Source organism: Methylohalobius crimeensis 10Ki, from assembly GCF_000421465.1.
GTDB lineage: Bacteria > Pseudomonadota > Gammaproteobacteria > Methylococcales > Methylothermaceae > Methylohalobius > Methylohalobius crimeensis.
This window is the reverse complement of the sequence record NZ_ATXB01000002.1, coordinates 221,705-336,058: the sequence shown is the minus strand read 5'-3', so window position 1 is coordinate 336,058 and position 114,354 is coordinate 221,705. Positions and strand designations below refer to the sequence as shown.

Here is a 114,354-nt window from a genome sequence, read left to right as displayed (position 1 = left end):
GTGTGCCGCGCAGATGACTTTTCAGCAAGGCGGCCAAATTCAAGGTGACGGTGTTATGCCGGTCGGTGCCGCCGACCATCGCCCAGATCTCGCCGGCCAGATATTCGTGCTTGATCTCGAAGCTTCTTTCCTCGAAGGCCAGGTACTCCTCCGGGGTGAGCAGGGATTGAGCCGCCAGTGCCGTCATTTCTCGCCTCCTATGGAAACCGTTCAAGCCATTTTAGCAACTTTGGCGGATGGGCGAGAGGAAGGTGGTCTGTAAAGCTTTGCAATCGGGCTGGGCTCTGGGAGTTTCAAAACGCGTGCGAGGGTCGGGGTAATCGCGAATGCCAAGTTGGCGGGGGTGTCGCAATAGCTCCCGCTGGCGGGAGAGGGTTGGGGTGAGGGGGGTATGAATCAAAAGATATCTTTCATTTCAATTAGATATATCTGTCATGCCGCGTGAACCTGGACGGTATATCGTGTTCTGAAACAGACTCCCGGGTTGCGTCTTTATTGGTCCGGAATTTGCGGAAAAAATTCTATTTAACGGTTCTTTGCAATGCAATTTTAGGGAATGAACATGCGCGATCATTTTTTCCGCTGCCTGCCGATTCTGACGGTTCTGGCCGCCGCGTTTCTCGCTTTCTGGACCTATCTGCCGGGATTGGTCGGTGGCTTTTTGTTCGACGACCAGCCCAACCTGGCTCTCAACGAAGCGCTGAAACACGCCAAGCCCACTTGGGATTCGTTGAGCGCGGTGGCGTTTTCCGGGGATGCCGGTCCCTTGAAGCGGCCGGTCAGCATGCTGAGCTTCGGGCTCAACGTGATCGCCGCCGGCATGGACCCCTACTGGTTCAAATTCACCAACGTCCTGATCCACCTCTTCAACGGCGCGCTGGTATACGGTCTGACGGTGCTGCTTCTCGGGGTGTTGCGGGAGATCCGGGGAATACCCGTCGGACCCCGGCGGGCGGGCTGGATCGCGGCGGCGGTGAGCGCGGTGTGGCTGCTGCATCCCCTGAATCTGACGTCGGTGACCTACACGGTGCAGCGGATGACCAGCCTGGCGGCCCTGTTCACCTTCACGGGCTTGATTCTGTATATGCTCGGGCGCCGGCTGTGGCTGCGGCAACCGCCCCGTCCCCGGCTGGGGCTGGCCTGGATTCTCGCCGGCATCGGCGGTTTGGGGGCGTTGGCGGCCCTGTCCAAGGAAAACGGGCTTTTGATCGGGGGGTTCGCTTTCCTGATCGAATGGTTGTTTTTCCGCTTCCAAGCGGCGACGCCGATGCTGCGCCGGACGGCGGTGGGGCTGAATCTGGCTTGGGCGGTGGTGCCGGCGCTGGGAGGCGCGGTGTACTACCTGGGCTTGCATCTCGACCAGCTGGCGAGCGGGTACGGTTCGCGGACCTTCACTCTGACCGAGCGGGTTTTGACCGAGCCTCGGATTTTGTGGTGGTACGTGCATTTTCTGTTGGTGCCCGACATTCGCGACATGGGCCTGTTCCACGACGACATTCCTCTATCCCACGGGTTGCTGGACCCGCCCATGACGCTGTTCGCCATCTTGGAATGGGGCTTGGTGGCTGCGGTGGCGGTCGCCCTGCATCGGCGGGCGCCGATGTTCGCCTTCGGGGTTTTGTTTTTTCTCGGCGGACATGCCATGGAATCGACCATTTTTCCGCTGGAAATCGTCCATGAACACCGCAACTATGTGCCCGGCTACGGAGTGCTTCTGGCGCTGTTTTATTACTTGCTCCATCCGCGCTTCGGAAGGGTATTGACGCGCTTGCGCGGCGCTCCGGTCGGCGGCGAGCCGCTGCTCGCGGCGCGGGTTCTCGCGGTTGTCGGATTCGCGGCGCTCGCGGCGGGGGGCACCTGGGCGCGCTCGGCCGCTTGGTCGGATCAGCGCCGCTTGGCGATGGCCGAGGTGACTCACCATCCGGAGTCGGTGCGGGCCAATTTCACCATGGGGCGGGTGCTGATCGAGACCGCCGAGCGCTACGGGCGCGACTCCAAGCAGGCGCGCGAATTACGGGAATTGGCCCGGACCTTCTACAAACAGGCCAATCGCCACGACGACTACTATCTGGTGGGGCGGTTCGGCCTGTTGACGCTCGACGCGCTCGACCGCAAGCCGGTGGACTCGGCCCTGGTGGACGAATTGTGCGCGCACATGCGGGAAGGGCCGGTGGCGGCCAATGTGATTTATACCCTCAGCCGCCTGTTCAAGGACGAGGAAAAAGGGCGCTGGAAGCTGCCTCCCGAGGTTTTGCTGCGTCCCACCGAGGCCCTTTTGAGCAATCCCAAGCTGGCGCGTAAATGGCGCGTCGAGCTCCTCGTTCTGGGGATTCAATACGCCTTCCGGCATCGGCAATACGCGGCCGCGCTCCGTTTGACCCGTCGCCAAGTAGCACTCGAGCCCGACGATCCGGCCTATCGTCTCAATTACGCCCAAGGGCTTTTTTTAACCGGAGACGCCGACGGCGCCGCCCGCGAGCTGGAGGAAGCCGCCCGCCTCGATCCCGACGATCGGATGGCGGGGGCGCGCCAATTCATCGAGCAGGCCATGCTGGAGCGTATTGCCCAAGGGGTGCAGGAGCGTCCATGATCGATACGGCCGGTGAATTCCATGGCCGATCGGTGCATAATGCAATACCGGTCAAAATTGGATGGAAAGAGCCGTCGAAAATGGAGGCTTGCGGAAATGGCCAAAACCACTGCTACATACTGGAATCCCTTGCGTTCGGAGAACCGGGATAAATGGCAGCCGATCGCGGGTCTCGAAGGCATGGCCGAGGAATTGACCCTGAGCATCGATGAGGAAACGGGAGAATATACCCGTTTGACGCGTTTCTTTCCGGGCGCGGATACCACCTCCTTCGGCGGCAAAAGCCACGCCTATCCCGAAGAAATTTTTATCGTGAGCGGCCGCCTTTACGATCAAGCCTTCGAGAGGTGGCTGGAAGCCGGGCATTACGCGAGCAGACCACCCGGCGAGGTGCATGGGCCGTTTCGAACCGACCAAGGCTGTCTCGTTCTGGAAGTTTCTTTTCCAAACCGGGCGAAGAAGACGGAGCTTTCTTCAAACGGCGTTTAGACCGCAAACGATACGCCTACCTTGTCCGCCCTTTATGCGGCTGTCCCGACAGGAAATTGAAACGGACCGGTTATTGGTCTATTCTGGCTCCGACCGGGAATATTCGCCGGAGGGACGATTGACGAAGGAGGGCCGCCGAATATGGGTACTAGTAATCGTGCCAATTTTTGGATGCCGACCGGCATCACTGAAGCGCTCCGAGAGGAGACGAAAAGGAAGTTTCGATGGAGCCTCGGCGGGCAGTGCGGATCGGTTCGCACCTGCTGGATGTGGATGACCTTTATTGCCGCCGCGGCGTTATTGAGCTTTGCGGAACCCGGCCGGGGTGAACCGACGCACATCGATGTTCGCGTCATCAGCAAGGGGGCCAAGTTCATCGGCACCGGTATGGGCGGGGCGCGGATCACGGTCACCGACCTGAATACCGGCGAGCTCTTGGCGCAGGGAGTCACCCAAGGGGGGACCGGCGATACCGATCGCATCATGCGGCGGGACCGCGTGCCGGGAAGTGCGCTGTCCACCCCCGACGCGGCCAAGTTTTCCGCCACCCTCGATCTGGATGAACCCCGCCTGATCGAGGTGGCCGCCTTCGGTCCCTTGGCGCATCCGCAAGGGGCGAACCGCGTTTCAGCCGTTCAGTGGGTCGTTCCCGGGAAACATTTGACGGGCGGCCACGGTTGGCTTCTGGAGATGCCGGGCCTGATCGTCGACCTGCTGGCTCCGTCCGTCCCCGGGGAGTTGGCGGGCGTGCCCCGGACCATCGAAATCAAAGCCAAGGTGACGATGATGTGCGGTTGTCCCATCATCCCCGGGGGGCTGTGGGATGCCGATGAATTCGAGATCGTCGCCTTGATCAGCCGAAACGGCGAGCCTTTCGGGCAGACCGCATTGAGCTATGCGGGCGAGGCGAGCCGGTTTGCCGGATCGTTTGAAGTGGACGCGCCGGGGACCTATGAGGTCCTCGTCTATGCCTACCAAGCAAGCAACGGCAATACCGGCTTGGATAAGGGCGCATTCATTGTCGTCGCGGAATGAAAGGGGACGTCGGCCAAGCGATTCAAGGAAGCCTCCGATTTTTATTTCGACCACCACGATAGAAGCGGGAGATGTGACCATGGGTGCAGCCAGTGCGGGATTTCATGAGGAGACGGATCGATTGAAACCGGAGACCATCGATCGGCACCGGGCGATCGTCTCCTTGATGGAGGAGTTGGAAGCGGTCGATTGGTACGATCAGCGGGTCGATGCCACCGACGACGAAGCGCTGCGCGCCATTCTCGCGCATAACCGGGACGAAGAGAAGGAGCATGCCTGCATGATCCTGGAGTGGCTGCGCCGCCGGGATCCGGATTTCGACCGCCAACTGCAATCCTATTTGTTCAAACAGGGGGCGATCACCGAGCTTGAGGCAAGCGGGATGGAGGAGGAGGGTTCCGGAACCTCGGAAGGCGATGGATCGCTCGGGATCGGAAGTCTCAAACAGGAGAGCGCACGATGAACGACCTGCGACGCGAATTTGCCCCGATCGTTTCCGAGGCGTGGGAAGCGATCGACCATGAAGCGACCGCCACGCTGAAACTGATCCTCGCGGGACGCAAGGTCGTGGACTTCGAGGGACCTTCCGGGTGGCACACTTCCGCCATCGGTCTGGGGCGGGTCGAAGTCTTGACCGGCAGACCGTATCACGGCGTCGAAGCGGGCTTGCGGCAGGTGCAGCCGCTGGTGGAGTTTCGCGCGCCTTTCCAGTTGGGGCGGAATGAATTGGACACCATCGCCCGGGGAGCGAAGGATGCCGATCTGGCGCCGGTGAAGGAAGCGGCTTGGGCGATGGCGATCGCGGAAGACCGGGCGGTGTTCCACGGTTATCCCGACGCCCGCATCGAAGGTATCTGCGAAGCGGCGGCGGACCAGGCGCTCACGATCAGCGAGGATTACGAGCATTATCCCGGTGTGGTCGCCGATGCGCTGGAAAAATTGCGTAACGCCGGAGTGGACGGCCCTTATGCGATCGCCCTGGGGCCGAAATGTTATACCGGCCTCACCCGGACCGCCACGGCGGGCGGGTTTCCGGTGATCCAACACGTCCAGAGACTGCTGGACGGTCCGGTGATCCGGGCGCCCGCCATCGACGGGGCGGTGGTGGTCAGTCTCCGGGGCGGCGATTTCGAACTGACGGTGGGTCGGGATCTGTCGATCGGATACCTCGGTCATTCGGCGACCGCGGTGGAGTTCTATCTCCAGGAAAGCTTCACCTTCCGAGTGTTGACACCGGAGGCGGCGGTGCCGCTGGAATATCCGTCCGCCCAGAGTGTGTAGACATTGAGTGAATACAAGCGTTCATAGTGAGAGCCGGAGCGCCCTCTCCGGCTCTACCTGCGAATATCGGCAAGCCCTGGCATAACCTTCTGGAAGTAGAGCAGCGATGCCGGACCCCTTGATTCTCGCCCGGATACAGTTCGCCTTCACGGTGAGTTTTCATATCGTCTTTCCGGCCTTCACGATCGGATTGGCGAGTTATCTTGCCGTGCTGGAGGGGTTGTGGCTGGCGACCAAGCGCGATGTGTTCCTGCAGGTCTACCGCTATTGGCTGATCGTATTTGCCCTCGCCTTCGCCATGGGGGTCGTCTCCGGTCTGGTGATGAGCTACCAGTTCGGGACCAATTGGGGGCCTTTTTCGGAAAAAACCGGCCCCATTCTAGGTCCTTTGCTCGCCTATGAAGTGCTGTCCGCTTTCTTTCTGGAAGCCGGTTTTCTCGGGGTCATGTTGTTCGGGCTCGATCGCGTCGGTCCCAAGCTGCATTTTGCGGCAACGCTTTTGGTTGCCTTCGGTACCCTGCTTTCCGCCTTTTGGATTTTATCCGCCAATAGCTGGATGCACACCCCGGCCGGGTTTCGCATCGATGAAGGGCGCTATGTCCCCGACAACTGGCTCGAGGTGATCTTCAATCCTTCCTTTCCCTATCGCTTCGGGCATATGGTGCTGGCGGCTTATCTCACCACCGCTTTTGCCGTCGGCGCCACCGGCGCCTGGCATCTTCTCGGAAACAAGGCCGGCATGCCGGCGCGGGTCATGTTCGCCATGGCGGTTTCGATGGCGGTGGTGGTCGCTCCCGTTCAATTGATCGTGGGCGATCTGCACGGCCTCAATACTCTGACCCATCAGCCGGCCAAGGTGGCGGCGATGGAGGGGCACTTCGAAACCCACGCGGGGGCACCTCTGATTCTGTTCGGGATCCCCGACATGGAGGAAGCCGAGACGAAGTATAAAATCGGCATTCCCAAGCTCGCCAGTCTGATTCTCAAGCATGATTTCGATGCGGAAGTGACGGGGCTGGATGCTTTTCCGAGAGAAGCCTGGCCCAATGTGCCGATCGTCTTCTGGGCGTTCCGAATCATGGTGGGATTGGGAATGCTGATGATTCTGTTCGGAATCGTGGGCGCCGTGCTGACTTGGCGCAGGCGTTTGTTCGATGCGGCATGGTTCCATCGCTGGGCGGTGGCGATGGGGCCCCTGGGTTTCGTGGCGCTTCTGGCCGGCTGGTTCGTCACCGAAGTGGGGCGTCAGCCCTTTGCGGTTTATGGCCTGATGCTTACGGCCGAGGGCGCATCGCCCATCGGTGCGCCGGGCGTCGGTGGATCTTTGCTGGGCTTCATCGGGGTTTATTCATCGTTTTCGGCACCGGCGCTTACTACCTGATTCGGCTCATGCAACGCACGCCGGACGCTGAAATCGAAAAGCCCGCCGAACAGGGGCCGCTGCGGACCACGGGCGTGGCGCCCGGTCCGGCACTGGAAAAAGGTCCAAATTAGAAAATAGGCGGAATCATGTTCGATTTGCCCACTGTCTGGTTCTTACTGATCTGCGTGGCGCTGCTCGCCTATGTCATTCTGGACGGCTTCGATCTCGGTATCGGGATTCTCTTCCCCTTGGGCCGCAACCGGGAAGAGCGCGACCGAATGATGAATGCCGTCGCTCCGATCTGGGATGCTAACGAGACTTGGCTGATTTTAGGCGGCGGCCTTTTCGCCGCCTTTCCCCTGGCTTACTCCGTGCTGCTTACCGCCTTTTACGCGCCCGTCATCGGGATGCTGCTGGCGCTGATTTTGCGCGGGGTCGCGTTCGAATTCCGGTTCCGGGCCCAGCGCGCCAAAAGGTATTGGGACGCGTCTTTCACGCTTGGTTCCTTTCTGGCGTCCTTTTTTCAAGGCGTGATGGTGGGGGCATTCGTTCAAGGCATAGCGGTCGAGCATCGCGCTTATGCGGGCGGTTGGTTCGATTGGCTCACGCCTTTCAGCGTACTTTGCGGGTTCGCTCTGGCCGTGGGTTATTCGCTGCTCGGCGCCTCCTGGCTCGTCATCAAGTTGGACGGGGATCTCCAGCACCGGATGCGGGATCTTCAGCCGCCGCTGGGAGCGGCGCTGATCGTTTTGATCGCCCTCGTCAGCTTGGGAACGCTTTTCGTAAACGAGGGGGCTCGCATGGTTCTTCTTGCTCTGGGTCGGCAGTGTCATCGCCGCCCTTTTGGGCAGCTATGCGCTGAGGCTAACTCTGGGTATGCTGAATTATTTTTGAATTCCGTAATACCGGATTTGGTACCACCAGCGCCCGCAGATCTCGTGCAGGGCCAGGCCGGTATGGTAAAGCGCCGCGGGATTGGGGATCAGGGCCAGGGGGCCGGATTCCAAGGGGCCGGGGCGGGAATAACGGGTGCCGGCGGGAATGGCGCGCAGCCCGGCCCGGGAGAAGGCTTCCACCGCCCTTGGCAAGTGCCAGACGTGGGTGACCACGAAGGCGGAGTCGATGTTGTGGTTCTTCAGTAGAACGGTGCTGTTTCGGGCGTTTTCGAAGGTATTGCGGCTTTCGGTTTCCAGCCAGCGGGCGGGTGTGCCCAGTTCGGTCAGCACCTCCTGCATCAGTTCCGCTTCCGGTATTTCCTCGTTCAAGGGCCGGCCGCCGCTGGCCAGAATGGGCAGCCCGGTGCGCCGCTGCAGCCACGCGGCATACCGCAGCCGTTCCAGCCCCAAGCCGGCGATGGTGTCGCCGCCGTACTCCGGCGCATCGCGGTAACGCGACGCGCCCAGGACCACGATCGCCTGGGCGGCGGGAAGGTGCTCGGGGTCCAGGGCCGGATAAACCTCCAGTTGCCGGTAAAGCCAATGAGAGGTGGCGGGAATCGCGGCCAGATACAGAAGCAAAAGGGCGATTGCCAGGATCATCGGGCGGCGCAACCAAAGTCCCAGCCCCGCCAGCAAAAGCAGGGATCCCGGCGGCAGGACCAGGGTTTCCAGGATTCTAAGGAAGGCATAGCCGCCGGGCAAGGTCAACCCGCTTCCAGAAGCGCCCGGGCCTGCTGGTCGGCGTGATAGGAGGAGCGGACCAGGGGGCCGGCGGCCACTTGCTTGAAGCCCAATTGCTTGGCTACTTCGGCCAGTTCATCGAATGCCTCCGGCGGCACATAGCGCTTGACCGGCAGATGGTCGCGGCTGGGTTGGAGATACTGGCCCAGGGTGAGCATGTCGCAATCGTGGCGGCGTAGATCTTCCAGAACCTCGACGATTTCCGCATCGGTCTCGCCCAGTCCCAGCATCAACCCGGATTTGGTGGCCACTCCCGGGAGACGCCGTTTCACCTCCGCCAACAACTTGAGAGAACCTTGATAGTCGGCGCCCGGACGAGCCCGAAGGTAAAGGCGGGGGATGGTCTCCAAATTGTGGTTGAAGACTTCCGGCGGGTTTTGCGTCAGGATGTCCAGAGCCGTTTGCTCCCGTTTCCGGAAATCGGGGGTCAGGATTTCGATGAAGGTATCGGGGGAATGGCGACGGATGGCCGCGATGCATTCGGCGAAGTGCCGCGCGCCGCCGTCGCGCAGGTCGTCGCGGTTGACCGAGGTGATCACCACGTAGCGCAGTCCCAATTCGGCCACCGCGGCCGCCAGTTTTTCCGGCTCTTCGGAGTCGGGCGGGGCGGGGCGGCCGTGGGCCACGTCGCAAAACGGACAACGGCGGGTGCAGCGATCCCCCAGAATCATGAAGGTGGCGGTGCCGTGACCGAAGCATTCGTTGAGGTTGGGGCAGGCCGCCTCCTCGCAGACGCTGGCCAGATGGTGGCGGCGGAGCAGTTTTTTGACTCGGGCCACGCTGGGGTCGGCGCCGAGTCGGATCCGGAGCCAATCGGGCTTGCGCAGGGGGCTCGGGTCGCTTTCCACTTTGACCGGAATGCGGGCCAGCTTGGCGGCGCCGCGCTGGTGGGTGTCGGGGCGGGTGCGCGACGGGGCGCGCAGTTCCTCGAGATGATCAGGCATAGGGGGTCTCTCCTTCGGAAGTGATCGGGTCGCCTTACAGTCTGTTTCAAAACTCGTCTCTTGTGAGGGTCAGGGTAATCGCGAATGCCATTATCCCCTCTCCCGCTGGCGGGAGAGGGCAGGGGTGAGGGTGGATTAATCAAAAAGTCTTTCATTTCAATTAGATCCACCCTCATCCTAACCTTCTCCCGCCAGCGGGAGAAGGGACGCTTCTTGAGTCATTCCCGGACGGAGAGGAAATTAAGGTGACGTCGTGCCTCATAGGCTTGTACGGTATATCGAGTTTTGAAACAGACTCTTAGGTAGCTCGTGAGTGGTTCGGTCAACTTGCTCGAAACCCAGCTGAGCCATCAAAGAAGCGAGCAGCGGTACCGCCGCTTCGTGCACTTTGACCTGGGCGCCCAGATCCGCCAATCGAGTCATCTCCAGGCCTCGAAAACCGCATGGGTCGATGGCTTGGAAAGGAGTGGGGTCCAAATCCACGTTGAGGCTCAAGCCGTGATAGCTGAGGTATTTCTTCACTCGAATCCCCAACGATGCGATCTTGGCGCCTTCCACGTAGACACCGGGGGCATCGGAGCGTGGATAAGCCTGGATTCCGTACTGTCCCAGCAGGTCCACGGCGGCGCTTTCCAGCGCGCTGACCAGATCGCGCACGCTTATGCGCTTGCGGGCTAGGTCGATGAGGGTGTAGGCGATCAATTGTCCGGGGCCATGATAGGTAATCAAACCGCCGCGATCGGTCCGAACCAGCGGGATATCGCCGATGGCGTCGGGCGCATTGGCGTGGCCGCGGACCCCTACGGTGTAGACGGGCGGATGCTCCAGCAGCCAGATTTCGTCGGCCGTGGCCGGGGTTCGGGCGGCGGTGAAAGCCTGCATGGCCGCCAGGGCTTCAGCATAGTCGCGGATGCCGAGCCAGCGGACGATCAATTCACTCACAGCAACATCACCACATCTTCGTGCGCGTTCAAGTCGGTGTAGATGGCTTCCAATTGAGTCCGGCTGTGGGCGCGGATGGTGACGGTGACCACCGTATATTTGCCGCCACGGCTGGGCCGCGTGGTGACCGCGTTTTCCTTGAGGTCGGTAGTATGGCGGCGGACGATGCCGACCACTTCCAACTCGAACGCCTCGGTGGCGGGACCGAAAGCCTTGACCGGCCAATCGCAAGGAAATTCCAGCAGATCTTGCTCGCTCATGACGCTTCTCGGAAGGCCTGTTTGTAGGCTTGGAACAGTTCGTACATTTGTCGCCAGATCGGTCCGGGGGTTCCCTTGCCGACCGGACGGTTGTCCAATTCAACGACCGGCACCAGTTCCCGGGTGGAGCTGGTGTACCAGATTTCCTCGGCGCGGCGGAATTCCGCTAGCGGGATCGCCCGTTCTGCGGCCGGAATGCCGTGGGTCTCGGCCAGCTCCAAAATCAAATCGCGGGTGACGCCCGGCAGCAGGTGGGGCCCCTTGGGAGGCGTGACCACCGTCCCCTCCATGACCGCGAACAGGTTGCTGGCGGCGCCCTCGGTGACCGTGCCGTCGCGCACCAGGATCGACTCCTGGCAGCCATGATCGACGGCATCCTGGCGCAGCAGCACGTTGGCGAGCAAGGTGATGGTTTTGAGATGGCATAATTGCCAGCGGATATCCTCGCAGGTGACCGCCTTGGCCGGTTGGGGCTTAGTGGTTTGGATGGGGGTCGCCATGGCGAAGACGGTCGGGCGGATGTGTTCGGGAAAGACATGATCCCGCTTGGGGGCGGTTCCGCGGGTGATTTGGAGGTATATCGACTGATCCCCGTCGTCGCGCACCAATTCTCCCAGGATGTGGCGCCAACGCAGGGCTTCCAGCGGCGAGTCCAAGCGAATGCCGCGCAGACTGTACTCCAGGCGCTGCAAGTGTTCCTCGAGGCGAAACAGTTTGCCTCCGTAGGCCGGGATGACTTCATAGACGCCGTCGCCGAACAGGAAGCCGCGATCCAACACCGATACCTTGGCTTGGCTCAAGGGCAAAAAATCGCCGTTCAGGTAGACAATTGGATCGTTCATTATCGCTTGGCCCACCATTGGTCGATCAGCAGCCAGGCCTCATCCATGAGACGTCCAGCAAACCCTGCGGGTTCGATATCCTGCATGGCGACCAGGGGGGATTCCAGCAAGGTCTTTTCGCCCAGTCGTACCATGACTTTGCCCAGGTGCTCTCCGGATTTCATCGGCGCGGTGACCCACGGATCGGGAGCGACAATCGTATTCAGTTCGTCCTCCTTACCTTTGGGGACAGTGACGTAAACGGGGCGAACCAAGCCGACGGGAAGCTGTTGCTGCGCGCCTTTATAGATGCGGATTTGTTTTAATGGCTTATCCGCCTCGTAGAGCTTTTTGGTGACGAAGAAGCGGAATCCGTAATTGAACAAGGCTTGCGAGGCATCGGCGCGGGCCTTTTCGCTGGCGGTATCCATGACCACCGAGATGAGCCGCATTTGATCGCGCTGGGCCGAGGACACCAGACAGTAACCGGCGTTCTCGGTATGACCGGTTTTGACGCCGTCCACGGTGGCGTCGCGCCACAAAAGCAGGTTGCGGTTGTGCTGCGTGATGTGGTTGAAAGTATATTCTTTGATTTTGAACCAGCCGTAGTACTGGGGGAATTGGCTGATCAACGCCCGGGTTAGGATGGCCAGGTCCTTGGCGGTGGTATAGTGCTCGGGATCGGGCAGTCCGGTGCTGTTGACGTAATGGGTGTTTTCCATACCCAGGCGGCGGGCGTACTGATTCATCAATTCCGCAAAGGTCGTCTCATCACCGGCGATGTGTTCGGCCAAGGCGATGCTGGCATCGTTGCCCGATTGGATGATCACGCCTTTCAACAGTTTTTCCACCGGGATCTTCTTGCCGACCTCGATGAACATGCGCGAACCGGGCGCACGCCAGGCCTTTTCGCTCACCGTGACCCAATCGTCGAGCTGCAAATTGCCTTGCGCGAGCTCGTGAAAGACCACGTAGACGGTCATGATTTTGGTCAGGCTGGCCGGCGGGAGGCGGCGATCGACATCGTGATCGATCAGGACTTTGCCGCTGTGGAGGTCGGTCAGGAGATAGCTTTGGGCGGCCACTTCCGGCGGCGGCGGAACCACCGCCCGGGCCGGCGAGGCTGCCAGTATCAGCCAGATCAGTCCGAGAAAGAATAAAGGAGCAGACTTCTTCATGGGCATCGGTTTAGTTGTTGACGACTAAGGATGGGGTAATACCCAAGGTTTCCAGTTGCCGGGATAAGGCGTCCACCTGCGCCTGGGAGGCCAAGGGGCCGATTCGAACCCGATAGAGGGTTCCGTTATTGCGCTTGACGGGGTGCAGACTGGGTTTGGGAAACCGGGGGATGGCCAGGCGCGCCAGGAGGCGCTGGGCGTTGCCGGGGTCGGTGAAGGCGCCCACTTGCAGGTAGACGCCGCTTCCGCCGGCGGAATCGGGGTCCGGCTCCACCGCGTGCACCTCCACCCGGGCGGTACCGGTTTTGTCCAGCCCTAATTTGACCGCGGCGGCATAGGACAGATCGATGATTCGGTCCGAATGGAAGGGACCGCGGTCGTTGACTTTGACCACCACGCTGCGGCCGTTTAGCAGGTGGGTCACCCGGACGTAGCTGGGAATCGGCAAGGTGCGGTGAGCGGCGGTCATGGCGAACATGTCGTAGGGCTCGCCGCTGGCGGTGGGGTGGTCATGAAATTTCTTGCCGTACCAGGAGGCGACGCCGCGCTCGAGATAACCGCGGCTGGTTTTCATCACCCGGTAAGTATGCCCCAATACTTCATAACTGTCGGGGTTGGCGACTCGGCTGCGGGGTTCGAAGCGGGGGACGGCATCGGGAATCCGGCTCACATCCACCGGTTCGAGGGGCGGGCCGTCCTTGGGTTCCAGGCTGCATCCACCGACGAGCAAGAAGGCGACGGCCAACCAGCCCTTACTCATTCCGCGCATGGGTTGTTTCCCGTTCGATTCGCGATTTGACCGCATTGCTCAATTGGTAGACCGCCATGGCATAGAGAGGGCTGTGGTTGTAGCGGGTGATGACATAGAAATTCGTAAAGCCGAGCCATGCCTCCGGACCGTTTTCGCCGTCCAGACGAAGTACGTTGGCTTTCAGTTCGTCAGGGTAGGGGGTGTCCAAGGTCAAGCCGCGGTTTTTGAGATTCGCCAGGGTATCCTGGGGCTTGAGTTCGGTATCGGCCAGGGAAGCGGCAGCGGAAGGCAATGGCGCGGCAACCGGTTGGCCGTTTTGCCAGCCGTGTTCGGCGAAATAATTGGCGATGCTGGCGATGACGTCGGCGGGATTGGACCATATATCGTGTTTGCCGTCCCCGTCGAAATCGGCCGCGTAACGGCGAAAGCTGGAAGGCATGAACTGGGGCCAGCCCATGGCGCCGGCATAGGAGCCTTGGGGCCTGCGGGGGTCCATTTGCTCCTCCCGGCTGAGGAGAAGAAACTGCTCCAGTTCCCGGGCGAAGAATTGAGACCGGCGAGGATAAGCGAAGGCGAGCGTGGCGAGGGCATCCAACACCCGGAAAGAGCCGGTATGCGTGCCGTAGAGGGTCTCCACGCCTAGAATGGCGACGATGATTTCCGGAGGCACGCCGTAGGTTCGTTCCGCCTGTTCCAGCAGATCCCGGTGGCGGCGCCAGAATTCGGCGCCTTCCCGGATCCGGCGGTCGGTCAGGAAAATTTGCCGGTATGCATGCCACGGTTTGGCTTCGGCGGGGCGATCCATGGCATCCAGAATGGTCTGCTTGATCGCCGCATCGGTGAGAAGCGATCGCAATTCGGTTCGATCGAAGTCGTGTTCGGTCGCCATGCGTTCGATGAATTGGGCGGCCTGAGGATGCTGATCCAGGGGCAGACTCCAGGCGATCGGTGCCCAGCACATCGTTAGGCACAGGCGGATAGCGGTTTTCTTTCTCAAGATGGCACCAGCTTGCGGTGGGTGTGTAGGGACATCATGATACCAAAGCCGGCCATGAGTGTGACCATGGAGGTGCCGCCGTAACTGACCAGGGGCAAAGGAACGCCGACCACCGGCAGGATTCCGATGACCATGCCGATATTGACGAACATATAAACGAAAAAAGTGAAGGCCAGGCTGGCGCACATCAGACGGCTGAACGTGTCTTGGGCGACCAGGGCCATGTGCAGGCCGCGGCCGATAATGGCCAGGTAGAGCAGAAAAAGACCGATGCAACCCAATAACCCGAAATCCTCCGCCAGGACCGCGAAGATGAAATCCGTGTGGGGTTCGGGGAGAAATTCCAATTGCGCCTGGGTTCCCTGCAGCCACCCTTTGCCGGTCCAACCGCCCGAGCCGATGGCGATCTTGGCTTGGATGGTGTGGTAGCCGCGCCCCAAAGGGTCTTGTTCCGGGTTCAGAAACATCAGGATTCGATCCCGCTGATATTGGTGGAGGAGCGACCAGATCACGGGCAGAGCCGCCGCCGCCCCGAGCGCCAACCCGCCCAGCAGGCGCCAGGAAATGCCGGCGAAGAAGAGGATCGCGAAGCCCGCGCTGGCGACCAGAAGCGCGGTTCCCAGATCCGGTTGCTTGGCGATCAGCAAGACCGGCACCCCGATCCACACGCCGCTCAAGGCGATGGTTCGAGGGCGCGGCGGCAAGGGATGATCGGCCAGGAATCGGGCCACCATCATGGGGGTGAAAATCTTGATGAATTCAGACGGCTGAAATCGGATGACACCCAAATCCAGCCAGCGCTGAGCGCCTTTGCCGATGTCCCCCAGGATTAACACCGTCAGCAGCAGGATGACTCCGCCGCCAAACAGAAACGGGCTCCATCGGTATAGGGCGCGCGGATGGATCTGGGCCAAACCGACCATTACCCCGAAAGCCAATCCCAGCCGCACGAGTTGTTTGTAGATCAGAGAAAGATTGCCGCCGGTGGCGCTGTAGAGGATGACCAAGCCCATGCCGGACAGGACCAACAAACCCAGCAGGAGAAAAGGGTCGATATGGACGCGTTGCCAGAGATCGCGGGCTTGAGCAGGTTGATGGGGTAAAGCGGTACTCATGGCGAAATTTGCGCGTGGAGGTTTTCTTTCGACAGATAGCGATCGATGAGGTCCCGAGCGATGGGGGCGGCCTCGGAGCCGCCGTGACCGGCATTTTCGGCGATGACCGAGACGGCGATACGAGGGGAATCGGCCGGGGCGAAAGCGATGAACAGGGCGTGATCGCGCAATTTTTCTTTCACTTCCTTGGCGTGATATTTCTCGTCTTGTTTGACGGTGAACACCTGGGCGGTGCCGGTTTTGCCGGCCATCAAATAATCCAGCCCCCGGCTGATGCGATGAGCGGTACCTCGTGCTCCGTGGATGACGGCGATCATGGCGTCGATAACGGTCTGCCAATGACGGCGATCCAAATCGAGCGCTTCGGAAGAAGCTTGGGGGTCCGAGGCAATCGGCGCTTCCTGCGGGTATTGTTGGTAGGCGGCCACGTGCGGGGTGACCAGCTTGCCGTGGTTGGCAAGAATGGCGGTCGCCTTGGCCAGTTGCAGGGGAGTGACTTGGAGGAACCCCTGGCCGATGCCGGTGATCACGGTTTCTCCCGGATACCAAGGCTGATGGAGGGCATGCTGCTTCCATTGGCGCGAGGGAAGCAGGCCGTTTTTTTCACCCGCCAGGTCGATGCCGGTGCGGGTGCCGAAGCCCAATTGGGACAGGAAGGCGTGGATGCGGTCGATGCCCAGATTGCGCGCCAGGTCGTAAAAGTAGACGTCGCAGGACTGGATGATCGCATCGTCCAAGGAAACCGAACCGTGCCCCCATTCCTTCCAATCCCGATAGCGGTGCTGGACGCCGGGAAGCTGAAAATAACCCGGGCAGTAAAGCTTTCGGTGGGCGTCGGTCACGCCGTAGTTCAAGCCGGCCAGGCCGATAAAGGGTTTGATGGTGGAACCGGGGGGATAGCTGCCGCGCAACGTGCGATCGAAGAGCGGGCGATCGGGAGAATGCTGCAATGCCCGATAATCTTTCAGGCTGATGCCGTAGACGAAGGCGTTGGGGTCGAACCCCGGTTTGCTGACCAGCGCCAGGATTTCCCCGCTTTTGGGGTTGAGGGCCACCACCGCGCCGTTGTGCTCGCCCAGGCCGGCATGGGCGATTTGTTGCAGTTCGATATCCAAGGTCAGGTGCAGGTCGGCACCGGGACGCGGGCGCACCTCCTGCAAAACCCGAAGCTCCCGGCCGCGGGCGTTGGTCTCGATTTCGGCATAGCCGGTGTGGCCGTGAAGCACGCTTTCGTAGGCTTGCTCCACCCCCACTTTGCCGATGTGGGTGGTTCCCCGATATTCGGCCGGGTCCAGGCGTTTCAGCTCGCGTTCGTTGATGCTGCCCACGTAGCCCACCACATGGGAGACCAGTTCTTTATAAGGGTAATGGCGCACTAGGCGGGCGCGAATGTCGACGCCATGAAAAAAAGGTCGTTTGACCGCAAATCGGGCGACTTCCACATCGCTGAGGCGCAATTTGAGGGGAATGCTCTCGAAGCCCTTGAGGCGTCGCATTTGACGTTTGAACCGGGCGACTTCGCCGGGGGTGATATCGAGAATAGCCTGTAACCTCGCGATGGTGGCGTCCAGGTCTTTTACTTGTTCGGGAACGATTTCCAGGCTGTAAACGGACACATTCTCGGCCAGTACCTGGCCGTTGCGGTCGTAGATCAACCCCCGGGTCGGCGGCAGCGGCGCGATTTTTACCCGGTTATCCCGGGCCAGGGTTTCATAACGCTCGTGATGGAGGATCTGGAGATAGGTCAGGCGGCTGGTCAACGCGACGGTCAGCAAGACGACGAATGCCGCCGCCGTCACGAGGCGGGTGAGAAACAGACGGTTTTCGTGGGCGGCGTCTTTGAGGCGAAATACTGCCATGGGGTCAGGGAGACGTCAGATAACGCTGCTTCAAAGTACGGCAGAGGGTCAACACGGCGGGCCAGGCCAGCGTGCCCGTCAGCGAGGGGAGCCAATATTCCCAGCTGAGGTGGGTTTTGCCGCGAAGGGCTTCGAGCCAGAACATCAGGAATTGGGTGACGAGCAAAAACAGGAGAATGAAGGATAATTGCTGATGTAATGGAAATACCCGAAGGCGTGTATGGAAGCGCACGCAAATAAAAGCGATCAGCCCGTAGATGAAGGCATGCTGGCCCAGCAATCGCCCGGTGGCCGCATCCACCAACAGGCCGGTCAGCCAGGCGGGGCCTACCCCGAAGCGTTGCGGAACCGCCAGGCACCAGTAGATGATAACCAGGAGGACCCAATCCGGATTGAATGGGGCGATGAGGTCGGGCCAGGCGAACAAGCGCAACCAAAACGCCCCGACCAAACTGAGAAACATGACCACGGAACCGGAGTCAGGGTGCATCGGCGGTGCCCTCCGAGGGAGTCGCGGCGGGGGTGACGGCGGGCAGAAACGGTTTCGGCGTGCTTTGCCCCCAAGTGATCAGAACCTCCCGGATTCGGTCCAACTTCGCCGTCGGTTTGGCGCTGATCCGGGCGAACGGTTTCCCGGGTTGCGGTGCCACATCGGTGACCTTCGCCACGGGATAACCCTGCGGGAAGACCCCGCCCAATCCCGAGGTGATCAATAAATCGCCGGGTTGAATGTCGGCGTTGTTGGGAAGGTTGGGAACCTCCAGGCGGTCGAGATGACCGCTGCCGACCGCGATGGCGCGCAATCCGTTGCGGTTGACCTGGACCGGAATGGCATGGCTGGGATCGGTGATCAAGAGCGCCTCGGCGTTCACCGGGGTGACTCGAATCACCTGACCCACCACGCCGTCCACACTCATGACCGGCTGGCTCACGTGAACGCCGAAGTGGCCGCCTTTATTGACCAGCACCACGTGTTCGTAAGGAGCCAGATTCACCGCCAGCAATTCCGCCACCAGCATCTGCTCCCCCAGTTTGAAGGAATTATCGAGAAAGGCGCGCAACCGATCGTTTTCTTTTTTCAAGGCTTCATATTTCAAGGTACGTCGCTTGAGTCGACTGATCTCCGCCTTGAGCTGTCGATTTTCCTTCAGCAATTGAGCCCGGCCGGTGAAATTGCTCCAGACTTGATTGCCCAGTTCCTGCGGCGCATGGGCGAGCCATTGAACGGGATAAACCGCGATCGCCAAGCCCGAACGCAACCACGTCACCCGGTGGTAATGGTCGGCCGTCATCAAAACGCTGGCGGCGAGCAAGCACAAGACCACACGAACATTGAGCGACGGGCCGCGGGTGAAAATCAGTTTGATAATCAAGCCCCCTGGAGATGATTATTCCAGCGAGAAGGCGGCCGGCCCTTTTTCGTCCAGCAACTCCAGAATCATGCCGCCGCCTCGGGCGACGCACGTCAACGGATCGTCGGCGATCTCCACCGGCAGGCCGGTTTCTTCGGCGATCAAACGTTCCAAGTCCTTGAGCAAAGCACCGCCTCCGGTCAGAACGATGCCCCGTTCGGCCACATCCGCGCCCAAATCGGGGGGGGTTCGCTCCAATGCCTCCCGCACCGCGCCGACGATGCCCGCGAGGGGATCCTGCAGGGCCTCCAGAATCTCGTTGCTGTTGAGGGTGAAACTGCGCGGCACGCCTTCGGCCAAGTTGCGCCCGCGGACCTCGATTTCCCGCACCTCGGAAGCGGGATAAGCGCTGCCGATGGCGTGTTTGATCCGTTCGGCGGTGGCCTCGCCGATCAGGGTACCGTAGTTGCGGCGCACGTAGTTGATGATGGCTTCGTCGAAGCGGTCGCCGCCGATGCGGACCGACGCCGAATAAACGATGCCGTTGAGGGAGATGACGGCTACTTCGGAAGTACCGCCGCCGATGTCCAGCACCATGGAACCGCAGGCCTCGCCTACCGGCAAACCCGCGCCCACCGCCGCCGCCATCGGCTCTTCCACCAGGTAAACCTCTCGGGCGCCGGCGCCCACCGCCGATTCCTTGATCGCCCGGCGTTCCACCTGGGTGGAACCGCAAGGGACGCAGACCAATACCCGGGGGCTCGGTTTGAGGAGTCTGCTCTCGTGTACCTTGTTGATGAAGTACTGGAGCATTTTTTCGGTGACGGTGAAGTCGGCGATCACCCCGTCCTTGAGCGGGCGGATGGCGACGATATTGCCGGGTGTTCGGCCCAGCATCTGCTTGGCCTCTTGCCCCACGGCGGCGATGCTTTTGGCGCCGCGCAAGCGGTCTTCGCGGATCGCCACCACCGAGGGTTCGTTCAGAACGATGCCCTGTCCGGGGATGTAGATCAGCGTGTTGGCGGTACCCAGGTCGATGGAGAGATCGTTGGAAAAAAGTCCGCGCAGGCGTTTGAACATGGATTTCTAAATCTCTAAATTAAGTTACTTTAGCAATCGAATGGGGAATCGGGCAAGCGATCGATTATGATATAAATCGGGTAAAAAATGGATATGTATTTAACCGTCATTGGAGAAAACGATGTCATTAACCGTCGAAGAAGTCAGGAATATCGCGTATCTGGCCCGTATCCGGGTCGAGGATGAAGACGCCGGACGATATGCCCGCGATTTATCCGGCATCCTGGATTTCGTCGCTCAGATGAATGCGGTGGACACCGACACGGTGGCGCCCATGGCCCATCCTTTGGATTTGCCCCAAAGGCTGCGTCCGGATGAAGTGACCGAGGACAATCAGCGCGACCGCTTCCAGTCCATCGCCCCCGCAGTGGAAGCCGGTTTGTATCTGGTACCCCAGGTAATCGAGCAGGCATAAGTATTGAGGACCCGAATCCATGCATAATAAGAGTTTAGTTGAACTGGCGGCCGGGCTCCGCGCGCGAGAATTCTCCAGCCGCGAACTGATCCGCCATTTTCTCGATCGAATCGCCCGACATAATGATACCCTTAATGCCTTCGTTACGGTGACCGAAGATTCCGCCGAGGAGGCGGCGGCCGCCGCCGATGCCGTGTTGGAGCGTGGCGAAGGCGGCCCCCTCACCGGTATCCCGGTGGCTCAGAAGGATATTTTCTGCACTCTCGGTATTCGCACTTCGTGCGGTTCCAAAATGCTGGACAATTTCACCGCCCCCTACGATGCCACCGTGGCGACCCGTTTCAATCGGGCGGGCGCACCGCTGTTGGGCAAGCTGAACATGGACGAATTCGCCATGGGGTCGTCCAACGAAACCAGCTATTACGGTCCGGTGCGGAACCCCTGGCATACGGACTGCGTACCCGGCGGCTCCTCCGGCGGTTCGGCGGCGGCGGTGGCGGCAGGTCTGACGCCGGCCGCTACCGGCACCGACACCGGCGGTTCCATCCGCCAACCGGCGGCGTTCTGCGGCATTACCGGCCTCAAACCCACCTACGGGCGGGTGTCCCGTTGGGGGATGATCGCCTTCGCTTCCAGCCTGGACCAGGGCGGTCCCCTGGCCCGCAGCGCCGAAGACTGCGCGCTGCTGCTGCAGGCGATGGCCGGCTTCGACGCCAAGGATTCCACCAGCGTGGATCGGCCGGTGCCCGATTACGCCGCCGCCCTGGATCAAGATCTGACCGGGCTCAAGGTCGGCTTGCCGAAGGAATTCTTCACCGACTTGAGCGCCGATATGGCTCAAGTGCTGGAAGTCGCGATGGCCGAATATCGCAAGCTGGGGGTGGAATTCAAAGAAGTCTCTCTGCCCAACCTCAATCTGTCGGTGCCGGCTTATTACGTGATCGCGCCTTCCGAGTGTTCGTCCAATCTGGCGCGCTTCGACGGGGCGCGTTACGGCTACCGCTGCGAAGATCCGAAAAATCTCGAGGATCTTTACACGCGCTCGCGCGGCGAGGGCTTCGGGGCCGAGGTCAAGCGGCGCATCCTCACCGGCACCTACGCGCTGTCGGCCGGCTATTACGATGCCTATTACCTGAAGGCCCAGAAGATCCGCCGGTTGATCGCCGACGACTTCAAGCGGGCCTTCGAATCCGTGGACGTGCTGTTGGGCCCCGCCACGCCGACCCCGGCGTTCGGCATCGGCGAGAAGACCGACGACCCTATTTCCATGTATTTGTCCGATATTTACACCATCGCCATCAACCTGGCGGGGTTGCCGGCCCTGTCGGCGCCGGCCGGCTTCATCGACGGCAAGCCGGCGGGAATGCAGTTGATCGGCAATTATTTCGACGAGGCGCGGCTGTTGAACGTCGCCCACCGTTATCAGCAGGTGACCGAGTGGCATCGGCGCCGGCCGGAGCGGTTTGCGTAAGGGCGAACAATCCGTTCGCTCCTGTGGAATTTCAATCCAATTTCTACTGCTGAGGTATCGATTCAAAATGGAATGGGAACCTGTCATCGGGCTGGAAATTCACGTCCAGCTCCAAACCAAATCCAAAATCTTCTCCGGCGCATCCACCGCGTACGGCGCCGCCCCCAATAGCCAAGCTTGCGCCATCGATCTGGGGATGCCCGGAGTGTTGCCGGTATTGAACGAGGCCGCGGTTCGGATGGCGGTCAAGTTCGGCCTGGCGGTGGAGGCGCATATCGCCCCCCGCTCGGTGTTCGCGCGCAAGAATTACTTCTATCCGGATCTGCCCAAGGGGTATCAGATCAGTCAGTACGAGCTGCCCGTGGTGGGCAAGGGGCATTTGATGATCCACTTGGACGGCTTGGAAAAGCGCATCGGCATCACTCGGGCCCATTTGGAGGAGGACGCCGGCAAATCCCTGCACGAGGATTTCCACGGCATGACCGGCATCGATCTCAATCGCGCCGGGACGCCGCTGCTGGAAATCGTCTCCGAGCCGGACATGCGCTCGCCCGAGGAGGCGGTCGCCTACATGAAAAAGCTCCACCAACTGGTGGTCTATCTGGGCATCTGCGACGGCAATCTGCAGGAAGGCTCGTTCCGCTGCGACGCCAACGTATCGGTGCGCCCCACGGGCGAGGAAAAATTCGGCACCCGGGCCGAGATCAAGAACGTCAATTCGTTCCGTTTCGTGGAGCGGGCGATCAGCTATGAGATCGAGCGTCAGATCGAATTGCTGGAGTCCGGCGGAACCGTGGTTCAGGAAACCCGTTTGTACGACGCGGTCAAGGACGAGACCCGCTCCATGCGCGCCAAGGAGGAGGCCAACGATTACCGCTATTTCCCCGACCCGGACTTGCTGCCCTTGGTGATCGACGACGGCTTCGTCGAGGCGGTCCGCCGGGAGTTGCCGGAACTGCCCGAAGCCAAGTACCATCGCTTTATCGATCAGTACGGCCTCAAGCCCTATGACGCCGAGGTACTGACCGCCAGCCGCCCGCTGTCCGATTATTTCGAAAAGACGATCGAGCTGTCCGGCGGCGACCCCAAACTGTGCGCCAACTGGGTGATGGTGGAAGTGGCCGGCGCCCTCAACAAGGCCGGCCTGGACATCACCCGAACCCCGGTAACCGCCGAGCGACTGGCCGGCTTGCTGAAGCGCATCGCCGACAACACCATTTCCGGCAAGATCGCCAAGCAGGTGTTCGAACTGATGTGGGAGAGCGACAAGGAAGCCGATGCGCTGATCGAGGAGAAAGGACTCAAGCAGATCACCGACACCGGTGCGATTGAAGGGATCATCGACGAGATCATCGCCAACAACCCCAATCAGGTAGCTCAATATCTCGCCGGCAAGGACAAACTGTTCGGCTTTTTCGTGGGCCAGGTGATGAAAGCGACCTCCGGCAAGGCCAATCCCCAGCAGGTGAACGAACTGCTCAAGGCCAAGCTGAAAGGACAGTAACCCCGATGGCGGAAAAACGGCAGGTATTGGCGGTATTGGCCGGCGATCGGCGCATCCTCCAAGCCCTGCCGGAGGACTCGCTCCTGCGCCGCCATTGGCCCTATGCGCAGGCGGCCATCGAGGCGTATTGCGGCGGCGAGATACAAGCCATGCGCCGGGCCCTTGCAGCGATTCCGTTTCGCTCTCCCTATCGGGACCTGCGTTTTTTGCTGGGAGCGCTGGCCGCCTATCCGGAGCGGATCGAGGAAGGGCGGGCATTGCTTGCCCGAATTTCTCGCGATTCGCCTTTTGCTTGCCCGGCGCAAGCGGTGGCGGTCCTGTTCGGCGAAGACGAAAAAGTGCTCAAGCCTGCCGCAAGGAGTTTTGTCGATACGCTACGGGGGCGGGCCAAGACGACGGTCGAACCCGAGCAGCTTTTCCCGGAGTTGCTCGAGGCGGCGAAAGGGCGGGAAGACCCCGGTATTCGAGAGGCGCTGAAGGCGTTGTTGATCGATTATCCGGCCGGACTGACCGCCTACAGCGAACAATTCGGACCGCTTTCCCCGGTCGAGGAAAATCGCCGCCAGGCGCTGGCCGCCGAGCAAGCGGAGGCGTGGGAGGCGGCGATAAAGATTTGGGCCGACGCCGCCGAATCTTACCGGCAAAACAGTCAATATTTGGAAGCGGCGGCGGTGAATCGTCACCTTGCCCGCTTGACCGAGCGACTGGCGGGACCGGAGGATTCCCAGGTCGCAGAGTACCTGCACAAGGCGCTGGCGCTCGATCTGGGCCATCGGGATACTTGGCTGCAGCTGGCGCATTGGTACCGTAAAGCCGAAAAGAGCCAGCATCTCGGCCGTCTGTTGGACGATGCGCTCGAGCATTTTCCCGATGACTCGGCGGTGCTGGAGGCGGCGGCGGAGGCGGCGATCGATCGAGGGGTCTATAAGAAAGCGGCGCGTTTGACTCGCCGACTCCTCAAGCTCGATCCCATCAACTCGTCGGCCCGTCGACGCTTGGTGGTTGCCCATCTGCGCCACGCCCGTAAACAAATCGCCGCCGGCAAACATGAATTGGCCGTGAAGGAAATCCAGGCGGCCGCGGACTTGGCCCGGACTCCCAAGGAAGCGGCCAAAGCGGCGGCGCTAAAAGCCGGGTTGCGTCTGCTGGAGGGCGAAATGGACCCCCTGGCCGGGATGCAGCCGCCGTTGCCTTCGCCGCAGTGGGAATGCTTGGTGGCCGCCGAAGTGCTTCGTCTCGAATTGCCCCCCCGGCTCAGCCGGCCGCAGCTGAAGCGCTTGCGACAGGTTTTGGACGTTTCCGCGATGCAGATCGACAAGGCTGCGGTGACCGGTTTATTGGATTTGCTGGTGGAGGCGGTCGCCGAAGGAGTCCCCGCGGCCGATCTCTTCAAGCCGATACGCCCGTATTTGCAAAAAGGCGCCTCCCTGGACTGGCTCGAGGAGGAATTGATCGCCGTCTGCGAGCGGTTTTTATGCTTGGAGCAGTATCAATTGATCTGCGATTACGTGCGCGCCAGCTTTCATTGGGGACATCGCCCCCCGGCGCTGGTCTATTTCGACGCCGTGGCTCGGGGGCGAGGGTCCGCCGCCGACCTCAATCCGCACGATATCGTCGTTTTGCAACAAGCACTGGAGACAGCCAAGCACAAGAGGCAGCACCGATGGGCGGCCCGGATTGAGGATTTCCTGGAAGAATATGAGCAGAGTCGAGTGATTTTCGACCCTTGGAAGGGGGGCTTTCCCCGGGAAGCGCCCGTGTCGCCTCAGATCTCGCCCAAGGAGGTGCTCGCCAAACTGCTGGAAAATTTTTTTCCCCAAAGAGGTAAAAAATGACGCTTTCTCCCTTCGAGATTCTGGACGTCTCTCCCGATGCCGACGATACCGCGATCCGTCGTGCCTACCTCGCCGGGGTGAAAACTTATCCGCCCGAACGGGCGCCGCAGCGGTTTCAGACGATTCGCCATGCCTATGAAAAAATCCGCGACCGGCGGGCCCGGATCGAATACGCTTTGTTTCATTGTCCTTCCCTGGCCGAGATTGAACGGATGGCTCATGGAGCGGACTCCCCCCGGCCCACAACGGATCAATTGAGAGATCTGTTTGCCGAGTGCCTCGATGAACACTAGAGAGGAGTTGCTGGCGGCATTCGAACAGTTTTTGGACGAGGTGCCGGAAGACGAAGACACGTCCGAGGTCGGGCTGGCCCAACTGTTTGCCGAATTGGCCGCCCTGCGGGTCGAAGTCCGGACCGAAGGGCGTCAATTCAGCCAGACCTTGGAAGAATACCGCCGCCTGCTCCAATGGGCGGAGCGGGAACAAGCCGATTTCCATACGCGTCTCAAAGAGGGTGAGCGCGATTGTCTGCGCCCGGTACTGCTGGATCTGGTCGACTTGCGCGACCGTCAGGAGGCGGGCATCCAGGCGGTGGTGGCCTTGCGTCCCAACTGGTTGGTGCGTTTGCTGTGCAAACGCCGCCGACGATTGTTTCGTTCGGTTGTGGAAGGTTTGCAGATGACCTTGGCGCGCCTGGATCAGTTGCTCGCTTCACTGGGCCTCGAGCCGCTGGAAGCGAAGGGACGGCATTTCGATCCGGCGACCATGCGGGCGGCCGAGGTGGTTTCCCTTCGCAACCGCGCCCCGGGCGAGGTGGTGGGGATTCTGCGGCGCGGCTGGCGCTGGCGCGGCGAGGTGCTGCGGCTGGCGGAAGTGAAAGTGAACAAACCCGATGAGGAAATATGAGCGAACCAGAGACGATCATCGGCATCGATTTGGGCACCACCAACTCCGAGGTGGCGATTCTGGATCACGGCCGACCGGTGATCATTCCGAACGAATCCGGCAACCGGATCCTGCCTTCGGTGGTGGGTGTCGACGATTACGGCGGTCTGTTGGTGGGTGAGGCGGCGCTCAACCAGTGCCTCCTTTATCCGGAGCGGACGGTGCGTTCCATAAAGCGCCGCATGGGAACCGCGGAGACGGTTTCCCTGGGCGACCGCGAATATAGCCCCCAGGAAATTTCCGCGATCGTCCTCCGGACGCTGAAGGCGCAGGCCGAAGACCACCTCCGCCGACCGATCCGCAAGGCGGTGATCACCGTGCCGGCCTATTTCAACGACGCTCAGCGCCAGGCCACCCGCGAGGCGGGCGAAATTGCCGGCCTCGAAGTGGTGCGCATTCTCAACGAGCCCACCGCGGCGGCCTTGGTGTACGAAACCGATCTCACCCGACCCATGAAAGTCCTGGTCTATGACCTGGGCGGGGGGACCTTCGACGTTTCGGTAGTGCAAATCGAAGCGGGGGTGGTGGAAGTGATCGCCAGCCACGGTGACAATTACCTGGGAGGCGACGATTTCGACCGTGAGATCGTGGAACTGCTGGTGGAAAGGCTTCAGGAGAAGCATGGGCTCGATGTCCGGAGCGACCGCAAGGTCATGGCGCGTCTCTGGCGGGCGGCGGTGGCGGCGAAACTGACCTTGTCCGATCGTCCCTATGCCGCGATCAAGGAAGAGTTTTTGACCAAGAAGGACGGCGTGCCGATCCACCTTTCCCTGGAGTTGTCCCGGGCTGAATACGAGGCGCTGATTTCCCCTTATATCGACCGCACCATCGAAGCACTCCATATCGCATTGAGCAGCGCCGGTCTGACCGTTTCCGAGATCGACGATGTTCTCTTGGTGGGCGGCACCACTCGTACGCCTTTGGTTCAGGAACGGCTCGAAGACGAACTGGGTCGCTCCCCTCAAGCGGCGATCGACCCGGATCTGTGCGTCGCCCTGGGGGCGGCGATGCAGGCTGGGATGATCGCCGGCGAGCCGGTCCAATCGGTACTGGTGGACATCACCCCTTACACGTTCGGCACCAGCTATCTGGGGGAGTTGGAAGACGGAACCTTCTACCCTTTCGTTTTCGCCCCCATCATCAAGAAAAACACCCCGCTGCCGGCTTCCAAGGCCCAAGTGTTTCACACCATGATCAACGAGCAGGAACGGGTGGATGTGCGGGTTTATCAAGGGGAGCATCAAGACGCCCAGCAAAACACCTTGGTCGGTGAGTTCATGGTGGAAGGGCTGCGCAAGGCACCGGCGGGCGACCCCCTGGTGGTGCGCTTCGATCTCGACTTGGACGGGATCTTAAACGTCACCGCCACTGAAAAGGCCACCGGATTGGAGAAGAGTATTCGAATCGAGCATGCGATCGATAGAATGGATCAGGGCCAAATCTCCGCCGCCCGTTCGCGGATCGGAGAATTGTTCGGCGCCGGAGCCGAAGCCTCTGAATTCGAAGAGGCACGGGTGTTGACGGCAAAAGCCGAAGGCATGCTCGCCGAGGTCGGCGAGGAGGATCGGGAAGAAATCGGTGAATTGCTGCAAGCGCTGCGGGAGGCGATGGAGCGAAAAGATTCCGATGCGGTCGCCGAACCCCTGGAGACCTTGCGCGATATTCTCTATTATCTGGAGCACTGATGGAGCGTTGTCCCGTATGCCGGGCGAGATTAAGGGATCGTACTCGATGCCGCCGCTGCGGTTGCGATTTGAATAGGGCGATCGCCTCCGAGAGGCGCGCCCGCAGCTATTTGGCCCGGGCACTGCGGGCCCTGCGAGCGGGGCGCTTAGAGGCGGCCCGGGAGGCGGCTGAGCTGGCATTGCGTTGGGATGGTTCGGTAGCGGTTAGAACAACAGCGGCTTTCGTCCAGCGGCGGGCAAAGGAGAGGGAACGAGCGTACAGGATCGCTTCAGCTTGAGGTGGTATAAACGGGGGGTGATTCCGAAATAGAATCTTGAGGTGATAGTCATGTACATCAAGCGTATGGTTGCCGGAGCGATCCTGGCAGGTTTTCTGGTGGGTTTGACGGCTTGCACCAACAGTCCCTACAGCTATCAGGGGGCGACCGCCGCCGGCGCCATCGGGGCGGCGGCCGGGGCCTTGATCGACCAGAACAACCGTTGGCGCGGCGCGTTGATCGGCGGGGCGTTGGGCGGCACCTTGGGGGCGATCACCACCGAAATCGCCGCCCGCGCCGCCCGAGAAGCCGCTTTCAGCGGTCGGTCGGTCGCCTACCAGAGCAACGACGGTTGGCAGCGGGTGGAGGCGCAACCGTTGGGTTACGACGCCAGAACCCGGTGCCACAAGGTCCACGAAAAAATCTGGCAAGGCGGTAACTTGGTCGAGGACCATATCCGCGAAGTTTGTGAAGGTGAAAAAACCGAACAGCGTTACTGAAAAGGACGGTAAATGAAGGTATTGATTATCGGCGGCGGCGGCCGCGAGCACGCTTTTGCCTGGAAGATGGCCCATTCGGCCGAGGTGGAAAAAGTGTACGTGGCGCCGGGAAATGCGGGCACGGCTTTGGAACCCAAAGTGGAAAACGTCGCCATTCCCGCGGAAGACCTTAGCGGTTTGGCGGATTTCGCTCGGGAGGAGAAAGTCGATCTCACCGTGGTGGGGCCGGAAGCGCCCTTGGTGGCGGGGGTGGTCGACCTTTTCCAAACCCGTGGGCTGCCTTGCTTCGGACCCAGTCAGGCGGCGGCTCGATTGGAGGGGTCCAAGGCGTTCTGCAAGGATTTCATGCAGCGCCACCGCATTCCCACCGCGGCCTACGCCACTTTCACCGAAGCGGAAGCGGCGGTGGACTACATTCGCAGCCAGGGAACCCCGATCGTCATCAAGGCCGACGGCTTGGCGGCGGGCAAGGGGGTAGTGATCGCCCGAAGCGAGTCGGAGGCGATTGAGGCCGTTCGACGGATGATGGCCGAAGGCGTCTTCGGGGAAGCCGGCCGGCGGGTGGTGATCGAGGAATTTCTGGAAGGGGAGGAGGCCAGCTTCATGGTGATGGCCGACGGCGAGAACGTCCTCGCCCTGGCCACCTCTCAGGATCACAAGCCGCTGCAGGACGGCGACCAGGGTCCCAATACCGGCGGCATGGGGGCCTATTCTCCGGCGTCGGTGATTACCCCGGAAATCGAGCAGCGCGTCTTGAATCAGGTGATTCAGCCCACCGTTCAAGGGATGACGGCCGACGGTACGCCTTATACGGGTTTTCTGTATGCCGGCTTGATGATTGCTCCCGACGGCCAACCCAAGGTGTTGGAGTTCAACTGCCGCATGGGAGATCCGGAAACCCAGCCCATCTTGCTGCGGCTGGAAAGCGATTTGGCTGAGCTGTGCCTGGCCGCCGTGGCAGGCGATTTGGGTGGCCGGCAAGCGGAATGGGACCGGCGCGCCGCGCTGGGAGTGGTGATGGCGGCGGGGGGGTATCCTTTCGATTACCGCAAGGGCGATGCGATCGAAGGCCTGCCCGACGAGGAATCGACCGACGTCAAGGTTTTCCACGCCGGCACCCGTCTGGAGAACGAGCGCGTGGTCACCGCCGGCGGTCGGGTGCTGTGCGTCTGCGCCCTGGGAGACGGGGTGGCCGAAGCCCAGCGCAAGGCCTACGCGCAGGTGGAAAAGATCCGTTGGCCCGACGCCTATTTCCGCCGCGACATCGGTTGGCGCGCAGTGGCGCGTGAGATTAGGGGGGGGTGACGTGAAAGCCGGGCAGAGCGCTCCGCCCGCCTCTCCCCTGGAACGTGAGCAGATCCTAGCCGTTGACCGGAATCCGGGGGCAGGCGAAAAACCGCGCCAGCACTTGGATCATCCAGGGGTGATCGCAGGCGCCGGCGCTTTCGCGCGCGCTGTGCATGGCCCAGAGGGGATTGCCCACGTCGATACTGCGCATCCCCAAGCGGGCGGAAGCGAGGGGGCCAATGGTGGAGCCGCAGGGAAGGTCGCTGCGGTGGACGTAGCGTTGCCAGGGAACGGCCGCCTCCTCGCACCAGCCGATGAATAAGGCCTGGGAAAAGGTTTCCGTGGTGTAGCGCAGATTGGCGTTGATTTTGATCGCCGGTCCCCGGTTGACGGTGATCTTGTGCTCCGATTCGTAGCCCCAGGCGAAGTTGGGTTGATAGGCGTGGGTCATGTCCGCACTGATCATAAAACTGGCGGCCAGGGCGCGCTGTTGCCGGTCGGCGGATTCCGAATCCAGCGCGGCGCCGATCCGGGTCAGGATATCGCCGAGGAAGCTGCCCGCCGCCCCCTTGAAACTCTCCGAGCCGATTTCCTCGTGGTCGAAAAAGGCGCAGACCCGGGTCGCGGAGGCTTCGTCCTCGGCCACCAGTGCCTCGAGCGCGGCGTGGCAGGAGGCGAGGTTATCCAGCTGACTGGAAGCGATGAACTCGCTTTCCGGCCCCCAGAAAGCCCCTTGCTGGGTGTCGTAAACGTTGAATTCCCAGCTCAAAATCGATTCGGGGGGGCAATCCAAGCGGTCGGCCAGAAGATTCGTGAACCGTTCGGCGGGGGGCAGTTCCTCTTCCAACACCGCCAGCAGCAGCGGCAATTCGGTTTGCTTGTCCAGCTTCAAGCCGTTTTCATTCACCTCCCGGTTCATGTGAATGGCCAGGTTGGGCAAGCGCACCAGCGCCTCCTCGAAATCCACCAGGCAGACGGTAGGCGTCTCGCCGCGCAAGGCCACCCGGCCGGCCAGGCTCAGGTCGCGGTCGGTCCACGTGGCGAGAATGGGGCTGCCGTAAACCTCCGCCCCTAGCCGCAGCATGGGTTCGGCGGCATGGGCCGGATTGGGCTTGAGGCGCAGACCGGGCGAATCGGTGTGGGCGCCGACGATGCGGAAACCCGCTTCGGTCAAAGGATCGGCGCCGACAATAAAAGCGATCAGGGAGGAATCGTCTCGGATCACGTAATAACGACCGGACGGCTCCAGCACCCACGACTCGCGTTCGTCCAGACATTGGAATCCCTCTTCTTCCAGCCATTCCGCCATGGTGGTGGCGGCGTGCCAGGGGCTCGGGGAGGCGTCGATGAAACGCAGCAGGACTTCGGTTTGACGGCGCTGGTTCGAATCAATCATCGCTTTCCCTCAGCTGGCTCAGGTAATCCTCATACGTGTGGCGTACGGTTTCGTCGAAACCGACCAGATAAACTTTTTCGATTCGGGGGTTGGCATCCAGGGCTTCGGTCAGGGTACGGATGGCGATGGGGGCCGCCCGTTCCAGCGGAAAGCCGTAGACTCCGCAGGAAATGGCCGGAAAAGCGAGGGTGCGAACATCGTATTCCCGGGCCAGGCGCATGCATTCCCGATAGCAGGAAGCCAACAGCTCGTCTTCCCCTCGATCGCCGCCGTGCCAGACAGGGCCGACCGCGTGGAGTACGTACTTGGCGGGTAGATTGAATCCCGGGGTCGCCTTGGCCTTGCCGGTCGGACACCCGCCTAATTTCCGGCACGCCTCCAGCAACCGGGGACCCGCGGCTCGGTGGATCGCTCCGTCCACCCCGCCGCCGCCGAGCAGCGAGCGGTTGGCGGCGTTGACGATGGCGTCCACTTCCAATTGGGTGATGTCGGCCCGGATGGCTTCGATGCGTTGGTTGGAAGGCATGGCGAGATAATCCTGACCGGTTGGAGGTCCTCTGAAAATACACCGACAAAATCTTGGGAGCTAGCGTATCAGGCGGTGTATCCCGACTCAACCGCGCCATTCGATACCCCTCGGTCCAATTTTCCCTTGACAGCCAGATTCAGCTGCTTAAAATAACGCATCTAACAACGCGGGAATAGCTCAGCTGGTAGAGCACAACCTTGCCAAGGTTGGGGTCGCGGGTTCGAATCCCGTTTCCCGCTCCAATCCTTCCAAAGCCGCGCCCAGGGCGGTTGTTCGATTCCCTTAAGGCTGCGTGGCAGAGTGGTTATGCAGCGGCCTGCAAAGCCGTGTACGCCGGTTCGATTCCGACCGCAGCCTCCATATTTTTCCAGCAAAATCAATAGATTGTAAAATTTACACGATCACGGATCGTTAATCCGTGGTTGCGAAAATCGCGAAAAACGGTTAAAAATACCCAAAAAATCGGCAAAAGTGTGGCAAATGCCACGCATTGATAGCCAAAAAGTCCGTTTACGCGAATGGCCACCATCAGACAGCGCGCCAATGGTACCTGGCAGGTGACGATCCGTCGGTCCATCCTGCCGAAACCTCATTACGCCACCTTCGATACTGAAGAAGAAGCCAGGCATTATTCCCGTCGCCTGGAGCAACTGCTCGACCGCGGAGTGATTCCGGAGGGGCTGCAACAAGCCAGGGAATCAGAAACGACCGTCGGCCAATGGGTGGATCGCTACCTCCGCGGTTCTCACGTGTCGGTTCACGACAGTGAACTGCTTGGACGCCTTGCCCAGGATATTCGTACACTTCCCGTGACACGGCTCGATGTGCACTGGGTTTTAGCCTGGATTCAGTCGATGAAGCGGGAAGACAGGTTGGCACCGGGGACTATTCGGAAAAAGGTCGGGGCACTGGCCCGGTGCTTGGATTGGTGTGTGTTGGCGGAGCTCGCTCCATCCAATCCGTTCCGGCAGTTGCCCAAAAAATATGCCAGCTATACATCTCATGACGGCGAATTACGAGCGGACGTTGAGCGGGATCGGCGATTGGAACCAGGTGAAGAGGATGCTATTCGTCGTGTTTTGTCCCTCGAAAAACCATCAGGCCGTGAACGTCCTATCGATGGAAAATGGATTGCCGCCTGGGAGGGCCTATTTCAATTGGCGATTGAAACCGCCATGCGGTTGAGGGAAATGTACACTCTGAGTTTGGATCAGGTGGACTTGGAAAAGCGGACCGTGTTCCTGGATAAAACGAAGAACGGAGATAAGCGGCAGGTTCCGTTGTCTTCTGTGGCCGTTGCCGTCATCAAGCATTACCTCTCGGTCGTGGAGGCTCAGGAGGGGGGAATGGAGGGCTTTCATCATGAGGATGGACGCTTATTCCCGTGGTGGGATGGTAGCCAAGGCTCGCTAAGTCGGACCACTTCAATGCTTTCAGCCAAGTGGCGACGAATCGCTCACTTGGCTGGTTGCGATGATCTTCGTTTCCACGACCTGCGTCATGAAGCGACCTGCCGACTTTATGAGCGCACCACCTTGACCGATGTTCAGATCGCCAGGATTACAGGTCACAGAACTCTTGCCACTCTGAAGCGCTATGCCAGCCTGCGTGGATCCGACCTTGTTGGAAATTTATGGTAAACGGTTCAGATCGACAGATCCACGACGTCGCCCTGACTGTGTGCGAGGAGTTTCGATAGCGCTCCCGCCCCTGGCCAGCCGCCTGGCCTGTTCTTTTCTGGCTCGTTCCTTAAGATAGGCAAGTAAGTCTTCTCGTAAGAAGACCCATGTGGACGGGCGCCCTTTGCGACGGATCCCCTTTGCTTCGTCTCCAAAGCAAATGCCGGGAATCTCGCCGTCAACTGCCAATTTAAGAAGTTCGCCCGGCGAGATTTTCATAAGCTCGGCGGCTTCTTGAGTGGTCAAGGTATCGTTCATTCTTGCGGTCGAATTGCGAGTTTTGCCTTAATGGGTGGCTTCTTCCCATTCCACCTGGCACCCCGAGACCAGGGCGGCCATGCGATAGATGCTGCCTGCCCCATTCGATCTTCGGCGGTACCAGACACCACCCAGACGCCTGCATTTCGGTTGAAATGCAATCTCGATCTTGGGACGACCTCCATGCAAATCGATCGCCGTCACATCGAAACCTTGCTTGAATAGCCTTCTCACGCAGTGATTGGCTTTCTGGAAATTCAACTTGTTGTTGCGAATTTCTGCTGGATTCATGTTCGGGTTCTCCTAATTTGTCTTGATGCAAGCAAATAATAGAACCCACAGTTACTTTATGTCAATAACTATAAGTAACTTGTTTTGGCGAGCGATTACTTTTCGTGGATTGGTGAAAGGGTGGTTATTTGGATCGACTCACGTCCGGGGCGGGATTCAACCGCTATAGTACTGGACTGTAATTTTTCCGCTTTGGTGGCTGTAGAATGTCAAAGCTTTCGGTGTTTGATCGATTGCGGTCTCATAACTCCCGCAATCGGGTGCATTAGTTCGATGTCATCCAGGTGGCGCACGATACGGCCATACTTGTTCGACACACTATCCAGCGCGACACGCCCGCCGCGGATGTAAACCAGGCTTTTCACCATGACTTCCCCGGATTTCGTTCGCACCACCACCTCGTCTCCGGGCATGGGTTCTTCGCTGGGATAGACCACCACGACCTCTCCCTCGCGCATGCGGGGTTCCATGCTGTCTCCCGCTATTCGCAAGGCATAGGCATGGACGTCTTTGGATGGGATATCCACGTATTCCTCTCCATATCCGGCCGGATACCCCAGCTCTTCCCATGCTTTGTCCGGTCCTGCCTGGGTATTGCCGACGATAGGAATAGACAAGATGATACCGATATCGGGGCCGGGTTCAATGTCCCTTGCTTCGTGGATTGATTTTGGCCGCATGGGGCCGCGCCCTCCCCACAACCACTCGATATTGACGCCGCATTTTTTCGCGATTTGCTCCAACCTTTTGGGTTCCGGCATCCCTTCGGCCTCGAGCCATTTCCTCGCGCCTTTCTGAGACACGCCAAACATCTTGGCGACAGCCGTCTGGCGACCCTTCCCCTTGGGGGGCACTCCGATTTCGTCCAGCGCCTTGTTCAGTCTTTCCGAGAATCTTTTTTCTTGGTCAGTAACCATAGGTTCCATTATATGACGGGTAACAGTCATTTAAGGTGCTTGACATGTGTAACATGCGGTTCTAACCTCTCGGGGCATGAATACCATCCAAATCGCTATACGGCATTTTAACGGGATAACCAAGCTTGCCGACAGGCTCGGGGTAAGTTATCAGGCCGTCAGGAAATGGGAAAGGAATGGTGTCCCGGCCGAACGGGTGCTTCAACTCGTCGAAATCATGGAAGGCAGGATCAAACCGTATGACGTACGACCGGATATTTACCCTGATCCAAATTGGTTGCCTTCCTATATCCGCAGTTCCCGCGTCAAACCTGCCGGGCGGGTGGACTGCAAGAACGCTCTGGGCAAACCAATTGCTTTTTATCCTGAAATTGCTCGATTTTTCGGGAGCATCGAGACTTCGGTCTTTCTGTGCCAATTCCTGTATTGGCGTGAAAAAGTGAGCGAGCAGGAGATCTACAAGACCCGGGAGAAGATTGAGCACGAAGCCGCCCTGTCCCATTTCCAGCAGCGCGAGGCCTGCAAACGGCTCAAGAAGCTGGGATACCTCGAGATCGTTAAGAAGGACCTGCCCGCGAAAAACTACTACCGGTTTCACTGGAGTAAATTCGATGAAGACTTCCACCAATGGAAGACATTTAGCGGCAACGGCAGTGGAAATGGAAACTCCAGTCGTGAAGAAACGGCCCGATGCTCGGAAAACGGCAATTTGAGGCAGTTTAATGAATAGCATCAACTACATCGATGCCCTGGATAGGCCGATTGCCTATCACCGCGTCTTCGTCGACATTGCCGGATCCGTCGCGGGCGCGGTTTTTCTCTCCCAAATGGTCTATTGGCACCGGCGGGTAGAGGGACGGCGGTTCTACAAGAGCATGCATGATTGGACCGAGGAAACCGGCCTGACCCGTTACGAACAGGAGGCGGCCCGGAAAGCTTTGACCAAGCGGGGCATATTGCACGTCGAGAGAAAAGGCGTCCCCGCGAGATTGTACTTTCAATTGGACGAAACCGCTCTGAACCAAGCCATATGCCAGTTTGTTGAATCCAGCAAACAAGAATGCGAAGAGCAAGATTCCAGTTTGCTGGATTCAACAAACAAGTCTGGTGAATTCAACAAACAAGTTTGCCGTGATACCACAAACAAGTTTGCTGTGAGACAGCAAACTATTACAGAGACTACAACAGAGACTACAACAGGGGGAAAAGATGTTAAGGGGCCATCACCTGACGGCGATCGCCCCCCACGTGCCAGCCCCCCTTCCGGTCACCCGAAGAAATCCCTACCGGAAACTTCCTACCCGACCATGTTCGAAGAAGCGTGGCGGTGTTATCCCCGCCGATCGGGAAACAATCCGAAGAAGGCCGCCTACCGGGCATGGGCCGCCAGACGCAAGGCCGGCGTGGCAGCGGAGGCGCTGCTTGACGGTGTCATACGCTACGCCCGGTATTGCCAAACCACGGGGATCGTTAGCACGCGCTACGTCATGCGGGCTTCGACGTTTTTCGGTCCCGACGAGCCCTATGCGCAGGCGTGGGAAACCCCATCGCCGGGGGATAGTGGAGGGAGCGGCTCCCGAAACCCATCCGAACTCGAGGCCCATAACGCGGCGGTTGCCGAAGCCTGGATCCCGCCCGAATTGCGATCGGACAATTACCGGGCCCCGGATGCCCCCCTGTCCAGGAACATGAGGATCGCCCTCAACTGGGTGCCGCCCGAATTGGACGATTCCGACAAGAGGTGACGTCATGACCGCCGAGGATTTTCAAGATTTCCGCGTTTTGATGACCGGGGTCTACGATTTCTACGGCAAGGCGATTTCCGAGTTCGCCCTGAGCGTGTGGTGGCAGGCCATGCGCCCGTTCGACTTGAGCGCCGTCCGTGAAGCGTTGAGCCGCCATGTGGTGAACCCGGACACCGGCCAGTATCTGCCCAAACCCGCCGATGCGTTCAGGATGCTGGGCGGGTCGACCGCGGACAGCGCCTTGTTGGCCTGGAGCAAGGTGGACAAGGCCGTGCGCTGCGTGGGGCCTCACCAAAGCGTGGCGTTCGACGACATCCTGATTCATCGCGTAATCGAGGATATGGGGGGCTGGATCGCCTTGGGCAGAAAGACCGAACACGAGTGGCCCTTCGTCGCCAATGAATTCCAGACCCGTTATCGCGGTTACGCCATGCGAAGCGCGAGACCGAAATATCCGCCCCATTTGGCGGGCATTGCCGAATCCGCGAACCGAATCGGTGGATTTGCTAGCGAACCTTCGATCAGGTTGCACGGCGACAAACGAAAGGCCCGGCAAGTTATCGAAGGAACCGTCGAAACGATCGACGGCCCGAGGCTCGAAAAACGGCAATTGGAGGCAATTTGATGAATGCTCGAATCGTTGACTTGATATGGTCCTTCGACGGCAAGGCTTACGAAGCCACCGGCCAGATCCTCGCGTGGTTCGACGATCCCGATCAAGCCCGTGTCTGCGCGGACAGGATCGCTTGCGGATGGCGGTTGCCGGTGGATGTGTCGGGCACCAGCCTGGCCGTGGGGGGGCAAGCCGCTCGATACGGGAATTTCACTCGTGGATGCTGGAGGTGGCCGATGAGTCATGCCATGGTCGATCAGGACGTGGAAGACATTCTGCTCGATATACTTGATCAGCTTTCGACCGGCAACCTGCCGGTCGGTTGCGACGCCGGAACCGAACGATTGATTCAAGCGATCCGTTTGCGCTATCCGAAGGACGAGGAGGTGCAGCGCTTGTGCGCCTGGTTCGAAAACCAGACGGGCGCTCTAGGTGAATTGGTGGACGGGCTCGTCGATTGTTTGATCCGGGAGGATTTTGTTGAATGAACGAAGCGCAAATCCGGAAGGACCTCAACCTGAACTTGCTGCTGTCGATGTCGCGCTTGAGCGATATCGGACGTCCCGAGGCACTGCAAGGGCTCGGTCTGGATCGCCGCCAGATTCGGCGGATCCGGCGATTGCGCCCCGACCAATTCCAAAAGGTCCTGTTCGCGCTGGCCCAGGTGCTAGAGATCAAGATCGAGGTCACATCCGAAAGCCTCGACGCGGCCCTGGCGCTCGCCGACCTGGATTGCCGCGACCGCGAGGCGGTCCTGGAACTGTTTCAGGCAGGCGCTCCGACGCAATTGATGGTCGATCTCTACGGTTTGCAGCGCAGCGACTGCGCGGCCATCCGGCGGTATTTCGGCTGTCCGGGGAGAAAAGGCCGCCCGGAGTCGGCGTTGTCGGAAGCCGAGGAACGCCAGGTATGGCATGCCTGGCGGCGCAGCGGCGAACCGCACCCCGCCCTGCGGATTTTGTCGGTGCACCGTGTAACCGGTTTGTCCGTCGGGCGGATCGTGAATGCGATCGGCCCCGATTGGGAGGCGTTTCAAAATGTCTGAGATTGATGTGATTCTGGATCACGGGCAACGACCGTTCGAGCGATTCGAACGGGCGGCCTGGCTGCGCGACGTCCTCGCCGAGCGGACCGGCGAGTCTTGGCGCATACAAAAGGTCGAGGGCGGTTTCGCCGTGGCCGGGTCCGGTAAGGCCGTGCCCGAAGGGACGAACGCCCCGGAAACCACATCGTTCGATCCGGTGATGATACGTCAAGCTTTGCGGGTATCGCTGCCGTTTTATCTACCGTTCCTGCTGCTCGGCGCCTTGCTTGGGTTGGCGCCGGTCCTGGCGGTCCGAACCGTTCTGGAGGCGATGCACCTGCCCGGCCTGCCCGCCTGGCTCGATCCGGCGCTGGTGATCGGTTTCCTCCGTCTTGCCGGCTGGGGCGTGGCGGCCTTGTCCGCGCTGGCGTTGTACCTTCCCTGGGTTGCTCACCGATATGCTGTCACACCGGAAGGCGTCGAGCAAAGCATCGGAATCATCGCCCGGGAAACGCACCGGGTTCGGTTCGAGGACATCCGTTCCATCGGCTTGAAACAGGGGCTGATCGCCCGTCTTTTCAATATCGGCACGCTCGAATTTTCCGCGGCGGGCACGGACGGCGTGGACGTGCGTTTCATCAACATCGTGTCGCCGATGAAGATCCGCGAATGGATCGAACGATTAAGCGGCGGGTCATGATGAATGGTCTAAATTCCTATGACGAATCGTATCAAGAGAGACAAACCATGCGCTTGTTGATGCTTTTAGTCCTGTTGATCATTGCTGGCTGCGCCAGCTACGGCAATTGGCAGCCTACCGTCGATCCCTACGGAGATCCGCGAGCCGCCTATATCCACCAGGATCAGGCCGAATGCCGGCAATTGGCAAGCCAAGCTTCTGGCGGGACGGCCCAGGAAACCGCCAAGGGTGCCTTGGTCGGAGGCGCTCTCGGAGCGGCCACGGGCGCCGTGGTCGGAGCCCTGGCGGGCGCACCGGGAACGGGAGCGGCCTGGGGTGCGGGCCTTGCCGGAATGGGCGGTGGTATCGGAAAGGGCCTGAGTGCCGAGGAACGCTACAAAAGAGTGTACCGGCGCTGCATGCAAAACCGTGGCCATACGGTGCTGGATTGAAGCGCTTGCGTTTATTGAGGGTGAAGTATCCCGTCGGTGCCAACAACGATTCGTCCGCCGAACCGCTTCATGTCCATCAGCGGCAGATCGACCGCATCGAGGCGTTGGTCGGGACCACTCCCGAGCACTTCGACCGCTATTATCTCCCGCCGCTGCGGCGGATCGCGGAGTACGGTCGGGCAGGTTCCTCTGCCGCTCGAAGGATTCAACCGGGCCATATTCTCGAGCGGACGCTCACGGTTGCCGCCACGGCCCTGAAACTGCGTTTGGGATACGTGCTTCCGCCCGGCGCACCGCCCGAAACCGCCGGCCATCGGCGTGATCTATGGACCTATGCGGTGTTCGGCGCTTCTGTGATACACGGAATCGCTTGGATTGAAGCGGGAGAACCCGCCCCGGCCGACGAGTATGCCTTCCGCATTCTAGGTGAGGAGGGCGCCGATTGGCTGTCTTCGGATCGCGAAGCGTATGCCCAATGGTGCGCCGTCGTTCGCGGCGATTTATCCGAGGCCGGCGTATTGGGGGAAATTCTCGACAGGGCCTGCCACCGGTTGAATCTGCCGCCGCTGTCAGCGCCGGAACCGGTTAGCGATACAGTCACGGCCAAAACGGAACCCGGGCAAGATGTCGGTCGAATCGCCACGGTATCCGGCGGGAATGACGATCGGAACGATTCACGATCGCCTGGCTCCATTGAAAAGGCGGCATCTGCGGTGTCTGCATCTGGAAAGATTACAAACAAGGAGTTGGGCAGGCGATTTTTGGCTTGGTTGTCGGAAGGCGTTCAATCCGGCGAATTCGAGGGCAACGCCCCGGATGCGCTCGTCCGCATGGTTCCCGAAGGGATGCTTCTGGTCAGCCCGGGGATTTTCAGGAAGTTTTCAGAGTGCGCGGCGTCGTACGGGATGGAAGCGCCTGATTGGGAAAAGGTGCAAAAAGGTTTCCTCAAGCTTGGTCTCCACCAGCGGACGTCGGACGGTCTCAACATGTACCGGATTGAAATTGCGGATAGCGGTCGGAAAGGACGGTCTGCCGGTGTATTGATCGATCCTGAAGTTCTCCTTCATCGTATTATCCTTTAACTGGGTTGGTCACATCCATTGAACCACTTCACCGCCAGGCCGTCCGCGCCTATCTGCGAGCCGGCTTTATCATCGCCAAGGCCGAAATCAGCGATGCGGGAAATGGTTACTACTACGATGATTATATGATGACTTGCTGTTTGGAGCGGTAGGCAGGGCGGGAAGCTTGATGGTTTTGACCAGAAAAATCTTACGGGTTCTGTGGATGAGCTGCCCATGTGGCGAAGAGGCAACGGGAGCCGATCCACGTGAACCCGCATCAGCCCTGCCCCCATGGCTGCCCGCTCAACCAGTTGTCATTCTATTTGGGGATCGGGTGCCTATGTGAATGTCAGTTACACGGTTTATTTGACAGCTTCAGATTTATTGAATAGTTTGCCTTTTCGATACGAGCGAGTCGTTTTTAAACGACAAATCGAAATTACTGGCTCCGGATTCAAAGTGATAGCTTCGAAAAGCGCTACCATCTTCAGGATCAATGCCTTCCGCAATCAACTCACCGCTGCAACCTATAATATCAATGGCTTGTTCGTAAGTGACCCCTAGCGGAACATCATTATATTTTTCTAAAGTTATGTGTTCGGGCGCACAGATGGAACTAACGTTGGTCGTGGAAGTGCTCGCTTCGACTACATTCCAGGTTCCATCTGCGAACGACAGGTGCAGCACAACATCAAAAAAATTTTTCCCATCAACAGATACCGTCGAGAGAGTCAGTTCTTCCGTTTGAGAATTATAAACAGCTGCAGCCCAAGAATTAGAAATTGCGAAAACTAGTGCATATGTAAGGAACCTTAGCTTCATACCGGTGATCCTCATTGTTTAGCAGGCTGTGGCGATAAAGTCATTTTTTTAGGAATTTGACTCAATATCTACCCCATAGTCAAGACAAAATCCACCCGAGTTTAAGCTATACATCCCACATCACATGCAGCTGCACGGCGCTGCCACAACTCTTCAGCAATCATCCACTGGCGCAGGGTCTCCACCGATAACCGGTAGTCGTGGTCCCCCTCAAGCTTCTCGCAAGCCAGGGTCGGACCGAAGTCGGCATAGTGGGTCCCGGACCAGCCCCACCACCTCCCGCCGCACCGACTCGGCAAGCGCATTATTGGGACGCCGACCCCGGTGACCGGACACCAGCCCCGCCACTCCCTCGTCCCGATAGCGCCGCACCAACCGTTTGACCTGACGAACACTCACTCACACCCAACCGATCAGCCGCCTCCCACTGCTTCAAATGCTTACCCACCACCGATTGAGTGATCTGTAGCCGATCCACTTCTTGCTGACTCATCGTAATCGTCTCCCTTGTCATTGCCCCTCCCGCAAACAAAAGGGGACATTACTGCTTTGGGCTAACAGATTGGATCTGAGTTGACAGAATGCGAGATGTTGTGCGGCGAGCGGTCGTTACACGCGAGATCCTTTGGACTTCGCCAAGGGTAAGGGACAATCCGGTCCTTTGTTGCTTCAGTTCCCGCCGATTCGTCACCGTGGCTTGCCGGCTTTGTGCAATATAGGTCTTGTTTCGGATTCTTGTGGTCCACGTTCGTGGGATTCGATCCAAATCAGCTTGCGTTTGGCCTGTTTCGGTCCCCAAGGCTGCCACCGGAAGTGGCCTCTGACCGCCACCCGGTGCTCTAGATGCCATCCGCCTCCACCTTCGGGCGCTTCTCTTCGGCCCAGCCGGTCGTTCGGGGGCCGCAATTCCCGAATCGAAAACAAGGTGGCGGTCTTGAGTTTGGCCTTGCGCTTTTTGGGCTTCATCCCTGCCGCGTTGGCTTCGTCGAAACGCGGAAGCGGAACACTAAGCTCGTTGGCGGCCGTCTTGTGGTAAAGCACCAAAAGTCGGAGCAAACGTTCGATGTTGTCCCGCACCGACACGGGATCGACTCCGGGCACCCGCAACCCGTAAGGCAATCGCGTCTTGTCGTCTTCCTCCGACCATAGCCAGGCGAACCGGGCGGCGATACCATTCGCGCCCGGCGGCGTCAGGACGCACAAGACAGCGATATTTCCATCCGCCGTCGGCTGGGTAAAAACGGCCCTTACCTGATACTCGCCCACCAATAGGCAGCGGTACGGGATATCGAAATACCAGGAGGCCTCTTGCAGAGGTGGTTTCCAGTCCGGGGTCTCGGGCGGTTTCGCGTCGCGGAAGAGATCGATCAGCTCATGGGAAGGCCTGAGCGCCCGGTGAGAATAGAGGCGGGCGAAGAAGTCGCCGGTTTCCGCCGCCCTTTGTCTGGCCTCGTCCGGTGCGGCGAAAACGGCGACGTATCGCTGTCCAACCGTTTTTTTTCCTTCTCCGCAACGGCTACCCGAAGCGATCCGGTGGCGGCGCTCGCCATCAGGAACGCCGCTTCGCGGTCGGAAGCGGCTTCCGTACCAAGCATTCGCATCTTTCCGGCGGCCCCATGAACATAGTAATCGAGCCAGGTGATCATCGGTTTGCTTTCTTGGGTAGGGAAAAATGTTGCAACATTAGGGGATCATGCTGCTTCAACTTCTGTGCTATTGGCCCGGAAAATGGCTCGGGGCCAATTCCTGAGCCAATAGTGATCAACCATCGGGTGCTCAATAGCATTCGATGCAATTACCTGTGCAATTATAGTCTGAATTGCACGTTCTATTGCAGGGAGTGTATTGGAGGGGTTATTGATCACTGTCAGCCTTCCAGTAATCGCGCGAACCCGCGCCGTGGCCTGCCTGGCTGACCTGCACCGATTCACCGATTTCCCGGATCTGGGGCGGCTCTTTGCCTTCCATCAACAAGGCAGCAAACATGCGGTTGATGCCCAGATTGCTGCGGTTAACCAGGCGCAGGCGGGTAAGCGCCTCGACCAGCAAGGGGTTTCTGGCCGCGGGTTGATGGTGCAGGATGTTGTTGGGTGTAATACCAGCGATAAAGCCGCCGTTGTTGCTGATTTCCAGCCGGTCAGCATACAGCTTGACCATCACCGGCCCGGCGATGCGCAGATCGGCATGACAGAAAGCGCTCATCAGGGCCTCACGCACGGCGATTTCCGGCCAGGTGCGGTATTCGTAGTGGAACATGCCCTGTTTGTAGGTGGTGATGGGGTTGAAGGGTACCAACAGTTCTTCAATGCGCTGAACGGACAACGGTAGGGCGCTTACCCGATCTTCTCGGATGCCGTAGTCGGTATCGGAGGTCATCTGCAGGAAGGTCCAGTTGTGGCCGGGCAGGTATTCCCGAATGGCGGCTTCGGTGCCGGCCAACATGATGGCCGCCCGGGTGAGCTTGCCCTGTTTGATCAGCTCCAGGGTGGATAGGAGCTCGATATCCGAAAGCCGCAGCAAGGTCGACCGGCGCACGCTCCTTGCGGGCCTGGTTACTCAGGGCTTCCAGTGCGGTGGCGGACAACAAGGCGTTATCCACAGGGGCGACCGCCTCTGCGGTGTAGTCGGTTTCGCCGGTTTCCACGCCAATCTTGCGTCGGAGGGTGCCGGTTAAGGGTATACAGTCTTTGCTGACGCGGATAGTGCCCCGGCCTGCGGTGTCGGTATAGGGGGGGCATGCCGGGATAGATTTGCATCAACAGGAGGCGGCCGGTGCCATCCGGTACCGCCAGCTCTTCGAACACCGGCATGATCTTGGGATCCGTCTGGTCGTACACCGCTTTTTTAAGCAGGTTGACATCGATTTCCGGCGGTACGCCCAGGATGGCTTTGCTCCGCCCTTGTATGCGATCCGCCACGCCAAACACCACCGTGCCGCCACCACCGTTGGCCATGCAGACGCCCATCTGCACGACGGTTCTGATTGCCTTGTCGTGGCTGGTATGGTCCCACTGTTTGAAGTCGAGGTCCTGGTCTTCCAAGTCGCCTGCTATGCAGTGGTCCAGCTCTGGCAGCAATGCCTCGATGTTGGCGAGGGTTCGCATGGTTTTGGCAGTCCTTTCTTTGACGGGCCTTTATTTGACAGAAATGGGGCCTTTTTCCAGCGCTGTTTTGAACTGGTCCTTCACTTCTTCGGCCCGGGCATCAATATTCGCCTCGGTTTTTAGAGTGCGGCGCGGTACCGATACAAACTGGATTTCCGGTTCACACAGCTCGGCAGCCGCGCTGGCGACATGATCAAATCGGGCGGGCATGGCTGCCACGCGGTCGGCAAACATCGCTAGTGAGCAGTGGTCCAGGGTGTTCAGCACTTCGTCGGTGGACTCCACGGCAACTTTCGGCCGGTCAGCCTGGGTCAGCTTCTGCTCGGACAGCAATTGGTGGCGCTGCTCCGGTTCCAGTTGCTGCCAGTTACTGTCTTCCGCCAGGCGCCCTATGCCCTCTGTATGACGGGAGGCATATTCGTAATCAAGCTTGTTGAGCTCATCGCTCATTAGTTGGGTTACAATGAGCTGCGCTCCGGCCCGAATTGCTGCTGCCAATACGTGGCGGTCATCCGGATCGGGTAGCTCAAGGCCATCGATTAGCTGCTCATGTCCCGTTACCAGGCAATCCTCAACCGCTTGATCCATTAGCCGACGTGTTCTTTTAACATGTGGCTTCAGTTCAGGACGGTTTGCGACCAAGTTTCGAATCCATTCATTATGAATTTGCACCGTCCACTTGGCTGCAAACAATCCCGCATGTGAGCGGGATAGAGGACACAGGCATCGTAGATGACGACAAACGGCATCAGTATCCCATATCCAATTCCTGAGCTTGCTTCGCCAATTCTTCCAACGCTTCCTGGCTCTGGCGGTCACGTGCGGCCTTGTATTCCATCAGGTCTTGGTAGCGGATCCGCCGGTGACTGCCGGTGCGGGTGAAGGGGATGGCCCCCTTTTCCAGAAGCTGGATCAAGTATGGCCGGGAGACATTGAGAATATTGGCCGCTTCTTGGGTGGTCAGCTCGGCATGGGTGGGGACGATGGTCACGGCGTTGCCTTGAGCCATTTCGGTCAAAATATCACGCAGCAACGCCAAAGCGTGGCGCGGCAGGATCAGTTCGGTATCGTCGAGCTGCACACGGGCGCGATCGGCCTCCGGCTTATGTGCCAGCAGTTTGCTTAATTCTGTCGCGCTGGCACGGGCTAGATCGGCGGTTTCACTGTCCGGCAATCTATCGAAGCGTTCTGCGGCACTCATCGGTAAGGCTCCATTTAATTTTTTCTATAAACACGTAAATACGGCCATGAACAAAAAACTGACCATTAACATCGACGAAGCCATCTATGAGGGGCTGCACCGCAAGATCGGTCGGGGCCACATCAGTCGCTTCATTGAGGATTTGGCCCGCCCGTTTGTGCTTCCGGAGGACATGGAAACCGCATACCTGGAGATGGCTCAGGATGAGGAGCGTGAGCAGGAAGCCCTGGAATGGTCCGAGGGGGTGATCGGGGACGTGGCCGGTGAAGCGCGGTGAGGGTCTGGTGGGTGAGCTTCGATCCTTCCCTTGGCGGGGAGATCAGAAAGACCCGGCCGGCTGTCGTTGTCAGCAACGATGCAGCCAACCGCCACCTTAACCGGGTACAGGTCTCGTCCCCCTCACCGGCAAACGTTATCCCAGCGAGGCTTTTGTCACACTCAATGGTGACCGGCTTGTTTGGTTGATGAAACGGCATTTTCTCTAACCCCTTCATCGGAAGTGTAGGCCTGATCGGCACGGTTAGGTTTATCAGGATATCGCAGCCGCAAGCGTCCATGTGCGACCATGGGAGTCAGAAAGCGTGAACGTAGGCCATCGGCGTGGCGATCCACTAGCTCTGAAAGCTGATTTCGGGTTAACCATCGTCCCCGGCAAAGTTCGAGAATGATTCTTTCCATTGCATCAGGTTGCAAACGCTGCTGGTCTCTTGCTGGCTGGGCGATCAGTCTTAGTTTTTCACTATGTACGGAGTCTGCAGTCTTATGTACGGAGCTCCCAGTCTTATGTACGGAGCTCCCAGTCTTATGTACGGAGCTCCCAGTCTTATGTACGGAGCTCCCAGTCTTATGTACGGAGGGAACGGGTTCTGGCAGGCGGTAGCGGCTCCACCGTCCTTGCCCCTCCTGTACCAGGGCGCCTTTGGCCACCAATCCCTGGAGCAAACGAGTCACGTCCGCTGCGTGGATGGTGCAGATCTGGCGCATCCGCGAGTTGTCGACAGTCCCTTCGACATCGGCGGTCACCAGCGCCTGGACTTCGTTTGGACTGAACTGGTTGAATTTTCTGCCGAAAACACCTTCGAGCCGAGTCAGAGATTCGTCGGGGATCAGGCTGACCATCGGCAATCGCCAAGTCACTCGCTCTGGCTGTACTTGCTCTCGGACCATCGGCGATCGCCAATGCTGCGAGGCCCAACCTTTACGCATTTTGTCCACTCCGGAGCCAGCCTTTTCGGCTGCGCCTATTAGCATGAACATGATTTGCAGTGCCTTGTTGCGACATTCGCTGACATTGCCTTGCAGCAGCTGATCAAACGAGATAAGCAGGGTCCCAGGGTTTGAAAACTCGAAGGCGTCACGGAATTTTTCTACTACGATACCACCTTGGCCTTTGTAATCGGCGTGAATCAGGGCGTTTACCAAGGCCTCGCGGATTGCCTCGTGGACTTCAGTTTCCCCCTTGCGGAAGAGGTCGGCATCAAGCTGGAAAGGGAGTTTCAGGTCAGCGACCAGGCGCTGTGCTACTCGCAGGTAGAACTGGAATAGATTGGGCTGCCAAGTGCCATCGACAGTGAGTCGGTCGCTCCACCGCTCGGCGGGATCATCAGACAGCCGTTCACGGTAGTCCACATGGTAACCGGGTACGCCTTCACGCAAGGTCTCGTCGCGGCCGAACATCAGCAAGCCAGCCACCGTTAACCCTTCTGTGCCGGTTTTGCGGTCGCGCCGCCAACCACCGAGCTTTGCGAGCAAGTTTACATCGTCCTCGCTCAGCCAAGGGTGGGTTGGTTTATGGGAAGCGAGACGCTGGCGGTACTGGTGTAGGCTGGGCAGATCGAGATCCTCCATCTCGAAGCCTTCCAGTATCCGGCTGTCTGCCGGCTCCTCGGCTTGGTCGGATAGCATCCGGCCGACTTCCTGTGGGGTACAGCGGTAGTCGCCCTCGTAATTGCGTCGATAGGTGCCGGTTAGTGGGTTCTGACCCAGGAAAATCGGGCGCTGGTAACGCGTCGCCTGTGGAATACGAATGGCGAGTATCAGGCCACCCGGGTGCGTTACCTCGGCGAGATCGGTATCGGTACACAGATTGAGGCTGACCTTGCCTCGATTGTTGACCGTATCCCAGAAAGACTTTTTGAGTTTGCGCGGCTCATGCACGCCGCTGACTCGGCCGTCGTCTTCCACCCCAAGCAAAATTACCCCGCCATGGGCATTAGCCATGGCACTGTATGTCTCCCACAGACTTTTAGGCAGTCCGCCTTTGGCGGATTTAAACTCTAAGTCGTCGCCCTCTGCCCAGTCGAGTTGCAGAAGAATGTCGAGAGGGTTGATGGGTTGCTTATCAGTCATGTAATCATTTTCTCAATGGGGATCTTACTGATGACAACAGGCGATCCACCCGTGCGGGTACCAATAATGCCCCAGTGTTTCACTGCACAGCAGTGACAGATCTCTTGGTCAAACATGCAGCCGGGGTTTTACGGCGCATTGGATAAGCTATTCTTGCCTTCTTTGCCCATACATTTACCATGCTTTAGCTTTCGGGTCCTCCGTATGCTCAGCATGTTTACACGCTGACATCAATCTTTCCAATACGTAATTTTTCGTTGTTTCTGAATTTGTGACATCAGAATGGATTTCAATAGCAGTCGAATCTAATCAGTCGAAGAGAGCAGTTTTTTAACTGTTTTTCGCATTTTTTCACGCTTGGCCGATCGTTCCTCTTCCATATCATCCTCCAATTCCATTTTAGGGGATTCCCTGACCAGGGGAATGTTCCCCCGGACCAACAGCAGCCCGCTCATCGCCAGATTCCGGCAGCGTACCGCCCGGGCCCTGGGCGGGATGTTCACCAACTCCTGGTACAGTTCCGGCATCGAATCCTCATCGATAAACAGGGTGATTCTAAGTTTTTTCGACATCAGCCGGAGGCTCCCAATTCGAAGAATCCCCTGGCGTTGGCCAATATCGGTTCGTCCGGTGATATCACACGGGATTCGGGGAAAAGCTCCTTGGTGATCGGCACCCACCATTTGGCGCCACCGCCGGGGACGATCACCGCGTCGATGGATTCGACTTCCTTGCGCATGGCCGTTCTGAGTTTTTCGATGGCGACCAGGGATACCTCCCGGGATGCCTGGTCCAGATAGGGGGCAAAGTCCACTTTTTTCCCGAACAGGAGTACGTGATTCTTTCCTTGCTGCAACGCCTGTTCAATTCGGTCTGGCTCGATCCGCCCGCCATAGTCGTCGCTGATTTCGGCCGCGGCTGTCTCCAAGACCGCGGACATAGCCTCGGTGCTGGAACCACTGGATTGTTTTTGGAGAGCCGATCCGTTGATCAGCACCCAATCGAATGAGAAGTGACCGGGATCGACCACCAGGACACGGCCTTCGGCCAGCATTTCGGTGGTGTCCGCGTCGGCGTTTGCCAAGGCGTCCATGAAACCGCCGACGGGTTGGGGGACGATCTCCACGCGTTTGATTTTGACCGTGCGTTTTCCGGCAACGGTGTGTTCTCCTTGCATTTCCCCGGTCAGTGATTCGCGTTTTTCGTCGAACTGAGTGACCGGCAATCCAGTGACGAGCAGATCGATTTCGTCCCGTTCCCCCATGATCAGGGCCGTGTAAAACAGCGCCTTGTAGGAATCGGTATGGCTGTAGTCCGGATGCAACGACCGTTCCCATATCTCGAAACGGCTGGGATGTATGCCCGCTGCCCATGATTTGCCGTTGACCTGGACCCTGAACCCTTCGTTTCCGGAACCCGGTCTGATATTGCCGGGGAGCCGTTCGGCGGGTGCCGCTCCTGCGGGATGTATGGCGGTTTTGGGGGTTTCTCCTGTCTCTCCGAAGCACAGCTTCAGATTCGAATAACCGATATCCAGACCGAAAACGAACATAAATACTCCTGTCTGCACTTTAGTTGCATATAAGTTGAATTATAAAACATATTTCCCGGATATCAACTTAATGATCACTGCAACAAGATATTTTAACTCACAATTATTGAATATTACTTGAATTAACATGTTTTTTAATTTTTCAGAAATAGAATTACTCGTTCCTTTCTGATATTACTGGCGATATGTATTGAACTAATATTCAATAAAAGTACGTCTTAAGCGGTTTTCGGTGATCCAGGTTGACAACCCCGAGCCTGGGTAAACATAATTTGTGGTGCGTAACCCTGCCGACTTGGGCAAAGTCGGAACCCAGGAGGCCTCCCGCCTCTATAAAAAGCGGGAACCCCATGAGGCCCGCGCCTCATTAAACCTCGCGGACCCATAGCCGCAGCGCAACCCGCACTTTCCTGCGGCCGGATCCTCGGTTCCGAACGCGGGTATCTATCAACACAGGCCCTTCCGGGGCTCCGCCTCGACTGGCCATACCGGTCAAAAGACCGAAACCCACCGCCCTAGCCATCCCCTTGACAGGGCATTGCCGGCGGAAGAAGCCGGCCATCCCTCGATTTCCTCCCGGAATCGAGACAAGGCGCGTTTACGCCGAAATGGCGAACAAGGTGTTTCCTCTTCAGGCCGTTACGTAGCAACGGCCGATCCAATGGCACGGCGAGAGCGTTACGGAGGAACGCTTGAGCGGAATCCACCTCAACCAACGGCAAACCGCCGCCGCCCGATCGTTGCGGAGAAACGGCGGGCAAGGCGCTGCCGCAACAGCCTGTTACGAAGGAACAGGCGGACCATCGGCACTGCGAGGATGTTGCGGAGAAACATCCGAGCGGGAACCGAATCGACCAGCACGCGCCCGTCTCTGTGCTCGCTCCGCTCGCGACAGAGACGGGCGCCGCAGGCGACCCGGCAACCCCCGTACCAAGCGGTATCGAGGGGAAGGCCGTGCTATCGGCGTGGTTCAAAAGTCGGGTCAAAACTCACACTAAAACCCCTTTCCAGAAGAAAGGGCGGCCATTTTTCGCGCGCAACCGACACGTCCGGCTCCGGACTGTAGGGGCGTCACCGGTCGGGCCAGGCGGCCAGGGACGGTCACCGGAAGCGGCATCTTCCGGCAGGCATGGCTCAGCGCGCGCGATACCAATACCCGGCAATCTGTCTGCCGGAGAAACGGCGATACCCGCGGACGGCCGGTCCGCAGCGATCCCCCGCCGTCCTTTCGAGGATTTGAGATCGCGGTACGCTGTAAAAATTGCTGATGTTTCCAGATCCCGGAATGGAGGGATCCGCTTCCGCCAGGCGTCAGTGGCGATCGGCATTGTCCGAGTCCCGGACCGTAGGGACCGCCCGATGCGGCGAGACGGCATCGTCCCCATAGGCTCGGTAGAGTGCCTTTAAACTCTATATTAATATTCACCGTTCCAGGCGGGGTCGTTGGGGATTTCACGTTCCGGCAGTACGATGCTAAGTTATGTTACGCAGTAACGAACGATGGAGAACAGGATCATGGCATTGAGCGACGCTGAACGGCAGCGGCGGTACCGGGATAAGCGGGTCGCGGGCAGGGGCGGTGAGCGCCGGATCAATCTGTTCGTCGGCGAATCGGCCTGGCACGCATTGAACCGCCTGGCCAAGCATTACGGCGTAACGAAACGGGCCATGCTCGAAAGGGTGATCGAGGCCGAGGACGAGCGGGTTTCGGATGCGCTGCCGGAACCGGAACTGGAGGATTATTACCTGTTACGCAGCAACGATCGATAAAGATGGGAAAATTTGGAGGGATCGAAAGGCGCAATCACGGTTGGGGAAAGCGGGTGGCCTGGGCCGGCCGCCAGGTTCTGATTGACCGGTTCGGCGGTGGCCATTTCGGGTCCGTCCAGTCCCACGCCGAGCGCTGGCGCCTGTTCGACAATTGGCTGAAGACCCAGGGCATTCGCGACATGCGCAAGGTGGACCGGGATCTGGTCGAGCGCTACGCCGCTTATCTTCGGACGCAGGATCTGGCCGCCCCGACCGTTCAGAACCGGATCAGTACCGTCAACGTCGTCATGCGGCATGCGCGCGAGGGCCGTTGGGAGTGCGTCAGTCCGAGGGCGCTTGCCGGCGCCGCGCGCTCCCAGGTGCGCCAGGAAGCGCCGGTCTCCCTGGACCGCCACACCTACGGACAAGCCCGCGATTCGCTGCGCGAGGCGGGGCTGGATCGTGCCGCGGCGGCCTTGGCGCTCGCCCGCGAGTTTGGGGTCCGGAGCAAGGAAGCCACCTTGGCGGATCTCACCCGGTGGGCCAAGGAGGCCGAACGATACGGCAAAATCAACGTTCAGGAAGGGACCAAGGGCGGCCGCGGTGCCCCCCGTTGGGTGCCGGTAACCGAAGAAGGACGCAAGGCCCTGGCGTTCGCCCTGAAGGTGCGCCCGCCGGGATCCGAAAGGCGCAACCTCATCGCTCCCGGTGAGAACTATGCCATTTGGCTCCACGGGGAGTTGCGCGAGGGCCGCGACCGCCTACACGAATTCGGCCTGCGCGGTTATCACGACGCCCGGGCGGGCTACGCCTGCGAGCGCTACAAACAGATGACAGGCCGTGAGGCGCCGGTGGTGGCAGGCCGGAGGACTGCCGGCAAGGATGCCGACCGCCAGGCCCGACAAGTTATAGCACACGAATTGGGTCACGGCCGAACCGACGTGACCGTCGCCTATTTGGGGTCGTCGAGATGAGTCATATAAGGAGACTACTGGAACGCGCCCAGCCGGGAAGCCGGGGCGGGGTCGAGCGGCATATCCGCCGGGGCGAGCAATTGAGAACCCTCATCGAGTCGCGTTACGGCGTAACGCACCCCCGGCAATGGCGGGCCAAGCATTTGCGATGGGCGCTCGAGCATGGTTTGGCGGATCTGGCCCCCGGCACCCGTTATCATTATTGGCGCACCGCCCGAGCCTGCGCGGCGGCCCTGGGGGAATGGCCCGATTGGGAACCGCACCTTCGGGGGTCTTGGACCCGCCCCGACGGCGGGAAAAGCGTTTCGAGGATCGGCCGTTCCCCGAAAATGGCGTATCGGGCTTCGTCCGATTAAATCAAAATAGTTGCAAACTATAGTTTGCACTGATATCTTTGTAAGGAAGGAAATTTGTAAAACATGGAGGTTGAAAATATGGCACAAGCGGCCGCCCCGAAAGAGATCATCATCTATGCCGATGACCAGGGAAATGAACCATTTATGGACTGGTTGTACGGTCTAAAAGACAAACAGACCCGAAAACGGATTGAATTGCGGTTACTCAGGTTGGAGCAGGGAAATTGCGGTGATTGGAAAGCACTCGGTGAAGGGGGTTTCGAATTGCGCCTGTTTTTCGGCTCCGGATACCGCATTTATTTCGGGGAGGATAAGGACAACATTGTGGTTCTCCTGTGTGGCGGAGATAAAAGCAGCCAGTCACAGGATATTGAAATAGCCAAGAGTTATTGGAAAGTGTACAAAAATCATGCGTAAATTCAGCGACGCCGCAGCGGATTACTACCGCGACCACCCCGAAGAAATTGATGCATTCCTCAAAATTACATTTGAGGAATACGCCAAAGATCAGAACATTGGGGTCTTGCTGTCCGCTTTGCGGATCATCAGCCGGGCAAAAGGCATTTCAGGGATGGCAGAAGAAGCAGGCATGACCCGCCAAGGCTTGCAAAAAGCGCTATCCGAAAAAGGAAATCCGCGTTTGGAGAACATCAATGCAATCATGCATTCTTTAGGCTACCGTCTCGCTCCGGAAAAACTCGATCCGATGCAAACGTGCAAATAATAGCGGCTTTGCGAATAATATCAAACCGTATCGTTGGTTTCGGCTTCTTTTTCACTTTCATGGACTTTGGCCGACAAATCCACGCCAAGCGCCCGCATCACGGCAATGGTGGTTTTCAAGGTGGGATTGCCTTCCTCGCTGAAGGAACGATAGAGCTGCTCCCGGGATAGGCCGGTTTTTCTCGCTATTTCTGTCATACCTTTGGCACGAGCCACGACACCAAGCGCTTTTGCAATATAGGATGCATTTCCGGTTTCCAAAGCATCGGCCATGAAAATGGCGATGTCCTCGTCGGTTTCCAACATGGCGGCCGGATCGAATTTAGTAAATTTTTCAGCCATTTCGAGCACTCCATTCTTTGGCGATTTTCTTTGCGGCGGCGATATCCCGGCTTTGCGACTGCTTATCTCCACCACACAATAAGAGGATCAGGGTATTACCGTGTTGCTGGAAATAGACTCGATAACCGGGGCCGTAATGAATGCGCAACTCACTGACCCCTTCGCCTCATAAGCGCCAACTTAAGCTGCAAGTTGTTGATAGATCAGGTATTGCTTAAACCTTTTTCTCTACACCATTCCAATAGCTGGATCACCGGATCGGGCAGTGTTTGCAGTTTTCTCCGACGGGAACGTTCCCTCATGACTTGCCGGCAAGCCTCGAAGTTTTCCGTCCGCCAACGATCCACCGCTTGAATGGCGATCGCCAAGGCTTGCTTGAGCATCGCCCACAGTCGCCACCACGTCCCCGCTCGTGGTTGGTCGAGCCGGGTCCAGTGCGGGCCAAATCGTCGGGCGGCGATCTTTTCCAACACCCAGGTATAGAGCAGTTTGCCATAGAGGTAGACTTCCGCCAGGGCACCCCCTGCCTGCGCGCGCAGCTTGTCCAGATCGAGCAGGCTTTTGAGGCGTTTGATAGTCAGTTCGACTTGCCAGCGCACCCGGTAGAGTTCGCCCACGGTTTCGGTATCCAGTACGGCAACTGGCACGGTGGTGACGATCAGAACCCAGCCGGCCAGATGGAACGCCCGCCGAGACGGGGTATAGCCTTTTTTTTGCCTGACGACGAAGTTTCTGGCGGGCCTTGGCCGCTTCGGCGGGGGGCAAGGGAATGGCGTGGAGCACCGCCCCCGTGTAGTGACCTCGGGCTCGGTCGGCCACGCGGACCAAGCGATGGGCGGGCGTTTGTCGACGTTTCAACCAGCCATGGAGGTCCACTTTCCGCATCCGGTCGTCATAAAGGTTCATGCCGTGAGGATTATGGCGCACCACCCAACCGATCCCCGCCTCGGCCGCCGCAATCAGCGAGGCGGGTTGATTGTAGCCGCGATCCAGCACCGCCACATCGCCCGCCTGCAGGGGAAAATGTGGAAGCCCTTCCCCGCAATGGGCATCGCTGACCTCCGCATGCACCAAGGTCATCTCCACCAGGTCCATCGCTAGGTGCAGTCGGTAACTGATCCCTTCCGCTCCGGGGGCTTGGACCGTACTCCCATCGATGGCCACAAAGCGCAAGTGGCCCGGAACCAATGACGCCGATCGCCCGCCATACAAATGCTGAACCATCGCCTTCAGCCACGGACCGCAGGCCTTCAAGCGTCGATGGATCGCCGTGTCGGTCATCCGGGCATGGCCCATCGTCAGGTGTCCCGCCGTCCCCCTCAGACTCAAATCCAAACCACAATAGAGCAGCACCACCTGCAGCAATTCCGATGGGGTGCGGATCTTGCGCCCCCGGGCAAAAGCGCGAAATTCATAGGCCATCTCCTCATAGCCTGAAGGCAGTTCTTGCAGAAAACGCCCAAATGAGATATCAACACTGTTCGGAAGTGGCGACATGGCAGGCTCCTTCGACTTGGCGGTTGAAAAAAGCCTGTAACTTGCCGTCACTTCCTCCAAATTTCAACCACTTGTGCGCTTAAGTTGGCGCATATGCCCCTTCGCCTACCGGCTTGATATCACCCGGTAAACCTTCGGCCAATCGGTTGATGCGCGAAGCTATGATGATACGTGCGCGGCGGTCCTTCAGACGGGTTACCCATTTTCGAAATGTCGATGATTGCTCAATTTCAATCATGCTGAAAATGTAGTGTAAAAACTACATATTTGGCAAGCATATAAATCTTATGACCTTTGAATATCCATGCCATTAGGAATCAAGCGGCGAACTGTTCTTGATCCTCTATGATGAGCCCGCGGCCGATGGCGGCCAGGGCGGTCACCACAACGTCCAGGCGGAATGCGTGATCCAAGTCCAGCAAACGTCGCACCGCTCCCTCGGACACACCTAAACGCCGGGCCAATTCCACGTTGGTGATATGTTCGTCGTGCATAGCCGATCGAAGTGCCAGTTTGACCGCAACCAATGGAGCCACCGGGACCGGATATTCTCCCGGTAAAGCATCGGACGGCGGTGGTATGACTCGCCCCTCCAATGCGTATCCCGCGAGGGCCGCACCCAACGCTTCGCTCATCTCCTGCAATGCTTCTTTTTCGGAGTCACCATTGGTGTTGGCTTCGGGTACATCCCGCGTTCTGGCGATGTATCCCCCATCCTCGTCGCGTTCCAAAGTGAGCGAATAGACGTACCGCATATTGAATTTTCTTATAAATCGTTGGGGTCAATGCCGAGTTGAATTCACATGGCTTTGCGAATGAATCCGTTAGATTAAACTGCGTGCTCATCCAGCGTTCGAATCGGAGGTTGTTCGTGTTGCATGGCGCACCAAAGGTCATAATTCGCCTGAAGGTTGATCCAAAAACGTGCCGTGCTGACGCCAGCCTTCTCCAAACGGATGGCCAAATCCGGACTGATCCCTGCTTTGCCATTGAGCACCCGGGAAAGCGCAACCCGCGACATGGCTAAACGTTCGGCTGCCTCCGTAATGGACAATTCCAACGGATCGAGCACCGTTTCTTTGAGAATTTCGCCCGGATGGGGATGGTTATGGATCATAATTCTACCTTCAGTGGTAATCCTGATAATCGATCATCTCGACATCGGTTCCGGCGAAGCGGAATGTCACCCGCCAATTACCGCTTACACTCACCGACCAGTATCCTTTCAGTGCACCCTTGAGCGAATGCAAGCGCAAACCTGATTGGTTTAGGTCTTGCGGTTCTTTCGCTGCATCAAGCATGGCGAGAATCATACCCAGCTTTTTGGCATGAGCGGCTTGAATGCCCCGCGTTGATCCGGTTCGATAAAACGTTTCTAGACCCTTGTGCCGGAAGTCGATGATCATGAGCGAGAATATATCGCGTAACGTTACGCGACGCAAGCTTGTTAGATGAGGTCAATAGCTAAATCACAAATACTTCTTGAACATCGACGCGGCCACCGCCACGGAAATCCCGAACAGGGCCGCGAACGGCAATACCACGAAGTTTGGATGGACCGACACCGGCAAAGCCAAATAGACAATCCAGGGCAGGATCAACGAGGGGCCGATCAGGCGTTTGGCGTGATGATAGACGAAGGCCGATTCCCGTCCGCCCCCGTATTTTCTCAGATCCCTCTGGACCAAACCGTCGGAAACCGCCGCCATCCCGGCCAGGGCGAACGCGGGGAGGGCGAGGGTGAGCACCGCCAGGCGGACCGCGAACACCTGCACAATGTACCAGGCCGACCATAGATAAGGCTCGACGAGGCGGTAGAGCCGTCCGGTCCAAGCACCCAGTCTGCCACCTCCCGAATCGGCGACTCGATCCGCCCAATCCGGCAGACCGGTCTTGTCGAACAAGCGCCTTGCGGATTCCGCCCAGCCGGCGGCGAACCGGGCGGGATCGTGCACCAATGGGTGCGGCCGGTATCCGCTCTGGAGATAACTCACTTCGTGCTCGAGCATCCGGTGGCAGTGTGCGACGCCCTGATCCTGCCAGAAGAACGTCAACCCGACCCACTCGGTGAGGATCGAGAACACCAGGGCCAGCAGCAGCCAGCCGGCCAGCCGGAAAATCCCCCCAAGGGATCTCAGGACGATCCCCCGTTGCGCCGGCTGCGGATGGTCGGAGCGTTCGCGGACCTGCGCCATCATTCCGCTCCCCGCCACCACAAATCGCCGGTGGCGTAGCGGGTGCGCATGGACGTCAGCACCTCGTCCAGGTCACGCGGCATGGCCGGATCGTCGGCCGCACCGGGCAGCGGCAGGCGGAGCTTCCAAAGCCGTCCGCCCTCCATGAGGGCGAAGGCCTGTCCCCGGGGCAGGGCCATCACGTCGGCGGGATGAACCAACGGTACCTTCTCGTTGGAGATGCGGTCCTGGTTATTGGAGGTGAAATGAACGTCGGAGACCGGATCGGACGAATCGTGCACGCCCGAGACCAGCATCTTGGTCTTCACGTCCACCGTTTCCAGGCGGCTGGTCAACAATTCCGCGGTGGTCAATTGCCGGGGGCGCAGCATGACGAGCGAATTGAAGTTGCCCTCCACCTGACCGGCCCGGGCGGCCGTCCCCATCCGCGCCTCGATGTCGGACCAGGTCTGGGTGTAGGCGGTCACCTGGAACCCCGCTCCCCGGGCTTTGTTGACGAGCGGAATGAATTCGGGGCCGATGATCTCGTTGAATTCGTCGGCGTGCAGGGAAACGTTCGCCTTCCGGCGGCGAGCGCCCGGCAAGCCCTGATCCACCCCGTGCTTATAGATCCGGGCGGCGAGCGAGGTCAGGTCGGAGAACATGGAATTGCCGACCGCCTGCGCCACCGCCATGTCGGCCATGGCGTCCAGTCCCACGTAGACAATGCCTTTCCGCCGGATCACCTGCATCCAATCGAAGATGGGGCGGTCATCGTCGAGGTCGTCGTAGTCCGGGGCGAGCAGATCGGCGGTCTTGCCGGTGATGAGCTTTTCCAGCAGTGGGCGCAGCGACACCACCAATTTGTCGTAATGGGTCTTGTCGTGCTCGACGGCGGCCGTCAATCCGGCCAAGACGGGATCGAGCAGCCGCCGCTCCTTCAGGTATTGGACCAAGGCGGCGGTTCGGCGCCCGCGGCCGCGCATGTTCGGCGGCAGGGTGCGCTCGTTGAGCGTGTCCTCCAGTTCCCGGATTTCCGCCTCCCAGCCGGGACGGCGATCGTCCAGCCAATGCGCGCAGTACTCCTGAAACAGCGGCTCGATGTCGACGATGTACTTGAATACCGTGGGATAGTCCGGGCGCCTGCCGAGGGCCTGAAGCGCTCGGGCCACGTTGTTGACGAACAGCCACCCGAATTCGCGGAACGCCGCCGAATTGCCCTCGCCGGGCAACTGGTTGGCGATCCGCGTGGCCACCTCGGTGACCCGATCGTATTCCCCGATGGGATTGTAGCGGGCGGAGATTTCCGGATAGCCCAGGTGGAACAAATATAACTGATCCTCGCGGCCGGACCGTTTCGCCTCGGCGACGATGCGCCGCATGAGGTCCGCGTCGCCCTTGGGATCGAACACGATGACCGTATCGCCGCGGCGAATGTCCTGGGTGATCAAAATTTCGGCGAGCCGGGTTTTGCCCACGCCGGTGGCCCCCAGCACCAGCATGTTGCCCTCGCGGTCGCGCAGATCCATCCACATATCCCTTTCCTCCAACGCCCCGACGCCGTGCAGCTCCGGCTTGCCGCCGACGGGCGGCAGCGGGCGTAGCGGATTGAGAGGCACGTCGGCCGCCGTCAGCCGTGCCAGGGGGCACAGCAAAGCATGGTTCTCCCATTCGATTTCCCATGCCCGCACTTGTTCATGTAGCGCACTTGGCTCGACATACCGCCGTCCCTCATCGGTCTGGGTGTTCCTGAGCCGTTGGGTGTGCTTCTGGGTCCAGCGGAACCCGCGGCCCAGAAAAAGATGGTGGCGTCCGGTGGGAATCTTGTCCGCGGCCAGGCGATAGCGGGGCAGGCGCACCAATGCCTTTTGATAGCGGATCACTTGCATGCCCTGGCGGAATCGCCAAACCGCGAGCCAGGCCAGCCCCGCGGCGGTACCATAAGCGATGGGTGGCGTCATGAGCAGGAGCGGGGGCGACAGCACGGCGGCCATGGCACAGCAGGCCGCCGTCACCGCCGACCAGAATTCGACGGGCGGCCGCAACAGCGCTTCGATGGGCCGGTCGCTCATTGCTCGACAAACCTTCCGGAAATCAACACCGGATAATGCCGGATGCCGTAGGCCTCCGCGATCGTATCGGCCGGCGCGGGTGTCAACCGCAGCGCCGGAAAGGCCCGGGCCAGCGCGAGGAAACGGCCCATGCTTTCGACCTCGGTCACCAGCCCGCTGGCGCCTAACTCGGCCAGACGCCGGTAATGCCGCTTCAACCACCGCAAGGAGCGCGGGTCGTCCCCCACGACGAACAGCGGACACCCCCGCCATCCGTCCGGCAATCGGACCCGCCGCCGCCTAACCGGTCCCGGCGTCATGCGCGCGGTATGCACCGGGAATAAAAGGGCTGCCGGGTCCGGCGGACGCGCAGGGCTTGGCAACGAAGCCATGGAGGGAATCGAATACGGCGGCGGTTCCCCGCCTTCATCGAGCAGTACGACCGGCTCGTCCGCCACGGTTGGTGTCCCGCTCAAGCATGCCAACAGCGGTACGGTGAAAAGTCGGAGATCAATTCGCATCGGTTGGGTCGCTCAGCCGCTCCAGCCAGGCGGCCACCCGCCGCCGGTAACGATTTGCCCGGCGCTTTCGCGCGGGCGTATCGGGCGAACCGGCGTGATAGCGGCCCACCGCTTCCATCCAGTCGCTGGTTCGAGCGTATTCGCGTTTGAGGACCTTGGCGCCCGCCGCCAGATTGAACCAGGGATCGAGCGCCCGCCACGGATTCTTCAGCAGTTTGGCGTGCCACCCCCAGTTGACTTGCATCAACCCCACGTCCACCCGCCGTTTCCCGGTGCCGAGATGGTTCATCAGCGCCCGGACGGCGGCACTCCGGGTGCCATATCGCTCGCCACGTCCGGCCACGTTCAGCGTCCAGGGCCAGGGGCGCATCCGCCCGCCCGGCAGTTCCAGGTTGCTCTCCGTCAGGGCGACGGCGTACAGCAGGGCCGGCGGTACCCGCATGGCCTCGCCCACCGTCCGGTAGGCGGGCGGTACTTTCATCGTGTCCGACGCTCCGCCGACCGCCGGGGCGGCCGCAAGCAGGATCGCCAGGGTGGATTCAATAATAGCGACTAGCCACTTCACGGGCGATGCGGTCCACGACGTTGTCCGGTTCGAGGGCACGATGCAGCCAGGCCCGGCCCTCCGGTTCGACGGTAAAGTGGCTCGCCACCGTGAATACCGAATGCAGCCCCCCCGGCAGGACGGCGAACTCGCCCACCATGTCGGATGGTCTCCAGCGGTCGGGTGTGAAGCAGGGATCGCGCAGCAGCAACTCCTCCGCGACGCGCTGAATCTCGGGCAACCCCACACCGATTCGGTGCAATTTCCCGAGCGGACCGTCGAACACCGTTTCCCAGACGACCAGATTGTAGATCCGCCGTTCGACCACCTGTCCCCAGGGATAGGCATATCCCATGGCCTTGCCATACAGATCGTCGATCAGGCGCCGCAGCTTGGCCCGGCCGATCTTCCGCCGGCGCAATTCGTCCACGACGGGGGCCGGGCAAGTAAGCGGCATCGGTTCTCCGTCCAACAACTTACGCTGTGTTTCCATTTTTCTCCCATCACAATTCAAGTTGGTCGATTCGTCCTTCACGGATGCGCAGCGCCCGGGGCACGGTGGCCGCCGGACCCAGCAGCCGCACGAGCAGCTTGCGATCCCGGTTGAGGGTGGTCTTGCCGCGCTCGAGACGATCCCTGTCCAGACCGGCGTGCTTCGCCCATGTCCCGATTCGCGCGGCATCCGGGCGGTCGACGAAGTACACGTCGAGCTGGAGATCCATGCCTTGCGCCAGCAGTTCCAGGCTGCGTAGATCGGCATCGCAATCGGGGCACTCCAGGCGGGTGAAGAACAGCAATCGGTCGCCCCGTTTCAATGCCTGCTCCCGTCCCGGCAAACGATCCACGTCGACGATCTCGCCGGACGGATTCATCTCCCGCCAGGCTTCGTCGTAGGCGCGTTGGAACGCCAGTATCCGCCGGGTGTCCTCGCGCATCATCCTGGCCCACATGCGGGCGTATTTTCGCCGTTCGGCCTCGCTTTCCGCATGAATACCCAACACTTCGACCGGGGACAGATTGGCGGGGCTGACGGCGCTGCGGATGCCCCGCATCAAGTGTTCATAGCGCGCCCATTCCTTTTCGCTCAGGTTCCACATCTCACGACTGAACCGGGTCGGGGCTTGGGCGGTTTTCGCCGTCCGGACACGGGATTGATGCAGGGGTGCCTGCCGGATATCCGTGAATCGGGTATCGGCGCTTTCATCGGCGGAAACCGTACCGTTCAAGCTCGCGGCAAGCAGCAATGGCGTGATTTTCCGTGCGAACATGAAAATCCCCCTTTACTTTCTTTCCCGGCGCTCCCAGACGGGAGGGAATCCCGTGCCTTTACACAATCGGCACGCCAGGATCTCGCCTTCATCCTCCACGGTGAGCGTGATGTTCTCCGAGGGATCGTCGGTGTATAGGCGTATCCGATCGCCGCTGCGCTCGACATTGACCACCACCGGGCCTTTCAATCCCATGATCAAGGCCTGATCGCCTTTGACTTCCATCGAGATTTCGACGGGACCAGTGAAACCGCTGGTGTGGTAACTCACGTAGTAGCCCTCCACCCGGTCCGCGGGCTCGCCGCAGCCGGCCAGCATCGCCAGCAGGGCGCTTACTTGAACAATTTTTCTTTCCATGTCGCACCTCTCTCCGGTTCTTCCGAATCCTCGGTCTCGATTTCCCCATCCGCTTGATCGGGGTCTTTAGCCTCCTCAACGTCCCGCATATCCTCGTTTTCCGCCGCTTCCGTCCATGACGCCTCCCGGATCGGCGGCGCATGTCTTGCACGCCTTTTCCGTTCGATCACCTCTTGCGGCGGTTTACCCATGGCCTCGATCGCGCGTGCGGCGAGCTGATTCATCTGCGCCAGATCCTTGCGGACGACGCCGGTGTGCCGCCAACCCATGGGCAAAATGAACGTGCTTCGTATCCTCCGTCCCGTTCCGTTCAGGATGGCGGCCATCCGATCTCGGTCGAGGAGGGCGAAATGACGGGCGGATAGAATGGTGCGGGTGAGCCGGTCGAAATCGGCCAGCAGGTAGGCGCCCATGTAACCGTAGGGATTCGGGAAGCGAAGCGGCACTTCCCCGGGCTGGACGGATTCGGCCACCTCGAGCCGTATGCCATCCATGACGGTCAGCACTTCGCGCACCGTTTCCTCTTGTCGCCGCACTTCCATCTTGGCCTCGTCCAGGGCGTCCTCGATGCGGATCAGGAACCAATCGGCATAGGGATCGTCTTCCTGGGCCGCTTGCCATACCAGTTGCGTGCGATGGGCAAAGCCCGTCAAGCCGACGATGGCCGGCTTGCCGTCCCGGCCTTTGCGGCCGTTGACCAGCCGCTGGGCTTGCCAGGTCTGCACCGACAGCACCGCCTCGCCACGCAACGGGGCGGGGCCGCGGCGTTCGTTCGACCTATCCATTTCGGATTTGCCGTCAGTCATGAAAACCTCCTATCGTTCAATGGTGGCGGGGATTTCCACGTTTCGCCCGTCCCGCGTCAAGGTCAGTCCATCCGGCCGCAGGGAGGCGACCTGCCAGTCCGCCAGTTTCGATCCGGGGCGCAGGATATGGATGCCGTTCGATTCGACCACCGCCTGCCATTTTTCACCCCACCGGTCGATGGCGATCACTTCCACCTGGGGTGCCTGCTTTTTTCGACGGCGCTGTTTATGAGCGACCCATCTCGCTTCCTTGATGGCCTGCTCGGCCTGTTTCCGTGCCTTCTCCACCACTTTTTTCAACGCCTCGACCCGTTCCATGCGTTCCGAAAGGCCGTTCAGGCGTGCCTCGATCCCGGTTTCCAAGGTATCCGGTCGTTTCTCGAGGACGACGATTCTTTTTTCAAGATCGTTCAAGCGTTCCCCGATCCCGTTCAATTTTCGGTCGAAGTCCGGTGCCGGGACGGTGGGTTGAGGTTCGGCGAGCGCATCGTTCACCAGGCGCTGGGACAGTTCGGCCTCCTGCTCGCCCCCGGTCACCGTTTCTTCGGGGTTCGGCATGCCGCCTGTGTCCATCGTATCGACGCCGGAATCGGCGGCTTGCCGTTTCTGGATCCACAACGCCCTGCCGCCGAAGACCGTCAACACCAGGACGCCGATCACGAGACCGAACAACCAAAAAGGCGGACGTTTGCGCGTCCGCGGCGGCGGAATGCGGTCCACGGTGGAGGCTTTATCGTGTCTGGGATTTCTCTCGGTCATCATCAATCCTCCCATGCATACTTGATTGTCCTTCGAACGGGATCCTCGCGGAGACGGAACCCTTCGCCGGCCAGAACCGCCAGCGCGGTGCGCAGTGGCACCGGACCGATTTGGCGGTGGACCTCCGGCAGCGGTCGGCGGAACAAATGGCGTACCGCGGGATCGCCGGGAAGCAACCGGTAGCCGCTCCGTATCAGGAGCCAGCGGACCGCCTCGCCGACGGTGGTCACCGTTTCGGGAAAGGTGACCCGGACCACGACCGAAAGCAGGTCCATCTGTCCGGGGTCGGGTGTGGCGGTCGTTTCCATGTAGCGTCCCACCCGCTCGGCCGGTGGGGGTGGGGTGTTAGCGGACCGTGAAATGGGTTTCTCGTTCCTTCCCGCAAGAGGAGTGCGGGTTTCCGCCATCCTCTCCGTATCCGCCTCGAGTATGGCGGGTTCGGAGGGAATGGCCACGGATTCGCCGGCAGGCGGGTCAGCGGTCGGTGGGGCGGCGCAGCCGCTCAGGGCCAGTACGGCGGCAATGGGTGTGACGGTTCGCATGTGAATCTCCTGTATCGATTCGGTGGCGAACACGGTAAAGGAGGGAGGTCGTCGGCAACAGAAAAAAACGTTTAAAGTGGATATACGTTTTTTGCCGTTTCAGATGGGCTGAAAAAGCAACAATATCAATGTGATGGGGTGAAGTTGAGAATCCATGTCAAAAGGCGGGAAAAAGGACTTCGACCGGCCGAATCCGGCTAGCCCAGAAATAGAAATCAAATAAAATCAATAAGTTATACTTAACTCATTGAGAAGTAAAACCTTTCTATTTTATAGATAACGACAACCCGTGTCTATGTGTCGTGTCCCGGATGATTGACGACACGTTTATGAAACAAGTGTGGGTGTGACCTTTGCCAATTTTTCAGGGCTTGCACTGGATGAATATGCCCCAAGGCTTTCTGAGGCACTTGATGATTGTACAACCAGACGTATCGTCGAAGGGTGGTTTCCAGTTCCTCTCCGGAGCGGAAATGATACGTACGCAGGATATCGGCAATACGCCCGTTGAATCGCTCCACCATGCCGTTGGTTTGAGGCCTTTTGGGGCGGATGAGTCGATGCTCGATGCCCAGTTCCGTGCACAGTTGATCGAAGACGTGCTGTCCGGTCGGGGTCCGTTCACCCCGGGTGACAAAGCGATCGGTGAATTCTTTTCCGTTATCGGTAAGAATCTTTTCGATCTTAAACGGCGCGGTCTTGGCCAGCGCCGCCAGAAAATGCCGCGCATGGCGGGCGCTTTTGCTGTGATAGAGACGCACAAAGACCCAACGCGTGGCCCGATCGATGGCCACAAACAGATACCGCCGCCGGGTTTCATCGGCCATTTGGGGCAAATATTTGACGTCGATGTGCACAAAGCCGGGGACATAAGCTTTGAAGGCTTTCGCCTTAGGTGGGCTTTTATCCGCCGGAGGTCTGCGAGACACCCCGTGTCGCTTGAGCATCCGATGCAACGAAGCGCGGGTCAGGGTCGGATGAATGAATTCCCGCACCACCGCCAGCAAGTCGTCCAGGGACAAGTCCAACTGCTGGCGCAGCACCAACACCACCTGCTCTTGAGCCGGCGTCAGGGTCGTGGGCAGCCGGTGCGGGGTATGCGGCAAGTCTTCCACCGAATCGCGTCCCTTCCAGCGCGCGATGGTTTCCACCGTGACGCCAAAGCGCTTGGCCAACACCGTATTCGGTTCCGTACTCGCCTGGATCAAAGCGCGGATTCGGGGCGTGGTCGTCGCGTTTTTGTGCAGTCTTACTTGCATCCTGTCACCTCTCGCATGATGTCTCTGGCCATCAGTAAACCACACCGACGGCCTATTAGGGAATCATCCGTGACACGACAGATACCCCACAGCAATTTGTAAACAAGCTCTTATTAACCCGGCATGAATTTATCGAACAATGATTAAGCGGCATAATGAATGCACTCGGCATTGAAATATTTTCTCACCCTGTGGGGTTGTTTTTGGATGGAACGTAGATGAGAAAGGACTTTACGCTTGAGATGGGTTCCATCCTTCACCGGTTCGCCGGCATGCAACCGAGCCTTGAGATCGGCATTGAGGTATTCGTCGGGATTCAAATCGGGACTGTAGGGCGGCAGGAAGAACAGTTCGATACGCTCTGGATACTTGGCAATCCAATCCCGTACCTTGCGACTGTGGTGGACCTTGTGGTTGTCGAGGATCAGGAAGACCTTGCGCTCGGCGCCCCGGATCAGGCGCCGAAGAAACCGAATCATGGGATCGGCGCTAAAGGGGCCGGTATAGCACATGAAACGAACTTTGCCTTGCGCGGTAATCGAAGCAATCAGGTTGATCCGGATCCTGCCCGATTGGGGGAGCACCAGAACCGGCGTTTTGCCCTCGGGCGCATACCCCCGGGGGTGATGTTCCACCGACAGCACACCGGTTTCATCGCCCCAGTGAATTTCAGCTTTCTCTTGCCGGGCACGGACCTGAATGCGGGGATAAACCCCCTCCAACCATTAATGCACCGCTTCAGGGTTCTGTTCGTACGCTCGCTTAATCGGGCGTTGCGGGGTCAACCCCCAACGTCTCAGATACAAGCATACCGTCCGTTTCGGCAGCAACAGGCCAAAGTATCGATGGATCAAACGCCGCACCGCTTGCGCATTCCACAGGGCATACGGCAAACCCAACCGGTCCGGCGTCTGGGCAACGAGATCCTGACCCAACCGCGCTTCCTGGGCCGGTGTCAAAAGACGACCCGAGCCCATACGCCGACCCCGTTTTCGCTCTCGGCTTGAGTGTCCCGAACGCGCCTTGGCGATCCATACCACCATCGTCGGGCGCCGAAGCCCCAAATCCCGAGCAATGGTGCTCTGACTGTATCCACGATTATGAAGCCGAATCACCACCTGACGCAGTTGTTCTCGTGCCGAGGAGGTCAGTTTGCGAACATCAATGCTGTGCGTTTCAATGTCCAAAGTTTATCATCAAACTGTACGGTAAATTAATTCCGGGTTAATAATAGTTTTTTGCTCGAGTAGGTGTACATGAGGAGCAAAGGGGTGCGCTCAGGACTTCTTCGGGGCAGCCCTTGGCTGTCCAGCCGCTTTGTCAAGTGGCGTTGGTGTATCGGGGTCGGGCGCTTCTGGTGGCCTGGAAGGTGAAACGGCAACCCAGTGCCAGCGTGGCTTTTCAGGCCTACCACTCGGTTCTGGCGCAAAGTGTCTCCCGCCTGAAAGGTTTTGAGGTGATTTTGCTGGCCGATCGTGGATTTTGTCATCTGCAGTTGCTGTGCTGGATCAAACGGACGCCGGATTGGCACTGCCGGATTCACCGGATTCAGATGAAGCGCAATACGCCGGCTTGGCGATGAAGCGGCGCCGGTTACCGCCCGCTGAAATGGCGCCTGGACGCCGGCCAGGTGCGTTATTACCACACCGTTTATCTCTGGAAGCTGCATGAAGCGGTGAACGTGGCCGTGGGCTGGGAAAAAGGCGCCAAGGAACCCTGGTTGATCCTGAGCGATGAATGGACCGATGAAATGACCCTCGCCGATTACGGCAAGCGCTTTGCCATCGAAGAGGGGTTTCTGGATCACAAATCCAACGGCTTTCAATGGGCGTCTTCTCGGCTACGACAAGCCGAGGTCTTGGATCGGCTGTGCTTTGTGATGGCGGTGGCCACCTGGATTGTGACCTGTCAAGGAACGGCGGTGGTAACCGAGGGGCAGCGTAGAACCGTCGATCCGCATTGGTGTCGGGGATTGAGCTATGCCCGTATCGGCTGGAATTGGATCCACCATGCCCTGGCTTGCGGGAAGACACTTATCGATCGGTTGTGGTTACCCTCCGCCGACGATCCCGCTCCCCTTCCTACAGCCTCGGATCGTTCGCGCAGGATGGAGGAATTACCTTGGCAATATAGCTTTTGTATCCCTGACTCCACTACATGACTGATTTTGCATGGAAAAATGAGTTTTGTCAGGCAGTCAGCGCTGCCCACTGAGAACCATGCTCCGCTTGGTGATCCAATACCAGCCGAACCGCCCGTTCTCGGACTTCCGGCGCATATCTTATTCGCTTGTTCATGACTCCATCCTCTCAAAACATGGAGTCTCCGGCAAAACCGGGGCGGTTCACCGGCTTCTTTTTGACAAACGAGGCGGCAGACATAAAGATGGCGTGCGGCGGATAGCAGGAAGCGGGCAGGGTGCGGCGAGTTGAGACTTCTCACGGACTCTAAGGCGGTCCGGCGTGGACGAGATTGTCCGGGAAAAAAAAGCCTCCGATGCTCCGCTAATAGAACTTTAGCTGCCAAAGCTATTAAGCTTTCGGGGATGCTTCTTGTGTGTAAGTAGGGATATCAAGCGCTACGCGTAAAATCTGAGCCCAGGGCTTGATTTATTTTTATTTTGTGTTCTAGAAAAAATGTTGCGCGACCTCTCCGTCAGGTGTTAGTTTTACAAAAGCTTTTGGCTGGATCGGCAGGTGGGTTAGATGGAAGATCGAACCATCTCATCTGGAAAGCAGCCCCAGACGCGCGACGAAGCGGGGCAGACCGTCTCTGCGCCTTCGATTTCTCTTCCCAAAGGCGGCGGTGCCATCCGGGGGATCGGCGAGAAGTTCGCCGCCAATCCTGTTACCGGCACAGGGTCCTTAACGGTGCCCATCGCTACCAGCCCTGGCCGTTCGGGTTTCGGACCACGGTTATCTCTTTCCTATGACTCGGGCGGTGGCAACGGGACATTCGGGTTCGGTTGGAATCTGTCGCTCCCTTCGATTACTCGCAAGACGGACAAAGGCCTCCCTCACTATCGCGATACCGACGAATCGGATGTCTTCATCCTCTCCGGCGCCGAAGACCTTGTGCCGGTACTGGCCGATGACGGTGCACGCTGGAGCGGTACGCGCAACATCGAAGGCATCGAGTATCGCATCCATCGTTACCGCCCGCGCATAGAAGGGCTGTTCGCACGTATCGAGCGGTGGACAAACATCGCCGATCCCGGCGATGTGCATTGGCGCTCCATTACTAAAGACAATACTCTCACCGTTTACGGCAAAGAACCCAACTCGCGTATCGCCGATCCTGAAGACCCGAGCCGTATCTTTAGCTGGCTGATCTGCGAGACGCGCGACGACAAGGGCAATGCCGTCATTTACCAGTATAAGGAAGACGACGGAGCGGGTGTGGATCTTACCCGGATTCACGAGCGTAATCGCGGTGACCGTCACGATCAACGCCGCAAAACCAACCGCTACATCAAATGCATCCGCTACGGCAACCGAGAAACTTTACTAGATGCCCGAGGGCGTCGCCCGAGATTTTTAACTGACGCCCAAATCCAAAATGCCGGCTGGATGTTCGAGGTGGTCTTCGACTACGGCGAGCACGACCCTGAGGTGCCGACGCCCGAAGACTCGGGCGAATGGGATTTCCGCGAAGATCCGTTCTCGTCTTACCGCTCCGGTTTCGAGGTGCGCACGACCCGCCTCTGCCAGCGGGTGCTGATGTTCCATCATTTCCCCGGCGAGGAGGGCGTTGGCGAAAATTGCCTGGTGCGCTCCATGGATTTCACGTATTCGCACGAGGAGGACCCCGACAGCGCCCGCAACCCCGTCTACACATTCCTGCGCGCCGTCTCGCAGTTCGGTTACAAGCGTCGCGGCAGCGGCTACCTGAAGCGTAGTCTCCCCCCGGTCGAGTTCGAGTACAGCCAGCCCATCGTGCAGGACACGGTGGAAGAAGTGGACGAGACGAGTCTGGAAAACCTCCCCATCGGTGTTGACGGCGCAGCCTACCAATGGACTGACCTGCATGGCGAGGGCATACCCGGCATCCTTACCGAACAGGCCGGTGCCTGGTTCTATAAACGCAATCTGAGCCCCATCAACGGAGGCGAAGCCGAGTTCGCGCCATCGGAACGGGTTGCGCTCAATCCGAACCTCGGCCTCGCGGACGGCGCTCGGTTCATGGATCTGGCCGGCGATGGGCAGCCCGATTTGGTGATGCTCGAGGGGCCGACACCGGGCCTGTATGAACACGATGGCGGGGAGGGCTGGCAGCCGTTCCGTGCCTTCACCGCCCGGCTCACCCGCGACATGCGCGATCCCAACCTCAGGTTCGTCGATCTGGACGGAGACGGACATGCCGATGTCCTGATCACGGAAGACGATGCTTTCGTCTGGCACGCCTCGCTGGCCGAGGAGGGGTTCGGGCCCGCCCGCCGCGTACAGCAGGCCCTGGACGAGGAGAAAGGCCCGCGCCTGGTCTTTGCCGATGGCACGCAATCGGTCTATCTGTCGGACCTCAGCGGCGATGGGCTGACCGACCTGGTGCGCATTCGCAATGGCGAGGTCTGCTACTGGCCCAATCGGGGCTACGGCCGCTTCGGCGCCAAGATCACCATGGATCAGGCGCCCTGGTTCGACTCACCCGACCAGTTCGATCACAAACGCATCCGGCTGGCCGACATCGACGGCACCGGCACCACCGACATCGTCTATCTGCACCGCGACGGCGTCCGGATCTACTTCAACCAGTCCGGCAACAGTTGGAGTGAGCCGCAGGCGCTGAGCGTTTTTCCGCGGGTGGACGAGCTGGTCTCGATCGCCGCCACCGATCTGCTGGGCAACGGCACCGCCTGCCTAGTGTGGTGTTCGCCATTGCCGGGCGATGCCGGCCGACCAATGCGCTACGTGAATCTGATGGGTGGCAAGAAGCCGCACCTGCTGATCAAGACCAGGAACAACCTAGGCGCCGAGACCGAAGTCCAGTACGCCCCCTCGACCAAGTTCTATCTCGCCGACAAGCTCGCCGGTAAACCCTGGATCACCCGCCTGCCGTTTCCGGTGCATGTGGTCGAGAAGGTAATCGTGAAAGACAAATGGCGCGGCACGCGTTTCGCCACCACCTACAGCTACCACCACGGCTATTTCGACGGGATCGAGCGCGAGTTCCGCGGCTTCGGCCGAGTGGATCAGATCGATGCGGAGTCCTTCGGCGAATTCGCCGAAGGCAATGCGGGGAGCCCCTACATCACCGATGACAAAACGCTTTATCAGCCGCCGGTCAAGACCATCACGTGGTTCCATACCGGTGCCTTCCTAGACCGCGAGCACATCCTCTCGCAATACCACGCCGAATACTTCCCCACCTGGTTCGAGGCGCTTAATCCAGCCGAGACAAACGTGCTCGGCGCGTTCCGCGAGGACAGCTTGCCCGAACCCGACCTGCATCCAGGTGATCTCAGCGGCGAAGAACTGCGTCAGGCCCTGCGCGCCTGCAAGGGCATGATGCTGCGCCAGGAAGTCTACGAGCTGGATGTCGATGCGCTGGAGCGCGGCGAAGAGCGGCCGGTCAAGCTCTTCACGACCGCCTACCATAACTGCCACATCCGTATGCTGCAGCCGCGGGCGATGAACCCACACGCGGTCTTTCTCGTCACCGAGAGCGAAGCCATCACCTATCACTACGAGCTCGACCTGCGACCGGGAACGCTCACGCCGGACCCGCGCATCGCGCATACGCTGAATCTCAACGTCGACGAGTACGGCAACGTGCTCCAAGCGGTTGCGGTGTCCTATCCGCGGCAGCGTGATCACGAAGATTCGACACTGCCATCCGATGCCTTGACCCGCATCCGCGCAGTGCAGTCCGAACGCCATCTCGCCTATACCGAAACCCGCTACACGAAGGACATCGACACGCCGGATGACTATCGCCTGCGCGTACCCTGCGAGGTCAAGACCTATGAGCTGACAGGGATCGCGCCGGGCTCCGGCGCTCCTGTTGGATACTTCACGCTCGAAGATCTGCGCGGCTACCGGCTCAGCAACCGGTATCAGCCGAGCGGCATCGCCGTGACCGACATCGGCTATCACGAGATTGCCGCCGGTCGCACGGCGAAACGCTGCATCGAACACGTGCGGATGCTCTTTTTCCGGGACGACTTGGGCGGTCCGCTGGATTTTGGCCATCTCGGCCGGCTTGGACTGCCCTATGAAACCTACAAGCTCGCGCTTACCGATACCTTGCTCGATGCGGTGTTCACGGATACGACCGGAAGGAATAAGCTGGAAGACATCGTCGATGGCGCTACCACTGTGCGTGACAAACTCCGGGACGCGTCGGTCAGCGGCTATCTCGCCGGCGCCGCGCTGGCGGCGAGCTTCCCCGAGGAAGACACCACCGGCCAGTATTGGATCCGCTCCGGCATCGCCGGCTTTGAACCCGACGCCGCCGAGCATTTCTTCCTGCCGGAACGCTACACCGATCCCTTCGGACATACCACCATCCTCGATTACGACGACCACGACCTGTTCATTCGGTCGAGTACCGATCCGGTGGGGAACTCCGTCGCGGTCGAGGCATTCGACTATCGGATACTCGCTCCCCGGGCAATGCGGGACATCAACAACAATCTCTCGGAAGTCGCGTTCGACATCCTCGGCCTGCCGGCGGCGATGGCTATCGAGGGCAAGGGCGCCGAAGGCGATCATCTCGAAGATCTCGCCCCCGAGATGCTCGATCCCGCGCCGACCGACCGCTTCCGCTTCTTCACCGACACCTATGACGAGGATGAAGCCCGCCGCTGGCTCGGCAGCGCCACCGCGCGGCATGTCTACTACTTCGGAGAAGAGGTTGATGACACCGGCAATGTCGTTGCGTGGGGGGCGCATCCCGCCTGCGCCGCCGCCATCCTGCGTGAGCGCCATGTGGCGGATCTCCCGTCAGGCGAGCGCTCCGATATCCAGGCGGCGTTCGAATATTCCGACGGCGGCGGCAATGTACTGGTCAAGAAGGTACAAGCGGAACCCGAGACCGCCGGCGGTCCGCTGCGCTGGATTGCAAACGGCAAGACCGTGCTCAACAACAAGGGCAAGCCGGTCAAGCAGTACGAGCCGTATTTCAGTGTTGACGAATTTGGCCAACCCAACCACCGATTCGAGGACCCGCATGAACAAGGCGTAACGCCCATCATGTACTACGATGCCCCCGGCCGGCTGGTGCGCACCGAACTGCCGGACGGCAGCTTCAGCCGCGTGGAATTCTCGCCGTGGCACGTCACGAGCTACGACCCGAACGATACGGTGCTCGAGGCTGGAAACGACTGGTACTTGCGCCGTACCGATCCGGCTCATAGGGATTTTGCAGACTACGGCACCGCCGAGAATCAGCGTGCCGCACGGCTGGCGGCCGAACATGCTGATACGCCCGCATCGGTGTATCTCGACAGCCTTGGCCGCGAGGTCGTCAGCGTTGCCCATAACCGTGTCAAAGACGGATCAGGCGCATTGCGTGACGAAAAATATGTCACCTTCACCAAGCTCGATGCCGAAGGCAAGCCGCTGTGGATACGCGACGCGCGTGGCAATTTGGTCATGCAGTACATCACGCCCCAGAAGCCGACCATGTGGTCGGCGGAATCCAATGAGGACATACCATCCGGTTCCGTCCCTTGCTACGACATCGCCGGCAACCTGCTCTTCCAGCACAGCATGGACGGCGGAGACCGCTGGATGCTCAACGACGCCGCCGGCAACCCATTCTATGCCTGGGATCTCAACGATCGCATCACCCGTGACGGTGAAAGACTGCTCGAGAATCGAATTTTTCACACGACCTACGATGCTCTCCGCCGCCCGCGTGAACACCGGCTGCGTATCAATGATGGCACCTGGCAGGTGGTCGAACGATTCGTGTACGGTGACAAGGCTGGATTGTTCCCGGTAAGACCTGCGCATGAGACCCCGGAGGCGCAGGAACGCAACCTACGCGGGCAGGTGTACCACCACTATGACCCGAGCGGGCGAATCACTAACGAGCGCTTCGACTTCAAGGGCAATCTGCTGGAGGTCAAGCGCAGGCTGGCCACTGCCTACAACGCCCCGGTGATCGACTGGCCGGAAGATTTCTCAGACGCCGGTCTGGAAGGGGAAATGTTTACCCAACGAACCGAATACGACGCCCTCAACCGAATGACGCGGCAGGAGAACTGGCATCTGGAGGAGCGAACCCCCGCGGTTTATAGGCCGCGCTACAACCAACGCGGCCTGCTGGCCGGCGAAACGCTTTCGGTACGAGGCGTGCCGACCAACGCGATCGTAAGCATTGCCTATAATGCGAAATGCCAGCGTGAGTTTATCGAGTTCGGCAACGGCACCACGACAACCTATGACTACGACCGGGAAACCTTTCGCCTGATCGGTTTGCGTACAATCCCCCGCACAGATTTAGCCCTGCTTCAGGATCTGCACTACACCTACGACCCGGTGGGCAACATCACCGGTATCCGGGACGACGCACAGCAGACCGTTTATTTCGCCAATGCGGCGGTCGAGCCGCATTGCCGGTATGAGTACGATGCGCTGTATCGGCTGATCCGCGCGGACGGGCGGGAGCATGCGGCACAGAATAATATTCAGCGCGACGGACGTGACTTTGAGCCGGTGATCGGCATTCCATTCCCTAACAGCCCGGAAGCATTGCAGCCTTATACCGAGCGCTACGAATACGATCCGGTGGGCAATATCTTGAGCTTGTCCCACAGCGGAGGGCACGTGCTGCGCTGGAAGCGCTGCTATCAGTACGCGCTGGACAGCAACCGTGTGCTGGCAACCGGCAGACCGTCCGACCTGCCATCGCCCGAAGACGACTGTCCGCCGAACTACGTTGCAGCCCCCAGCCTCTCGGTGCGCTACGACTATGACATTCACGGCAGCATGCTGAATCTCAACCGGACTCCGGATGAATACCGCCTGCGGTGGGATTACCGCGACATGATCCACCACGTGAATATGGGAGGCGGCGGACAGGCCTGGTACAACTACGACGCCGGCAAACAGCGCACCCGTAAGCGTAAGCGCAATGGCAGTACGGTGGAAGAGCGGCTCTATCTAGGCGGTATAGAGCTATATCGCCGGTGGGTTGGCGGCAGCCTGGTGGAGGAAATCGAGACCCATCATCTCTTCGTCGATGATCAGCGACTGCTGCTGGTGGACGATGTCCTGACGACCGATAACACCAGCCTTGGGACCGGCACCCTGTTCCGTTACCAATACGGTAATCATCTGGGCTCGGTGGTACTGGAGTTGGATGCTGATGCAGCGATCATTTCCTATGAAGAATATCACCCCTACGGTACGACGGCCTATCAGGCGCGGGGACGGGGCGTGCGCGCGACGGCGAAACGGTATCGCTATACGGGAATGGAGCGGGATGAGGAGACGGGATTGAGTTATCACACAGCGCGGTATTACGCGCCTGCGATTGGAGCGTGGTGTAACGCCGACCCAAAAGGGATAAAGGCCGGAATAAATTACTACGTCGTCTTTGTCGGCAATCCCATTAATTGGGTTGATCTAGATGGAGCACAGCCGCGCAGATTACCTTTACCGGGCGGTGTCGAAAATAGTTACGAAATACCGATGCCCCTAGCGCCCCAGATTCCTGCACCTAATGAGGGACTTGCTGATTCTAACGGCCTGTCAGAAGCTCTGGTTTCGCGCATCCAGTGGATAGGTGAAGTCTCTCCTCCCAGGACGCTGCAGCGGATTTCGAATGTCGAAGACAGAGAGACGCTTCATTTGAGGCTATATCTACGGAGACCAATTGAAAGCGGAAGAGTTGGTGAGCCAACAACAGGTCAAGGGGATATCAACATTTCTACTGTCGCGGCGCGATTCTCAGCGAATACTTATCGTGGGCAAAGAAACAGTGACCCACACCAAGGCTTACTGACTCAAATTGACACAAGAGACAGAAGCGGTGACGCATCACAAGTTAACGCATTTCGACATGCCTTGTGGCAGGCGCTTATTACGAAGGAGTTTGGGGCTGAATTTGCGCGCGAAGTTGGTAATGCTCACGAAGGGGGGGCGGCGCTTTCGCAGGAAAGTCGTTTCGAGCGGTTGTATGAAGCAGATACACAAGCTGATCTGAGAAACAACTTCTATGGTCGGCTGATTGGGAGGTCTCTGGAAGATATGCCTGCCCGGGACGTCGCGCTGGCTGTTCTTTATTTCTTCAAAGAATTTGGACTTTTTGTCGCGAGAAGAGAAGGCGATAGTTACGTGTTGGTGAGACAACAAATATCTGATGAACAGTTCGAGGTCGCCGTAAGAGCCATCAACGAGTCAAACAACTACGGTTTTACCGAGGAGCAATGGCAAAATTGGCTTAGGAGTAATAGGGGACAGACCACGGTTCTCTCAGATTAGCAATAGGGGACAGCTCATTGCGTAGATACTGTTATGTTCGTCAAGTACCATGAAGAGCCCGCGTAGGTTGGGGTGAGGCACGAACCCCAACGGAGACGGGGGTGGCATCACGATATGGCGACACAAACCCGTGTGCCTGATGTCGGTTGATTCGAACCCATTGCGCGATGGTCTAGCCGAATTGTTGGGGTTCCTTCGTCACCCCAACCTACGGTTTGATGTGACGTAAACGATGGGAATGGCGAACGATGCGTTATCGGCGGGCGGATGTGGCGGGTGGGACGTACTTCTTTACTGTCAATCTGGCCGAACGGAAACGAACCTTGCTGGTGGATCATGTGGACGTACTTCGAAATGTATTACGGGAGGTCAAATCGAGGCATCCCTTCCATATCGACGCTATGGTGATCCTGCCCGACCACCTCCACGTTGTGTGGACGCTGCCAGAGGGCGATTGCGACCATCCCACGCGGTGGATGTTGATCAAGACAGGATTTTCGCGACGGATACCGGCAGGTGAGCAGCGTAACCAAAGCCGGATGACAAAAGGCGAACGCGGTATCTGGCAACGCCGCTATTGGGAACACCTGATCCGCAACGAGCGGGATTACGGGCGGCATGAGGATTACATCCACTACAACCCGGTGAAACATGGGTACGTCAAGCGGGTGATGGATTGGCCTTATTCGACCTTCCATCGTGAAGTGGAACGCGGCATCTATCCGCTAGACTGAGCAGGTATGCCCGAGGCCGATTTTAATGCGGGTGAGCTTGACTGAGCCATTAATATGTTGGGGTTCGCTTTGGTCACCCCAACCTGCGCGGGCTGAACACATGAGCGAACACAACAGTTCAAGCAAACAAAGCTGGTGGCATACCCTTCCTGGCGTACTTACCGCTATCGCCGGCCTCATCACGGCGGTTACCGGCTTGTTCGTAGGGCTGCAACAGGCGGGTTTCTTCTCGGACAAGCAGGATATCCCACACCCAACTGACATGAGTAGTCCTGTTACCGGCCCCGACACAACCTTATCGTCAGAGCCAAAGGCCGATGCTCACTCAGGTTCCGGTGAACCGACGGGTGAGACGTCGTCCAGTCGAAGCCGGAATCTTCCACAGCAATCCACACCACAAAAACAGGGGATAGGAACTTTGAAGACATCCTCCGGGAGTATCGCATTCGATCGTATTAAGGGCATGTCCATGGGGCACAGTAAACTTACCATCTCGCAGTTAGGTACGAGAGTCGATATACCTCTGGAGCAGATTAAGAAAATTACTTTTCAGGATAAGAATGCGATCCGTATTGACTATTGGAGCGGTGAGTCCGAAGAAACTCAATTCCACTGCTACTGGAACCTGCCGGTGACTTTTTACGCCGGGGACAAGGAAATCTATTACGGCGACTGCAAGGACTTTCATGTCGTCGAGCAGATTGAGTTTCATCACGCGCAATAGTTCATGACCGCACGGCTTGCGTCTCTGAGTAACCACGCCTAATGCACAACCGAGATCTTCTGATCCCACATCGGCGCGCCTCAGCGATCGCAACGGCCCAAACCCGCCAACTCAAGGAGGTCCGTCATGGCCTATACGATTCACGGGCAGCTTTTGCATGCCCGCACCCGGCAACTCCTTGCAAACCTCAAGGTAGAAGCGTTCTACCGTCGCCAACAGCAGGTCGTGCTCAACCAGAGTACTACCAGCGACTCTGCGGGACGGTTCAAATTCGAGTTTTCAGAAGATACGCTCGGCATGCTGTCGCCGAACCAGCCGCCGGTCGCGGTCTTCTTTCAGGTTTATCGCGGCAACGAAGTGCTTCCCTCCAGTGGTACGATTAACGCGCTGCAGCCCCAAGACCACCAGATTGCGATCAAAGTCGATGTGCCTGAGGTAAGCGGTGGATATCGCGTGAGGGGCGCGATCACTTCGGCCAGCGGACTTCCTGTTTCCGGCGTGCAGGTACGCGCCTTCGACCGCGACATGCGGCACGAGCAACCGCTTGGCGAGAAGCAGACCGACAGCAAGGGCTTCTACGAGATCACCTACTCCCGCAGCCAGTTCCGCCGCGCCGAGAAGGAGCATGCCGATCTGGTGATCCGGGTGATGGACGAGAACGGTAACGAGCTCGGCGACTCCGATGTCATTTTCAATGCCGAACCCGTCCAGACCATCGACCTCACGCTGCAACCGGACCGGTACCGGGGACCATCGGAGTACGAGCGCTACGTGGAGGCGCTGGCTCCCCTCATCGAGGACGTGCCGCTCGCCGACCTGACCGACAAAGACCTGGAGTTCCTCACCGGCGAGACCGGCATCCCGGCCGAGCATCTGCGCTTCCTCCGGCTGGATGCGCAGTGGAGGCGGAAGCACGACGTGGATCGTGCGGTGTTCTACGGCCTGTTGCGTCAGGGGCTTCCGGCGAACGATCGCCGCCTGCTGGCCGAAAAGCTCTCGCGGTTACGCGAGGCCCTGGTAGCCTCCCTCAGGCAGAACATCATCCCCGGCCAGGAGAACAACGTCGACAGCATTCTGGAGCGGCTCCAGGATTTGGCGGTGAAGGCCGCTTTTGAGCAGGACGATGAAGCTGCCGCTCCGCCCCTCGGCGTTCTTCTCAACACCGCGCCTGATCTCCCAAAGGAGCTGCAGCGTCAGTTCGTCCGCTTCGCGCTCCGCTACGAGAACAACCGCGAGGCTGACTTCTGGGACAAGCTGCGCGAAGAGACCGATTTCAGCGAGGAGGCGGTCCGCGCGGCCCAGTTCACCGTCGGCCTCGGAGCGCTGAGCCGACACGCTCCGCTGGTTCAGCGCTTCCAGCGAGAGCGTCAGCAGGGCAGCATCACTGAGCTGCGCCACCTGGCACGCTTGACGGTAAATGACTGGCAAGTGCATATCGCCGAAGCGGGCTTCCCGCCGGACACGCCGGGCGAGGACGAAGAGGAGAAGGCCCGGAACTACGCCCTGCACATGGCGCGGGGGGTGGAGACAAACTTCCCGACCGCCTCCGTCGCCTACAAGCTGGAGAGAGCCAGCGGACTGGAGATGCCCCTCAAGCAGGAGATCAGCCGCTTTGTGCTGGAGGCCCCGGAGTTCGACCTTGCCCGCACGAACATCAATGCCTACATGGCGGAGCATCCCGCGCCTGACGGCATCGACGACCCTGAGGTTTTCAAGCGGGAGCTGAAGCGCGTGCAGCGGGTCTTCAAGCTAGCTCCGGAGCACGATCGGTTCGAGACGATGCAGGTTCTGCTGGAGAACGGGCTCGATTCGGCACACGCGGTCAGCGATGTGGGTGAAACCCGGATGCTGCGGGAGTATAGCGATGCACTTGGCGGCGAGAGCCGCACGACAGCCATCGCCCGCAGGGCCGGCTACATCACCGCAGAGACGCAGATCCTGATGCTCGGTTACGGAGGCCTGTTCAACCCGATCTCGCTGCCCGTAACGGCCGATCGGGTAGCCGAGAGCGGAAAGATTCCGGAACTGGCGGAGCTCTTCGGCTCTCTCAGCTTCTGCGAATGCGAGCACTGCCGGTCGGTTTACAGCCCGGCAGCGTATCTGGTGGATCTCTTGCATTGGCTGGAAGCCGAAGTGGAGGCGCTCGGCGCTCTCACCAACCGCAGACCGGATATCAGGAAAATTGAACTTTCGTGCAAGAACACCAACACGGTTCTTCCTTATGTCGACCTGGTAAACGAAATCCTCGAACGGGCAGTGGCACCGTTGCTTTTCGACTTCGAGGAGCCGCCTGCCGTGATTCGAAGTCTTGCCGGTGAGCTGGATAGCGGCGCCATGCCGACCCGGATTCGGGACGAATTCAACGAGATTGGCATCCCTCTCTCTGATAATCCCGAAGTCATCATCAAATCTACCGGCAGAGAATGGGCTATCACTGACGAAGAACGTTCGTACAACATCCTCAATATCGGGGATGAGGGCATCATCGCCTCAGCCGGTACGCCGCAAACCCGCGGTACGGCCGAAGAGTTGCGAGTGCAACCGGAATATATTAATAGCCTTGCCTACAAGAAGCTGGCCGAGGCGGTCTATCCATGGAACCTGCCATTCGACCTGTGGACGGAGGAGGCCCGCATCTTCCTGAATCACCTCGGCGTCCCGCGCTACGAGCTGATGGAGGTGCTCGGTGGCGGGGCTCCTCCGGGACCGCTGCACGTGTCGAGGGAGCGGCTGGGCCTGACGACGCGCGAACGGGAACTTGTCACCGGCTCTGACGCTAGCGAGCCGTACGAGCGCTGGGGTCTCGAGGAGACGGATAACGTCCTGCCTGATCTCGAGAACCCCGAGGACATGGTAAGCCTCGATTGGATCGACGCGCTGCGCCGGGTGCCGGTCTTCATGGCGCGGTCGGAGCTCAGCTTCAACGAACTGACCGAACTACTGACGGCTGAGTACATCAATCCCGTCGGCGCGATCACCGTCGAGTTTCCGGTGCCCGAAACCGAAGAGGAGGCCCTGCTCATCGCGAGCTGTGACCTCACGAAAGCCACGCTCACTCTGCCCGCCGAGAACGCAGCAGCGGCTGAGGTGCTAGAGCGAATCCAACGGTTCGTCCGGCTACAGCGGAAGCTGGGCTGGCCGGTCAGGGAGCTGAATGCCGCCCTGCGTGCGCTGCCTCCCAACGAATTGACGGACGAGTTCCTGATCCAGCTCGCTTATGTCGTCCGGCTGCGCGAGAAGCTCAAGGTTCCGGTGCTCGAAATGCTGAGCTGGTGGAGCGGCATCGACACGGTACGCTTCGGCGACCAGCCCTCTCTTTACGAGCAGCGCTTCCTCAACCGGGCTGTTTCAGATCCGGTCGATCCCGCTTTCAAGCTGAACGCCGCCGGCAACGAGCTGGCCACCACCACTGACACCGTTGAGGATCACAAGCCCACCATCCTCGCGGCGCTGGAGATCACGGAGAAGGAGCTGTCGCTGCTGGTCGAGCAGGTGCTGACCGACACCACGCTGAACCTCGAGAACCTGTCCGTGCTCTACCGGTGCGTATCGTTCGCCCGGCCTCTGAGGCTTTCCATCGAAGACTTTCTGAGGGCTCGCAAGCTCGTGGATGTCGAGCCGTTCGATCCGGCGGACACCTCCCAGGCGTGGCGTTTTGCCCGGAAGGTGGAAAAGATTCGGGCGTCGGGCTTTTCGGTGGCGGAACTGGATTACCTGCTCCGGCACCGGTTCCCGCTCCCTTCACCGATCGCGCCCGCCGACACTGAGATCGGCCGGGTACTGGAGGAGATCCGCACCGGACTGCAGACAGTCGCGGAGGAGCAGTCCTTCGGTCCCGAGACCACGGACCCCTCGGGAGAGCTGCTCCAGGCGAAGCTGGCGCTCCTGAACTGGGATCAGGCGCTCATCGAGCAGGTGATCGCCACGTTCAATGACGCCGTCACCTACAATGCCCCGTTGACGACCTTGCCCGAGGGGCTGATCTTCCCGCCGAATCTCAGGGAAACGGTCTATTACGTCGCTAACGCGGGAGGAACAGGCGAGCTGCGATTCAAGGGCGCGATGACCATCGCCGAGCGGGACACCTTGTTGGACCTGTCGGGCGACAGCGCCTACCGAACGGCGGTGGAATCTCTGTTCGAGACTCCCAGGACCTTCGTCTCCCGCAATATGCGGTCGTTCGAACCGCCGCACTACGCGGCCCCGCTCGCGGCCTCGCTGGCTGACTCGCCAGCGGTCCTGCCGCACGGCCTGACCTTTCCGAGGGAGCTCAACGACAGGGTGTACTACGATCGGGCCGTGGAGGAACTGAGGTTCGTCGGCGCGATGACCGTAAACGAGCGTAAGACCCTCCTGTACCTGGCAGATCATACAGCCCCGGATTATCCGGTCTACGAGAGCACCATCAATACCCTGTTCGATGCGCCCGATTCTTTCGCTCCGGAGCCGGAGGACGAGTTCCTGTCGGCAGCGGACATCGCGACACTTTTTGACGCTCCGGCGGGGACGACACCGGACGAAGTTAGCAACGTTCGCTTTGCCCTCGTGCTAGAAAAGCTCGTACCGTATCTCAGGGATCGGCTGAGCGAGCGCCTGGTTGTGCAGCGGCTCGGAGATGCGCTAGGGCTGGAGATGGAGGTGATGCAGCCGCTGTTGACCCGGTGGATCACGCTCCCGTCCGACTCGATGAAGCCTGCTGCCTGCGCCTTCCTGGATTACCGGGAAGACTGTCGTACGGAACCCACCGCGCCGGTGTTCAGCGAGAGCAGCCCCCACCTGACGCTCACCCGAGAGACCTTCTCCGAGGTTTTCCAGACCTATACCAGGCTGCATAAGGCCGCCCTGGTAGCGAACCGGCTCGATTTCACGCGGCCCCAGCTCTCCTGGCTCTTCGAGTACGAGCCGGACGTAGGTTGGCTGGACCTGAACGCGCTGCCGCTGGCGCCCACCGACTCGGCTGCCTCCCTCTTTGCCGCGTGGGAACGGCTTGCCGACCTCGCCGACCTCCGCAACGATCTTCCACTCGGCGAGAAGGTTCTGGAGGACCTTTTCGCGGAAGTGCACGCCGACACGCCGAGCAAGCAGACATATATCGAAACCCTCGTTGCGTGGACGGACTGGTCGAAATCCGACCTCGAAACGTTCCTCGGCGAGACGGTCGACCCTACCGCAACCGGTCTGCTCGGCGCCGCCTTCCCGAACGACTACAGGGACGAGCGGTTGCTGGTGCGGCTCACAAAGTGGTTCCGGCTGCTGAAGCGTCTGGGCGTATCGGCTGACGAAGCCGCGCTGTGGGGGCAGGCGGACCTGACGCCGGAGATCGCTCGCAGTATCCGCCGGGCTGCCAAGGCGAAGCACGGCCGGGAACGCTGGTACACCATCGCCGCGCCGCTGCAGGACGAGCTGCGTAAGCGTCAGCGTAACGCTCTGGTCGCATACCTGGTCGCCCACGGTCCCGACGGAGGTGATTCGACGACGTTCGAAGACGCTGACGACCTCTTTGGTCATTACCTCATCGACGTCGAGATGGACCCCTGCATGATGACCTCGCGCATCAAGCAGGCGAACAGCTCCGTGCAGCTCTTCGTGCAGCGCTCGCTGATGAGCCTGGAGCCGGAGGTCCAGATCGAGCTCAAGCATGCGCGGCAGTGGAAGACCTGGATGAAGAACTACCGGGTCTGGGAGGCCAACCGCAAGGTCTTCCTGTACCCGGAAAACTGGATCGAGCCCGAGCTGCGCGACAACAAAAGCCCCTTCTTCAAGGACCTCGAGAATGCGCTATTGCAGAACGAGATCCGCGAGGATACGGTCGAGGACGCCTTTCTCGGCTATCTGGAGAAGCTCGACGAGGTCGCCCGGCTGGAGATGGCCGGGATGTACCACCAGAAGGAAGAAGATCTCGATATCCTCCACGTCTTCGGCCGGACTCGAAACACGCCCCATATCTATTATTACCGCCGGTGGATGGACCAATCGTATTGGACGCCCTGGGAGCGGGTGGACGTGGATATCCAGGGCGATCACCTGATCCCCGTCATCTGGAACCGCCGGCTCTACCTCTTCTGGCCGATCTTTACGGAGAAGGCGGATGAGCCTGGCGAAGTGACCGAAGATGAAACGGGATCGCCGCCGGTTAAGTATTGGAACATTCAGATCGCTTGGAGCGAGAACAAGCACAACAAGTGGACCGCGAAGAAAGTCTCATCGTCACAATTGAACACACTGGCGAAAGCACATCTTCGGCAATACTTCTTCCTACCTATCGATTGGCAAGGATCGCTATTTGTAAGGGTCCGACAATCAAATGTCAACGAAAGCGGCCGATGGAGTAGCTATAATCGAATCGGCGAGTTTGTGCTAGCCGGCTGTGACAAAAACGTACATTCGTATGAGGAGAATACAGTCTTTACTGACGATCCATTTTTACGGCCTATGGGGGCAGAATACGAGTACATGGGCATCCGCCTCGGAGGAGACACCGATCTAGAAATGGTCCAGGGGGATGCAGGCGAGGATTTAGCTTTCCTGGGCACTGGAGTGCACAGAATTCCAACATTGGGCAACACACCCACCTCACTAACATTGTATTATCCTTCTCACCTCCAGGTGTTTGTCTCTCAATCACCTTTCTTCTATGAGGATACTAACCGCACATTCTTTGTCACACCGGTCGAAGTCCAACTGTCTTCATTTAAGGGAACGTACGAAGGTGAAGCCGGGCGGATAACAATTCCATTGGGATCAGGTAAGACTGCGCGATATTCGGGTTATCAATTTAGCACGTCCTATCATCCCTTCACCTGCACGTTCATCAAGGAGCTCAATCGGCATGGGATCAGCGGCCTCCTCAATCCGGCCAAGGATGGAGGATCTTCCGATCTGAGACGGCAATTGATCCATGATTACTACTTCGGCCCCGAGCGTCCTGAACGCGAAAGCGAAAATCTCTACGCTCCAGAGTATCTCACCGTTCTCCGTCCATATCCCAAGGACGACATAGACTTTTCCTATCGCGGCTCCTACTCCCTTTACAACTGGGAGCTCTTCTTCCACGCGCCGCTCCTTATCGCCGACCGCCTCAGCAAGAACCAGCGGTTCGAAGAGGCGATGCAGTGGTTCCACTACATCTTCGACCCCACGATCGGAGAGGACCCATCGCTCGATGCAAGTGACCGCCGATCGCCGGCACGTTTCTGGAAGGTTAAACCATTCTTCCAGAACGAACGGACGGATGAGGAAGGACGACCCTACTCGATCCGGTTCCTGCTCGACCTTCTCCACTACGACGGTTCCGATTCCGAGCTGCGCGAGCTCAAGCGGGATTTCGAAAACCAGATCGACGAGTGGCGTGACAAACCGTTCAATCCGCACCTGATTGCCCGGCTGCGCACCTCGCCCTACCAGTGGGCGGTGGTGATGAAATACCTCGACAACCTGATCGCCTGGGGAGACCAACTCTTCCGCCGCGACACGATCGAGTCGATCAATGAAGCCACGCAGCTCTACATCCTCGCCGCTCAGATCCTTGGCGATCGCCCCGTCCAGCTCCCGGCCCAGCGGGTGCGGGACAGAACCTATAATCAACTAAAAAACGAGAATCTGGGTGCATTTAGTAACGCCCTTGTCGAGATTGAGAACGCTATCGCTCCCTCTATAGATGGGGAACTGTCAACTGCCGGCGGCAGCGACGGGATGCCGAGGCTCAGGACGCTCTACTTCTGCGTTCCGCCGAACGAGAAGCTGCTCGGATACTGGGACACGGTCACGGATCGCCTCTTCAAGATCCGCCACTGCATGAACATCGAAGGCGTGGTACGCCAGCTGCCGTTGTTCGAACCGCCCATCGAGCCCGGTATGCTCGTCCGAGCCGCCGCTGCGGGCGTCGATCTCAGCAGCGTCCTCAGCGATGTAAATGCACCGCTGCCCCATTACCGCTTCCAGGTGATGCTGCAGAAAGCGGTCGAACTATGCGGTGACGTCCGCGCCTTGGGTGGCGCTCTGCTCTCGGCTCTCGAGAAAAAAGACGCCGAGGAACTGGCGCTGATGCGCTCGAAGCACGAACTCAAGCTGCTTGATAGCGTCCGACAGATCAAAGAGCAGCAGATTGAGGAAGCAACCGAGGCTCTGAAGGGGTTGCAAAAATCTAAGGAGATTACCAAAGCACGTCGCAACTACTACAGAGATATTGAGCGAATCAATGAGCATGAACAAGTTCATATGGATAGCTTAGGAACTGCGCACGTGTTCAGTGAGATAGCACAGGGAATTCAAACTTCAGTTGCAGCTGCACATACAGTGCCCAATTTTGATGTGGGTACCGCAGGATGGGCGGCAACTCCTGTGGTGAAAGCTTCTTTTGGTGGCAACAATCTTGGCAGCGCACTCCAGAGTGCCGCCGGAGTCTTGGAGATGATTGCACGACAATATACGCACGATGCCACAATGGCATCAATAAAAGGTGGGTATGATCGTCGGTGGGATGATTGGAAATTACAAGAAAGTTTGGCCAATAAGGAGTTGGAGCAGATCGACAAGCAAATCGCCGCCGCCGAGATTCGTCTTGCTATCTCCGAAAAGGAGCTTGAAAACCATGATCTCCAGACCGAGAACGCGCAGGAAGTCGACACCTACATGCGTCAGAAATTCACCAATCGAGAACTCTATGGCTGGATGGTGTCGCAGCTTTCGGCCCTCTACTTTCAGAGCTACCAGTTGGCCTACGACCTCGCCAAGCGGGCGGAACGGGCGTACCGTCACGAGCTGGGGCTGACGGACTCGAATTTCATCCAGTTCGGCTACTGGGACAGCCTGAAGAAGGGGTTGCTCGCCGGTGAAAAACTCCACCACGACCTCAAGCGCATGGATGTAGCCTACCTGGAGCAGAACAAGCGTGAGTACGAGCTCACCAAGCACGTCTCGCTCGTCTTGCTGCAGCCGGAGGCGCTGGTCAGGCTGCGAGAGACCGGCGAATGCTTCTTCCACCTCCCCGAGGTGATCTTCGACCTGGATTACCCCGGCCACTACATGCGACGCATCAAGTCGGTGAGCCTCACGCTCCCCTCGGTGACCGGACCGTATACGAACGTCAGTTGCACCGTTACGCTACAGAGCAACCGCATCCGCAAGAATACGAATACCGCCCCCTCTTATGCCTGGACCGGGGATACGAATGACGACCGCTTTATCTATAATCTGGGCGGTATTCAATCAATTGCGACGAGCAGTGCCCGGGAAGACAGCGGCCTGTTCGAACTCAACTTCCGCGACGAGCGCTATCTACCCTTTGAAGGCGCAGGGGTCATCGGCAATTGGCGTCTCGAATTGCCCCAGGAGTTTCGCCAATTCGACTACGACACGATCTCGGATGTCATCCTCCACGTCCACTACACGGCCAGGGACGGGGGCGCCGGTTTCGCGGGACTGGTGAACGCCTCCCTCACGGAAGCCCTCAACCGTTGGCTCGAAGACCTGTCGGCATCGGGGCGCGGGCTATTCCGAATGTTCAGTCTTCGGCAGGAATTCTCTTCTCAGTTCCACCAGTTCCTTCACCCGAAAGCAGACGATACAGCGCATGAAACCCTGCTGACTGTCGAGGAAAAGCACTTTCCGCATTTTCTCCTCGGAATGGAATTTGTGCTCGCTCAGGATGTATCGCCGCAAATTTTGGTAGTGGTTAAGCCCAGATCGATCAACAACTATTCAACGTTCGCAGAAGCAGAAATGCCGGTTACGCTTGTGAAGAATGGCTCCTCGCACGATTCCAGCATCGCTTCGCGAAAGGATCTGGGAAACTTGCCGACGGCGGCTTTCCCGTCTTCGGAATCATCGGTAGGGTTGTCAGGCTCCCTAATGGGAGATTGGATGCTAGCTATCAATCGCTCGGACGTGCCGGAGGATATTGCAATTGATGTGGATGGTCAGCCGCAGTTAAACCCGGAAATGATAGAGGACATCTTTCTGTTTATACGATATGAAGTAAGAGTTACCTGACTACATACTGACGTCTTCTCATATCACCCTATCTTAAGAAAAAGGGGGAACATAAAATTTGCCGTGTAGTCTTGTCATGACTACAATCGAGCTGCCATCATCAATTGTACTGGAAGTGTCCTCATGAAGACCGTCAATACTTACGTTCGTGCACGCATCGATGTCGAAACTAAAGAGCGTGCCGCTGCCGCCCTTGAAGCAATGGGTTTGACCGTCTCGGACGCCATCCGACTGTTGATGCTTCGCGTGGCCGATGAACGCCGCCTGCCGTTTGAAATCAAGGTTCCGAATGCCAAAACAAAAAAGGCCTTGTCCGAACTGGAGACCGGAAATGGTAAGCGGTTCGAGAGCATCGATGATCTGATGGCGGATCTGCATGCGGGTGATTGAACGCTCGACTGCTTTCAAGCGAGACTACAAGCGTGAAAGTAAAGGGAAGTATCGAAAGACGCTGGATCACGACCTTGAACTTGTACTCCTGGCGTTGGCGACCGATCAACCATTGGAGGATCGTTTTCGCGACCATGATCACGGCGGTAATTGGGAGGGTTATCGGGAGTGTCACATCAAACCCGATCTGCTACTGATTTATCGTAAGTCGGATACCAACCTTCTTCGATTGGCCCAGCCTGGGCTCACATAGCGAGCTATTTGGCTAAAGTTGGCGCAGAACGTTCTCTTTTCTCATCTTGAGATGTGTGGCATTTATTGTGTCTCGCCTATGGAAAGCCCATGAATCCAAGGGTTTAAATGGACTGCAAAGCCGTGTACGCCGGTTCGATTCCGACCGCAGCCTCCATTCTTTCCAAATCAAATCAATAAATTTATACATAATCACGGATCGTTAATCCGTGGTTGCGAAAATCGGCTAAAGCATGGAACTCAAAGTCGGCATGACTCTCCTTAGCTCGACTTTCCCCATTATGCGGCATAGCACATTATCTCGATACAGCGGGTCAGTAATGGGTTGGGATTTTTTTCCACGTCGGTGGCTGGCGGCGACCTGGAAAAAAGGTGTGCACTCCACAGGTGACGGCGTACCAAGGCCAACGCATCGATAAAGGTCGGGTGAGTTTTGCGATACCAGGCAGCGGTACGCACCGGCATCGCCTGGTTGGCGACCAGCCGATCGGCCATGAGGGTGACCAGGGAGAACAAGCCGAGCAGGATGGGCGTGGTCCGGGCGATCGCCCGCCTTGACCATTGGCGCTGCGTTTCCAGTCCCAAGTGGGCACGGGTTTCTTCGAAGGTGACCTCGACCTGCCAACGGCGGATAAACCACTGGACGATCTCTGTCGGCGCGGCCTTCGGATCCGTGCACAACAGCGCTTGGGCCTGGAAGCGCTGGAGCGGATCGCGGATCAGCACCCAACGGAGCGGTACGGGCGGTTTGCCCGCGTGGTACCACACCGCCGTGCCCGAGGCGATTTCCACCGGGCGGTCGGATTCGCCATACCACCGCGCAACGGTCAAGCGTTGCCAACGGGTCGCCGGGTCGGCGGCCACTTGCGCCAGCGTGGAGAGCCGTTTCCCCTTTTTGCGCGGTCGTCCAGAGCGGCCCGGTCGCGGCGGCGGGGCCGGTTCGTACAACGCCGCATCCAACCGCAGCCGGGTCACGACACTGAACCGGTCCCCAGTGACGGCCGCCAAAAGATCCAAGGCCGCAAAGCTCTGATCGGCGACCACCACGATCGAGCGGGTGGGCAACCAGCGCCGGACCATCCGCAAGAGCTGCCGGGCCCGCTCGGTCAAGGATCGATGCGCACGCCGATAGCGCCGATAGTAGCGCTCCGAGGGGCATAGCGAGGTCAGAAAAGGAAGCGCCCAAACCCGATGGGCCCAAGGGATCGGCACCAACAGCATCAGGCTCAACCAGCGCAGGCCGCTGGCTTTCACAAAATGCCCCCGGCTGGAGCGGACCGGGTCCCGGTAGATCCCCCGAGCACCAATCTTGCGCCCCCACCGTCGCTCAATCGTGTCATCCAATCCCATCACCAAGGGTCCCTGCCAGGCAAACGCCTGGATTAACAGCCCCAACAACAGGCGACTGCTGGCCAGCCCAGACCACCGCGCCCGGCTGAGCACCCGATGGTAGTTCTTGAACCGTCGCTCCTCGCCGAGCCCCATCACCCGAAGCACTGCCGCCACCGTGCGTCGACCAGGCGTGAGGATCGCACCTATCAGTAACACTTGCGCCCGTTGCCATACCCTTTTGCTGAACAGCGGTGCAAACACCTTTATAATCGACAAGACGTCGGGAGGTAATCCGCCCATCTGAAGAACCTCTTTTTGGTCGAAGATGATTCTTCATAGGTGGTTATCTCCCGGCCCTTATACAACCCCTCAAATGGGGAAAGTCGAGCTCAGGACCTGTTCATAATCTCTCATAACCTGGATAATTCAGGTTATGAGAAAGCAATACGCAAGCGATATCAGTCGAGAACAGTTTGAGAAAATCCGGCCACTGCTGGAGAGTGCCCGCAAGAAGACCAAGCCCCGCAGGGTGGATCTGTACGAGGTGTTTTGTGCGGTGCTGTACTTGCTCAAGAGTGGCTGCCAGTGGCGGATGCTCCCGAATGATTTTCCGAAGTGGCGCACGGTGCATTCCTACTTTCAGCAATGGAGTGAGAAGCCCGAAGATGGGGGGCCGAGCCTGCTGGAGCAGGCTTTAAAAAAAACGGGTTGGCGAGGTCCGGACCCACCAGGGACGCAACGCCTCAACGCGCTTTTTGATCATCGACGCGCAAAGCGTGAAGCACACCGATAGCGCACGGCACAAAGGCTACGATGGAGGCAAGAAAATCTCGGGGATCAAACGCCATATTGCGGTGGATACCCAGGGGCTACCGCATGCCATCGCGGTGACGACGGCCAATGTGACGGATCGTCAGGGAGCGCTCGAGGCCCTAAAGCGGAATGCATCGAGCCTGGATCGAGTGCATAGTGTCCTGGTGGACGGTGGTTATACCGGAAAGCCGTTTGCAAAAGCTATCGAGGAGAGGCTGGGTGCGACGGTGCAGGTAGCTAAGCGACGTGAGTTGCACACCTTTGCGGTGATGCCACAGCGCTGGGTGGTGGAGCGATCTTTTGCTTGGTTGGAAAAATGCCGGCGTCTGTGGAAGAACTGCGAACGCAAACTCAATACCAGCTTGCAGTTTATTAATTTAGCTTTTCTGGCACTATTGTTAAAAAGATCATGAACAGGCTCTTAGCGGCGATTGTCGGATGCCGGATTGATTCAGGTTTCGTCTTGAAGATCGAGTTGGCGTTCGATCCGCTCTACCCGTTCGGCCATGTCTCCATAGAGACCCGCATTGTCCCGCTTCAGGCCGGCCATCGCTGATTCCAGACTGGTCAACCTTGATTTGATCTCCCGCAAGTCTTCTTTCATACCGTCGAGATCGGAGCGAATGTGACGGAGATGCTCGAGGATCAAGTTTTCAACATTCTGGGACATCTTTCCAAAAGCCAATAATTTCTCTTCCGCCATTTTACCCGAAAAGAATGCAAGGGCCTTGTTCGAGCGCGGCATTTTCTTATTCTATCGATAGCGGACCACGCGGATTCCTCTCCGGGAGGGCCGGCTCTTCGACCAATCTTGTCAGGTCCGTGCAAGTCGCCGCTTTTTTCTGACAAGCGGGGCGGCAGACATAAAGATGGCATGTGCCGGATAGCAGGAAACGGGCCAGGGTGCGCACGCGGCGAGTTTAGGGCTCCCACGGACTCTAAGGTTGTCCGATGTGGACACCTAGAGGTTAAAGTTTAAGCAGCACCCCTGAAACTCAAGTCACAGTAACGAAAAGCTGTTCTGCGGATTTTTCAGCTTCTTCATATGGTCCGGAACAGTCGGTTGTTTTAGGCACGCTGTTGCGCAGCATCGCCACCACGGGGGGCTCAAAGATCTGCTAAATGCTGGCAGCCTGATCGCAGGCGGGAAAGCTGTATGTAATAGGTCGGATTTAGGAATAGTTCGTCCATCTCGCCCAAATCGTCTACTGTGAGGCCCTGCTTCACCAACACGTTTAGGTACTGGAACGCATCCTTCGCGCCATAGCCTACATGGTGGGCGCCCAGCACACGACGCGAGTCTCCGTCGATGACGAGCTTTTGATAGCCGGACATGTGGGGTTTCGCCATGGCGTACAGCATGGTGCGGTCGGAAGCCGGTAAGGCGGCGTTCAATCCATCGGGGCTGTTGGGTGGTATTTTGATGATGACAACATTTTTATATCTGGCGCGGGCCTCAGCCTCGCTCAGCCCCAACCAACTGACCTCGTAATGGGTGTGGAGAAAATCGGGAAAATCCTTCGGCTCGTAATGTGCTTCAACACCCATGATATTGCGGGCCGCATACATCCCGCTCTTGCGCGCCTTGAACATTTCCATGGGTGCACCGATCAGATCGCCGATCGCATAAACGTTCGGCACCGAGGTTTGCAATTGCGAATTAACGAGAATCTCATTGCTCGGGCCCACCTTGACGCTTAGCGCTCTTGCCGGCATTTCCGAATTGGGGACTTCGCCCAATGCCGTGAAGACGAAATTAGTTTCGATCCTCTTTTCGCCATCGGGTGTTCGCACAATCACGGCCTCGACCCCGTCTTTTCCGTCGTCCTCGATGCGTAGGGCCTCCGAACCCTCCCAGAGTTCGACGCCTTGCTCCTTCATGCGCTCCAGAACGTAAGTGCGGATTTCCGCATCGGGGATCAATTTCAGGCATTTGGTGCGCACGATCAGGATCGTCCTCCGACCGGTAGCGCTGAAAAACGACCCGTACTCGACTGCCGTCTTACCGCCTCCGAGTACCACTATGGTATCCGATGGCTCGTAATCCAGGGTTTCGACCAAGCTGACGTTACTGTAGACGCCCTTGAGACCGCTTCCCGGAATGTCCAGCGCCTGCGGTCTGGCACCGAGGCCAAGCACGAGGTTTTTGGCGGTAAACCTGCGACCGGCCACTTCCACCGTGTGCCGGTCGACAATCCGGCCGGGTGCGTTGAGGACATATTCGAGATCGAGCTGTTCTTTGCTCTGATAATTCATCATAGCGTGGGGACCGGTGCGACCGCGACGGAACAGATCTACCACGTCCTTGATCGATGTGACTACGCCGTCCATGTTCGGAAACCACAGCGTGCCGCTGAATGTGCGCTGGAGCATGAGCTCCGACGCGCAGTCCGAGAACACGTGATGAGGAACACAGGCATTGTGCGGACAGGAACCTCCGAGGAAAGGCCAGCGATCGATGATGAGCTGCCGGCCCCCCATTGCGCGCAGACAAGCCGAGCCGAAGCGGCCGCCGGCGCCGCCTCCCAAGAAGATAGCGTCGTATTCCCGATCGTCCTTATCGTCGACGTTGAATATTGCCGCGTCCATATTTTTACCGTCCAGCGATTCAATGAGGTTCCCCCACTGTTCGATGGTTAGCTTCTCGTCATGAACATTGATGAACTTCGTCGTGGTCATCGGGATTTTCCTGTGGAAGCGAGGTCAATGCATGCAGCAGGGGCACCCCATCACCGCGGCCATCGTGAGTGTGGCATAGGTCATGCTGTGATGGGCGGCGCCAGATTGGGAGTCGAACAATAAAGAAACTACGCGGCTGTTCGGGACATCGTCCGGTACTTGTTCGATCTTGAACCAGGTGCCGACATAGTTCCCGTCTCCGTCGACATGATCGCCGGGCTGCCCGGACGGTGACGGACAGACTTTCATGACGGGGGCAATCGGCGCCGCGCCTTTCGTATGGGTCATGATCCATACGTTTCTCATGGGGGATGCCTTCTCTATCTATATTCTATATTAGTTTCTTATTTAAGAATAAGCATTATTATCCATAGATGTCAATTAGTGATACAGGAAACCGGTAATATCGGTGTCGTGGTGGCAAGTATTGACAAGTAACAATAATTTATATTGTAATGATTAAAGTCGAGGGGAGAGCATATTGTAAAGTATGGATAGTTGAAGGTCTTTGTAGGTTCCATCAACCCTTGAGGGTCGTTTCGGCGCCAGCCGGACGTAATGGACACTACGCCCGACGTCGGAAACTGATTCCTCGGAATCGGAGGAGAAAGCGATGATATTGAATGGCGCAGAAGTGCTGATTCCCACCAGCATGGTCGGCAACTATCCCAACCCGCGCTGGTGGGATGCGGAATTTGCCCGGCACTTTACCGGGGACCAGCAGCCGCCCGATGCGATGTGGCAGGAGGCGCTCGAAGACGTGGTCGGCGCCATCGTGCGCGACCAGGAGACGGCCGGTCTCGACATCATTTCGGATGGCCGGATTCATAGCGACAACTATGCCGACCAGGCGCTGTATTACTATATGCGGCGGCTCGGCTACGACCTCAAGGGCGGCCACCTGGGCTTTCCCATCTACAGCCGCCTCCATTCCGGCACGGTCACACAGGAGATCAAGCGGCACGGCGCACTGATGGTCGAGCAGGCGAAGGCTTTGCGCAAGGCGACCCGGAAGCCAATCAAGGTGCAATACACCGGCGTTCAGGTGCTCGCACAATGCACCCATGATCTTTATTACCCATCCGGCCGCGAGCGTGCGCTGGCCATCGCGGCGGCCATCAACGAAGACTTGAAAGAAGTCGAGGCAATCGGCGCGGACTTCATCCAGCTCGACGAGTTCACCTGGCCGTACTTCTTCGAAGACTATGCCATCGAAGCGTTCAACCGCGCGGTCGAAGGCATCCACAGGGCGAAAATCATCGTTCACGTCTGCTGGGGCAATTGGGGCGGCACGCCGGCTTACCAGCCCGATGAAACCGCGAGTTCGGGCGAAGTGTACGACCTCACGAAGCGCAAGGGGAAAGCGCCGTCCGCAACGGCCTCGATCATCCCGAAGGCGTATGAAGCGAACATCAGGGTCCTCAATCTCGAAAACTGCGGCCGCCGCTCTGACGACCTGTCCGGCCTCGATGTCATCCGGCAACATCCCCTTCCGCCGAACGTCGATTTCTGGGCCGGCGTGATCGATGTGAAGAGCACGATCACCGAAACCGCCGACGAGGTGGCGGATCGGATTCGCAAACTCCTCGAATACGTTCCGGCGGATCGTCTCGGCGTGACCACCGATTGCGGGCTCATCCTTTTGCAGCGGTATATCGCCAAGGACAAGATTCATGCGCTGGTGGAAGGGACCAAGATGGTTCGCGAAGAAATCGAGACAGGCCGGGTCGCCGCCGAAAATGCATAGAAACAAGAGCGGGGGCGGGCGCCGGCCTGCTCCTACGAGAAATGCACGTATCCGTATCGTTGCTCTCATGGTTTCTGCGGGAACGATAAAACCGGGTATCCGCCCTCAACACTCATATTTCGATCGATTATGGCTTACAGTAACCGCAATTCACTGACAGACCGGGTCGTCGCCATCACCGGCGGCGCCACGGGTATCGGATTTTCCACCGCCGAACGCTGCGCAGCGGCTGGCGCCCGCATCGCCGTCATCGATCTTGCCCAGGAACGCGGCTCCACGGCGGTCCAGGCCTTAAACGCACGGGGATGCACAGCCAATTTCTTTCGCGCCGACGTGACCGACGAGGCCCAAATAACCAAGGCGATAAATGATGCGGAACGGGAATTGGGTCCAATAACCGGCCTCGTCAACAACGCCGGAATCGCGGGCTTCGGATCGGTGCACGAAGCGGAACGCTCCGAATGGGAACGCATCATGGCGGTCAACGTGACCGGAACGTTTCTCGCCTCGAAGGCTGCGATTCCGGGCATGCTCGAGCGCGGCCACGGCGCCATCGTCAACTTCGGCTCCGTGGCCGGCATGGTCGGCATCCCCACGATGGCGGCTTACTGCGCGGCCAAGGGTGCGGTGGTGAACCTTACCCGGCAAATGGCTGCCGATTATTCCAGCAAGGGCATCCGGATCAACGCCGTCTGCCCCGGCACGGTGGCCTCGACCGACATGGGACACCAGTTGCTGGGCAGCGACAGCAGCCCGGAGCTGCAGGCCAGACGCCTGGCAAAATATCCCATTGGCCGTTTCGGCGAACCCGGCGACATCGCAGCCGCGGTGCTCTTTCTCCTTTCCGATGAGGCCGCCTTCGTGACCGGCGCCGCATTCGCGGTCGACGGCGGGATGACCGCGATATGAGCGCCGCAAATGAAATGAAAAGACCAGGGAGTACGGGCATCTACACGGACGAATCCAAGCGGAAGCAGCTGTCTGAACTCGCCACACGGGTAGCCGACGGCGATGTGGTGGCGGTAGGCGGAGGGCTTTCGTCGCGGGAGCCGATGGCGCTGCTCCGGGAACTGCTGAGGGTCGGTCGGAAGGACCTTCACGTCGTCGGCTCGGCCCATGGTATCGACATCGACCTTCTCTGCGGCGGAGGCGCCGTCGCGGCAACCTCGGAAAGCTACGTCGGCTTCGAACAGGATTTCGGCATGGCTCCGAATTTCCGCCGCGCCTGCGAAGACGGCTCGGTCGAGGTACAGGACAATTGCTGCTACACCCTGGTTCAGCAGCTCCGGGCGGCCATCGCCGGGCTGCCGTTCATGCCCATTCGCTCCGTGCGCGGCACCGACATGCTGAAGCTGCATCCCGAGTTCAAGATTATGACCTGCCCGTTCACGGGGCAGGAAGTGGTCCTGGTGCCGGCCTTGAAACCCGGCATCGCGCTCATCCACGCCCAGTACGGGGACGAACAGGGGAATCTCCGCATTGAGGGGCCGCCCGTCGCCGACATTCTGTTCGCGCAGGCATCCAAGCAAGTTGTCGCGACCGTCGAAAAGATCGTGAGCACCGAGCGGCTCAAGGAGCTGGGCGGCATCTCCATTCCCTACTTCTACGTAACGGCTCTGGCCGAAGTACCGTTCGGCGCCCATCCGACCGCGTGCTATCCGTTCTACACCTACGACCGCACCCACACCCAACACTATTACGCGGCGGCGAAGGACGGCCCCGAGGCGTTCGCCCGCTCTTATCTGGACCGCTACGTCTTCGAGTGCCGCGACCAGGCCGAATACCTGGAACGGATCGGCGGGCCGGCGGTGACCGAGCGCCTGGGGCGATGGTCGGAAAGCGTAGAATCTTGGCTCGAACTCTACCGGGAGGCCTGATCATGTCTTCAACCTGCACCCTCGGCGAGATGATGATCTACCGGCTCGCCCGAACGATTCCGGACGGCGCGCTGACCTTTCACGGCTTCGGCTCTCCACTGGTACAGCTCGCCATGCACGTGGCGAAGCGCACCCATGCGCCTCATATGGTTCTGATCGCGGGGGCGACCTACGGCGTGAATCCCGATCCGCCTTTCCTGACGGCCACGACCAACGATTGGACCATGGATCGGGGCGCGTCCTCCTCGCTCAATATCGGCGAACTCTTCGACCTGGCCGCCTCGGGACGGCTCCACCGGATGTTTCTGTCGGGCCTGCAAATCGATCGCTGGGGAAATTGCAACGTGACCGGGCTGGGCGAGTCCTTGACCAGGCTCAAGCTGCCCGGGGGCGGCGGCGGCTGCAACCTGTCCTGCGACGTGGGCGACCTGACGCTGTGGACGGCGGCCCATCGCTGCCCGCCCAACAAGCACGGCGTGCGCAGGTTCCGTCTCGTCGAAAAATGCGACTTCGTGACCAGTCTCGGCCATCGCGCCGCTGACGGCACCTCGCGGAAGCAGTTCGGCCATATCGGCAACGGTCCAGAGTGGCTGGTAACCGACCTCGGCGTATTCGATTTCGACGCTTCGGGCCATATGCGCCTGCAAGCGCTCTATCCGGACACCCCGGTCGAGGAGGTGTTGGCGAATACCGGCTTTGCGCCGCTTATCAGCGACGAATTGACGGTCGCCGACACGCCCGCGCCGGAAGTGGTTGATATCATTCGCCGGCTGGACCCGCTGAAGATCCACGAGAAGGAACTGCGTCCGGAAGATCGACAGCGACGGTTCGATATGCGGGCCGGCTGAGGACGGATAGCCATGACCACGACCCCGAAAATCCGTAGGCTGAAGCGCCACAGGAATCTGGTCCAGATTCCCTACCGCGGCGTGAGCTATCAGCCGTACGCGGGAAAGATGACGGAAGCCGCCATTGTCGGGCATTTGCTTGGCAAGGAGGCCTACCGCCGCACGCATTTCGTCATCCTGCACGACGCGGAACGGCGCCACGCGCTCGCGGCCATCGAGGTGGCGGATCGGGAGATATTGTTTTCGCCCATCGAACATGTCGAAGTTCTGACCTTGCCGGAACAGTGCGTCTTCATCAAGGACCCGGCGACGGATTGCGCCAACCGTTCCGCCCTCGCAGAACTCGCGGTGGAAAACGGCATAGGTCCGGATCGGACCCTGATCTGCGAAGGCAAGTACGACCATATCAATTTCATCCACCGTCCGGACCCCGTTCCGATACGAGTGATCGAAGTCGCACCGCCGGAGCCGCCCAAGCTCATGGGGCTGGTCCGGCAGGTGCTGGCATATGCCGACCTGCCGCCGATCCGTCCCGTGTTGGAACGGATCGACCTGCGCGATCTGTGCGCTTCCGTGAACCCTAGCCACTACCTGGTTCCTTGTCGTTCCGGCGGGCTCGACGATCTCGGCGCGCCGGTCCATTTCCTTGACGAGCGTCCGGAAAAGCGGCTGGACTGGGTGCTGGTCGGCTGCGAGCGGAGCTTGCAATTCCATCGGCACTATTACGGCGACGAACCGCAGCGGGTCGAGATGTGCCCGCGCAAGCTCGCCAAGCAAGCCGGTGGGCTCACGCTACTGAAATGCTGCCTGCTGGAATTCGACATCGAAAAGGACGGGGACACCGTCATCGTGCCCTGGGGGGCCGATTTGGCCATGGTCGAGCGGGCTCTTAAGAAGATCACCAGTGACATCGACACCGAAGGAGATCCCCCAGTGACATCGATACCGAATAGCACCGCCTGGCACGGCTTCCGGGCAATCGACGAAGGACCGAGGTCCAGGAGCCGACGTCGCGGTCAGAGCGGCTTGACCATGGTCCTCGACACGGGCCTGGGTATGAGTGCAACGAACGATATTCTGGACCTGTCGGGGGCCCACATCGACCACTGGAAATTGGGATTCGGAACCTCCGCGGTGATGCCGGAGCGGTTGCTGCGGCAAAAACTGGATTTGCTGCGAAGCTACGGCATCTTGACCTATCCCGGCGGAACCCTGCTGGAGGCGGTCTTGCTGCACGACTCGGGCGGGGCCTTCATCGCGCGCGCCAAGGATCTCGGATTTCAGGCGGTGGAAATTTCGGAGGGTACCCTGCCTGTCGGCGAGAAGGTGCGGCGCTCGCTCATTCAGGAAGCTCGCAACGCCGGGATCGTTCCCGTCACGGAAGTGGGCAGCAAGGACCCCACACGGCAATTCCCCTGGAGGCGCGTGGTGGAGCAAGCGCGCGAAGACCTCGAATGCGGCGCCGCCTGGGTGATCATGGAAGGGCGCGAGTCCGGCGCCAATGTCGGCATCTACGACGGCATGGGGCGGATCCGTGAGGATTTCCTGGAACGTTTGGTCGACAGTCTGGCCGATTGCCTGGACAAAGTCATTTGGGAGGCGCCCTGCAAATCACAGCAGTGCCAGCTCATTCATCGCCTCGGAGCCAACGTCAATCTCGGCAACATCGAGGCGGAGCAATGCCTTGCGCTCGAAGCTTTGCGCCGCGGCCTGCGGTTCGAAACACTGAAACCGACGGTAGAGGCTTCGCAGCCGGCACCGACCCTGACCACCTCAGCCGAACCGACCATTTTGCCATGATGCACATTCCATCTCTCCAACGTCAAGTTTTGGAAGTCGGCACGCGGCTGGACGAACCGCCTTCGGCCGGCCTCCAGCAGACGGCTTTTGCCGAGGAAATCGCGGCGCAGGAGTGTCTGCACGAAGCGGTGGGATGGGCGGATATCGCGTATACGTTGATGCAGGCGCGCCTCCGCACGATTCCGCCGGGGGCGGCCGCCGAGCTCATGGCGGCGCTGCTCGAACTGCAATTGACCGATACTTGTGGCGAACTCGATCCCGCGCTGGGCGATGTGGTGACCAATCGCGAAGCCTGGCTGGCCGGAAAGACCGGTGCCATCGGACATCTCGGCGCCGGCCGCGCCCGCCGCGAGGCGATCACCACGGGTTTCGTCCTGGTCCTGAGAACACAAGTCTTGCGCCTCGCGGAGGCGCTGTGCGCCATGGTGACGCAGATCGCCGGTCTCGCGGAGGCCCATTGCTCGACGGTATTTCCCGAATACACCTATCTGCAGACCGCCCAGCCGACGACCTTCGGCCATTATCTGTCGGGTTTTGCGTTTCCCGCCGAACGCGACTTGCAGCGGCTGCGCGGGTTCTATGCACGCCTGAACCGTTGTCCCGCCGGCTGCGGCAGCTCGAACGGCAGCCGGCTGCCGCAGGACCGGCAAATGCTGGCCGATCTGCTGGGGTTCGATGGCGTGGTGGAGCATGCCCGGGATGCCATGTGGCAGGCCGATTTGCCGATCGAGCTGGCGTCCTGCCTGGTCATAATCGCGGTGAACGTCTCGCGCCTGGCCGAAGATCTGATGGTTTTCGCGACCCGCGAATTCGCACTGCTGAATCTGGCAGACCGGCACTGCCGTGCCAGCAAGATCATGCCGCAAAAGAAGAACCCCTTTGCCCTGAGCTACCTCAGAAGCCTCGCAAACCATCTGCTCGGCGCGCAGACCGCGATCGCGGCGTCCGCTAGAACGCCGTCGGGGCAAATGGACAACCGGATGGAAGCGTACCGGGAGCTACCCCCCTCCGTCGAGCGGGTCACGGCCGGGGTGAATCTGATGACCGAAATCCTCGGCGGCCTCCAGCTCCATGAAATCAACTGCCGGGCGACGCTGGCGGCCTCTTTCGCCCTGGCCACGGATCTCGCGGAGGGGCTGGCCAGCCTCGGCGCGGCGGATTTTCGGGAAGCGCACCGGATCACGGCGCGGCTGGTTGGAACGCTTGCGAGTTCCGGCCGCCGCCTCTCCGACGCGAACGCCGATCTGATCGACGACATCGCCATGGAGGAACTGGGGCGTCCGTTGGGCCTGCGCGACGATATGTTGCCGGCGCTGACCGATGCCGACGCGGCCATCCGGGCGCGAACGACGATCGGGGGCGCGGCGCCGAAGCGGGTGCTCGAAGCCGTCGCCGCATTGCGGGGCCGCGTCGCCGGCCACGAGAACTGGATGCGCGAGGCCGCGAGCGCCATCGATATCGCCGAGGCCGGCTTGCTGGCCGCGGCTCGCACGCTGACGGGAGATTGCTGATGGCATTGTGGACGATGGGATCGGAAGTCTATGGCGGTGCCTGGTCGACGAAGGCGGTACAGGCCCTTTTCAGGGACGAGCGACGAATCGGCCGGTGGCTCGAGATTCTGGCGGTTCTGGCAAAGTGCCAGGCGGCTTACGGATTGATTCCGGACCATGCCGCCGCCGAGATCGCCCGCGTCTGCCGGTCGCTGGAGGTGAACCGGACGGTGCTCGAGCAGCTGCGCGCGGATTACGAGGCGACCGGCCATACGACTTACGGCCTGATCCGCCTGGTTAGGGAACGCTGCGGGACGGACGCCGGCGAATGGGTCTATTTCGGAGCCACCGCGCAGGACGTCGCAGACACCTGGATGATGCTGACGCTCAGGGACGCGAAAAAACTCATTTCGGATGATCTGAACCGGCTGATTCAGGGGCTGGAGGCGCTGTGCCGAACCCACCGGGAAACGGTCATGCCAGGCCGCACCCACGGGCAGCAGGGACTGCCCATCACCTTAGGTTTCAAGGCGGCCTCGTGGCTGGCCGAGGCGAGACGCCAGCAGCGACGCCTCGCCGCGTTCGCCGCCCACGGAGAAGTCGGCCAGTTGTGCGGCGCGGTCGGCTCGCTCTCGGGCCAGGCCGGGGCGGCCCTCGATATCCAGGCGATGTTCTGTGCGGAGTTGGGGTTGAAGGTGCCGGACATGTCCTGGACGGCCAGCCGCGATCTCGTGCTCGAATGGGCCGCGATTCTCGCGAACCTGGCCGGGACTGCCGACCGGATTTGCCGCGAGATTTACCATCTCCAACGCACCGAGATCGACGAAGTGCGGGAAGGTTTCGTGCCCGGTACCGTCGGCAGCATCACCATGCCGCACAAACGCAACCCGGAAATTTCCGAGCATGTGGGCACGCTGGCGCGAGTGGTCCGAGCCAACGCTGGGATACTGGCGGAAGGCGGCGCCCATGAGCACGAACGCGACGGGCGTTCGTGGAAGGCCGAGTGGCATGCGGTTCCGGAGATCACGATGGCGGGGGCGAAAGTGGTGCAGCTCGTCGCCGACCTGGTCGAAAACCTTGAGGTCGATACCGATCGAATGCGGCACAACCTGACGTCCTCCCAAGGGTTCGTCTATTCGGAGGCGGTCATGATGAGGCTCGCCGGAAAAATCGGCCGGGCGACGGCGCACCGGGTCGTCTACGAGATCGCCATGCAGGCCAGGGACGCGCGCTTGCCGTTCAAGGAAGCGCTGCTGAACAGTGAAACGGTGATGGCCCATCTGACGCCCGGGGAAATCGAAGAGCTGTTCGACCCGATGACCCACGTCGGCCAATGTCTGGCCCTGGTCGATCGCGTACTGCAGGAGGTCCCATGATGGGCGCCCGAGGTTTTCGCACGCGATCCGCGGGCCGGGCGGTGCTTCCCTGGCTGCCTTTGATTCGCCACCTCACGCCGATGCATCCGCTGCCGTCCCTCGCGAAAAGGTTGCGCCGGGAGCGGTTGTGGATCAAGCGCGACGATCTGATCGCCTTCGGATTCGGCGGCAACAAGATTCGCGGTCTCGAATTTCTGGTGGGAGATGCGCTGGTCCGAGGGGCCGACACCCTGATCACGGGCGCCGGCCCCTTGTCCAACCATGTGCGTGCCACCGCCGCCGTCGGCGCCAAATACGGGCTGCGCACCGCCGCTGTCTACTGGGGCGAGGATAAGGGACACGAATCGGGCAACTACGCACTGGTACGCATGCTGGGGGCGGAAACGACGTTTACCGGCTGCTCCGACCGTTCCAGCGTGGACAGGCGAATGGCGTCTCTGGCGGAGGAACTGGCGAAACGCGGCCAAAAGCCCTATGTGATCCCTCGCGGCGGCGCTTCGCCTCTGGGCGTGGTCGGCCATTTCCTGGCCGTAGAGGAGCTTCTGAAGCAATTCGCCAAGGGCGCCGCGATGCCGGATACGGTCGTGCTGCCGGTCGGATCGGGCGCCACGCTGGCGGGCTGGCTGCTCGGAACGAGCTACTACCGGGCGCCGTGGCGCGTGGAAGCCGTCACCGTGAGCCGCCCGGCGGCCGAAGCGAAGAGGCAGGTTCTGCAATTGGTACGCGACACGGAAAAGCTGCTCGGCATCGACACCGACGTGGCCGAAGGCAGCGTCCGTATCCATGACGGCTACATCGGCGCCGGCTACGGTGCTCCCTCGCCGGAGGGGAGCGCGGCCATCCGCCTCGCGGCCGTCGAAGAAGGCGTGTTCCTGGACCCGGTCTATACCGGCAAGACGCTGGCGGGGCTCATCGCACTGTGCGATAGGGGGTATTTCGACAGCTCGAAGCACGTGCTGTTCTTGCATACGGGCGGCCAGCCCGGATTGTTCGTGCCGGGACAATACCTATGGACCTGAGCTGGAGCAAGGCACTGTTCGAGCCGGCTGGAGTCGCCGTATTCGGCGCGTCGGCGCAGCGCCTCAAGGCCGGCAACGTTCTTTTGGCCAATCTCACGGCGCCGGAGGCCGGATTCAAAGGACGCGTCATCGCGGTCCATCCGACCGCCCAAGCGATAGCCGGCGTCGGAGCGGTGCGCTCGCTCGCCGAGTCCGGCTGCGATGCGGATCTCGCGCTAATCGCCACGCCTCCCGCGACGGTGCCGGGCATCCTTGCCGATTGCGCGAAGGCCGGCATTCGCGTCGCCGTTGTGGTGAGCGGAGGATTCGCGGAAGCAGACGAAGGCGGACAACGACTTCAGGCGGCGGTGCTCGAATCCGCCAGAAGCCACGGGATACGCCTAATCGGGCCGAACTGCTTCGGCGCCGTCAATACGGGGGTAGGACTCAATGCCTCCATCGGTATCGGCCTGCCGCGCCGTGGCGGCATCTCCCTGGTTACCCAAAGCGGCGCTTACGGAATGGCCGCTTTCGCTCGTTCCGAAGCGACCGGCTGCGGCTTTGCGAAGATCGTCTCGGTGGGGAACAAGCTGGATATCGATGAGACCGATGTTCTGGCGTATCTAGCGAACGACGACGACACGCGTGTGATCGCGATGCTTCTGGAATCCTTCTCCGATGGCCGGAGATTTTTCGAACTCGCCCGCACGGTGACGCCGATCAAGCCTGTCGTCGTGTTGAAAACGGGAAGAGGTCGCGCCGCGCAACGGGCGGCGTCGAGCCACACGGCGGCCCTGGCCGACGATTGGCGGGTGGCCGAGGCTGCGTTGCGCCAGGCGGGGGTCCGGGTGGTTTATGACGGAGAAACCCTGATCGACGTGGCCGAGGCGCTGGACCGGAGCGGTCCGGCGGCCGATCGACGGGTCGGGGTGATCACCAATTCCGGTGGGGTCGGCGTCGAGCTGGTGGACCTGCTGGAAAGGGAAGGCTTCGAGGTTCCGGCGCTGACGGAGCCTACCCGGGAAGCGCTGTTGCCGTTCCTGCCGCCGCTCGCGTCTGCGGCCAATCCGATCGATGTGACCACCGATTGGGCTCGATTTCCGGAGGCCTACGGCATGGGCGTTCGCCTGCTGTCCACCGGTGGGGAGGTTGGCGCCATCGTGGTCGTGCTCGTCCAGCGGGCCGCGCAACAGCAGGCACTCATCGATCGACTGATCGAGGAAATTCACGCGGCCCGGCAGCGGTGCGAACGGATTCCGGTCTTCGTGTGCTGGATCGCCTCGGCCGGTGCCGAGTTTTGCATCCGACGCCTGCACGAGGCGGCCATCCCCTGCTTTCGGAGTGCTAAGCGGACGGCTCGCACGATGGCGCATTGCCGCTCCCGACTCGGTGTGCAGGCAGCGCCACCGCCAACTCTCCCCAAGCCGCAAGACGACGGCTCGTCCGGCTGGCTGTCCATGGCGGAGGCGCTTGAAACGATTCGCCATGCCGGCCTGCCGCTGGCCCGGTTCGGTCTGTGCGGCAGCGTCGCGGAGGCCGCGGCGAGTGCGCGCGAACTCGGCTATCCGGTCGTGCTGAAGGCGGATCGTCCAGGGCTGCTGCACAAGACCGAGGCCCGGGCGGTGTGGCTGGGCATCGCCGACGAGGATGAACTACGTGCGGCCTGGACGGATTTCGACAGCCGTCTGGGAAGCGGAGGTTCGGTGGTCCAGGAGCAGATGCCCGACGGTGTTGAACTCGCCGTCGGGGGATATCGGGATGCCGGTTTCGGGCCGGTCGTCCTGTTCGGGATCGGCGGGACATGGATCGAGGTCCTGCGGGACTTTGCGCTGAGGCTGGCTCCGCTGGGCCGGGCCGATGCCTGCGCGATGATGGACGAACTCCGCTTGCGGACAGTCCTCGACGGCGTGCGCGGCTCTCCGGGAGTCGATCGGCAAAATCTGGCGCAATTGCTGGTGCGGGTGTCGATCTGGTTTCGGCAATCCTCGTGGGTGGAGGAGTTCGACTTCAATCCGGTAATTGCGGGGGAGCGGGAATTGTCGATTGTCGATGTTCGGATAAAGGTTCGGACGGAGTAACTTCCCTTTTTGCAGAGCCGCCGTTGAGGCCGCGACAAGCAATGCGTTTCCGGCGAATCGGTGGCGGAAAACACCGGAGAGCCCAGCGCCTATTTCAGGCTATGTAAATTCATTTTTTTGAGTTGAGGAAAACGAGATGAACCATGACGTCAAAAAAACCGTGGACACAGAAGCCACGTGCCGGGAAATCGGCGACTTGATCGCGAAGGCGAGAGCCGCTCAGGCGGCCATCGAAAACTACACCCAGGAACAGGCCGACGAATTGGTGACGGCCGCCGGCTGGCACGTCTTCAAGAACCGCGAGGCGCTTGCCCGCCTCGCCGTCGATGAAGGCGGATTCGGCAACTATGCCGACAAGGTGTCGAAATTCGAGAATCGCGTGCTGGGCACATTGACGGACATGGCGCCCGTGCGCAGCTGCGGCATCGTCGATGAAATTCCCGAAAAAGGGCTGATCAAAATCGCCAAACCCGTGGGCGTCGTGGCGGCACTGATACCGGTGACGGGCCCTGACGCGACGCCCCCGGTCAAGGCCTTGGCGGCACTCAAGGCGCGCAACGCCATTATTCTGTCGCCCCACCCGAGGACTCGCCGGACCACCGAGGCCGTCGCGGACGCCATGCGGCGCGGTTGCCAGCAGGTGGGCGCGCCGACGGACCTGATACAAGTCATTACCAAGCCGGCCATCAGCAAGACGGAAGAACTGATGCGCCAGGCGGACCTGGTCGTCGCCACCGGAGGCGCCGCTATGGTGAAGGCGGCCTACAGCTCCGGTACGCCGGCCTACGGGGTCGGGGTCGGCAACTCTGTCCACGTGGTGGACGATACGGCGGACCTGGACGATGCGGCGGCCATGATTGCCAAGGCCAAGACCTTCGATTATGCGACCAGTTGCCTCGCCGACAACGCCGTCGTTGCCCACGAGAGCATCTGCGGCGAGCTTCTGCGGCGCTTGGTGGAAGCCGGCGGGTATGTTTGCGATGCAGAGGAGAAGGAACAGCTTCGCAAGGCCATGTGGCCCGATGGGGGGCACATCCCGAGCATCGATGTCATTGCCAAGCCGGCCACGCATATCGCGGCCCTGGCGAACCTGTCGATCCCGGCCGATCGCTCCTTCCTGATCGTCGAGGAAACCGGCGTGGGCCACGAACACCCGTTTTCCGGCGAAAAGCTGTCCGTGGTGCTGACGCTCTACCGGTATGCAGGGGGCATCGAATCGGCCATCGCGCGGGTGAACGAAATTACCCGGTATCAGGGCATGGGCCACACCTGCGGGATTCATAGCCGCAACGAGCAGAACATTCTCGCGCTGGCCATGGAGACGAAAACCGGACGAGTCATAGTGAACCAGAACCTCAATGAAGGGGCCGGCAGTCCCCGCAATGGAATGCCTTATACGTTGTCGCTGTCCTGCGGTACCTGGGGCGGAAACATTACCACGGAGAACGTCAACGTCCGTCACTTCTTCAATCTGACCTGGGTCTCCCGTCCCATCGAACCGCGATCGATCACCGTGGACAGCGTCTTCGCGGAGCATCTCGCCAAGTACGGTGAATAGCGGATAATCCGACATCGCATTCCCTGTAACGAATTTCGATGCCTGAGCGGTAAATCAGATGTCCGAACGGTTGGTGATCATAGGCGGTGTCGCGGCAGGCACCAAGGCGGCGGCAACCGCACGCAGGAGAAATGCCGGTGCTCGTATCGTCCTCCTTCAGGAGGAAGCGGACGTGTCCTATTCGGCGTGTGGATTACCCTATCACCTTGCCGATTTGGATCGTATTCCAAGAAGCAAGCTGATCGCCCGCCCACCTGAGGCGTTCCGGGTGGATGGCATCGACATGAGGACCCGACATCGTGTCGAAGAAATCGACCTCGATCGGGGAAGCCTCAGGGTCTGCGATCTTCAAGCCGACCATGTTTACACGGAACCGTTCGACCGGCTTTTGCTGGCCACGGGCGCGCGGCCGAAGCGACTGAACGTACCGGCGTCGCCCGATGCTCCGCCCATCGCGTATCTGCGTTCCATCGTCGATGCGGATCGGATCGTCGACAGGCTGCCGGATATCCGCAGGGTCGTGATTCTGGGAGGCGGGTACATCGGACTGGAGGCGGCAGAGGCGTTCTCGCGGCTTGGACGCGAGGTGGCCATCGTGGAAATGATGCCGCGCTTGCTGCCCGCTTTCGCGCTCCCGCTCGGGCAGGCGGTCGAGGAGCGGGTGCGCGAGAACGGCGTCGAACTGTTCATGGGCTCCGCTGTCTCCGGATTGGACCGAAAACACGTGGTGCTCGACAACGGGGAACGGATTTCGGCGGATCTGGTCCTGGTGGCGACAGGGGTGACCCCTTCGACGGAACTTGCGGCGGCGGCGGGAATAACGCTGGGCCATACCGGCGCGATCACCGTGAATGCCGAGATGCAAACCAATCTGCCTCACGTCTATGCCGCCGGAGATTGTGCGGAATCGTACCACCGGGTGGCCAACCGGGCGGTGTGGCTTCCGCTCGGGGATGTCGCGAACCGCCATGGCAAAGTCGCCGGTACGAACATGGCCGGAGGCCGTGCGGTATTTCCTGGGGTGCTGGGTACCGCCATCTTCAAGGTATTCGGTCTGGCCGTGGCCAGGACTGGACTGGGAGAAGCTGAGGCCGTGACGGCGGGATACCGGCCGATATCGCAAGTCGTGGAGGTGCCGAGCCGGGCGCGCTATATGGAGAAATCGAGAAATCTTTTGATTCATCTGACCGCCGACCGTGCGAGCGGGAAAGTGCTCGGATGTCAGGTCACAGGAGACGACGCCGCGGACAAAACAATCGATACGGTAGCCGCGGCACTTTGGGGGAACCTGGCGGTGGAGGACCTGGCGGATCTCGATCTCGCCTATGCGCCGCCATTTTTACCCGTGCTGGCGCCAGTGCAGGTCGCCGGGGAGGTCCTCAAAAAACAGGTGGGAGCCATGCAAGGCTGATGATCGACGAAAATGAAACAATGTAGTTACGAATAAGTCTATTGTAGCGTTGCATCATTTACTAATATGCTTACATCGATTAACAATAGCCAGAATCTATTATGGATAAGAGCAGGAAGTTGCTTACGATTAGCGAAGCCGCCGAATATCTCAACGTCAGCAAGTCGTCGCTGCGGCGCTGGTCGAATGAAAATGTGCTTCCGTCCTTCCGTGTGGGTATGCGAGGAGAAAGACGCTTCGATATCGGTGACCTGGATGCATTCCTCGTCGCACGGGGCAAGGCGCCGAAATCCTCGGAAAGCATGCAGCGTGCCGAAGGATCTTCGCCGCGCGAAATCTTGGATGCTTGCGCGAGCCATGGAACGCCGCGGCACGTTTCACTGCATTTTCGCGATGAACAGGAACAATGGCGTTTGCTGGGTCCTTATTTGATCGGCCACATGGCGGAGGGCGCTTCCGTGCTGTACATGCACGACAGCTCTCATAGAACGGAAATTATCGACCGTCTTCGCAGCGAAGGCATCGATGTCGAAGAAGCATTGAGAACCCGGCGGCTTGTCCTTTGCCCGCCGCAGGATTGCTACCTGCAGGACGGTTACTTCGCTGCCGACAGGATGCTGCGATTTATGCGGAAGCAGGCGGCAACGCTGCTTGCGAACCCATCGGGCAAGGCCATGATTACCGGCGAGATGACCTGGTTCCTGACCGGCGCGCCCGGCGTGGAACAGGTGCTGGCCTACGAGCGTGAACTGAACGTTCTGCTGCAGGACTTCCCGCACTTGACCATCGTATGCCAATACCACTTGAAGCGATTGAATTCGGAAACGACTTTCGGTGCCTTGTTGACCCATCCCTTTGCTCACTCGGTGGAAGGATTTCGACGCGGGCTTTACATGGATCCCTTGTCTGCGCCAGCCAATTCGGTCTGAAGCGGATCGCGGAATTCTCGCGGGACCTCAACCCATTACTTGTATCTTGCCGTGCTGCATTCGAGCCGTCGGACATTGTAGTCCAGCAATGCTCCGATCAGTCCGATCATCGCCATCGCGCCAATCGCAAGGGGCGCTTGCAGGTTCTCCTGACCGACCAGGATCAGAAAACCCAAGCCTGTGACCGCGTCGGGTTCTGCGATGATCTTGGCTCACACCAGCGCGAGCCAGCCCGATACCCGATACATAGTAAGCGTTCACGACTTGCCAATTCACGATGAAATTCCGACAATGCAATCATGGATGATTTCAAGCTGGACCTGACTCGACCTGCGCCTCGGCCCAAGACGCTGGAAGAAGCCCAGCAGATCATTGATGGGCTCTGGGAAGTGGTGGGCGGACTCAAAGCCCGACTGGATGAACTGGAGGAACAGCTGCAAACGGGATCGGATAATTCCTCCCGGCCGCCTTCCCAAGACAGCCCCAAGCGGCGGGCCGAACGGAAGCGGAAGCGCCCGACGGGTCGCAAGAAAGGCGCGCAGCCCGGCCATGCCAAGCACAAACGGAGCTGGGTGCCGGAGACGGAGGTGGATGTCCTTCGGCGTTACTATCCGGCGGATGCGTGTGGGTGCGGTGGCACGATTCAATGGGATCGTTATCGCCGGCATCAAGTGTTTGATTTGCCCGAAGTCCGTTACACAGTAGAAGAACACCGCTGCTACGAGGGATGCTGCGAGCAATGTGGCTGGCGACATCGGGCGGCGTTGCCGGCATCGGTGCCCCAAGGTCAGATGGGTCCTGGTTTGGTGGCCTGGATCAACCTGCTCAACGGCCAATATTCGCTTTCCCGCCGGCAAATTCAGACATTGCTTCAAGCGCAATGGGGCTTGGCATTCAGTTTAGGGGCGATCAGCCAATCCCAGGCACCGATTCTGGCCTGGCTGCAGCCGGTTTATACCCAGATTGGGGAAGCGGTTCGGCGCTCGTGCGTCGCCTATGCCGACGAGACCCGGCATTACCGGCACCGAAGCGGGTATTGGTTGTGGTCCTTATCGACCGATCAGGCGGCCTACTTCCTAACCCATTATTCCCGAGGCAAAGGCGCCGCCAATGTGCTGCTGGGGGATTTCAACGGGTTTCTCGTCACCGACCGGCATGGCGGCTACAACGACTACGATCCGGCCAAGCATCCATATTGCTGGGCGCATGTGATCCGCAACCTGGAAAAGATCGCAGGCCGCAAGGGCCGGGCCGGAGAAGACGGCCGACGATGGGTGCGATTGGCCCGGCTCATTGTCCGGTGCGGCAAACGCTGGCGGCAGGGCCACTATGCCAGCGCCCATTACCGAAGACGCTTGGGGCGCTTAAAAACCCAATTCCAGGCCGAACTGGAACAAGCCGTTCTAATCCATGGCAAAAGCCGCACCGGCAATGCCTGTCGCAAACGCCTGCGCGACAGCCCCCGACTGTGGACCTTCCTCGTCTATCCCGGCGTTCCGATGACCAATAACGCCGCCGAACGTGCCCTCAGACCTTACGTGATCTGGCGCAAGATCAGCTTCTTCTGTCAGTCCCATCGGGGCAACCAGTTTCGCCCCATGATCCTCTCGCTCATCGAAACCTGCAAACGCTTGGGCGTCAGTGTCTATCAAACGCTGCGGACCATCTGTAACCAGGGCATGACCGAAGGAAAGGTCACCTTTCGGTTGCCTATCCCTGCATCCCAACCGTTGCCTTTGGTCCCCTCGTGAACGCTTACGATGGGGGCGAATCTTTTGATGGTTCTGGCCTTGCATGGAGGGCGTTATGTGGGGGCGGCGCTGAGCTTCGTCGGGAGCGAGACTCTGTATGGTCGCTATTGGGGGGTGTTTGGAGGAATACGACAGCCTGCATTTCGAGGCCTGCTATTACCAAGGGCTGGAGGAATGCATCGAGCGGGGGTTGAAGCGATTCGATTCCGGCGCGCAAGGAGAACATAAAATCGCGCGGGGATTCGAGCCGGTCACCATCTATTCCGTGCATTGGATTCGCGATCCGCAGTTTCGCGAGGCGATTTATGATTTTCTCCGGCAGGAAAGGGAAGGGGTGGTTTTATATAAGGAGGATGCCGCAGCGTTGCTGCCGTTCAAGCGCGGAGACGGCTTATTGGACCTTCAAGATGAAAAGTACCCGGGTGCTTAACGGCAGATGATCGGCCCGCTCCGAGACTGTATCGAGCCTGTGCTTGTGCCCCTTGGCGGGAATTCTGGTCGAGGGTCCGATGCCGCCTCGCAAGGAACGCTCCCGTCCGTAAGCAATGCCGGTTTCGCTGCGGACCCGGTGCGTATGCGTGCGCGACCCTTGGTTTTGCCCCGCGACCGAAGGGCGGTCGGTCCCCAGCAACATGCGATAATTGAGGTCGGGTGTGCCGTTCTCGCCGTCGCAGATCGCCCAGCCCTGATCCTTCAGCCAGCGCCTCAGACTTTGTTCATCCGAGTAGTCTTTGGAATCGGGATCGGGCATGAAGGCGATGATGGCGCCCTTGGGAACCCCGGCCGGCGGGGAATCCGGTCGGCTTGCAGCCGGCATCGCCGTTGCCAAGCACAGTAAGGCGAGCGGCCACAATCGGCGCACTCGGCGGATGAGCTCATTGTTTTTCATGCGACCATGATCGGCCATGACCGTCCGAAATGCCATATTTTTCTGGAACGAAAAGTTCAGCATTGAATCCAGACCGATTCAAAAGGCGAATTTTGCCGGTTAGGCCGAAATAAGCGTCTCCGTATCCCCGGCCTGCAATGACAAGGGCCGGCCTCCGAGTCCCTCGAAGAGCTGTTCCCGGCACGTAAGAATGAGGATTTGGGTATTGCGGGCGGCCATGTTAAGGATGTCGAACATCCGGCCGATCCGCCGGTCGTCGGAAAATACCAAGGCGTCGTCCAGCACGACGGTCGCCGGATGGCCTTGCTCGACCAGCATTTCCGCAAAAGCGAGGCGAACCAGGATGGCGATCTGCTCCCGGGTGCCCATGCTGAGATGGTGGAAGGCCTCTTCATGGCCCGCTTCTCTCACCACGCCGGTGATGCGAAGGTTCTCGTCGATGCGGATGTCGGCACCGGGGAACAGCAGCTGAAGATATGGCCGCACGCGGCTGAGCACCGGCGACAGGTAGCGTTCCTTGGCGGTCTGCTCGGCGTCACGCAAGGTGGACAACAGGAGCGTGAGGATCTCTACCTCCCGCTCCGAGCGCCTGCATTCTTCCTCGCAAAGCGCCACTTCCCGGGCCTTTTGCGCGATGGCCTCATCCAGGCCGGCGCCTTCGGTCGCCTCGATGCGCGATTCGAGCCCCTTGATGTCGATCTTGAGCTTTTCACGCTTATCGCGCCGGTCGCCGATGGCCTTTTCGAGACGGCGGATGCGGGCGTCCAGCTGGGGAAGCGTCTCGTCCGTCCGCCGGGCCTCGAGATCGGCCACTGCCATCCGCTGTTCCGAGACGGCATTTTTAGCCGCCTTGACGGCGGCCGCGAGCCCATCGGCGGAACGGGCTGCTTCGGCTTCCCGGAGCCGCCGGCGAAGGGCTTCGAGCCGTTCCTGGGCGTCCTCGTGGCGGGCATCGACCGTGCCCAGTTCGGTCCGCAGCCGGCTCAAGGTGTCCTCCGGGCCGGCCAGGGCCGCGCGCGCGGTTTCCTGCCCGCGCCGCGCGGTTTCCGCCTCTTCCTGAGCCGTCCGAAGGGCGGTTTCGGCATCGCCGCGTGCCGGCGGTTCCGCCAAGTCCAGGTCGTCCATCTCGCGCTTCAGTGCCTGACGCAACCCTTCGATATGGTCGAAAAGGGGCTGAGCCCCGGCCTCGCATTCGTCGGTGGCGGGCGCATGCAGCGCCGCCTCCTGGCGGGCAAATTCGGTGTCCTGCAGGTGTTTCCGACGTGCGGCGTACTGGGCTTCCGCGTCGCCGACCGTCTTGGCGCCGCTGCTCTCCAGCGTCTCCTTTAGCTGGTCCCGGTAGTCGCGCTGCCGGCAGAGCAGCTTGTCGCGGTCCTTGATGGCCGGCTCGATCGTGATTTGGCCGCGGTCGGGAATGGCGATGGTGGCGGGTTCGATGGCTTGAAGCGACGGCTGTTCGGCCGTGAGCGCTTCGCCATTCACCTCGATGCCAGACAAGCCCGCAGGCGCCATGTCAAACGTGATGCGGGTGGCCGCCGCATGCAGGCGACTGTCGATTTTCTCCAGTTGCTTGGCAATGCTGCGGATCGCCTCGATGACATCGTCAGTCACCCGAATGGCGGCGGCGTCCTGCTGCGCCTGGCGCTGGCGCTTTTCGGCGGATTGCGCTTTCTCGCAGCGAGTCTGAAACTCCCGAATCCGTGCCCGGCGTTCCACCGCGGCGAGCACGTGGCGCTTCCGGGAGACGGTTTCGTCGGCCTTGACGACGGCCGCCTCGGCGGCGCGCGCTTCAGCCCGTAACTGGTTGAGCCGGGACGATGCCTCCTGCTCTTGCCGGCGAACGTCGTTCCGGTGTTGCAGGGCGGTCTCGACCGCTTTTGCCTCCGAGGCAATCGTGGCTTGCAGCCGAAGCCGTTCGGCTCGGGCGTGCTCGGCCTGCTCCAGGTTGCGCTTTTTGAGCTCGAGATCCGTGACCGCGGCTTCGATGCGGGCTTCCAGCTCAGAAAGCTGGCTGAATCGTTGGCGCGCCTCGTCGAGTGCCTTCCGGTCCGTCCGGTCGCGATCGCCGGAAGACAGGCGCGCCAGTTTATCCTGGGCTATTTCCAACTCGTCGAGGGTCTGGGACAGCTCCCGGCGCTGTGCCTGCAATGCTTCCAATTCGCCGCGGAGCGTGTCCAACCGGTCGAGCAAGTCCTTGTATTTTCCCCGCGCCCGGCCGGTTTTGGTCACCCATTCGGCGAGTTGTCGCTCGATGGCCTGGGGCAGCGCGCGGCCGCGCCGGCCGCCTAGAACGGCGCCGACTTCCGACTCCAACGCGTTGTGAAGGCTCGATCGCGCACTCTCCGGAAGATCCAGATGGCCGAAGGACTCCCCTTGCTGCACCCACAAGACGTTCCACATGCCGAGGTTTTCGGCCTTTGCCCCCGTCTTGCCGGGCTCGTCGAAATTCAACCGGCCGCGCAGGGCGTCCTCGGCGGCATCGCCTTCCAATGTGCGGCCGTCGGGGCAGGCCAGGCGGGCATAGGGCTTCTTGAGGAAGCGTTTGGTAATCCGGTAAAGGCCGTCCTCCAGCTCGAACGCTAGCTCGATCACCGGCCCGGCTTGATTGCGGTCGTTTTGCAGGGCGGCAATCGCCTGGGCCTTGGAGCTGTATTTCTCGAACAGGGCGGCGCGGAGCGCGTCGAGCAAGGTGGATTTGCCCATTTCGTTGGGACCGACCACCACGTTCAAGCCGTCGTCGATGCCGTCGAGGCGGGTCGGATGGGTAAATTTCTTGAACTGATTGAGGGCCAGGGATCGCAGTTTCATCGCTGACTTGCTTGTAACTTCATGTGCTCGATATAAAGACGCTGCAGGGCCTCGGCGGCAAGCTCACGCTCGGCTTTGCCGCCTTCCTCGATCTGCTGCATCAGCTTTTCGGCGGCCATGCGCACGAATCCGCCCCGGTCGATCCGGTCGAGATCTTCCGCGGTCGGTCGGGAGAACAGCTGCCGGTCGTCGACGCGCATGAAGCAGAACGCCGCCGA

111 protein-coding genes, 2 tRNA genes and 3 pseudogenes (2 of these 116 only partly in view) are annotated in these 114,354 nt (G+C 59.7%); 59 read left to right on the top strand and 57 right to left on the bottom strand.

Annotated features, from left to right (window positions below):
- Positions 1-187, bottom strand: partial view of a Uma2 family endonuclease gene (locus tag H035_RS0115290; RefSeq protein ID WP_022949834.1) — the beginning only. Its footprint begins 380 nt before the window's first position; the window shows 187 of its 567 coding nt (coding positions 1-187); its start codon is at positions 185-187; the stop codon falls past the left edge of the window.
- 375 nt (positions 188-562) lie between these two features.
- Here H035_RS0115290 and H035_RS20150 point away from each other — a divergent pair, with 375 nt between their 5' ends.
- From H035_RS20150 to cydB, 7 genes and pseudogenes are all read left to right on the top strand, one after another.
- Positions 563-2,590, top strand: coding sequence for a tetratricopeptide repeat protein (locus H035_RS20150; protein WP_022949833.1), 2,028 nt, complete (start codon positions 563-565; stop codon positions 2,588-2,590).
- Between the two features lie 96 nt (positions 2,591-2,686).
- Positions 2,687-3,079: a cupin domain-containing protein gene (locus H035_RS0115280; RefSeq protein ID WP_022949832.1), complete on the top strand. Its 393-nt coding sequence runs from the start codon at positions 2,687-2,689 to the stop codon at positions 3,077-3,079.
- Positions 3,080-3,352: 273 nt separating this feature from the next.
- The gene (locus H035_RS20145) at positions 3,353-4,114 is read left to right on the top strand and encodes a hypothetical protein (RefSeq protein ID WP_022949831.1); all 762 of its coding nucleotides are present in this window, start codon (positions 3,353-3,355) and stop codon (positions 4,112-4,114) included.
- A 79-nt stretch (positions 4,115-4,193) separates the two neighbouring features.
- Positions 4,194-4,577 (top strand): encapsulin-associated ferritin-like protein, encoded by a 384-nt coding sequence (locus H035_RS0115270; protein ID WP_022949830.1) that lies wholly within the window; start codon positions 4,194-4,196, stop codon positions 4,575-4,577.
- Positions 4,574-5,395, top strand: coding sequence for a family 1 encapsulin nanocompartment shell protein (locus tag H035_RS0115265; RefSeq protein WP_022949829.1), 822 nt, complete (start codon positions 4,574-4,576; stop codon positions 5,393-5,395). Before H035_RS0115270 ends, H035_RS0115265 begins: the two co-directional genes overlap by 4 nt.
- A 106-nt stretch (positions 5,396-5,501) precedes the next feature.
- On the top strand, positions 5,502-6,776 hold the full coding sequence (locus H035_RS20140) for a cytochrome ubiquinol oxidase subunit I (protein WP_321162859.1): 1,275 nt from the start codon (positions 5,502-5,504) through the stop codon (positions 6,774-6,776).
- Between the two features lie 128 nt (positions 6,777-6,904).
- Positions 6,905-7,597, top strand: a pseudogene (gene cydB, locus H035_RS22800) (cytochrome d ubiquinol oxidase subunit II); the annotation flags it as partial.
- A 45-nt stretch (positions 7,598-7,642) separates the two neighbouring features.
- Here the strand turns inward: cydB and H035_RS0115250 are convergent.
- The 13 genes from H035_RS0115250 to H035_RS0115190 form a co-directional block, all read right to left on the bottom strand.
- On the bottom strand, positions 7,643-8,404 hold the full coding sequence (locus H035_RS0115250; protein ID WP_022949827.1) for a YdcF family protein: 762 nt from the start codon (positions 8,402-8,404) through the stop codon (positions 7,643-7,645).
- Positions 8,401-9,381, bottom strand: a complete 981-nt coding sequence (gene lipA, locus H035_RS0115245) for a lipoyl synthase (RefSeq protein ID WP_022949826.1) — start codon at positions 9,379-9,381, stop codon at positions 8,401-8,403. The genes H035_RS0115250 and lipA overlap by 4 nt, the downstream gene beginning before the upstream one ends.
- A 258-nt stretch (positions 9,382-9,639) precedes the next feature.
- Positions 9,640-10,323 carry a lipoyl(octanoyl) transferase LipB gene (gene lipB / locus H035_RS20135; protein ID WP_051149871.1) on the bottom strand — a complete coding sequence of 228 codons (684 nt, stop codon included), beginning with the start codon at positions 10,321-10,323 and terminating at the stop codon, positions 9,640-9,642.
- Positions 10,320-10,583 carry a YbeD family protein gene (locus H035_RS0115235; RefSeq protein ID WP_022949824.1) on the bottom strand — a complete coding sequence of 88 codons (264 nt, stop codon included), beginning with the start codon at positions 10,581-10,583 and terminating at the stop codon, positions 10,320-10,322. The genes lipB and H035_RS0115235 overlap by 4 nt, the downstream gene beginning before the upstream one ends.
- On the bottom strand, positions 10,580-11,425 hold the full coding sequence (locus tag H035_RS0115230) for a D-amino acid aminotransferase (protein WP_026596677.1): 846 nt from the start codon (positions 11,423-11,425) through the stop codon (positions 10,580-10,582). Before H035_RS0115230 ends, H035_RS0115235 begins: the two co-directional genes overlap by 4 nt.
- Complete coding sequence (locus H035_RS20130) at positions 11,425-12,582, bottom strand: D-alanyl-D-alanine carboxypeptidase family protein (protein WP_022949822.1); 1,158 nt, start codon at positions 12,580-12,582, stop codon at positions 11,425-11,427. Before H035_RS20130 ends, H035_RS0115230 begins: the two co-directional genes overlap by 1 nt.
- A 10-nt stretch (positions 12,583-12,592) precedes the next feature.
- Complete coding sequence (locus tag H035_RS0115220; protein WP_084685014.1) at positions 12,593-13,351, bottom strand: septal ring lytic transglycosylase RlpA family protein; 759 nt, start codon at positions 13,349-13,351, stop codon at positions 12,593-12,595.
- The gene (gene mltB, locus H035_RS20125; RefSeq protein ID WP_235044663.1) at positions 13,335-14,330 is read right to left on the bottom strand and encodes a lytic murein transglycosylase B; all 996 of its coding nucleotides are present in this window, start codon (positions 14,328-14,330) and stop codon (positions 13,335-13,337) included. Before mltB ends, H035_RS0115220 begins: the two co-directional genes overlap by 17 nt.
- Positions 14,327-15,445 (bottom strand): rod shape-determining protein RodA, encoded by a 1,119-nt coding sequence (rodA, locus tag H035_RS0115210; protein WP_022949819.1) that lies wholly within the window; start codon positions 15,443-15,445, stop codon positions 14,327-14,329. The genes mltB and rodA overlap by 4 nt, the downstream gene beginning before the upstream one ends.
- A complete protein-coding gene (gene mrdA / locus H035_RS0115205) occupies positions 15,442-17,304 on the bottom strand; it encodes a penicillin-binding protein 2 (RefSeq protein WP_022949818.1) in 1,863 nt (620 codons plus the stop codon). Before mrdA ends, rodA begins: the two co-directional genes overlap by 4 nt.
- Before the next feature lie 4 nt (positions 17,305-17,308).
- Positions 17,309-17,794: a rod shape-determining protein MreD gene (gene mreD, locus H035_RS0115200; protein WP_022949817.1), complete on the bottom strand. Its 486-nt coding sequence runs from the start codon at positions 17,792-17,794 to the stop codon at positions 17,309-17,311.
- A complete protein-coding gene (mreC, locus tag H035_RS20120) occupies positions 17,784-18,677 on the bottom strand; it encodes a rod shape-determining protein MreC (protein WP_022949816.1) in 894 nt (297 codons plus the stop codon). The genes mreD and mreC overlap by 11 nt, the downstream gene beginning before the upstream one ends.
- Before the next feature lie 15 nt (positions 18,678-18,692).
- Positions 18,693-19,736, bottom strand: a complete 1,044-nt coding sequence (locus H035_RS0115190) for a rod shape-determining protein (RefSeq protein ID WP_022949815.1) — start codon at positions 19,734-19,736, stop codon at positions 18,693-18,695.
- A 121-nt stretch (positions 19,737-19,857) separates the two neighbouring features.
- Here H035_RS0115190 and gatC point away from each other — a divergent pair, with 121 nt between their 5' ends.
- From gatC to purD, 9 genes are all read left to right on the top strand, one after another.
- On the top strand, positions 19,858-20,151 hold the full coding sequence (gatC, locus tag H035_RS0115185; protein WP_022949814.1) for an Asp-tRNA(Asn)/Glu-tRNA(Gln) amidotransferase subunit GatC: 294 nt from the start codon (positions 19,858-19,860) through the stop codon (positions 20,149-20,151).
- Positions 20,152-20,170: 19 nt separating this feature from the next.
- Positions 20,171-21,622 (top strand): Asp-tRNA(Asn)/Glu-tRNA(Gln) amidotransferase subunit GatA, encoded by a 1,452-nt coding sequence (gatA, locus tag H035_RS0115180; protein ID WP_022949813.1) that lies wholly within the window; start codon positions 20,171-20,173, stop codon positions 21,620-21,622.
- Between the two features lie 67 nt (positions 21,623-21,689).
- Positions 21,690-23,126, top strand: coding sequence for an Asp-tRNA(Asn)/Glu-tRNA(Gln) amidotransferase subunit GatB (gene gatB, locus H035_RS0115175; RefSeq protein ID WP_022949812.1), 1,437 nt, complete (start codon positions 21,690-21,692; stop codon positions 23,124-23,126).
- Between the two features lie 5 nt (positions 23,127-23,131).
- Positions 23,132-24,961, top strand: a complete 1,830-nt coding sequence (locus H035_RS0115170) for a tetratricopeptide repeat protein (RefSeq protein WP_022949811.1) — start codon at positions 23,132-23,134, stop codon at positions 24,959-24,961.
- Positions 24,958-25,254, top strand: coding sequence for a J domain-containing protein (locus H035_RS20115; RefSeq protein ID WP_022949810.1), 297 nt, complete (start codon positions 24,958-24,960; stop codon positions 25,252-25,254). Before H035_RS0115170 ends, H035_RS20115 begins: the two co-directional genes overlap by 4 nt.
- Complete coding sequence (locus H035_RS0115160) at positions 25,244-25,867, top strand: nucleotide exchange factor GrpE (RefSeq protein ID WP_022949809.1); 624 nt, start codon at positions 25,244-25,246, stop codon at positions 25,865-25,867. The genes H035_RS20115 and H035_RS0115160 overlap by 11 nt, the downstream gene beginning before the upstream one ends.
- Positions 25,864-27,591, top strand: coding sequence for an Hsp70 family protein (locus H035_RS0115155; protein ID WP_022949808.1), 1,728 nt, complete (start codon positions 25,864-25,866; stop codon positions 27,589-27,591). Before H035_RS0115160 ends, H035_RS0115155 begins: the two co-directional genes overlap by 4 nt.
- A gap of 328 nt (positions 27,592-27,919) precedes the next feature.
- Complete coding sequence (locus tag H035_RS0115150) at positions 27,920-28,348, top strand: YMGG-like glycine zipper-containing protein (RefSeq protein ID WP_022949807.1); 429 nt, start codon at positions 27,920-27,922, stop codon at positions 28,346-28,348.
- A gap of 12 nt (positions 28,349-28,360) precedes the next feature.
- Entirely contained in the window at positions 28,361-29,653 is a 1,293-nt protein-coding gene (gene purD, locus H035_RS0115145) for a phosphoribosylamine--glycine ligase (protein WP_022949806.1), read from the top strand.
- 55 nt (positions 29,654-29,708) lie between these two features.
- Here purD and H035_RS0115140 read toward each other — a convergent pair whose 3' ends face one another.
- Positions 29,709-31,031 carry a M18 family aminopeptidase gene (locus tag H035_RS0115140; RefSeq protein ID WP_022949805.1) on the bottom strand — a complete coding sequence of 441 codons (1,323 nt, stop codon included), beginning with the start codon at positions 31,029-31,031 and terminating at the stop codon, positions 29,709-29,711.
- On the bottom strand, positions 31,024-31,557 hold the full coding sequence (locus tag H035_RS0115135) for an O-acetyl-ADP-ribose deacetylase (RefSeq protein WP_022949804.1): 534 nt from the start codon (positions 31,555-31,557) through the stop codon (positions 31,024-31,026). Before H035_RS0115135 ends, H035_RS0115140 begins: the two co-directional genes overlap by 8 nt.
- Before the next feature lie 169 nt (positions 31,558-31,726).
- Between H035_RS0115135 and H035_RS0115130 the strand changes: the two genes are divergently transcribed.
- The 3 genes from H035_RS0115130 (at position 31,727) to H035_RS0115120 (ending at position 33,200) form a co-directional block, all read left to right on the top strand.
- Positions 31,727-31,802 (top strand) — tRNA-Gly (locus H035_RS0115130).
- A 44-nt stretch (positions 31,803-31,846) separates the two neighbouring features.
- A tRNA-Cys gene (locus H035_RS0115125) sits at positions 31,847-31,920 on the top strand.
- Positions 31,921-32,078: 158 nt separating this feature from the next.
- A complete protein-coding gene (locus H035_RS0115120; protein WP_022949803.1) occupies positions 32,079-33,200 on the top strand; it encodes a site-specific integrase in 1,122 nt (373 codons plus the stop codon).
- Here H035_RS0115120 and H035_RS21545 read toward each other — a convergent pair.
- The 3 genes from H035_RS21545 to H035_RS20990 form a co-directional block, all read right to left on the bottom strand.
- Complete coding sequence (locus tag H035_RS21545; RefSeq protein WP_084684987.1) at positions 33,192-33,497, bottom strand: helix-turn-helix domain-containing protein; 306 nt, start codon at positions 33,495-33,497, stop codon at positions 33,192-33,194. The two genes, H035_RS0115120 and H035_RS21545, sit on opposite strands and share 9 nt — an antisense overlap.
- A 27-nt stretch (positions 33,498-33,524) precedes the next feature.
- Positions 33,525-33,788, bottom strand: a complete 264-nt coding sequence (locus H035_RS0115115) for a hypothetical protein (RefSeq protein WP_022949802.1) — start codon at positions 33,786-33,788, stop codon at positions 33,525-33,527.
- Positions 33,789-33,997: 209 nt separating this feature from the next.
- A complete protein-coding gene (locus H035_RS20990) occupies positions 33,998-34,705 on the bottom strand; it encodes a S24 family peptidase (RefSeq protein ID WP_022949801.1) in 708 nt (235 codons plus the stop codon).
- Positions 34,706-34,781: 76 nt separating this feature from the next.
- Between H035_RS20990 and H035_RS0115105 the strand changes: the two genes are divergently transcribed.
- The gene (locus tag H035_RS0115105; RefSeq protein ID WP_022949800.1) at positions 34,782-35,435 is read left to right on the top strand and encodes a transcriptional regulator; all 654 of its coding nucleotides are present in this window, start codon (positions 34,782-34,784) and stop codon (positions 35,433-35,435) included.
- Here the strand turns inward: H035_RS0115105 and H035_RS22535 are convergent.
- Entirely contained in the window at positions 35,425-35,778 is a 354-nt protein-coding gene (locus H035_RS22535) for a hypothetical protein (RefSeq protein WP_235044662.1), read from the bottom strand. The two genes, H035_RS0115105 and H035_RS22535, sit on opposite strands and share 11 nt — an antisense overlap.
- 234 nt (positions 35,779-36,012) lie before the next feature.
- Between H035_RS22535 and H035_RS22530 the strand changes: the two genes are divergently transcribed.
- Genes H035_RS22530 through H035_RS0115070 form a run of 7 tightly spaced genes read left to right on the top strand, consistent with a single transcriptional unit; the run spans position 36,013 to position 40,300 of the window.
- On the top strand, positions 36,013-36,450 hold the full coding sequence (locus H035_RS22530; protein WP_235044661.1) for a hypothetical protein: 438 nt from the start codon (positions 36,013-36,015) through the stop codon (positions 36,448-36,450).
- Between the two features lie 4 nt (positions 36,451-36,454).
- Complete coding sequence (locus tag H035_RS20100) at positions 36,455-37,075, top strand: DUF6475 domain-containing protein (protein WP_022949798.1); 621 nt, start codon at positions 36,455-36,457, stop codon at positions 37,073-37,075.
- Positions 37,075-37,551 (top strand): hypothetical protein, encoded by a 477-nt coding sequence (locus tag H035_RS0115090; protein ID WP_022949797.1) that lies wholly within the window; start codon positions 37,075-37,077, stop codon positions 37,549-37,551. Before H035_RS20100 ends, H035_RS0115090 begins: the two co-directional genes overlap by 1 nt.
- Positions 37,548-38,108 carry an STY4526/YPO1902 family pathogenicity island replication protein gene (locus tag H035_RS0115085; protein ID WP_022949796.1) on the top strand — a complete coding sequence of 187 codons (561 nt, stop codon included), beginning with the start codon at positions 37,548-37,550 and terminating at the stop codon, positions 38,106-38,108. The genes H035_RS0115090 and H035_RS0115085 overlap by 4 nt, the downstream gene beginning before the upstream one ends.
- The gene (locus H035_RS0115080; protein ID WP_022949795.1) at positions 38,101-38,787 is read left to right on the top strand and encodes a PH domain-containing protein; all 687 of its coding nucleotides are present in this window, start codon (positions 38,101-38,103) and stop codon (positions 38,785-38,787) included. The genes H035_RS0115085 and H035_RS0115080 overlap by 8 nt, the downstream gene beginning before the upstream one ends.
- A 47-nt stretch (positions 38,788-38,834) precedes the next feature.
- Complete coding sequence (locus tag H035_RS0115075) at positions 38,835-39,218, top strand: glycine zipper family protein (protein ID WP_026596675.1); 384 nt, start codon at positions 38,835-38,837, stop codon at positions 39,216-39,218.
- A 5-nt stretch (positions 39,219-39,223) separates the two neighbouring features.
- A complete protein-coding gene (locus tag H035_RS0115070) occupies positions 39,224-40,300 on the top strand; it encodes a conjugal transfer nickase/helicase domain-containing protein (RefSeq protein ID WP_161624036.1) in 1,077 nt (358 codons plus the stop codon).
- A 363-nt stretch (positions 40,301-40,663) separates the two neighbouring features.
- Here H035_RS0115070 and H035_RS0115060 read toward each other — a convergent pair whose 3' ends face one another.
- The 8 genes from H035_RS0115060 to H035_RS0115035 all read right to left on the bottom strand — a co-directional run bounded on the left by H035_RS0115060 (position 40,664) and on the right by H035_RS0115035 (position 45,409).
- Positions 40,664-41,104, bottom strand: coding sequence for a hypothetical protein (locus H035_RS0115060; protein ID WP_022949791.1), 441 nt, complete (start codon positions 41,102-41,104; stop codon positions 40,664-40,666).
- A gap of 210 nt (positions 41,105-41,314) precedes the next feature.
- Entirely contained in the window at positions 41,315-41,503 is a 189-nt protein-coding gene (locus H035_RS21860) for a helix-turn-helix domain-containing protein (RefSeq protein WP_152486082.1), read from the bottom strand.
- A gap of 288 nt (positions 41,504-41,791) precedes the next feature.
- The gene (locus H035_RS22275) at positions 41,792-42,307 is read right to left on the bottom strand and encodes a hypothetical protein (protein WP_022949790.1); all 516 of its coding nucleotides are present in this window, start codon (positions 42,305-42,307) and stop codon (positions 41,792-41,794) included.
- Positions 42,308-42,471: 164 nt separating this feature from the next.
- Positions 42,472-42,699 (bottom strand): hypothetical protein, encoded by a 228-nt coding sequence (locus H035_RS0115050; protein WP_235044660.1) that lies wholly within the window; start codon positions 42,697-42,699, stop codon positions 42,472-42,474.
- A 259-nt stretch (positions 42,700-42,958) separates the two neighbouring features.
- Positions 42,959-43,639 (bottom strand): ATP-binding protein, encoded by a 681-nt coding sequence (locus H035_RS22270; protein ID WP_200861595.1) that lies wholly within the window; start codon positions 43,637-43,639, stop codon positions 42,959-42,961.
- 56 nt (positions 43,640-43,695) lie between these two features.
- Complete coding sequence (locus H035_RS22265) at positions 43,696-44,208, bottom strand: ATP-binding protein (RefSeq protein WP_200861594.1); 513 nt, start codon at positions 44,206-44,208, stop codon at positions 43,696-43,698.
- 30 nt (positions 44,209-44,238) lie between these two features.
- Positions 44,239-44,796, bottom strand: coding sequence for a hypothetical protein (locus tag H035_RS0115040; protein WP_026596674.1), 558 nt, complete (start codon positions 44,794-44,796; stop codon positions 44,239-44,241).
- Positions 44,797-44,956: 160 nt separating this feature from the next.
- Positions 44,957-45,409 carry a helix-turn-helix domain-containing protein gene (locus H035_RS0115035; protein ID WP_022949788.1) on the bottom strand — a complete coding sequence of 151 codons (453 nt, stop codon included), beginning with the start codon at positions 45,407-45,409 and terminating at the stop codon, positions 44,957-44,959.
- Positions 45,410-45,455: 46 nt separating this feature from the next.
- On the opposite strand from H035_RS0115035, the gene H035_RS0115030 reads away from it, so the two are divergent.
- Entirely contained in the window at positions 45,456-45,686 is a 231-nt protein-coding gene (locus tag H035_RS0115030; RefSeq protein ID WP_022949787.1) for an addiction module antitoxin, read from the top strand.
- Positions 45,683-45,874, top strand: a complete 192-nt coding sequence (locus H035_RS22795; protein WP_407635341.1) for a type II toxin-antitoxin system PemK/MazF family toxin — start codon at positions 45,683-45,685, stop codon at positions 45,872-45,874. The genes H035_RS0115030 and H035_RS22795 overlap by 4 nt, the downstream gene beginning before the upstream one ends.
- On the opposite strand, the gene H035_RS0115025 is transcribed toward H035_RS22795, so the two are convergent.
- The 3 genes from H035_RS0115025 to H035_RS0115015 form a co-directional block, all read right to left on the bottom strand.
- Positions 45,848-47,758, bottom strand: a complete 1,911-nt coding sequence (locus tag H035_RS0115025) for an RNA-binding domain-containing protein (RefSeq protein ID WP_022949786.1) — start codon at positions 47,756-47,758, stop codon at positions 45,848-45,850. The two genes, H035_RS22795 and H035_RS0115025, sit on opposite strands and share 27 nt — an antisense overlap.
- A gap of 305 nt (positions 47,759-48,063) precedes the next feature.
- The gene (locus H035_RS0115020) at positions 48,064-48,330 is read right to left on the bottom strand and encodes a hypothetical protein (RefSeq protein ID WP_022949785.1); all 267 of its coding nucleotides are present in this window, start codon (positions 48,328-48,330) and stop codon (positions 48,064-48,066) included.
- Positions 48,330-49,310 (bottom strand): ParM/StbA family protein, encoded by a 981-nt coding sequence (locus H035_RS0115015; RefSeq protein ID WP_022949784.1) that lies wholly within the window; start codon positions 49,308-49,310, stop codon positions 48,330-48,332. The genes H035_RS0115020 and H035_RS0115015 overlap by 1 nt, the downstream gene beginning before the upstream one ends.
- 1,515 nt (positions 49,311-50,825) lie before the next feature.
- On the opposite strand from H035_RS0115015, the gene H035_RS0115010 reads away from it, so the two are divergent.
- The 5 genes from H035_RS0115010 (at position 50,826) to H035_RS0114990 (ending at position 53,113) form a co-directional block, all read left to right on the top strand.
- Positions 50,826-51,080, top strand: coding sequence for a RepB family protein (locus H035_RS0115010; RefSeq protein WP_026596672.1), 255 nt, complete (start codon positions 50,826-50,828; stop codon positions 51,078-51,080).
- Between the two features lie 2 nt (positions 51,081-51,082).
- Entirely contained in the window at positions 51,083-52,033 is a 951-nt protein-coding gene (locus H035_RS0115005; protein WP_022949780.1) for an integrase domain-containing protein, read from the top strand.
- Complete coding sequence (locus H035_RS20085; protein WP_022949779.1) at positions 52,030-52,389, top strand: hypothetical protein; 360 nt, start codon at positions 52,030-52,032, stop codon at positions 52,387-52,389. Before H035_RS0115005 ends, H035_RS20085 begins: the two co-directional genes overlap by 4 nt.
- A 63-nt stretch (positions 52,390-52,452) precedes the next feature.
- Positions 52,453-52,806, top strand: coding sequence for a type II toxin-antitoxin system RelE/ParE family toxin (locus H035_RS0114995; protein ID WP_022949778.1), 354 nt, complete (start codon positions 52,453-52,455; stop codon positions 52,804-52,806).
- Entirely contained in the window at positions 52,799-53,113 is a 315-nt protein-coding gene (locus H035_RS0114990; protein WP_022949777.1) for an addiction module antidote protein, read from the top strand. The genes H035_RS0114995 and H035_RS0114990 overlap by 8 nt, the downstream gene beginning before the upstream one ends.
- A 20-nt stretch (positions 53,114-53,133) precedes the next feature.
- Here the strand turns inward: H035_RS0114990 and H035_RS0114985 are convergent, their stop codons facing one another.
- The 3 genes and pseudogenes from H035_RS0114985 to H035_RS20980 all read right to left on the bottom strand — a co-directional run bounded on the left by H035_RS0114985 (position 53,134) and on the right by H035_RS20980 (position 54,287).
- A complete protein-coding gene (locus H035_RS0114985; protein ID WP_022949776.1) occupies positions 53,134-53,454 on the bottom strand; it encodes an addiction module antidote protein in 321 nt (106 codons plus the stop codon).
- Positions 53,447-53,608 (bottom strand): annotated as a pseudogene (locus tag H035_RS21530) (type II toxin-antitoxin system RelE/ParE family toxin); the annotation flags it as partial. The gene H035_RS0114985 and the pseudogene H035_RS21530, both read right to left, overlap by 8 nt.
- A 49-nt stretch (positions 53,609-53,657) precedes the next feature.
- Positions 53,658-54,287, bottom strand: coding sequence for a transposase (locus H035_RS20980; protein ID WP_084684981.1), 630 nt, complete (start codon positions 54,285-54,287; stop codon positions 53,658-53,660).
- Positions 54,288-54,372: 85 nt separating this feature from the next.
- On the opposite strand from H035_RS20980, the gene H035_RS22050 reads away from it, so the two are divergent.
- On the top strand, positions 54,373-54,555 hold the full coding sequence (locus tag H035_RS22050; protein WP_161624035.1) for a hypothetical protein: 183 nt from the start codon (positions 54,373-54,375) through the stop codon (positions 54,553-54,555).
- A gap of 713 nt (positions 54,556-55,268) precedes the next feature.
- Here H035_RS22050 and H035_RS0114970 read toward each other — a convergent pair.
- The 16 genes from H035_RS0114970 to H035_RS22255 form a co-directional block, all read right to left on the bottom strand.
- A complete protein-coding gene (locus H035_RS0114970) occupies positions 55,269-55,706 on the bottom strand; it encodes a winged helix-turn-helix transcriptional regulator (protein ID WP_022949775.1) in 438 nt (145 codons plus the stop codon).
- 74 nt (positions 55,707-55,780) lie between these two features.
- The gene (locus H035_RS0114965; RefSeq protein ID WP_022949774.1) at positions 55,781-56,068 is read right to left on the bottom strand and encodes a HigA family addiction module antitoxin; all 288 of its coding nucleotides are present in this window, start codon (positions 56,066-56,068) and stop codon (positions 55,781-55,783) included.
- A gap of 10 nt (positions 56,069-56,078) precedes the next feature.
- Positions 56,079-56,357 (bottom strand): type II toxin-antitoxin system RelE/ParE family toxin, encoded by a 279-nt coding sequence (locus H035_RS0114960; protein WP_022949773.1) that lies wholly within the window; start codon positions 56,355-56,357, stop codon positions 56,079-56,081.
- 63 nt (positions 56,358-56,420) lie between these two features.
- Complete coding sequence (locus H035_RS0114955) at positions 56,421-57,149, bottom strand: TIGR03747 family integrating conjugative element membrane protein (protein WP_022949772.1); 729 nt, start codon at positions 57,147-57,149, stop codon at positions 56,421-56,423.
- Positions 57,146-59,197, bottom strand: a complete 2,052-nt coding sequence (gene traD, locus H035_RS0114950) for a type IV conjugative transfer system coupling protein TraD (RefSeq protein ID WP_022949771.1) — start codon at positions 59,195-59,197, stop codon at positions 57,146-57,148. Before traD ends, H035_RS0114955 begins: the two co-directional genes overlap by 4 nt.
- On the bottom strand, positions 59,194-59,697 hold the full coding sequence (locus H035_RS0114945; protein ID WP_022949770.1) for an integrating conjugative element protein: 504 nt from the start codon (positions 59,695-59,697) through the stop codon (positions 59,194-59,196). The genes traD and H035_RS0114945 overlap by 4 nt, the downstream gene beginning before the upstream one ends.
- Positions 59,687-60,262, bottom strand: coding sequence for a lytic transglycosylase domain-containing protein (locus H035_RS22045; RefSeq protein WP_026596667.1), 576 nt, complete (start codon positions 60,260-60,262; stop codon positions 59,687-59,689). Before H035_RS22045 ends, H035_RS0114945 begins: the two co-directional genes overlap by 11 nt.
- Positions 60,237-60,734: a hypothetical protein gene (locus H035_RS22040; RefSeq protein WP_022949768.1), complete on the bottom strand. Its 498-nt coding sequence runs from the start codon at positions 60,732-60,734 to the stop codon at positions 60,237-60,239. The genes H035_RS22045 and H035_RS22040 overlap by 26 nt, the downstream gene beginning before the upstream one ends.
- Positions 60,735-60,744: 10 nt before the next feature.
- Positions 60,745-61,509: a TIGR03759 family integrating conjugative element protein gene (locus tag H035_RS20075; RefSeq protein WP_022949767.1), complete on the bottom strand. Its 765-nt coding sequence runs from the start codon at positions 61,507-61,509 to the stop codon at positions 60,745-60,747.
- 12 nt (positions 61,510-61,521) lie between these two features.
- Positions 61,522-61,866, bottom strand: coding sequence for a hypothetical protein (locus tag H035_RS0114925; protein ID WP_026596666.1), 345 nt, complete (start codon positions 61,864-61,866; stop codon positions 61,522-61,524).
- On the bottom strand, positions 61,842-62,672 hold the full coding sequence (locus H035_RS20070; RefSeq protein WP_022949765.1) for a PFL_4669 family integrating conjugative element protein: 831 nt from the start codon (positions 62,670-62,672) through the stop codon (positions 61,842-61,844). The genes H035_RS0114925 and H035_RS20070 overlap by 25 nt, the downstream gene beginning before the upstream one ends.
- Positions 62,673-62,681: 9 nt before the next feature.
- Positions 62,682-63,434, bottom strand: a complete 753-nt coding sequence (locus H035_RS0114915; protein WP_022949764.1) for a hypothetical protein — start codon at positions 63,432-63,434, stop codon at positions 62,682-62,684.
- Positions 63,434-63,973, bottom strand: a complete 540-nt coding sequence (pilL2, locus tag H035_RS20975) for a PFGI-1 class ICE element type IV pilus protein PilL2 (protein ID WP_022949763.1) — start codon at positions 63,971-63,973, stop codon at positions 63,434-63,436. Before pilL2 ends, H035_RS0114915 begins: the two co-directional genes overlap by 1 nt.
- Positions 63,974-64,266: 293 nt before the next feature.
- Positions 64,267-65,232: an IS481 family transposase gene (locus H035_RS0114905; protein ID WP_022948216.1), complete on the bottom strand. Its 966-nt coding sequence runs from the start codon at positions 65,230-65,232 to the stop codon at positions 64,267-64,269.
- Positions 65,233-65,375: 143 nt separating this feature from the next.
- Positions 65,376-65,954, bottom strand: a complete 579-nt coding sequence (locus H035_RS22260) for an IS630 family transposase (RefSeq protein WP_200861592.1) — start codon at positions 65,952-65,954, stop codon at positions 65,376-65,378.
- Positions 65,955-65,957: 3 nt separating this feature from the next.
- A complete protein-coding gene (locus H035_RS22255; RefSeq protein ID WP_200861591.1) occupies positions 65,958-66,419 on the bottom strand; it encodes a winged helix-turn-helix domain-containing protein in 462 nt (153 codons plus the stop codon).
- Between the two features lie 113 nt (positions 66,420-66,532).
- Between H035_RS22255 and H035_RS20970 the strand changes: the two genes are divergently transcribed.
- The 8 genes from H035_RS20970 to H035_RS20035 all read left to right on the top strand — a co-directional run bounded on the left by H035_RS20970 (position 66,533) and on the right by H035_RS20035 (position 87,753).
- Entirely contained in the window at positions 66,533-66,814 is a 282-nt protein-coding gene (locus H035_RS20970) for a hypothetical protein (RefSeq protein ID WP_051149868.1), read from the top strand.
- A 48-nt stretch (positions 66,815-66,862) separates the two neighbouring features.
- On the top strand, positions 66,863-67,393 hold the full coding sequence (locus H035_RS20965) for a hypothetical protein (protein WP_051149867.1): 531 nt from the start codon (positions 66,863-66,865) through the stop codon (positions 67,391-67,393).
- Positions 67,394-67,937: 544 nt separating this feature from the next.
- Positions 67,938-75,662 (top strand): SpvB/TcaC N-terminal domain-containing protein, encoded by a 7,725-nt coding sequence (locus H035_RS20050; RefSeq protein WP_022949762.1) that lies wholly within the window; start codon positions 67,938-67,940, stop codon positions 75,660-75,662.
- A gap of 248 nt (positions 75,663-75,910) precedes the next feature.
- Complete coding sequence (locus tag H035_RS20045; RefSeq protein WP_022949761.1) at positions 75,911-76,396, top strand: REP-associated tyrosine transposase; 486 nt, start codon at positions 75,911-75,913, stop codon at positions 76,394-76,396.
- A gap of 100 nt (positions 76,397-76,496) precedes the next feature.
- Positions 76,497-77,120 carry a hypothetical protein gene (locus tag H035_RS0114880; RefSeq protein ID WP_022949760.1) on the top strand — a complete coding sequence of 208 codons (624 nt, stop codon included), beginning with the start codon at positions 76,497-76,499 and terminating at the stop codon, positions 77,118-77,120.
- Positions 77,121-77,246: 126 nt separating this feature from the next.
- Positions 77,247-87,110 (top strand): Tc toxin subunit A-related protein, encoded by a 9,864-nt coding sequence (locus H035_RS20040; RefSeq protein WP_022949759.1) that lies wholly within the window; start codon positions 77,247-77,249, stop codon positions 87,108-87,110.
- A gap of 123 nt (positions 87,111-87,233) precedes the next feature.
- Positions 87,234-87,500 (top strand): type II toxin-antitoxin system RelB/DinJ family antitoxin, encoded by a 267-nt coding sequence (locus H035_RS0114865; RefSeq protein WP_022949758.1) that lies wholly within the window; start codon positions 87,234-87,236, stop codon positions 87,498-87,500.
- Positions 87,487-87,753 (top strand): type II toxin-antitoxin system YafQ family toxin, encoded by a 267-nt coding sequence (locus H035_RS20035; protein WP_022949757.1) that lies wholly within the window; start codon positions 87,487-87,489, stop codon positions 87,751-87,753. The genes H035_RS0114865 and H035_RS20035 overlap by 14 nt, the downstream gene beginning before the upstream one ends.
- A 278-nt stretch (positions 87,754-88,031) precedes the next feature.
- Here H035_RS20035 and H035_RS0114855 read toward each other — a convergent pair whose 3' ends face one another.
- Positions 88,032-89,384, bottom strand: a complete 1,353-nt coding sequence (locus H035_RS0114855; RefSeq protein WP_026596441.1) for an IS701 family transposase — start codon at positions 89,382-89,384, stop codon at positions 88,032-88,034.
- 133 nt (positions 89,385-89,517) lie between these two features.
- Here H035_RS0114855 and H035_RS21515 point away from each other — a divergent pair.
- Positions 89,518-90,310 (top strand): IS5 family transposase gene (locus H035_RS21515; RefSeq protein WP_152486081.1). Its coding sequence is split into 2 segments (ribosomal slippage): positions 89,518-89,789 and positions 89,788-90,310, totalling 795 coding nucleotides; the frame shifts between segments, so codons are not numbered across the junction.
- A gap of 38 nt (positions 90,311-90,348) precedes the next feature.
- Here the strand turns inward: H035_RS21515 and H035_RS0114840 are convergent.
- The 3 genes from H035_RS0114840 to H035_RS0114830 form a co-directional block, all read right to left on the bottom strand.
- Positions 90,349-90,567, bottom strand: a complete 219-nt coding sequence (locus H035_RS0114840; protein ID WP_026596663.1) for a hypothetical protein — start codon at positions 90,565-90,567, stop codon at positions 90,349-90,351.
- Positions 90,568-91,004: 437 nt separating this feature from the next.
- Positions 91,005-92,576 carry an FAD-dependent oxidoreductase gene (locus H035_RS0114835; protein ID WP_022949755.1) on the bottom strand — a complete coding sequence of 524 codons (1,572 nt, stop codon included), beginning with the start codon at positions 92,574-92,576 and terminating at the stop codon, positions 91,005-91,007.
- 24 nt (positions 92,577-92,600) lie between these two features.
- Positions 92,601-92,882, bottom strand: a complete 282-nt coding sequence (locus tag H035_RS0114830; RefSeq protein WP_022949754.1) for a hypothetical protein — start codon at positions 92,880-92,882, stop codon at positions 92,601-92,603.
- A gap of 307 nt (positions 92,883-93,189) precedes the next feature.
- On the opposite strand from H035_RS0114830, the gene H035_RS0114825 reads away from it, so the two are divergent.
- The 15 genes and pseudogenes from H035_RS0114825 (at position 93,190) to H035_RS20010 (ending at position 110,869) form a co-directional block, all read left to right on the top strand.
- Positions 93,190-94,323 (top strand): cobalamin-independent methionine synthase II family protein, encoded by a 1,134-nt coding sequence (locus H035_RS0114825; protein WP_022949753.1) that lies wholly within the window; start codon positions 93,190-93,192, stop codon positions 94,321-94,323.
- A gap of 129 nt (positions 94,324-94,452) precedes the next feature.
- Complete coding sequence (locus H035_RS0114820) at positions 94,453-95,232, top strand: SDR family NAD(P)-dependent oxidoreductase (RefSeq protein WP_022949752.1); 780 nt, start codon at positions 94,453-94,455, stop codon at positions 95,230-95,232.
- A complete protein-coding gene (locus H035_RS0114815; RefSeq protein WP_022949751.1) occupies positions 95,229-96,200 on the top strand; it encodes a CoA transferase subunit A in 972 nt (323 codons plus the stop codon). Before H035_RS0114820 ends, H035_RS0114815 begins: the two co-directional genes overlap by 4 nt.
- A gap of 2 nt (positions 96,201-96,202) precedes the next feature.
- Positions 96,203-97,048 carry a CoA-transferase subunit beta gene (locus H035_RS0114810; protein WP_022949750.1) on the top strand — a complete coding sequence of 282 codons (846 nt, stop codon included), beginning with the start codon at positions 96,203-96,205 and terminating at the stop codon, positions 97,046-97,048.
- A 12-nt stretch (positions 97,049-97,060) separates the two neighbouring features.
- Complete coding sequence (comA, locus tag H035_RS22250) at positions 97,061-98,848, top strand: phosphosulfolactate synthase (protein ID WP_200861590.1); 1,788 nt, start codon at positions 97,061-97,063, stop codon at positions 98,846-98,848.
- Complete coding sequence (gene xcbC, locus H035_RS0114795) at positions 98,845-100,359, top strand: 2-phosphosulfolactate phosphatase XcbC (protein ID WP_022949749.1); 1,515 nt, start codon at positions 98,845-98,847, stop codon at positions 100,357-100,359. The genes comA and xcbC overlap by 4 nt, the downstream gene beginning before the upstream one ends.
- Positions 100,359-101,714, top strand: coding sequence for a 3-sulfopropionylcysteine synthase XcbD (gene xcbD / locus H035_RS0114790; RefSeq protein ID WP_022949748.1), 1,356 nt, complete (start codon positions 100,359-100,361; stop codon positions 101,712-101,714). The genes xcbC and xcbD overlap by 1 nt, the downstream gene beginning before the upstream one ends.
- The gene (gene xcbE / locus H035_RS0114785) at positions 101,672-102,733 is read left to right on the top strand and encodes a coenzyme M biosynthesis enzyme XcbE (protein WP_200861589.1); all 1,062 of its coding nucleotides are present in this window, start codon (positions 101,672-101,674) and stop codon (positions 102,731-102,733) included. Before xcbD ends, xcbE begins: the two co-directional genes overlap by 43 nt.
- Positions 102,724-104,790, top strand: a complete 2,067-nt coding sequence (locus H035_RS0114780) for an acetate--CoA ligase family protein (protein ID WP_022949746.1) — start codon at positions 102,724-102,726, stop codon at positions 104,788-104,790. The genes xcbE and H035_RS0114780 overlap by 10 nt, the downstream gene beginning before the upstream one ends.
- 160 nt (positions 104,791-104,950) lie before the next feature.
- Entirely contained in the window at positions 104,951-106,348 is a 1,398-nt protein-coding gene (locus H035_RS0114775; RefSeq protein WP_026596657.1) for an aldehyde dehydrogenase family protein, read from the top strand.
- Positions 106,349-106,406: 58 nt separating this feature from the next.
- The gene (locus tag H035_RS20020) at positions 106,407-107,759 is read left to right on the top strand and encodes an FAD-dependent oxidoreductase (RefSeq protein WP_022949744.1); all 1,353 of its coding nucleotides are present in this window, start codon (positions 106,407-106,409) and stop codon (positions 107,757-107,759) included.
- Between the two features lie 119 nt (positions 107,760-107,878).
- Positions 107,879-108,688, top strand: a complete 810-nt coding sequence (locus H035_RS0114765; RefSeq protein WP_022949743.1) for an MEDS domain-containing protein — start codon at positions 107,879-107,881, stop codon at positions 108,686-108,688.
- A 299-nt stretch (positions 108,689-108,987) separates the two neighbouring features.
- Positions 108,988-110,439: an IS66 family transposase gene (gene tnpC, locus H035_RS20015; protein ID WP_022949741.1), complete on the top strand. Its 1,452-nt coding sequence runs from the start codon at positions 108,988-108,990 to the stop codon at positions 110,437-110,439.
- A gap of 9 nt (positions 110,440-110,448) precedes the next feature.
- Positions 110,449-110,505: pseudogene (locus tag H035_RS22660) on the top strand (hypothetical protein); the annotation flags it as partial.
- Between the two features lie 31 nt (positions 110,506-110,536).
- Entirely contained in the window at positions 110,537-110,869 is a 333-nt protein-coding gene (locus H035_RS20010) for a peptidogalycan biosysnthesis protein (RefSeq protein ID WP_022949740.1), read from the top strand.
- Here H035_RS20010 and H035_RS0114745 read toward each other — a convergent pair.
- From H035_RS0114745 to H035_RS0114735, 3 genes are all read right to left on the bottom strand, one after another.
- Positions 110,831-111,328, bottom strand: a complete 498-nt coding sequence (locus H035_RS0114745) for a hypothetical protein (protein WP_152486080.1) — start codon at positions 111,326-111,328, stop codon at positions 110,831-110,833. The two genes, H035_RS20010 and H035_RS0114745, sit on opposite strands and share 39 nt — an antisense overlap.
- A gap of 99 nt (positions 111,329-111,427) precedes the next feature.
- A complete protein-coding gene (locus tag H035_RS0114740; protein WP_022949738.1) occupies positions 111,428-114,136 on the bottom strand; it encodes an AAA family ATPase in 2,709 nt (902 codons plus the stop codon).
- Positions 114,133-114,354 carry the 3' portion of a metallophosphoesterase family protein gene (locus H035_RS0114735; protein ID WP_022949737.1) on the bottom strand. Its footprint extends 921 nt past the window's final position, so only the last 222 of its 1,143 coding nucleotides appear in the window; the start codon falls outside the window, past its right edge; the stop codon is at positions 114,133-114,135. Before H035_RS0114735 ends, H035_RS0114740 begins: the two co-directional genes overlap by 4 nt.

Coding starts and splice junctions, on each gene's coding strand:
- H035_RS20150 (WP_022949833.1), top strand. CDS start 563: ATGCGCGATCATTTTTTCCGCTGCCTGCCGATTCTGACGGTTCTGGCC.
- H035_RS0115280 (WP_022949832.1), top strand. CDS start 2,687: ATGGCCAAAACCACTGCTACATACTGGAATCCCTTGCGTTCGGAGAAC.
- H035_RS20145 (WP_022949831.1), top strand. CDS start 3,353: ATGACCTTTATTGCCGCCGCGGCGTTATTGAGCTTTGCGGAACCCGGC.
- H035_RS0115270 (WP_022949830.1), top strand. CDS start 4,194: ATGGGTGCAGCCAGTGCGGGATTTCATGAGGAGACGGATCGATTGAAA.
- H035_RS0115265 (WP_022949829.1), top strand. CDS start 4,574: ATGAACGACCTGCGACGCGAATTTGCCCCGATCGTTTCCGAGGCGTGG.
- H035_RS20140 (WP_321162859.1), top strand. CDS start 5,502: ATGCCGGACCCCTTGATTCTCGCCCGGATACAGTTCGCCTTCACGGTG.
- lipA (WP_022949826.1), bottom strand. CDS start 9,381: ATGCCTGATCATCTCGAGGAACTGCGCGCCCCGTCGCGCACCCGCCCC.
- H035_RS0115235 (WP_022949824.1), bottom strand. CDS start 10,583: ATGAGCGAGCAAGATCTGCTGGAATTTCCTTGCGATTGGCCGGTCAAG.
- H035_RS0115230 (WP_026596677.1), bottom strand. CDS start 11,425: ATGAACGATCCAATTGTCTACCTGAACGGCGATTTTTTGCCCTTGAGC.
- H035_RS20130 (WP_022949822.1), bottom strand. CDS start 12,582: ATGAAGAAGTCTGCTCCTTTATTCTTTCTCGGACTGATCTGGCTGATA.
- H035_RS0115220 (WP_084685014.1), bottom strand. CDS start 13,351: ATGCGCGGAATGAGTAAGGGCTGGTTGGCCGTCGCCTTCTTGCTCGTC.
- rodA (WP_022949819.1), bottom strand. CDS start 15,445: ATGAGTACCGCTTTACCCCATCAACCTGCTCAAGCCCGCGATCTCTGG.
- mrdA (WP_022949818.1), bottom strand. CDS start 17,304: ATGGCAGTATTTCGCCTCAAAGACGCCGCCCACGAAAACCGTCTGTTT.
- mreD (WP_022949817.1), bottom strand. CDS start 17,794: ATGCACCCTGACTCCGGTTCCGTGGTCATGTTTCTCAGTTTGGTCGGG.
- H035_RS0115190 (WP_022949815.1), bottom strand. CDS start 19,736: ATGTTCAAACGCCTGCGCGGACTTTTTTCCAACGATCTCTCCATCGAC.
- gatC (WP_022949814.1), top strand. CDS start 19,858: ATGTCATTAACCGTCGAAGAAGTCAGGAATATCGCGTATCTGGCCCGT.
- gatA (WP_022949813.1), top strand. CDS start 20,171: ATGCATAATAAGAGTTTAGTTGAACTGGCGGCCGGGCTCCGCGCGCGA.
- gatB (WP_022949812.1), top strand. CDS start 21,690: ATGGAATGGGAACCTGTCATCGGGCTGGAAATTCACGTCCAGCTCCAA.
- H035_RS0115170 (WP_022949811.1), top strand. CDS start 23,132: ATGGCGGAAAAACGGCAGGTATTGGCGGTATTGGCCGGCGATCGGCGC.
- H035_RS20115 (WP_022949810.1), top strand. CDS start 24,958: ATGACGCTTTCTCCCTTCGAGATTCTGGACGTCTCTCCCGATGCCGAC.
- H035_RS0115160 (WP_022949809.1), top strand. CDS start 25,244: ATGAACACTAGAGAGGAGTTGCTGGCGGCATTCGAACAGTTTTTGGAC.
- H035_RS0115155 (WP_022949808.1), top strand. CDS start 25,864: ATGAGCGAACCAGAGACGATCATCGGCATCGATTTGGGCACCACCAAC.
- H035_RS0115150 (WP_022949807.1), top strand. CDS start 27,920: ATGTACATCAAGCGTATGGTTGCCGGAGCGATCCTGGCAGGTTTTCTG.
- purD (WP_022949806.1), top strand. CDS start 28,361: ATGAAGGTATTGATTATCGGCGGCGGCGGCCGCGAGCACGCTTTTGCC.
- H035_RS0115140 (WP_022949805.1), bottom strand. CDS start 31,031: ATGATTGATTCGAACCAGCGCCGTCAAACCGAAGTCCTGCTGCGTTTC.
- H035_RS0115135 (WP_022949804.1), bottom strand. CDS start 31,557: ATGCCTTCCAACCAACGCATCGAAGCCATCCGGGCCGACATCACCCAA.
- H035_RS0115120 (WP_022949803.1), top strand. CDS start 32,079: ATGGCCACCATCAGACAGCGCGCCAATGGTACCTGGCAGGTGACGATC.
- H035_RS21545 (WP_084684987.1), bottom strand. CDS start 33,497: ATGAACGATACCTTGACCACTCAAGAAGCCGCCGAGCTTATGAAAATC.
- H035_RS0115115 (WP_022949802.1), bottom strand. CDS start 33,788: ATGAATCCAGCAGAAATTCGCAACAACAAGTTGAATTTCCAGAAAGCC.
- H035_RS20990 (WP_022949801.1), bottom strand. CDS start 34,705: ATGGTTACTGACCAAGAAAAAAGATTCTCGGAAAGACTGAACAAGGCG.
- H035_RS0115105 (WP_022949800.1), top strand. CDS start 34,782: ATGAATACCATCCAAATCGCTATACGGCATTTTAACGGGATAACCAAG.
- H035_RS22530 (WP_235044661.1), top strand. CDS start 36,013: ATGTTCGAAGAAGCGTGGCGGTGTTATCCCCGCCGATCGGGAAACAAT.
- H035_RS20100 (WP_022949798.1), top strand. CDS start 36,455: ATGACCGCCGAGGATTTTCAAGATTTCCGCGTTTTGATGACCGGGGTC.
- H035_RS0115090 (WP_022949797.1), top strand. CDS start 37,075: ATGAATGCTCGAATCGTTGACTTGATATGGTCCTTCGACGGCAAGGCT.
- H035_RS0115085 (WP_022949796.1), top strand. CDS start 37,548: ATGAACGAAGCGCAAATCCGGAAGGACCTCAACCTGAACTTGCTGCTG.
- H035_RS0115080 (WP_022949795.1), top strand. CDS start 38,101: ATGTCTGAGATTGATGTGATTCTGGATCACGGGCAACGACCGTTCGAG.
- H035_RS0115075 (WP_026596675.1), top strand. CDS start 38,835: ATGCGCTTGTTGATGCTTTTAGTCCTGTTGATCATTGCTGGCTGCGCC.
- H035_RS0115060 (WP_022949791.1), bottom strand. CDS start 41,104: ATGAAGCTAAGGTTCCTTACATATGCACTAGTTTTCGCAATTTCTAAT.
- H035_RS0115050 (WP_235044660.1), bottom strand. CDS start 42,699: ATGCTTGGTACGGAAGCCGCTTCCGACCGCGAAGCGGCGTTCCTGATG.
- H035_RS22265 (WP_200861594.1), bottom strand. CDS start 44,208: ATGCGAACCCTCGCCAACATCGAGGCATTGCTGCCAGAGCTGGACCAC.
- H035_RS0115040 (WP_026596674.1), bottom strand. CDS start 44,796: ATGGATCAAGCGGTTGAGGATTGCCTGGTAACGGGACATGAGCAGCTA.
- H035_RS0115035 (WP_022949788.1), bottom strand. CDS start 45,409: ATGAGTGCCGCAGAACGCTTCGATAGATTGCCGGACAGTGAAACCGCC.
- H035_RS0115030 (WP_022949787.1), top strand. CDS start 45,456: ATGAACAAAAAACTGACCATTAACATCGACGAAGCCATCTATGAGGGG.
- H035_RS0115025 (WP_022949786.1), bottom strand. CDS start 47,758: ATGACTGATAAGCAACCCATCAACCCTCTCGACATTCTTCTGCAACTC.
- H035_RS0115020 (WP_022949785.1), bottom strand. CDS start 48,330: ATGTCGAAAAAACTTAGAATCACCCTGTTTATCGATGAGGATTCGATG.
- H035_RS0115015 (WP_022949784.1), bottom strand. CDS start 49,310: ATGTTCGTTTTCGGTCTGGATATCGGTTATTCGAATCTGAAGCTGTGC.
- H035_RS0115010 (WP_026596672.1), top strand. CDS start 50,826: ATGGCATTGAGCGACGCTGAACGGCAGCGGCGGTACCGGGATAAGCGG.
- H035_RS0115005 (WP_022949780.1), top strand. CDS start 51,083: ATGGGAAAATTTGGAGGGATCGAAAGGCGCAATCACGGTTGGGGAAAG.
- H035_RS20085 (WP_022949779.1), top strand. CDS start 52,030: ATGAGTCATATAAGGAGACTACTGGAACGCGCCCAGCCGGGAAGCCGG.
- H035_RS0114995 (WP_022949778.1), top strand. CDS start 52,453: ATGGAGGTTGAAAATATGGCACAAGCGGCCGCCCCGAAAGAGATCATC.
- H035_RS0114990 (WP_022949777.1), top strand. CDS start 52,799: ATGCGTAAATTCAGCGACGCCGCAGCGGATTACTACCGCGACCACCCC.
- H035_RS0114985 (WP_022949776.1), bottom strand. CDS start 53,454: ATGGCTGAAAAATTTACTAAATTCGATCCGGCCGCCATGTTGGAAACC.
- H035_RS22050 (WP_161624035.1), top strand. CDS start 54,373: ATGGCGCACCACCCAACCGATCCCCGCCTCGGCCGCCGCAATCAGCGA.
- H035_RS0114970 (WP_022949775.1), bottom strand. CDS start 55,706: ATGCGGTACGTCTATTCGCTCACTTTGGAACGCGACGAGGATGGGGGA.
- H035_RS0114965 (WP_022949774.1), bottom strand. CDS start 56,068: ATGATCCATAACCATCCCCATCCGGGCGAAATTCTCAAAGAAACGGTG.
- H035_RS0114960 (WP_022949773.1), bottom strand. CDS start 56,357: ATGATCATCGACTTCCGGCACAAGGGTCTAGAAACGTTTTATCGAACC.
- H035_RS0114955 (WP_022949772.1), bottom strand. CDS start 57,149: ATGATGGCGCAGGTCCGCGAACGCTCCGACCATCCGCAGCCGGCGCAA.
- traD (WP_022949771.1), bottom strand. CDS start 59,197: ATGAGCGACCGGCCCATCGAAGCGCTGTTGCGGCCGCCCGTCGAATTC.
- H035_RS0114945 (WP_022949770.1), bottom strand. CDS start 59,697: ATGCGAATTGATCTCCGACTTTTCACCGTACCGCTGTTGGCATGCTTG.
- H035_RS22040 (WP_022949768.1), bottom strand. CDS start 60,734: ATGGAAACACAGCGTAAGTTGTTGGACGGAGAACCGATGCCGCTTACT.
- H035_RS20075 (WP_022949767.1), bottom strand. CDS start 61,509: ATGTTCGCACGGAAAATCACGCCATTGCTGCTTGCCGCGAGCTTGAAC.
- H035_RS0114925 (WP_026596666.1), bottom strand. CDS start 61,866: ATGGAAAGAAAAATTGTTCAAGTAAGCGCCCTGCTGGCGATGCTGGCC.
- H035_RS20070 (WP_022949765.1), bottom strand. CDS start 62,672: ATGACTGACGGCAAATCCGAAATGGATAGGTCGAACGAACGCCGCGGC.
- H035_RS0114915 (WP_022949764.1), bottom strand. CDS start 63,434: ATGATGACCGAGAGAAATCCCAGACACGATAAAGCCTCCACCGTGGAC.
- pilL2 (WP_022949763.1), bottom strand. CDS start 63,973: ATGCGAACCGTCACACCCATTGCCGCCGTACTGGCCCTGAGCGGCTGC.
- H035_RS0114905 (WP_022948216.1), bottom strand. CDS start 65,232: ATGCAAGTAAGACTGCACAAAAACGCGACGACCACGCCCCGAATCCGC.
- H035_RS20050 (WP_022949762.1), top strand. CDS start 67,938: ATGGAAGATCGAACCATCTCATCTGGAAAGCAGCCCCAGACGCGCGAC.
- H035_RS20045 (WP_022949761.1), top strand. CDS start 75,911: ATGCGTTATCGGCGGGCGGATGTGGCGGGTGGGACGTACTTCTTTACT.
- H035_RS0114880 (WP_022949760.1), top strand. CDS start 76,497: ATGAGCGAACACAACAGTTCAAGCAAACAAAGCTGGTGGCATACCCTT.
- H035_RS20040 (WP_022949759.1), top strand. CDS start 77,247: ATGGCCTATACGATTCACGGGCAGCTTTTGCATGCCCGCACCCGGCAA.
- H035_RS0114865 (WP_022949758.1), top strand. CDS start 87,234: ATGAAGACCGTCAATACTTACGTTCGTGCACGCATCGATGTCGAAACT.
- H035_RS20035 (WP_022949757.1), top strand. CDS start 87,487: ATGCGGGTGATTGAACGCTCGACTGCTTTCAAGCGAGACTACAAGCGT.
- H035_RS0114855 (WP_026596441.1), bottom strand. CDS start 89,384: ATGGGCGGATTACCTCCCGACGTCTTGTCGATTATAAAGGTGTTTGCA.
- H035_RS0114840 (WP_026596663.1), bottom strand. CDS start 90,567: ATGTCCCAGAATGTTGAAAACTTGATCCTCGAGCATCTCCGTCACATT.
- H035_RS0114835 (WP_022949755.1), bottom strand. CDS start 92,576: ATGACCACGACGAAGTTCATCAATGTTCATGACGAGAAGCTAACCATC.
- H035_RS0114830 (WP_022949754.1), bottom strand. CDS start 92,882: ATGAGAAACGTATGGATCATGACCCATACGAAAGGCGCGGCGCCGATT.
- H035_RS0114825 (WP_022949753.1), top strand. CDS start 93,190: ATGATATTGAATGGCGCAGAAGTGCTGATTCCCACCAGCATGGTCGGC.
- H035_RS0114820 (WP_022949752.1), top strand. CDS start 94,453: ATGGCTTACAGTAACCGCAATTCACTGACAGACCGGGTCGTCGCCATC.
- H035_RS0114815 (WP_022949751.1), top strand. CDS start 95,229: ATGAGCGCCGCAAATGAAATGAAAAGACCAGGGAGTACGGGCATCTAC.
- H035_RS0114810 (WP_022949750.1), top strand. CDS start 96,203: ATGTCTTCAACCTGCACCCTCGGCGAGATGATGATCTACCGGCTCGCC.
- comA (WP_200861590.1), top strand. CDS start 97,061: ATGACCACGACCCCGAAAATCCGTAGGCTGAAGCGCCACAGGAATCTG.
- xcbC (WP_022949749.1), top strand. CDS start 98,845: ATGATGCACATTCCATCTCTCCAACGTCAAGTTTTGGAAGTCGGCACG.
- xcbD (WP_022949748.1), top strand. CDS start 100,359: ATGGCATTGTGGACGATGGGATCGGAAGTCTATGGCGGTGCCTGGTCG.
- xcbE (WP_200861589.1), top strand. CDS start 101,672: ATGTCTGGCCCTGGTCGATCGCGTACTGCAGGAGGTCCCATGATGGGC.
- H035_RS0114780 (WP_022949746.1), top strand. CDS start 102,724: ATGGACCTGAGCTGGAGCAAGGCACTGTTCGAGCCGGCTGGAGTCGCC.
- H035_RS20020 (WP_022949744.1), top strand. CDS start 106,407: ATGTCCGAACGGTTGGTGATCATAGGCGGTGTCGCGGCAGGCACCAAG.
- tnpC (WP_022949741.1), top strand. CDS start 108,988: ATGGATGATTTCAAGCTGGACCTGACTCGACCTGCGCCTCGGCCCAAG.
- H035_RS20010 (WP_022949740.1), top strand. CDS start 110,537: ATGGTCGCTATTGGGGGGTGTTTGGAGGAATACGACAGCCTGCATTTC.
- H035_RS0114745 (WP_152486080.1), bottom strand. CDS start 111,328: ATGAAAAACAATGAGCTCATCCGCCGAGTGCGCCGATTGTGGCCGCTC.
- H035_RS0114740 (WP_022949738.1), bottom strand. CDS start 114,136: ATGAAACTGCGATCCCTGGCCCTCAATCAGTTCAAGAAATTTACCCAT.